Source organism: Methylomonas aurea, assembly GCF_024505045.1.
GTDB classification, from domain to species: Bacteria; Pseudomonadota; Gammaproteobacteria; order Methylococcales; family Methylomonadaceae; genus Methylomonas; species Methylomonas aurea.
In genome coordinates, this window is the sequence record NZ_JANIBM010000015.1 from 1 (window position 1) to 96,868 (window position 96,868).

The 96,868-nt window shown below is 55.8% G+C and carries 93 protein-coding genes; 76 read left to right on the forward strand and 17 right to left on the reverse strand.

The features are described 5' to 3' along the window. From NP603_RS13005 to rplQ, 29 genes are all read left to right on the forward strand, one after another. Positions 1-416 (forward strand): EF-Tu C-terminal domain-related protein (locus tag NP603_RS13005; RefSeq protein WP_371928853.1); only part of this gene is annotated, 416 nt, incomplete at its 5' end. A 6-nt stretch (positions 417-422) separates the two neighbouring features. Next, positions 423-734 carry a 30S ribosomal protein S10 gene (gene rpsJ / locus NP603_RS13010; RefSeq protein WP_020484801.1) on the forward strand — a complete coding sequence of 104 codons (312 nt, stop codon included), beginning with the start codon at positions 423-425 and terminating at the stop codon, positions 732-734. A 30-nt stretch (positions 735-764) separates the two neighbouring features. Then, positions 765-1,415 carry a 50S ribosomal protein L3 gene (rplC, locus tag NP603_RS13015; RefSeq protein ID WP_256611313.1) on the forward strand — a complete coding sequence of 217 codons (651 nt, stop codon included), beginning with the start codon at positions 765-767 and terminating at the stop codon, positions 1,413-1,415. A 3-nt stretch (positions 1,416-1,418) separates the two neighbouring features. Beyond that, positions 1,419-2,039, forward strand: a complete 621-nt coding sequence (gene rplD / locus NP603_RS13020; RefSeq protein WP_256611314.1) for a 50S ribosomal protein L4 — start codon at positions 1,419-1,421, stop codon at positions 2,037-2,039. After that, on the forward strand, positions 2,036-2,335 hold the full coding sequence (gene rplW, locus NP603_RS13025) for a 50S ribosomal protein L23 (RefSeq protein ID WP_256611316.1): 300 nt from the start codon (positions 2,036-2,038) through the stop codon (positions 2,333-2,335). Before rplD ends, rplW begins: the two co-directional genes overlap by 4 nt. Before the next feature lie 32 nt (positions 2,336-2,367). After that, a complete protein-coding gene (gene rplB, locus NP603_RS13030; protein ID WP_256611318.1) occupies positions 2,368-3,195 on the forward strand; it encodes a 50S ribosomal protein L2 in 828 nt (275 codons plus the stop codon). Between the two features lie 12 nt (positions 3,196-3,207). Then, positions 3,208-3,480 (forward strand): 30S ribosomal protein S19, encoded by a 273-nt coding sequence (gene rpsS / locus NP603_RS13035; RefSeq protein ID WP_064042135.1) that lies wholly within the window; start codon positions 3,208-3,210, stop codon positions 3,478-3,480. 9 nt (positions 3,481-3,489) lie between these two features. Continuing rightward, the gene (gene rplV / locus NP603_RS13040) at positions 3,490-3,822 is read left to right on the forward strand and encodes a 50S ribosomal protein L22 (RefSeq protein ID WP_256611320.1); all 333 of its coding nucleotides are present in this window, start codon (positions 3,490-3,492) and stop codon (positions 3,820-3,822) included. A gap of 9 nt (positions 3,823-3,831) precedes the next feature. Next, positions 3,832-4,503: a 30S ribosomal protein S3 gene (gene rpsC / locus NP603_RS13045; RefSeq protein WP_054759257.1), complete on the forward strand. Its 672-nt coding sequence runs from the start codon at positions 3,832-3,834 to the stop codon at positions 4,501-4,503. Between the two features lie 20 nt (positions 4,504-4,523). After that, a complete protein-coding gene (rplP, locus tag NP603_RS13050; protein ID WP_026602118.1) occupies positions 4,524-4,937 on the forward strand; it encodes a 50S ribosomal protein L16 in 414 nt (137 codons plus the stop codon). Next, positions 4,937-5,128, forward strand: coding sequence for a 50S ribosomal protein L29 (gene rpmC, locus NP603_RS13055; protein ID WP_256611321.1), 192 nt, complete (start codon positions 4,937-4,939; stop codon positions 5,126-5,128). The genes rplP and rpmC overlap by 1 nt, the downstream gene beginning before the upstream one ends. Positions 5,129-5,130: 2 nt before the next feature. After that, positions 5,131-5,394 (forward strand): 30S ribosomal protein S17, encoded by a 264-nt coding sequence (rpsQ, locus tag NP603_RS13060; protein WP_256611322.1) that lies wholly within the window; start codon positions 5,131-5,133, stop codon positions 5,392-5,394. A gap of 27 nt (positions 5,395-5,421) precedes the next feature. Beyond that, the gene (gene rplN, locus NP603_RS13065; RefSeq protein WP_054759259.1) at positions 5,422-5,790 is read left to right on the forward strand and encodes a 50S ribosomal protein L14; all 369 of its coding nucleotides are present in this window, start codon (positions 5,422-5,424) and stop codon (positions 5,788-5,790) included. A 13-nt stretch (positions 5,791-5,803) separates the two neighbouring features. Continuing rightward, on the forward strand, positions 5,804-6,121 hold the full coding sequence (gene rplX / locus NP603_RS13070; RefSeq protein WP_256611323.1) for a 50S ribosomal protein L24: 318 nt from the start codon (positions 5,804-5,806) through the stop codon (positions 6,119-6,121). A 10-nt stretch (positions 6,122-6,131) separates the two neighbouring features. Continuing rightward, positions 6,132-6,671: a 50S ribosomal protein L5 gene (gene rplE, locus NP603_RS13075; protein WP_256611325.1), complete on the forward strand. Its 540-nt coding sequence runs from the start codon at positions 6,132-6,134 to the stop codon at positions 6,669-6,671. A gap of 10 nt (positions 6,672-6,681) precedes the next feature. Further along, the gene (rpsN, locus tag NP603_RS13080) at positions 6,682-6,987 is read left to right on the forward strand and encodes a 30S ribosomal protein S14 (protein ID WP_256611327.1); all 306 of its coding nucleotides are present in this window, start codon (positions 6,682-6,684) and stop codon (positions 6,985-6,987) included. Between the two features lie 33 nt (positions 6,988-7,020). Further along, positions 7,021-7,416, forward strand: a complete 396-nt coding sequence (rpsH, locus tag NP603_RS13085; RefSeq protein ID WP_256611328.1) for a 30S ribosomal protein S8 — start codon at positions 7,021-7,023, stop codon at positions 7,414-7,416. 19 nt (positions 7,417-7,435) lie between these two features. After that, positions 7,436-7,969, forward strand: a complete 534-nt coding sequence (rplF, locus tag NP603_RS13090; RefSeq protein WP_256611329.1) for a 50S ribosomal protein L6 — start codon at positions 7,436-7,438, stop codon at positions 7,967-7,969. 8 nt (positions 7,970-7,977) lie between these two features. Beyond that, the gene (rplR, locus tag NP603_RS13095) at positions 7,978-8,331 is read left to right on the forward strand and encodes a 50S ribosomal protein L18 (protein WP_256611330.1); all 354 of its coding nucleotides are present in this window, start codon (positions 7,978-7,980) and stop codon (positions 8,329-8,331) included. 9 nt (positions 8,332-8,340) lie between these two features. Further along, on the forward strand, positions 8,341-8,847 hold the full coding sequence (gene rpsE / locus NP603_RS13100) for a 30S ribosomal protein S5 (RefSeq protein ID WP_256611331.1): 507 nt from the start codon (positions 8,341-8,343) through the stop codon (positions 8,845-8,847). Between the two features lie 4 nt (positions 8,848-8,851). After that, the gene (gene rpmD / locus NP603_RS13105; protein ID WP_256611332.1) at positions 8,852-9,037 is read left to right on the forward strand and encodes a 50S ribosomal protein L30; all 186 of its coding nucleotides are present in this window, start codon (positions 8,852-8,854) and stop codon (positions 9,035-9,037) included. Then, positions 9,038-9,472, forward strand: a complete 435-nt coding sequence (gene rplO, locus NP603_RS13110; protein WP_256611333.1) for a 50S ribosomal protein L15 — start codon at positions 9,038-9,040, stop codon at positions 9,470-9,472. Beyond that, positions 9,473-10,798 carry a preprotein translocase subunit SecY gene (secY, locus tag NP603_RS13115; protein ID WP_256611334.1) on the forward strand — a complete coding sequence of 442 codons (1,326 nt, stop codon included), beginning with the start codon at positions 9,473-9,475 and terminating at the stop codon, positions 10,796-10,798. It abuts the gene before it with no gap. A 16-nt stretch (positions 10,799-10,814) separates the two neighbouring features. Then, positions 10,815-10,928 carry a 50S ribosomal protein L36 gene (gene rpmJ, locus NP603_RS13120; RefSeq protein ID WP_081607976.1) on the forward strand — a complete coding sequence of 38 codons (114 nt, stop codon included), beginning with the start codon at positions 10,815-10,817 and terminating at the stop codon, positions 10,926-10,928. A gap of 75 nt (positions 10,929-11,003) precedes the next feature. After that, a complete protein-coding gene (gene rpsM, locus NP603_RS13125; RefSeq protein WP_256611336.1) occupies positions 11,004-11,360 on the forward strand; it encodes a 30S ribosomal protein S13 in 357 nt (118 codons plus the stop codon). 25 nt (positions 11,361-11,385) lie between these two features. After that, a complete protein-coding gene (rpsK, locus tag NP603_RS13130) occupies positions 11,386-11,772 on the forward strand; it encodes a 30S ribosomal protein S11 (RefSeq protein WP_020484822.1) in 387 nt (128 codons plus the stop codon). Between the two features lie 15 nt (positions 11,773-11,787). After that, the gene (rpsD, locus tag NP603_RS13135; protein WP_256611338.1) at positions 11,788-12,408 is read left to right on the forward strand and encodes a 30S ribosomal protein S4; all 621 of its coding nucleotides are present in this window, start codon (positions 11,788-11,790) and stop codon (positions 12,406-12,408) included. A 23-nt stretch (positions 12,409-12,431) separates the two neighbouring features. After that, positions 12,432-13,439 carry a DNA-directed RNA polymerase subunit alpha gene (locus NP603_RS13140; protein WP_256611339.1) on the forward strand — a complete coding sequence of 336 codons (1,008 nt, stop codon included), beginning with the start codon at positions 12,432-12,434 and terminating at the stop codon, positions 13,437-13,439. 17 nt (positions 13,440-13,456) lie between these two features. After that, positions 13,457-13,837 carry a 50S ribosomal protein L17 gene (gene rplQ, locus NP603_RS13145; protein WP_256611340.1) on the forward strand — a complete coding sequence of 127 codons (381 nt, stop codon included), beginning with the start codon at positions 13,457-13,459 and terminating at the stop codon, positions 13,835-13,837. A gap of 82 nt (positions 13,838-13,919) precedes the next feature. Here the strand turns inward: rplQ and NP603_RS13150 are convergent, their stop codons facing one another. From NP603_RS13150 to NP603_RS13160, 3 genes are all read right to left on the reverse strand, one after another. After that, a complete protein-coding gene (locus NP603_RS13150; protein WP_256611341.1) occupies positions 13,920-14,462 on the reverse strand; it encodes a DNA-deoxyinosine glycosylase in 543 nt (180 codons plus the stop codon). Positions 14,463-14,470: 8 nt separating this feature from the next. Continuing rightward, positions 14,471-15,523: a type I glyceraldehyde-3-phosphate dehydrogenase gene (locus NP603_RS13155; RefSeq protein WP_256611342.1), complete on the reverse strand. Its 1,053-nt coding sequence runs from the start codon at positions 15,521-15,523 to the stop codon at positions 14,471-14,473. Between the two features lie 222 nt (positions 15,524-15,745). Beyond that, positions 15,746-16,312, reverse strand: a complete 567-nt coding sequence (locus NP603_RS13160; protein WP_256611343.1) for a Smr/MutS family protein — start codon at positions 16,310-16,312, stop codon at positions 15,746-15,748. A gap of 64 nt (positions 16,313-16,376) precedes the next feature. On the opposite strand from NP603_RS13160, the gene surE reads away from it, so the two are divergent. Then, on the forward strand, positions 16,377-17,126 hold the full coding sequence (gene surE / locus NP603_RS13165) for a 5'/3'-nucleotidase SurE (protein WP_256611344.1): 750 nt from the start codon (positions 16,377-16,379) through the stop codon (positions 17,124-17,126). A 2-nt stretch (positions 17,127-17,128) separates the two neighbouring features. Further along, positions 17,129-17,791, forward strand: a complete 663-nt coding sequence (locus tag NP603_RS13170; RefSeq protein WP_256611345.1) for a protein-L-isoaspartate(D-aspartate) O-methyltransferase — start codon at positions 17,129-17,131, stop codon at positions 17,789-17,791. A 50-nt stretch (positions 17,792-17,841) separates the two neighbouring features. On the opposite strand, the gene NP603_RS13175 is transcribed toward NP603_RS13170, so the two are convergent. From NP603_RS13175 to NP603_RS13185, 3 genes are all read right to left on the reverse strand, one after another. Next, positions 17,842-20,361, reverse strand: coding sequence for a tetratricopeptide repeat protein (locus NP603_RS13175; protein WP_256611346.1), 2,520 nt, complete (start codon positions 20,359-20,361; stop codon positions 17,842-17,844). A 16-nt stretch (positions 20,362-20,377) separates the two neighbouring features. Further along, positions 20,378-24,583, reverse strand: a complete 4,206-nt coding sequence (locus NP603_RS13180) for an FkbM family methyltransferase (protein WP_256611348.1) — start codon at positions 24,581-24,583, stop codon at positions 20,378-20,380. 249 nt (positions 24,584-24,832) lie between these two features. Next, positions 24,833-32,773: a hypothetical protein gene (locus NP603_RS13185; protein WP_256611349.1), complete on the reverse strand. Its 7,941-nt coding sequence runs from the start codon at positions 32,771-32,773 to the stop codon at positions 24,833-24,835. Between the two features lie 339 nt (positions 32,774-33,112). Here NP603_RS13185 and NP603_RS13190 point away from each other — a divergent pair, with 339 nt between their 5' ends. The 9 genes from NP603_RS13190 to NP603_RS13230 are packed head-to-tail and all read left to right on the forward strand — an operon-like array spanning position 33,113 to position 44,959. Next, positions 33,113-34,840, forward strand: coding sequence for a type I secretion system permease/ATPase (locus tag NP603_RS13190; RefSeq protein ID WP_256611351.1), 1,728 nt, complete (start codon positions 33,113-33,115; stop codon positions 34,838-34,840). Positions 34,841-34,843: 3 nt separating this feature from the next. Next, positions 34,844-36,160, forward strand: a complete 1,317-nt coding sequence (locus tag NP603_RS13195; RefSeq protein WP_256611352.1) for an HlyD family type I secretion periplasmic adaptor subunit — start codon at positions 34,844-34,846, stop codon at positions 36,158-36,160. After that, positions 36,160-37,491: a TolC family outer membrane protein gene (locus tag NP603_RS13200; protein ID WP_256611353.1), complete on the forward strand. Its 1,332-nt coding sequence runs from the start codon at positions 36,160-36,162 to the stop codon at positions 37,489-37,491. The genes NP603_RS13195 and NP603_RS13200 overlap by 1 nt, the downstream gene beginning before the upstream one ends. Further along, positions 37,455-40,232: an Hsp70 family protein gene (locus NP603_RS13205; RefSeq protein ID WP_256611354.1), complete on the forward strand. Its 2,778-nt coding sequence runs from the start codon at positions 37,455-37,457 to the stop codon at positions 40,230-40,232. The genes NP603_RS13200 and NP603_RS13205 overlap by 37 nt, the downstream gene beginning before the upstream one ends. A gap of 16 nt (positions 40,233-40,248) precedes the next feature. Continuing rightward, a complete protein-coding gene (locus tag NP603_RS13210; protein WP_256611355.1) occupies positions 40,249-40,956 on the forward strand; it encodes an acylneuraminate cytidylyltransferase family protein in 708 nt (235 codons plus the stop codon). Continuing rightward, positions 40,953-41,933: an NAD-dependent 4,6-dehydratase LegB gene (locus tag NP603_RS13215; protein ID WP_256611356.1), complete on the forward strand. Its 981-nt coding sequence runs from the start codon at positions 40,953-40,955 to the stop codon at positions 41,931-41,933. The genes NP603_RS13210 and NP603_RS13215 overlap by 4 nt, the downstream gene beginning before the upstream one ends. Further along, positions 41,926-43,065: a LegC family aminotransferase gene (locus NP603_RS13220; protein WP_256611357.1), complete on the forward strand. Its 1,140-nt coding sequence runs from the start codon at positions 41,926-41,928 to the stop codon at positions 43,063-43,065. The genes NP603_RS13215 and NP603_RS13220 overlap by 8 nt, the downstream gene beginning before the upstream one ends. Then, the gene (neuC, locus tag NP603_RS13225) at positions 43,062-44,237 is read left to right on the forward strand and encodes a UDP-N-acetylglucosamine 2-epimerase (protein ID WP_256611358.1); all 1,176 of its coding nucleotides are present in this window, start codon (positions 43,062-43,064) and stop codon (positions 44,235-44,237) included. The genes NP603_RS13220 and neuC overlap by 4 nt, the downstream gene beginning before the upstream one ends. Beyond that, on the forward strand, positions 44,234-44,959 hold the full coding sequence (locus NP603_RS13230; RefSeq protein WP_256611359.1) for a DUF2231 domain-containing protein: 726 nt from the start codon (positions 44,234-44,236) through the stop codon (positions 44,957-44,959). Before neuC ends, NP603_RS13230 begins: the two co-directional genes overlap by 4 nt. Here the strand turns inward: NP603_RS13230 and fba are convergent. Then, positions 44,953-45,954 (reverse strand): class II fructose-bisphosphate aldolase, encoded by a 1,002-nt coding sequence (fba, locus tag NP603_RS13235; RefSeq protein WP_256611360.1) that lies wholly within the window; start codon positions 45,952-45,954, stop codon positions 44,953-44,955. The two genes, NP603_RS13230 and fba, sit on opposite strands and share 7 nt — an antisense overlap. A gap of 386 nt (positions 45,955-46,340) precedes the next feature. Here fba and NP603_RS13240 point away from each other — a divergent pair, with 386 nt between their 5' ends. The 12 genes from NP603_RS13240 to NP603_RS13295 all read left to right on the forward strand — a co-directional run bounded on the left by NP603_RS13240 (position 46,341) and on the right by NP603_RS13295 (position 60,011). Further along, positions 46,341-47,102 (forward strand): hypothetical protein, encoded by a 762-nt coding sequence (locus NP603_RS13240; protein WP_256611361.1) that lies wholly within the window; start codon positions 46,341-46,343, stop codon positions 47,100-47,102. A gap of 237 nt (positions 47,103-47,339) precedes the next feature. Continuing rightward, positions 47,340-48,428, forward strand: a complete 1,089-nt coding sequence (gene neuB, locus NP603_RS13245) for an N-acetylneuraminate synthase (protein WP_256611362.1) — start codon at positions 47,340-47,342, stop codon at positions 48,426-48,428. Beyond that, the gene (locus tag NP603_RS13250) at positions 48,425-49,063 is read left to right on the forward strand and encodes an acetyltransferase (protein WP_256611363.1); all 639 of its coding nucleotides are present in this window, start codon (positions 48,425-48,427) and stop codon (positions 49,061-49,063) included. Before neuB ends, NP603_RS13250 begins: the two co-directional genes overlap by 4 nt. A 2-nt stretch (positions 49,064-49,065) precedes the next feature. Further along, complete coding sequence (locus NP603_RS13255) at positions 49,066-50,118, forward strand: nucleotidyltransferase family protein (protein WP_256611365.1); 1,053 nt, start codon at positions 49,066-49,068, stop codon at positions 50,116-50,118. Positions 50,119-50,253: 135 nt separating this feature from the next. Continuing rightward, a complete protein-coding gene (locus tag NP603_RS13260; RefSeq protein WP_256611366.1) occupies positions 50,254-51,105 on the forward strand; it encodes a flagellin N-terminal helical domain-containing protein in 852 nt (283 codons plus the stop codon). Positions 51,106-51,167: 62 nt separating this feature from the next. Next, a complete protein-coding gene (locus tag NP603_RS13265) occupies positions 51,168-51,611 on the forward strand; it encodes a flagellar protein FlaG (protein ID WP_256611368.1) in 444 nt (147 codons plus the stop codon). A gap of 19 nt (positions 51,612-51,630) precedes the next feature. Continuing rightward, a complete protein-coding gene (fliD, locus tag NP603_RS13270; RefSeq protein WP_256611369.1) occupies positions 51,631-53,031 on the forward strand; it encodes a flagellar filament capping protein FliD in 1,401 nt (466 codons plus the stop codon). Positions 53,032-53,052: 21 nt separating this feature from the next. After that, entirely contained in the window at positions 53,053-53,433 is a 381-nt protein-coding gene (gene fliS, locus NP603_RS13275) for a flagellar export chaperone FliS (protein WP_371928859.1), read from the forward strand. Then, complete coding sequence (gene fliT / locus NP603_RS13280; protein ID WP_256611370.1) at positions 53,420-53,761, forward strand: flagellar protein FliT; 342 nt, start codon at positions 53,420-53,422, stop codon at positions 53,759-53,761. Before fliS ends, fliT begins: the two co-directional genes overlap by 14 nt. A 194-nt stretch (positions 53,762-53,955) precedes the next feature. Then, positions 53,956-55,773, forward strand: coding sequence for an ABC transporter ATP-binding protein (locus NP603_RS13285; protein ID WP_256611371.1), 1,818 nt, complete (start codon positions 53,956-53,958; stop codon positions 55,771-55,773). A 471-nt stretch (positions 55,774-56,244) separates the two neighbouring features. Further along, the gene (locus tag NP603_RS13290; protein WP_256611372.1) at positions 56,245-57,189 is read left to right on the forward strand and encodes an efflux RND transporter periplasmic adaptor subunit; all 945 of its coding nucleotides are present in this window, start codon (positions 56,245-56,247) and stop codon (positions 57,187-57,189) included. 8 nt (positions 57,190-57,197) lie between these two features. Beyond that, positions 57,198-60,011, forward strand: coding sequence for a CHAT domain-containing protein (locus tag NP603_RS13295; protein ID WP_256611373.1), 2,814 nt, complete (start codon positions 57,198-57,200; stop codon positions 60,009-60,011). A gap of 226 nt (positions 60,012-60,237) precedes the next feature. Here the strand turns inward: NP603_RS13295 and NP603_RS13300 are convergent, their stop codons facing one another. The 4 genes from NP603_RS13300 to NP603_RS13315 form a co-directional block, all read right to left on the reverse strand. Further along, complete coding sequence (locus NP603_RS13300) at positions 60,238-63,837, reverse strand: sensor domain-containing protein (RefSeq protein ID WP_256611374.1); 3,600 nt, start codon at positions 63,835-63,837, stop codon at positions 60,238-60,240. After that, on the reverse strand, positions 63,791-66,712 hold the full coding sequence (locus NP603_RS13305; RefSeq protein WP_256611375.1) for a chemotaxis protein CheB: 2,922 nt from the start codon (positions 66,710-66,712) through the stop codon (positions 63,791-63,793). The genes NP603_RS13300 and NP603_RS13305 overlap by 47 nt, the downstream gene beginning before the upstream one ends. Before the next feature lie 858 nt (positions 66,713-67,570). Then, positions 67,571-68,269, reverse strand: coding sequence for a response regulator (locus NP603_RS13310; RefSeq protein ID WP_256611376.1), 699 nt, complete (start codon positions 68,267-68,269; stop codon positions 67,571-67,573). A gap of 21 nt (positions 68,270-68,290) precedes the next feature. Next, positions 68,291-71,029, reverse strand: coding sequence for a DUF4118 domain-containing protein (locus NP603_RS13315; RefSeq protein ID WP_256611377.1), 2,739 nt, complete (start codon positions 71,027-71,029; stop codon positions 68,291-68,293). A 230-nt stretch (positions 71,030-71,259) separates the two neighbouring features. Here NP603_RS13315 and NP603_RS13320 point away from each other — a divergent pair, with 230 nt between their 5' ends. After that, entirely contained in the window at positions 71,260-71,877 is a 618-nt protein-coding gene (locus NP603_RS13320) for a hypothetical protein (protein ID WP_256611378.1), read from the forward strand. Between the two features lie 252 nt (positions 71,878-72,129). On the opposite strand, the gene NP603_RS13325 is transcribed toward NP603_RS13320, so the two are convergent. From NP603_RS13325 to NP603_RS13335, 3 genes are all read right to left on the reverse strand, one after another. Next, positions 72,130-72,366 carry a hypothetical protein gene (locus NP603_RS13325; protein ID WP_256611379.1) on the reverse strand — a complete coding sequence of 79 codons (237 nt, stop codon included), beginning with the start codon at positions 72,364-72,366 and terminating at the stop codon, positions 72,130-72,132. A gap of 76 nt (positions 72,367-72,442) precedes the next feature. After that, a complete protein-coding gene (locus NP603_RS13330; RefSeq protein WP_256611380.1) occupies positions 72,443-72,625 on the reverse strand; it encodes a PIN domain-containing protein in 183 nt (60 codons plus the stop codon). A gap of 119 nt (positions 72,626-72,744) precedes the next feature. Beyond that, positions 72,745-73,896, reverse strand: coding sequence for a GGDEF domain-containing protein (locus NP603_RS13335; RefSeq protein WP_256611381.1), 1,152 nt, complete (start codon positions 73,894-73,896; stop codon positions 72,745-72,747). A 332-nt stretch (positions 73,897-74,228) separates the two neighbouring features. Here NP603_RS13335 and nifV point away from each other — a divergent pair, with 332 nt between their 5' ends. The 16 genes from nifV to NP603_RS13415 all read left to right on the forward strand — a co-directional run bounded on the left by nifV (position 74,229) and on the right by NP603_RS13415 (position 86,359). Next, complete coding sequence (gene nifV / locus NP603_RS13340; RefSeq protein WP_256611382.1) at positions 74,229-75,353, forward strand: homocitrate synthase; 1,125 nt, start codon at positions 74,229-74,231, stop codon at positions 75,351-75,353. 11 nt (positions 75,354-75,364) lie between these two features. Next, positions 75,365-75,532, forward strand: coding sequence for a hypothetical protein (locus NP603_RS13345; RefSeq protein ID WP_256611383.1), 168 nt, complete (start codon positions 75,365-75,367; stop codon positions 75,530-75,532). Beyond that, positions 75,529-76,305, forward strand: coding sequence for a serine O-acetyltransferase (cysE, locus tag NP603_RS13350; RefSeq protein ID WP_256611384.1), 777 nt, complete (start codon positions 75,529-75,531; stop codon positions 76,303-76,305). Before NP603_RS13345 ends, cysE begins: the two co-directional genes overlap by 4 nt. After that, the gene (locus tag NP603_RS13355; RefSeq protein WP_256611385.1) at positions 76,305-76,829 is read left to right on the forward strand and encodes a hypothetical protein; all 525 of its coding nucleotides are present in this window, start codon (positions 76,305-76,307) and stop codon (positions 76,827-76,829) included. Before cysE ends, NP603_RS13355 begins: the two co-directional genes overlap by 1 nt. A gap of 73 nt (positions 76,830-76,902) precedes the next feature. Beyond that, positions 76,903-77,025, forward strand: a complete 123-nt coding sequence (locus NP603_RS13360) for a hypothetical protein (protein ID WP_256611386.1) — start codon at positions 76,903-76,905, stop codon at positions 77,023-77,025. 4 nt (positions 77,026-77,029) lie between these two features. Next, a complete protein-coding gene (nifW, locus tag NP603_RS13365; protein ID WP_256611387.1) occupies positions 77,030-77,344 on the forward strand; it encodes a nitrogenase-stabilizing/protective protein NifW in 315 nt (104 codons plus the stop codon). Continuing rightward, positions 77,341-77,817 carry a nitrogen fixation protein NifZ gene (locus tag NP603_RS13370; protein ID WP_256611388.1) on the forward strand — a complete coding sequence of 159 codons (477 nt, stop codon included), beginning with the start codon at positions 77,341-77,343 and terminating at the stop codon, positions 77,815-77,817. The genes nifW and NP603_RS13370 overlap by 4 nt, the downstream gene beginning before the upstream one ends. Before the next feature lies 1 nt (position 77,818). Beyond that, on the forward strand, positions 77,819-78,679 hold the full coding sequence (gene nifM, locus NP603_RS13375; RefSeq protein ID WP_256611389.1) for a nitrogen fixation protein NifM: 861 nt from the start codon (positions 77,819-77,821) through the stop codon (positions 78,677-78,679). A gap of 1 nt (position 78,680) precedes the next feature. Beyond that, on the forward strand, positions 78,681-79,982 hold the full coding sequence (gene clpX, locus NP603_RS13380) for an ATP-dependent Clp protease ATP-binding subunit ClpX (RefSeq protein ID WP_256611391.1): 1,302 nt from the start codon (positions 78,681-78,683) through the stop codon (positions 79,980-79,982). Between the two features lie 487 nt (positions 79,983-80,469). After that, on the forward strand, positions 80,470-81,087 hold the full coding sequence (gene grxD / locus NP603_RS13385) for a Grx4 family monothiol glutaredoxin (RefSeq protein ID WP_256611392.1): 618 nt from the start codon (positions 80,470-80,472) through the stop codon (positions 81,085-81,087). Between the two features lie 26 nt (positions 81,088-81,113). Further along, positions 81,114-81,644 (forward strand): flavodoxin, encoded by a 531-nt coding sequence (locus NP603_RS13390; protein WP_256611393.1) that lies wholly within the window; start codon positions 81,114-81,116, stop codon positions 81,642-81,644. 12 nt (positions 81,645-81,656) lie between these two features. Further along, complete coding sequence (locus NP603_RS13395; protein ID WP_256611395.1) at positions 81,657-82,100, forward strand: SoxR reducing system RseC family protein; 444 nt, start codon at positions 81,657-81,659, stop codon at positions 82,098-82,100. Positions 82,101-82,353: 253 nt separating this feature from the next. After that, positions 82,354-82,665: a hypothetical protein gene (locus NP603_RS13400; RefSeq protein WP_256611396.1), complete on the forward strand. Its 312-nt coding sequence runs from the start codon at positions 82,354-82,356 to the stop codon at positions 82,663-82,665. A 150-nt stretch (positions 82,666-82,815) separates the two neighbouring features. Next, a complete protein-coding gene (gene modB, locus NP603_RS13405; protein WP_256611397.1) occupies positions 82,816-83,502 on the forward strand; it encodes a molybdate ABC transporter permease subunit in 687 nt (228 codons plus the stop codon). Continuing rightward, on the forward strand, positions 83,499-84,581 hold the full coding sequence (gene modC, locus NP603_RS13410) for a molybdenum ABC transporter ATP-binding protein (protein WP_256611398.1): 1,083 nt from the start codon (positions 83,499-83,501) through the stop codon (positions 84,579-84,581). The genes modB and modC overlap by 4 nt, the downstream gene beginning before the upstream one ends. Before the next feature lie 101 nt (positions 84,582-84,682). Further along, positions 84,683-86,359 carry an FHA domain-containing protein gene (locus NP603_RS13415; protein WP_256611399.1) on the forward strand — a complete coding sequence of 559 codons (1,677 nt, stop codon included), beginning with the start codon at positions 84,683-84,685 and terminating at the stop codon, positions 86,357-86,359. A 40-nt stretch (positions 86,360-86,399) separates the two neighbouring features. Here NP603_RS13415 and NP603_RS13420 read toward each other — a convergent pair whose 3' ends face one another. From NP603_RS13420 to NP603_RS13430, 3 genes are all read right to left on the reverse strand, one after another. Next, positions 86,400-87,254: an SIR2 family protein gene (locus tag NP603_RS13420; RefSeq protein ID WP_256611400.1), complete on the reverse strand. Its 855-nt coding sequence runs from the start codon at positions 87,252-87,254 to the stop codon at positions 86,400-86,402. 211 nt (positions 87,255-87,465) lie between these two features. After that, a complete protein-coding gene (locus tag NP603_RS13425) occupies positions 87,466-89,433 on the reverse strand; it encodes a methyl-accepting chemotaxis protein (RefSeq protein ID WP_256611401.1) in 1,968 nt (655 codons plus the stop codon). A 773-nt stretch (positions 89,434-90,206) separates the two neighbouring features. After that, entirely contained in the window at positions 90,207-90,740 is a 534-nt protein-coding gene (locus NP603_RS13430; RefSeq protein WP_256611402.1) for a hypothetical protein, read from the reverse strand. A 137-nt stretch (positions 90,741-90,877) separates the two neighbouring features. Here NP603_RS13430 and NP603_RS13435 point away from each other — a divergent pair, with 137 nt between their 5' ends. The 7 genes from NP603_RS13435 (at position 90,878) to NP603_RS13465 (ending at position 96,826) form a co-directional block, all read left to right on the forward strand. Beyond that, a complete protein-coding gene (locus NP603_RS13435; RefSeq protein WP_256611403.1) occupies positions 90,878-91,360 on the forward strand; it encodes a YajQ family cyclic di-GMP-binding protein in 483 nt (160 codons plus the stop codon). Between the two features lie 19 nt (positions 91,361-91,379). Further along, entirely contained in the window at positions 91,380-92,033 is a 654-nt protein-coding gene (locus NP603_RS13440; RefSeq protein ID WP_256611404.1) for a thioredoxin domain-containing protein, read from the forward strand. 48 nt (positions 92,034-92,081) lie between these two features. Continuing rightward, positions 92,082-93,587 carry a helicase HerA-like domain-containing protein gene (locus NP603_RS13445; RefSeq protein ID WP_256611405.1) on the forward strand — a complete coding sequence of 502 codons (1,506 nt, stop codon included), beginning with the start codon at positions 92,082-92,084 and terminating at the stop codon, positions 93,585-93,587. A gap of 80 nt (positions 93,588-93,667) precedes the next feature. Further along, positions 93,668-94,042 (forward strand): VOC family protein, encoded by a 375-nt coding sequence (locus NP603_RS13450; protein WP_256611406.1) that lies wholly within the window; start codon positions 93,668-93,670, stop codon positions 94,040-94,042. A gap of 18 nt (positions 94,043-94,060) precedes the next feature. Next, complete coding sequence (locus NP603_RS13455; protein ID WP_256611407.1) at positions 94,061-94,747, forward strand: helix-turn-helix transcriptional regulator; 687 nt, start codon at positions 94,061-94,063, stop codon at positions 94,745-94,747. A gap of 116 nt (positions 94,748-94,863) precedes the next feature. Then, on the forward strand, positions 94,864-96,282 hold the full coding sequence (locus tag NP603_RS13460) for a phosphomannomutase (RefSeq protein ID WP_256611408.1): 1,419 nt from the start codon (positions 94,864-94,866) through the stop codon (positions 96,280-96,282). Positions 96,283-96,379: 97 nt separating this feature from the next. Beyond that, positions 96,380-96,826 carry a hypothetical protein gene (locus NP603_RS13465; RefSeq protein ID WP_256611409.1) on the forward strand — a complete coding sequence of 149 codons (447 nt, stop codon included), beginning with the start codon at positions 96,380-96,382 and terminating at the stop codon, positions 96,824-96,826. Positions 96,827-96,868: the final 42 nt, after the last annotated feature.

Sequence of the window (96,868 nt, forward strand, 5' to 3'; positions counted from 1 at the left end):
CCGGTGTTGAAATGTTCCGCAAACTGCTGGATCAAGGCCAGGCTGGTGACAACGTCGGTATCCTGTTGCGCGGCACCAAGCGTGACGACGTTGAGCGGGGTCAAGTACTGGCGCACGTCAACACCATCAAACCGCACTCCCACTTCAAAGCGGAAATCTACGTATTGTCGAAAGAAGAGGGTGGTCGTCATACACCATTCTTCAACGGCTACCGTCCGCAGTTCTACTTCAGAACCACCGACGTGACCGGCGCGGTTGAACTGCCGGAAGGTGTAGAAATGGTGATGCCTGGCGACAATATTTCTGTCACCGTCAAACTGATTTCACCGATCGCGATGGAAGACGGCTTGCGCTTCGCAATCCGCGAAGGTGGTCGTACCGTCGGTGCGGGTGTCGTGGCTTCTATTATCGAGTAATTAAAGATGGCAAATCAAACTATCAGAATCCAACTTAAAGCCTTTGATCATAAATTGATCGATCAATCGGCAGGAGAGATAGTAGAGACAGCAAAGCGGACCGGTGCCCAAGTAAAAGGCCCGATCCCTTTGCCTACTAGAAAAGAGCGCTTTACCGTATTGATTTCGCCTCATGTCAACAAAGACGCGCGCGATCAATACGAATTGAGAACTTATAAGCGGTTGTTGGACATCGTCGAACCAACCGATAAGACCGTTGACGCCTTGATGAAGCTTGATCTGGCGGCTGGGGTTGATGTTCAAATTAAGCTGAAATAACGAAAAGTTATAGATTAGAGGGATTGGCAGATGTCAATAGGTCTTATTGGTCGTAAATGTGGTATGACCAGAATATTTTGCGAAGATGGTTCTTCGGTACCAGTAACCGTGCTTCATATCGACTCTAACCGAGTCATTCAGGTGAAGAGTTTGGAAAATGACGGTTATCGCGCCATCCAGGTTGCTGCCGGAGACGTAAAGTCTTCTAAGGTCAATAAAGCGATGGCGGGCCATTATGCGTCTGCCAATGTCACCGCAGGTAGAGGGTTATGGGAGTTCAGGTTGGGCGAGGGTGAGGGTGTTGAGTTGACACCTGGAGCCGAGCTTAACGTGAACGTGTTCTCGGCCGGTCAAATGGTCGATGTTGCCGGTACCAGTATCGGCAAGGGATTTGCCGGCACCGTGAAACGCCATAATTTCAGAACTCAGGATGCTACTCACGGTAACTCTCGTTCGCACAGGGTTCCGGGGTCAAGTGGTATGAACCAAACACCGGGTCGGGTCTTTAAAGGTAAAAAGATGTGCGGTCATATGGGTGCTGCTAAGACTACTGTACAGAATCTTAAGATTCAAGCTATCGACTCTGAACGCAATCTTATCCTCGTAAGGGGTGCCGTTCCGGGCGCGAAAGGCGGTGATGTGGTTATCACCCCGGCGGTAAAAATGGTGAATAAAGGTTAATTTATGGCATTACAAATACCTGCAATAAATGGCAGTGGCTCGGCGCAGGCACTTGAAGTGTCAGACGCCGTGTTTGGCCAAGCATTTAACGAAACGCTAATCCATCAACTGGTAACCAAGTATTTGTCAGCTGCTAGGGCTGGCACAAAAGCCCAAAAAAACCGTTCAGCGGTAAGTGGCGGTGGTTTGAAGCCTTTCCGCCAAAAGGGTACTGGACGAGCACGAGCGGGTACGACGCGAAGCCCGATCTGGCGCACCGGTGGTGTAACTTTTGCCGCGCAGCCTAGATCGTTCGACCAAAAATTGAACAAAAAAATGTACAAAGCCGGGATCCGTTCCATATTCTCTGAATTGCTGAGACAAGGTCGGATTGCGGTTTGCGACGACATTGTTCCTGCCACTCCGAAAACTAAGGAATTTTTGGCGAAGATCAAAGGTATTGAAGCTAAAAGACTGCTCGTTGTCGCAGACGACTTAAATGAGAATTTAATTTTGGCTGCTAGAAATTTGCCGTACGTCGCTGTGGTTACTCCAACAAGCATTGACCCGGTGTCACTGGTCGCAGCAGATAAAGTAATAGCTACGGCATCTGCGCTAAAGCAAATTGAGGAGCGTTTGGCATGAGTGATCAGAAAGTAAAATTAGCTAGCATCTTGTACGCGCCGATCATTTCTGAAAAGAGTTCTAACGTCGCCGACCAAAATAACCAATACGTATTTAAAGTGCAAAAAACGGCAACTAAGCTGCAAATAAAGAAAGCGGTAGAGTTGATGTTCGGCGTGAAAGTAGAGTCGGTTCGTGTGCTAAACGTTAAGGGAAAGATTAAGCGATTCGGACGTGCATTGGGTAAGCGCTCAGACTGGAAAAAAGCATATGTGAAATTGCAGTCGGGCCATAACATCGAACTTGCAACAGCATAACTTTTTAAAGCAAATAGGAGCGGTAGAAGAGCATGGCTATTCTAAAATCAAAGCCGACATCTCCAGGTTCTCGGTTTGTAGTGCGTGTACAAAATAATGATTTGCATAAGGGTAAGCCATTTGCACAACTACTAGAAAAAAAGAGCAATACTGGCGGCCGTAATAACCTGGGCCGGGTTACAACTCGCCACATCGGCGGAGGCCATAAGAAGTTTTATCGAATTATTGATTTCAAGCGCGATAAAACTGACATCCCGGCTGTTGTAGAGCGTATCGAGTACGATCCAAACAGGACTGCGAATATCGCCTTGGTTCTATTTAGGGATGGAGAGCGTAGATACATAATTGCGCCAAAAGGTATAGAAGTGGGGCAGGAAATATTGAGTTCTGAAACCACGCCGGTGAAATTGGGCAATTGTATGCCCCTGCGTAACATGCCATTAGGTACTACTCTGCACTGCGTAGAATTGAAGCCTGGTAAAGGCGCGCAATTAGCCAGAAGCGCTGGTACGTCGGTACAACTCGTCGCTAAGGACGGCGCCTATGTCACCGTGAGGCTGCGTTCAGGCGAGATGAGAAAAGTCCCTTCTGACTGTAAAGGTGTCGTTGGCGAGGTTTCCAACTCGGAACATAACTTGGTTTCGCTAGGTAAAGCCGGAGCAAAGAGATGGCGCGGCGTCAGGCCCACCGTGCGAGGTGTTGCGATGAATCCGGTGGACCATCCACACGGTGGTGGTGAGGGTAGAACATCCGGCGGTCGACACCCTGTGTCTCCCTGGGGAACCCCGACCAAAGGTTATAAAACCAGAAAAAATAAACGTACTGACAACATGATTGTCAGACGCCGTAAGCAAAAATAAGAGGTATCTGACGTGCCACGTTCAATTAAAAAAGGTCCATTTATTGATCACCACCTGCTGAAGAAAGTTGAGGAGGCGGTGAGAACAAATAATAGGAAACCGATTAAAACCTGGTCTAGACGGTCGATGATTAGTCCAGACATGCTAGGCTTGACTATTGCAGTTCATAATGGCAAGCAGCATGTACCGGTACTGATTTCTGAAAATATGGTCGGTCATAAATTAGGTGAGTTCTCGCCTACGAGAACTTATAAAGGCCATATTGCTGACAAAAAATCGAGATAAGGAGTGAATGTGGAAGTATCGGCTAAATTGAGTAACGCTCCGCTGTCAGCGCAAAAGGCGCGGTTGGTAGGGGACCAAATTAGGGGGTTGCCCGTCGAAAACGCCCTGAATCTATTGAATTTCAGCTCCAAAAAAGCTGCGGCGATTATTAAGAAAGTGCTTGAATCGGCAATCGCAAATGCTGAGCACAATCAAAATGCAGATGTAGACGAGCTAAAGGTATCCACCGTTTTCGTTAACGAGGGCCGAACTATGAAACGTATATCGGCACGAGCAAAAGGGCGGGCGAACCATATTCTGAAAAGAACTTGCCATATAACAATCAAAGTAGCTGAGAAATAGAGGTATAAGATGGGACAAAAGGTTCATCCCACAGGGATTCGTCTCGGGATCGTAAAAGATTGGACTTCGAGATGGTACGCAAATAGCCAGAATTACCCTGTGCTTCTGCTACAAGATTTGAAAGTTCGGGAATACATAAAGCAGAAATTGGCGCACGCCTCAGTCAGTCGTGTTCAAATCAATCGCCCGGCTAACAACGCAAACATTACTGTTCACACAGCGCGTCCAGGTATCGTTATCGGAAAAAAAGGTGAGGATATCGATATATTGCGCCAGAACATTTCCGCCATGATGGGTGTTCCTGTCCAGCTAAATGTCGAAGAGATCAGAAAACCAGAATTGGATGCGTATTTGGTAGCGGAAAGTATCGCGCAGCAATTGGAAAAACGCATTATGTATCGTCGTGCTATGAAGCGCGCCGTAACTAATACGATGCGGCTTGGTGCTGAAGGTATCAAAATCACGGTGGCCGGCCGCTTGAACGGTGCGGAGATCGCCCGAACCGAATGGTACAGAGAAGGTCGCGTGCCGCTTCACACCTTGCGGGCAGATATAGATTACGGTACTGCTGAAGCCAAAACTACCTACGGTATCATCGGTATCAAAGTTTGGATATTCAAAGGCGAAGTTTTCGATATGGATGCTCATACCGCTTCCCTCAATGCCGAATCAAAAAAATAAGTTGAAGGAGAATAAATAAAATGCTTCAACCAAAAAGAACTAAGTTTCGCAAGCAACATACTGGACGAAACAACGGGACTGCATTACGTGGGTCTTCTGTCAGCTTCGGCGAGTACGGTTTGAAATCGATAAGCCGTGGTAGAATGACTGCCCGGCAAATTGAAGCGGCCCGTCGTGCGATAAGCCGGCATGTAAAGCGGGGCGGAAAAATTTGGATTCGTATTTTTCCAGACAAGCCAATCACTAAAAAACCTTTAGAAGTTCGTATGGGTAAAGGAAAAGGTAGTGTAGAATATTGGGTTGCTCAAATTAAGCCAGGAACCATGCTGTTCGAGATAGAAGGTGTCTCCGAAGAGTTAGCGAGAGAGGCGTTTGAGCTGGCGGCAGCAAAATTGCCGGTAAAAACAACGTTTTCTGCTCGGACTATAATGTGATGAAAGCAAATGATTTGAGAAGTAAGAGCGCAACTGAACTAAATCAGGCGTTATTGGACCTGTCTAGGGAGCAATTTAACTTAAGGATGCAAAAAGGCACGGGGCAATTGGCTAAGTCTAGTCAGGTGAAGCAGGTTAGAAGAGATATAGCTAGGATTCACACTATCCTAAGCGAACGAGCAAGGGCTTGATCATGAGTGAAAATTTAGAAAGCGTACGCAGAGTAATCGGCCGGGTAGTTAGTAACAAAATGGAGAAAACCGCATCGGTTTTAGTAGAGCGCTTGGTCAAGCATCCGGTATACGGCAAATATATTAAACGTTCTACCAAGTTAATGGTGCATGACGAAAATAATGTTTGCCAAGAAGGTGATATCGTGGCCATCACGTCATGCAGGCCAATTTCGAAAAATAAGTCGTTTAAGCTGTTGGAAGTCTTAGAGACATCTAACAAGTAATTGATATCTTTAGTTGGGAATTTAAAAATGATTCAGATGCAAACTAGCCTTGACGTCGCCGATAATAGTGGTGCAAAAAAGGTCATGTGTATCAAAGTTCTTGGAGGATCGCACCGCCGTTATGCTGGTATTGGTGACATCATCAAGGTCAGCGTCAAAGACGCAATGCCACGCACCCGAGTTAAAAAAGGTGATGTTTACAACGCATTGGTTGTAAGAACAAAAAGAGGTGTGCGCAGAGCGGACGGTTCCGTCATCAGATTCGATGGCAATGCGGCTGTGATTTTAAATAACCAACTTCAACCTATTGGAACACGTATCTTTGGGCCGGTAACACGGGAACTGAGGGGAGATAAGTTTATGAAAATCATCTCTTTAGCCCCTGAAGTGCTATAACGGAGTACCGAAGATGCAGAAAATTAAGCAAGGCGACGAAGTAATCGTCTGTGTAGGCAAAGAAAAAGGCAAATTAGGTCGTATCACTAAGGTACTGGAAAATGGCCGAGTGTTGGTAGACGGAGTGAATTTGGTGAAGAAACACCAAAGAGGTAATCCAAATTTAGGGATCTCCGGCGGTATTGTCGATAAGAATATGCCGATCCACATTTCAAACATAGCGATATTCAATCCTAAAACAAAGAAAGCTGACCGAGTTGGTTTTAGGGTCGGAACTGATGGTAAGAAAGTAAGATTTTTTAAATCTACAAACGATACTATCGGAGACTGAGGAATAGGCTATGTCCAGACTAGAAAAAAAGTATAAAGAAGAAATAATGCCGGCACTGATCGCCCAGTTCGGTTACAAGTCCGTTATGCAGGTACCCAAACTAACAAAGATAACTCTTAACATGGGTGTCGGCGGTGCTGTAGCGGATAAGAAGATTTTGCAATCGGCAGTCTCTGACATGGAAAAAATTTCAGGTCAAAAAGCTGTAATCACTTTAGCTCGCAAGTCGATTGCAGGTTTTAAAATCAGAGACGACATGCCTATCGGCTGTAAAGTAACGCTGCGTAGCGATAGGATGTACGAATTTTTGGATAGATTGATCACGATCTCCATACCTCGTATACGCGATTTTAGAGGCATGAGTTCAAAGAGCTTTGACGGAAGAGGGAATTACTCTGTCGGGATTAAGGAACAAATTATTTTCCCGGAAATCGATTACGACAAAATAGACGCCCTCCGTGGGATGGATATTTGTATTACTACTACAGCGAAAACCGATGAAGAAGGTTTGGCGCTGTTGAAGCTGTTCAATTTTCCATTTAAAAGCTAGGGGTGTTCTAATGGCTAAGAAATCTATGATAGCGCGTGAAACGAAACGTGTCGGTTTAATTAAGAAATACGAAACAAAAAGAAATGCTCTGAAAGAGGTAATAAGGTCTCCCAGCGCTTCGTTCGAAGAAAAGGAAAATGCGCAGATTCAACTGCAGAAGTTACCTAGAGACTCCAGCAAATCTAGACTGCGTAACCGTTGTAAGCTTACCGGTCGGCCTCATGGCTACTACAGAAAGTTTGGTTTGAGCCGAAACAAACTTAGAGAAGCTACGATGCGGGGCGATGTGCCTGGCTTGTCGAAAGCTAGCTGGTAACCACGGTAAGTACAGGTTGTTGGGGAAAATAAAATGAGTATGACAGATCCGATAGCAGATATGTTGACCAGAATCAGAAATGGTCAGTCTGCTGGTAAAAAAAGTGTAAAAATGCCGTCTTCAAAACTAAAACTTGCAATTGCCAAGGTTTTAAAGGAAGAAGGATATATAAGCGATTATAAAACCGAAGTAGCAGGCAGTCATACTGAGATGACTATTGAGCTGAAGTATTACAACGGCATCCCGGTTATTGAAAGTGTTAAGCGGGTGAGTCGCCCTGGCCTAAGAATTTACAAATCAAAGGACGAGTTGCCAAAAGTCCTTGGTGGTCTAGGTATTGCCATAGTATCAACTTCTAATGGCGTAATGACAGATCGCGCGGCTCGGGCTATTGGCCACGGCGGCGAAGTTATATGTACCGTCTGCTAAGAAAGTTTAAGGAAATATCATGTCACGAGTAGCGAACGCGCCGATTGTCTTGCCCGCGGGCGTAGATGTAAAAGTAGTCGGCAAACAAACTGTTGTCAAAGGAAAGCTTGGCGAGCTTTCGTTCCAATTAGCTTCGTCAGTCGATCTCGAAGTTGCGGACAATGTCATTAGCGTCAAATGGGATGATTCGGTAAAAGGGGCAAAAGCTCACGCTGGTACGGCGCGCGCCTCCATCAATAACATGGTGAAAGGTGTTTCAGAGGGTTTTGTTAAGAAAATGCTTTTAGTTGGTGTGGGTTACAGAGCCCAGGTAAAAGACAATCTGTTGACTCTGTCGTTGGGTTACTCCAATCCGGTCGAGTATACCGTTCCCGATGGCGTAACTGTAGAGGCGCCGTCCCAAACTGAACTTTTGGTCAAAAGCAGCGATAAGCAAAAATTGGGGCAAGTAGCGTCTGAGATCAGAGCGTTTCGGCCGCCAGAGCCTTACAAAGGTAAGGGTGTCAGGCTTGCTGATGAATATGTGGCTCGCAAAGAAGCCAAGAAAAAATAGGTAGCAATATGGATAAGAAATCTTCCAGGCTTAAGCGGGCACTCAAGCTGCGCTGCAAGATTAAAAAGTTGAATGTGAATCGGCTAACCATACATAGAACATCTCAGCATATTTATGCTCAGGTATTAAGTGTTGACGGCAAGACCACGCTCGCATCGGCATCTACAGTTCTAGCGGAAATTAAGGCTAAAGTAAAAAACACGAGTAACATCGATGCTGCCACAGTTGTTGGTAGGTTGATAGCTGAGAGAGCGATAGCTGCGGGTGTCCAAGAGGTCGCATTTGACCGTTCTGGTTTTAAATATCACGGCCGCGTAAAGGCACTAGCTGATGCTGCTCGCGAAGCTGGATTGAAGTTTTAGGGGAAAAATATGGCAACAGCTCCATCTCAAGGTAGCACCGACGGCCTCCAAGAAAAATTGGTTTCCGTACGTCGAGTGGCGAAAGTAGTTAAAGGCGGTAGGGTATTTGGTTTTGCTGCGCTTACAGTGGTCGGTGACGGTGATGGTCGCGTGGGGTACGGCGTATCTAAAGCTCGTGAGGTGCCCGTCGCTATACAAAAGTCGTTAGAGCAAGCTCGTAAAAACATGAGGAAGGTCGCGCTGAAAGAGGGGACCTTGCAGTACTCGATTACCTCCAATACCGGGGCTGCCAAAGTTTACATGCAGCCTGCGTCAGAGGGTACCGGTATCATTGCGGGGGGGGCTATGCGTGCGGTATTTGAAGTGGTCGGCGTTCACAACGTATTGGCAAAGTGTATCGGGACCAGTAACCCGATTAACGTTGTTAGAGCCACTATAAATGGTTTGACCGCGATGCAAGACGCAAAGAAGATTGCGGCTAAGCGTGGTTTATCGGTTGATCAGATTACGGGATAAAAAAATGTCTGGTAAAAAGTTGAGCGTAATGCTGACCAGAAGCAAAAACGGCAGATTAAAAAGCCATCAGCTTTGCCTAAAGGGCTTAGGGTTGAGCAGGATCCGTCAGGTGGTTCATGTAGTGGATACACCTGAGAATAGAGGCATGATAAACAAAATAGCTTACATGCTTAAAGTAGAGGAAGTCTAAATGTATTTGAACACCATACAAGCTGCATACGGCTCAAGGAAAAAAGCAAAGCGCGTCGGGCGAGGTATAGGTTCCACCGACGGCAAGACTTGCGGTCGCGGTCATAAGGGGCAAAAGGCACGCGCCGGAGGGTTCCACAAGGTAGGATTTGAGGGCGGGCAAATGCCGCTTCAAAGAAGGCTGCCTAAAGTTGGTTTTACCTCTCGTACCATGAAGTACGCCGCAGAGGTTCGACTGAGCGAGTTAAATTCGTTGGACGTTGAGGTGGTTGATATTCAGGTTTTGATTAGCAATAACCTGGTCCCGGCCTTCGCGAAAAAAGTAAAGGTTGTTAATACCGGCACTATTTCCCGTGCGGTTGTTTTGAGAGGTGTAGGTGTCACTTCTGGTGCGAAGTCAACAATTGAAGCTGCTGGTGGCAAAGTAGAGGCCTAAGTGAGTGCTAAAGGTTACGAAGTGTCAGCGGGCAGTTTTCGTTTTGGGGAGCTAAGATCCAGGTTGTTATTTGTCCTGGGTGCGTTTGTCGTTTATCGTATCGGCGCGCATATACCGGTCCCTGGAATAGACCCTAAAGCATTGGCAACAATGTTTGAGCAGCAGTCTGGTTCCATTTTAAACATGTTTAATATGTTTTCTGGGGGGGCGCTGATGCGCTTGAGTTTGTTTGCCCTCGGAATCATGCCCTATATTTCTGCTTCCATCATTATGCAACTTATGACCATTGTTATTCCGGCAATGGAGCAGTTAAAAAAGGAAGGGGAATCTGGTAGGCGGAAAATTTCTCAGTACACTCGTTATGGAACCGTGGTGTTGGCGATGTTCCAATCGGTTGGTATATCTGTGGCTCTTCAAAACCAGACTGCTGGTGGTCTTGCAGTTGTGTTGCAGCCAGGGGTTGGCTTTATCCTCGTTACTACTATCACCTTGGTTACTGGAACCATTTTTCTTATGTGGCTTGGCGAGCAAGTCACCGAGCGCGGTATAGGGAACGGCATTTCCTTGTTAATTTTTGCTGGTATCGTGTCAGGGCTGCCGTCAGCTATTGGCGGTACTTTGGAGTTAGCGCGAACCGGCGAAATGAATGGCGCTTTCATTGTGCTACTGTTTGCGCTATCTATCTTCGTAACAGGAATAGTGGTATTCGTCGAGCGAGGTCAAAGAAGGATAACAATCAATTATCCGAAGCGGCAGCAGGGCAATAAGGTGTATGCTGGGCAGAGCTCGTTCTTGCCTCTGAAGCTAAACATGGCCGGCGTAATCCCACCGATTTTTGCATCGAGCATCATTCTTTTTCCGGCAACTATCGCAGGGTGGTTTGGTAACATTGACGGCTTTTCATGGCTGCAAGATGTCGCGGCTGTTTTATCTCCTGGGCAACCTGTTTATGTGCTTTGTTATGCTCTGGCTATCGTATTTTTCTGTTTTTTCTACACCGCATTGGTGTTCAATTCCAAAGAAACCGCAGAAAACCTAAAGAAATCGGGTGCATATTTGCCTGGTATACGTCCTGGTGCGCAGACGACCAGCTATATTGATAAAGTTATGACAAGATTGACGCTAATCGGTGCGGTTTACATAACCTTGATTTGTTTGTTGCCAGAGTTTTTGATTGTATACTGGAATGTCCCATTTTCCTTTGGTGGTACGTCATTGTTGATTATTGTTGTGGTTGTGATGGATTTTATATCTCAAATGCAAACTCATTTGATGTCGCAACAATATGAAGGACTGATGAAAAAAGCCAATTTGAAGAAATCTTAAGATTTAGGAGTTAGCCGTGAAAGTACGAGCTTCAATAAAAGCCATTTGCAAAAGCTGCAAAGTAATAAAGAGGAATGGCGTAGTCAGGGTCATCTGTAAAGATGGTCGTCACAAGCAAAGGCAGGGATAATTGTTTTTGCGATTTATTTTTCGGAGTGTTATACTTCTCCGTTTAACCTTATAGTATCGTTTTTGGAGTGTTTGAATGGCTCGTATTGCTGGTATAAACGTGGCTGATCATAAGCATGCGGAGATAGCCCTAACAGCTATTTACGGAATTGGTAGGCAGACTGCGAGAGATATTTGCAGTGAAGTAGGAATTAATCCCGCTGTCAAAATCAGGGATCTGACTGAAGATCAAGTTGAGGCAATACGCAAAGTCATTTCTGGTATGACCGTCGAAGGCGATCTGCGTAGGGAAGTCTCTATGAATATAAAGAGGCTTATGGATCTTGGCTGCTATCGCGGAATTCGCCATCGTCGGGGGTTGCCGTTGAGAGGTCAGCGAACTCGGACAAATGCGAGGACTAGAAAAGGGCCTCGCAAATCGGTCACCAAGTAATAATTAAAATAGATAGGCAATTTTGATGGCAACCCAAAATCGAGTTAAGAAACGGATAAAAAAGGAAGTTGCGGACGGCATCGTCCATGTCCATGCGTCCTTCAATAATACGATCGTTACAATCACAGACCGGAAAGGTAACGCTTTGTCCTGGGCTACTTCAGGTGGCTCAGGGTTTCGCGGGTCGAGAAAGAGCACTCCATTTGCTGCTCAGGTAGCCGCTGAGAAAGCTGGCGCGGTTGCGCAGGAATACGGTATGAAGAACCTAGATGTCATGATCAAAGGGCCTGGTCCAGGCAGGGAGTCTGCTGTTCGTTCATTAAACAGCATGGGCTTTAAAATTTCGAATATTGTGGATGTGACGCCGATTCCTCACAACGGATGCCGTCCCCCAAAAAAGCGTCGCGTTTAGGTAGTGGAGTAAATAATGGCAAGATATCTTGGTCCTGCGTGTAAGTTAAGTCGCAGAGAAGGCACTGATCTTTTTTTAAAAAGCAGAGGTAAATCTCTGGAAAGTAAGTGCAAATTGGATCAGCGTCCAGGACAGCACGGCGCTAAGCGCACTAGAAACTCAGATTATGCATTGCAGCTTCGCGCCAAACAGCGTTTACGCCGAATTTATGGTGTTTTGGAAAAGCAATTTAGAAACTATTACAAAGCCGCTGACTTGCAAAAGGGCGCTACCGGCCAGAATCTCCTGGATTTTCTAGAATCCAGATTGGATAACGTAGTGTATCGCATGGGATACGCCGCTACCCGGGCTGAAGCTAGACAGTTGGTTTCACATAAAGCCATTTTGGTTAATGATCGCCTTATCAACATACCGTCCTACCAAGTGTCAGCCGGTGATGTGGTGAGAATCAGAGAGAAGGCTAAATCTCAGCAGCGGGTTAAAGACGCCCTGGTGGTGGCCGAGCAATATGGTTTTCCGGCATGGGTGGAAGTTAATGTCAAAGAAATGAGCGGCGTTTTTAAATCCGTGCCTGACCGTGTTGATTTGGGCTCGGACATCAACGAGCAGTTGGTGGTTGAGCTTTATTCTAAGTAGTAAATAGGCCTAGGAAACAATATATGCAGAGTTCTATTGGCGGCCTTCTGAAGCCGAGATTAGTCGAAGTGATAAATGAATCGGCTAACCATTCCCGTATAGTGATTGAGCCGCTCGAAAGAGGGTTTGGTCACTCGCTCGGTAATGCTTTGAGAAGAGTCATGCTCTCCTCTATTCCCGGTTGTGCGGTCACTGAGATATCGATCGACGGAGTTCTACATGAATTCACGACGATTGAGGGGGTTCAAGAAGATGTTATCGATATCATACTGAATCTGAAAAAGCTGGCTGTTATTGTGCACTCAAAAGATGAAGTCACGCTGACTTTATCTAAGAAAGGCGCCGGAACTGTAACTGCGGGAGACATTGAGTTACCGCACAACGTTGAGATAGCGAATCCGGAGTTGGTTATCGCTAACCTGACTCAAGACATCGCGTTGAATATAAAGATTAAGGTCGAGCGCGGGCGGGGATATGTTCCCGCTAGCGTAAGAAAGGAAATGTTTGACGACGCACCTGTTGGTGTGCTGATGTTGGATGCCGCTTTCAGTCCTATTGTCAAAGTCGCGTATCATGTAGAAAGTACGCGGGTCGAGCAGCGCACGAATCTAGATCGCTTGGTGATCGAATTGGAGACAAATGGAACTGTTGATCCTGAGCATGCTATCAAAACCGCCGCTTCAATCCTGCACGATCAATTATCTGTTTTCGTCGATTTCGAGAAAGTCAACGAGCAGGTCCAGGAAGAAGTTGCAGTCGAAGAAGAATCCTTCGATCCGGTGTTGTTGCGGCCTGTTGACGATTTGGAGTTGACTGTTCGTTCGGCAAATTGCTTGAAAGCCGAGAACATTTTTTATATCGGCGATTTAATCCAACGCACGGAAGTCGAGTTGTTGCGGACGCCCAATTTAGGCAAGAAATCGCTCACCGAGATTAAAGACATCCTTGCCATTAAAGGACTGTCGTTAGGCATGCGGCTGGAAAATTGGCCGCCTGAGAATTTGGCAGACCAATCCCAAGCTGGAATTTGAACATAAGGCAATAAGAAATGAGACACCGTAAATCTGGAAGACAGTTAAATAAAAACAGCAGTCATAGAAAAGCGCTGTTCAGCAACATGGCCTGCTCGCTGTTTAAACATGAGTTGATTAAAACGACGCTTCCTAAGGCAAAAGAATTGAGAATGATGGCTGAGCCGTTGATAACCCTGTCGAAAAACGACTCGGTTGCGAAACGTCGACAAGCATTCTCCAAGCTGCGCGATCGCGACGTGGTGACCAAGTTGTTTAATGAGTTAGGTCCCCGTTACTCAGCCAGAAATGGTGGTTATTTAAGGATCATCAAATGCGGTTTTCGCCCGGGCGATGACGCTCCGATGGCTTACGTCGAGTTAGTAGATAGGCCGGAACCAGCCGCGGCTACAGAATAAAGCGTTCGCGTTTTCCAGTCCGATTTCTATAGAAAAGCCCTGCATGTTTGTTGGGCTTTTTTGCTTTTTAGGGTTCTATATTTCATTCAAATTTCGATAGCTTAGGATTGACGCCAGTTGCGTTCGTTACGGCTTTCCAAGCGGCAAGCTTTTGCTCAAGTGATAAGGCAGCGTGGGCCGGACTTGTGGAAGGCAGTCTTGTATAAAAACGCACATCTCCGCGGCCGTCGAGCGAATTTGTTGGGTAATGTCTGTGAAATAGTTTTTCGGCTGTAGCGCCATTGAAGAATACACGGCGGATCGATTGGTGCTGATCGAAAAAACTATGGAAATCGTTTGGAACGACTGAGTTCTTATCAATTGCAGAATCAAGGCTACCGTCACGGGTGCACGCCTGTATCACGTCCCAAACGGCTATACCATAGATATTCAACGCGTTTCGCCGGTCATCGTAGGAGCTTAGGCGGTCGATTTGTAATAGGGCGCAGATAATCGGCCAGAATTGGTTGCGAGGGTGGGCGTAATACTCGCCGGCGGCCAGCGATGCGATGCCGGGCATACTGCCCAAAATTAGGACGCTGGCACGCTCCGTAGCTATGGGAGGGAAGCCGATAACAGCAGCCATTTCGGCAGTCAGACCGTGGCTTTCGACTCCAGCACGCCGAGAACGTCCAACACTCTGCAGCAATAGGCGTGTTCGTTGTCGTGCATTAAGGATAAACCGATTTGTCTTTTACTGTTAACAGTGACTTGCCCCATCAATAGAATTGCCGAATAGTCGGTTCGCATATAGTCTATGCTGGCTTTTTGGTGACCCCACGCGCCGTAGTCGCAGTGAATGATTCCCGAGAGCTGGTTTTCTGCATACTGTTCGAACAGATCAATACATTCTTCTTGACTGGTATCCTTAGCCAAATAAGCCGTAAAGTCGATTACGGACACTATAGCCGTCGGAACCCGGTAGGATATGGCTTCCAATTTGCCAGCTAAATTGGGTAAGACCAAACTTGTGGATTTAGCGACATTAGTACCGGTAGGTATGATCGATGCGGCACAGCCACGACCTAATTGGGAAGAAGAATGGTAGCCGTCCAATACCCTTTGATCGGATAGTTGGGGATGTATTGTGGCGATCCTCGCCGAAACTATGCCGAAATGCTTGTCCAAAATGTGGCATATCGGTACCATCGCGTTCCCGGTACAGGTGCTGGCAGAGATGACGTGGTGCTTATCCGGGAGATAATTCGGGTGATTAACGCCGTAGACAATGCTGATGTCGCATCCGCTAATATTCCAGGTACACAATACCTTGCGGGCTATATTCCGTTCCAGAATAGTTTGAAAATCGTTGATGCTTGCGGTACCGGTTGCATCGAACAATACATCCAGGCCAAAATCCTTCAAAACATCCAAGCCGTGCTCGGAAGGCCCGCTACGCCGTCTGTCTACGCGCTGGTAGCGTATTCTTTTCCCGTCCAAAATCAGATCGTTGTCGTCGCAGTCGACTTGAAAGGGCGGCCTGCCATATGTGCTGTCGTTTGCTAGTAGATATGCGACATGGTCGATCGTCATGACGTCGCATACGACGCATATTTCGTAGCGGCCTCCGCTTTGCTGGGAAAAGTTAGTGCGCAAAACGCCACGCCCTATGCGGCCGAGGCCGACGATTGCAACCTTCAAACTCATAAACGGATACCTCTTAGGTTGGGGATGGCCAGTAGTCGATTAATTTTTTTAACGCGAGCAAGGAAAGCAATTGTCATCGCAGATGTGGGTGTTTTGAGGAACGATTGGCGATTCGGTATTAAAAAGCTAGAGCAACTTCACGGCCTAGTCAAGACGGGAAGCGTAGCAGGCAGTAACGCTTAGTGAGTTTCCGTCGACAAAGTTTCGGCGGGTTTGGCGGGTTCAAAGGTCCGAATCGGAAAATCCAAATTTGTCGGTGAGCCTAAGCAATACGAACACTGCCCCGGCACCGCCGGCTTTTGGCGGCGCCGAACAGAATGCCAGTACATCCTGATGTTGGCGTAACCACATATTAATATCATTTTTCAAAACTGGCTGGCTGTCTGGCGAGTTATAGCCTTTGCCGTGAATCACGCGAACGCAACGGATTCCGTTTTCGACGCAGTCATGCAAGAAATTCAATAATTGCTGTTTGGCGTTGCGGCTAGTGAGACCGTGCAGATCGATTTCGGCGTCCAGGCCATACTGCCCCTTGCGTAGCTTCTTCAGCACATTTTTTTGCAGGCCAGGTGCCAGAAACGCAATCCGGTCTTCCTGAAACAGCATGTCTAGCGCTTCGGCAATATCGTTTCGCAGCGGGTCGATTTGTTCGAGTGGTTTGCTTTTCGGAAATGGGCTCGGCTTGCCTGCGGGTTGCAGATTCACCGTATTGCTATCTATAGCCTTGACTTTGCCTACCGTGTTTCTGAATAGCGCGGAGTCATCCGGGGAAGTGGTTTTTTTTGTCACGTAAGCTGCTGGTTTTGCGGTTTTTTTGCTAAGATGCGGCAATTTTAATGCGTTTTAATGCGGCATGCACATTCTGATCAGTAACGACGACGGCTATTTGGCGCAAGGTATCAATACATTGGCACAAGCATTGAGCCAATATGCCGAAATATCGGTCGTTGCACCGGACAAAAACCGCAGCGCCGCCAGCAATTCGTTGACCTTGGACATGCCGCTAAGAGCGACGGCCTGCGACAACGGTTTTGTCCGCGTCGACGGTACACCCACCGACTGCGTACACTTGGCGATTACTGGCTTATTGAAAACGGAACCCGACATGGTGTTCGCCGGTATTAACCATGGCGCCAACCTGGGCGACGACGTGCTGTACTCCGGAACCGTAGCGGCTGCGACCGAAGGGCGATTTTTGGGATTGCCAGCGGTTGCTATCTCGCTGGCGTCCAGCGATCCAAAACATTTCGAGACCGCGGCGCAGGTTGCCGTCAATCTGATGCAGAAAATTCTGGCCCATCCGCTGCCCGAGGACACTTTATTGAATGTGAATGTACCCGATGTGCCGTTGCACGAGTTGAAAGGGTATCAAGCAACCCGCCTGGGCCAACGGCACAAGGCGGAAGCGGTGGTTCGCGCCAGCGACCCGCGCGGGCATACTATTTACTGGGTGGGGCCGCCAGGTAGCGAGCAGGATGCCGGTCCGGGGACGGATTTCGATGCGATTCGCAACGGTTTTGTATCGATCACGCCCTTACAACTGGATTTGACCCGTTATGAGCGTTTGGCAGGGCTGAGCGAATGGTTGGCATTGGAGGCATAGGTATGAGTCGGCGTCTACAAGGCATCGGCATGACCTCGCGGCGCACGCGAGAGCGTATGATTTCCCGGCTGCGGCAACAGGGTATAACAAACAGCAACGTGTTGGCGGCGATGGCGGATACGCCGCGGCATATTTTTGTCGACGAGGCTCTGGAAAGTCGGGCTTACGAAGATACTGCGCTGCCGATCGGCCATAACCAAACCATTTCCCAACCCTACATCGTGGCCAAAATGACCGAGTTATTGCTGGAATTCGGGCCGCGGAAAAACGTATTGGAAATCGGCACCGGTTGCGGCTACCAGACCGCGATCCTGGCTAAATTGGTCGGCCAGCTTTATTCGGTCGAGCGGATTGCGCCGTTGATGAAAAAAGCTCGAGACACGTTATGGGAACTGGGCATAAAAACGGTGGGGTTCAAGCATAGCGACGGTGGTTGGGGCTGGCCGGAGCACGCACCGTTCGACGGCATTTTGGCCGCTGCGGCACCGCCGGAAGTTCCGCCGGCATTATTGGAACAACTCGCGGTCGGCGGCGTCCTGGTCATACCGGTGGGCCTGGAAGGCAGGCAGGAATTACACCGAATCACGCGTACCGAGCACGGCTTCGAAGACGAAGTCATCGAGCGGGTAACCTTCGTGCCGTTCTTGTCGGGCGTCAGCCGTTAGTTTCGGCTTTTCCCTATCCTCGGACAGTCGCAGACGCGGGAGCGGCAAGATTAGCGATTAACCCTGGTGGTCCACATTTCCCGCATGGCTTGGGCAAAGTGCTTTGCAAATTGCCTGCCGGCAAACAGCGGCGAATGTTCCAGTCGCTCCCGGAGTTCCGAGCGCAGTTGGCTAAGCAGACCGAGATCGGCGGCAAAACCAGCGGCTTTCCGCAGATAATCAGGCTGGTCTGCCGCGACCCAGTCGGCCAGCCCGGCATTGGCCGCAATCGATTCTCCGGCGCGCGCCAGTAAGCCGCCGCCGCGTAGAGTCAGTACCGGCACCCCCATCCACAACGCTTCCACGCTGGTAGTCACACCGGGATACGGAAATGTGTCCAATGCAATATCGACAGACTGGTAAGCCGCCAAATGTTGCGCCCGGTCGCTAAAAGGCGGGCTCAAAACCAACCTCTCCCTGTCGATACCGTGGCCGGCAAAGCGGTCGATAGTCCGTTCCCGAACCAAAGTCTCGTTTAACTGGCTGGCTTTCAGAAACAATTTGGCATCAGGTACATGCCGCAATACTTGAGCCCAGAGTGCAACCGTGTCGTCGCTGATTTTGGTCAGATTGTTGAAGCTACCGAAGGTGATATAACCATTTTGCATCGCCGGTAGTGGCCCAACCTCGACGGCCTGTTGCGGCGGCGTAAAACATAAACAAGTCTGCGGCAGACGCCAGACTGCTTCGGTGAAGTACTGTTCGTCCTCGGCCAGAATCGAATAAGGGTCGCTCAACACGTAATCAATGGCCGGCAGGCCGGTCGAAGCCAAATAGCCCAACCAACTGATCTGAACCGGTGCCGGCTTCCAGGCGAATAAGGGCAGTCGGTTATGGGCGCTGTGGCCCGCCAGATCGATCAGAATATGCACTGCGTCGCCGCGTATCAGCTCGGCAGCGGCTGTGTCAGTCAAGCCGCCAATATTTTTCCATTGGCGCAGATAGGGTTGCAAATGCATCGAATAGCGGTCGGTTCCTGGCTGAGTCGCGTAGGCAATAAATTCGACTTGCTGTGCGTCGCTGTCGCGCAACAATGCCAACAGAAAATGCCCGACCGGATGGTCGCGTAAATCCCCGGACACCAAGCCGATCCTTAACCGCTCCGGATTGTCGTCGCACAGCCAATCGGTAAACGGCCGCGCCGCAAGCTCGGCCATCTTGGCGAACTTGTGGGCTTCTTCCAGATAATTGCAGTTCGGGGAATGTGCGCTGTAGTTCAAATGAAACAACAAACCGCTTTGGGTGGCAATTTGATCTGGATTCAGAGCCAAGCTGCGGCGCCAGCAGGCTTCGGCTTCGGTAATTCGGCCCTGGCTTTGCAGATTGATGCCGAGATTGGTAAGTGCGTCGACATAGGCCGGATTCAATTCCAGCGCTCGGCGATAACTGGATTCGGCTTCGATAAGCCGCCGTTGCATTTGCAAGGTGGTGCCGAGATTATTCAGCGCTTCTGGATAATCGGCTTGCTTGGCCAAAGCATTGCGGAAATGGGCTTCGGCCTGGACCAAATCGCCAGCTTCGTAATACAACGAACCCAGTGTACAAAACGCTTCCGCATAGTCCGGGTTCAATGCCAATGCTTGTCGGCAGGCTGCCAAGGCCTCAGCGGCCCTGGCCTGGCTTTTCAATACTACCGCTAGTTGGTAGTGGACTTCGGTATGGAAAGGGGCTATAGCCAATGCTTTGCGGAACACTTGCTCGGCGGCGGAGAGTTGGCTTTGCGCTTGTTTGCTCAGGCCCAAGCGCAACCAAGCGTCGATTGCATCGGGAGTTAACCTCGTCAGCCGGGCAAAACAGGTCTCGGCTTCGGCGTAACGGCCCAGATTGTAGAGCAGGCTGCCCAGATTGGCATATGCGGGCGCGTTGTTCGGCTCGAGTTGCAAGGAGCGGCGGTAGGCGTCTATGGCTTCCGCAAAGCAGCCTTGGCCGTGCAAAGCCGAGGCATAATTAAGCTGGGCTTCGGCGTCGTCGGGTAGCAGATCGGCGGCGCGGCCAAGGGCTTGCAGTGTTTCCGGAAAAATCTGCTGTTGCAGCAAGAACACGCCCAGGATTTTCCAGACAATCCCCGATTCGGGAAAGAGGGCTAGCAAACGGCGGGCAAGTTGTTCGCCTTCGGCATAACGGCCTTGCTGGAAGTGGGTGTACAACGCCTGTAAATCCGCTGCGGCCGGGGCGGCCAGGATCTGTTCCATGGCCGCAATATCCGGCCCTTGCAAACCATAGCGTTGCTTGGCTTCCCGCAGCACTTCCCGCGCTTGCGAATAACGCTTGGCCTGAACCAGCGCTTGCAGATAACTCATCCGGAACTTGTATTGCGCCGGGGCGGCAGCTATAGCACGTTCAAGGTGGTTCAGGGCAATGTCGAATTGGCCGACCTGCAACGCCAGAACTCCCATGTTGTGATGGGTGTGGGCGTGTTCGGGTTGCAACTGCAATATCTGAAGGTACAGCCCTTGCGCCTCTGCCAGTCGCCCGGCCTGATGCTGGGCGATGGCGAGTTGCAACAGTTGTTGCAGTTTATCGGCAGGCACTATCGTTTGTTGCCTGTTAGGCGGGCCGGTGCCGGTCTGCCACGATCTGGCACAGCGTCTGTTCCAGATTGCGGCAGAACAGTTCGGTGTCGAACAAGGGGTAGGTTTTTTGATTCTCGAGGAGTTTGGCTTTAATGCCAGCCAGGTAAGCGCTGTCGGTGGCCAGTTTCAACGCCAACGTCTCGTACTCTTCCAGGGAGTGAGCGATCAACTCGGGCAAACCGATCGAATGCAACAAACTGGCCGCAACCCGTCCGGAAAAGGTGTTGCCTAAGTAGGTCACCACCGGTAGTCCGACCCGCAAGGCGTCGCTGGCCGTGGTATGCGCATTGTACGGCGTGGTATCGAGAAACATATCCGCTAACCGATAACGCGCCAGATGGTCTTCCACGGCTGGGACTCGGGTGGCGAACACCAGCCGATTCGGATCGATCCCGCGTTGTTCCGCTTCTCGACGCAAATTGCGTTGCGCCGGCTCGTTCAACTTCATCAGCCACAACACGCTGCCCGGAACTTGTTTGAGCAGACGCATCCAGATGTCGAACATCGGCGGATTGATCTTGTAATCATGGTTGAACGAGCAAAAGATAACGCCGGTTTCCGGCAAGCCCATTTCGGCTCGGGTTGGCGTGCGTTCGGCAATCTTCAGATTCGAGTCGGTTGGCAGATACGCATTGGGCAGATAGGCGACTCTCTCGCTGTAATATTTTTGATGCTCTTCCGGGATGACGATGCGGTCGGCCAGGATATAGTCCATATAATCCAGGCCCAACGAACCGGGGTAACCCAGGAAATTGACGTGAATCGGCGCCGGCCGATAACTGAAGATATCGGTCCTTGAGTCGGCGGTATAGCCGGCCAAATCGATCAGGATGTCCACTTCCAGGCTGCGGATCAGTTCCGCAATTTCCCAGGATTTTTTACCGCGTACATCGATGAATTTGCTAAACGCATTCTCGAAACGTTGCCGCAATGCGCCTTTGTCGTCCAGGCCCAACGAAATGGCAATGGTCTCGAATTGGGATTGGTCGTGGTGCTCGATGATGCCGGCCATCAAATGTCCGACCGGATGTTCGCGAAAATCCGGCGACACGTAGGCGAGGCGGATTTTATCGTGCCGGTAGGTTTCGCCATTCCATAGCGCCTTGTTTTTCGGCGGAAACAAATGCTCGGCGAAAATCTTGACGCATTGCTGCAGAGCTTCGGGCGAGTTGGACAAGGACATAAACGGCAGCGTTTTACAGACTTTGCGGCGTTCGCGGACGCCGGTTTCGATAATGTCGCGGCTTTCCTCGAATCGGCGCCAGTCGCAGCAATGCTGCTCGGCGTGAAATAGCAAACCTCTGCCGTAATCGAAATCCGGATTCGCCGCCAACAGTTGTTCGAATAGCGGGATAGCATCCTCATAACGGTTCATTTCGGTCAGAATAATGCCCAAACCGGCCAGCGCCTTGTCGGATTTCGGATTGACTTTTAAAGCCTCGTTGAAGCTCTCGACCGCTTTGACGTGCTGTTTGATCTCGTAGTACAGGTTGCTGCGGTTGATCATCGCGCTTTCGTAGGCCGGGTCCAAGGCAATCGCCTGCTGGTATGCCGCCAACGATTCGTCGAATCGCCCAAGAGATTGCAGTACCACGGCCTGGACGAAATGCGCCGGTGCGTAACTTCTGCCGGTGTCGGTGGCAATGGCTTTGCCGATCCAATCCAAGGCCTCCTGTTGTTCGTCGGCTTGCGAGGCAAGGACCGCCAGCGAATACAGGGCCGGAAAGTTTTGCGGTTGCAGTTGCAACACGTCCAGAAACAATTGCTTGGCTCCGGGGGCGTCGTCGCTGTTTTGCAACTCCAGCGCTCTCATGGTTTTCTGCTGGACCAGGGTGGCATCGCTGGCGCTGAGCGTAGCGGTCGGCGTGGTCAGCGCAAAATGGCCGGGCAGATTGTTGCTGTATTGGTCGGCTAAATTGGAGCCTTCGCGGCGGTCCAGCTCTTTCAATACCAGCAGGCAGAAATCCGGCGACTGCACGACACTGTCCAATATCGCCGCCAGTTTGCGCAATTGCAGGTTACTAAGACGGTCCAGCTTTTGAAAGTCTCTGACGAAGACGGCATCGGACCAAATTGCCTGCTTGATGCCCGCATACGGGTTGTCTTTCAAAACCAGCGGCTTGAAACTGCGCGGCACGATGCCAGTGAAGCAGTGGAATAGAAAACCTTGCGAGCGCAGAAACTGTTCGACTTCGGCAAACAAAGGCTGGCCTTCGTAAAGTTCGACGAATTCAACTTCGGTCCATATCACCAAGGTCTCGGCCAAGGCTTTGCTGCCGCCTTTAAATACGTCGAGTTCGCCGCCCTGCACGTCGATTTTGATCATATCGACGTTGCCCAAGTCGGTCAGCTGGTCCAGGCTGACGGTCTCGACCGGATGTTCCGCGACTAACTGCACCACGTCGCCGAGCTGAAAAAAAGCGTCCAGCAAAGGTTTATTCGGCTTGTACAAAGAGCCGGTCATGAACCAGTTGGTTTCGTAGTAGGTCGCCGGACCTCCCTTGCCGACGAAATAAGGCAGATAACGATAGGATGCGTTGCCGGCGTAGATCTCGCATAACTTGGCATGCGCCTCCGGATCGGGCTCGAATCCGACCACGGTCGCCAAATCGGCCTGCATCAACGGCGCGTAGGGCTCGGTCAATTGGCCGTGGGAACTGGCGCCGATATCGACGATGTTGACCCGTACCGGCGGAGTTTCTGTTTTTAATAAGGCGTCGAGTAGGTTGAAAGCTTGCGGTAGGTTTAACAGCTCTCGCCAAATCGTTACATTGCTGCGATTGTGTTGGACGATCAGTTGCTTGATATGCTCGGGAACCGATTTTTGCCGGCGCAAACTGGCCAAGGCATAGCGCCTGGCCATGCCTACCGATAAATTCGGGCTGTTTTGAATCAGATCCAAGACGCTAAGCGGGTCGGCCAAAAAATACGATGAAAAACTGCGTTTGCTTTCGTAGAACTCGATCAACAAGCATTTCAACCATTCGCCAAGCGAAGCGACGACCGGGCGATTTAAGTCCCGACTCAGTGGCGGCAGAAACGGGTGGCGGAAGTCGGTCAACACGTTGATATTCAGCAACAATGTCGCCGCGGTGGACAATGCCGCCGCGCGCATGCCCAGTTTGTAGTAAACATAGACCAGCATGACCAGCCAGGGCGTTTTTTCAGCCTCTGTCGCGATGTTCAGCGTGTTGTACGGTTCGGCTAAAACTCTGGCTTGTTGCAGCAGGTTCAACTTCTCATCCGCAGAGAGGTTACCCGATTCGTAAGCCGCACAAAGCGATATTAGTTGGCGAAATTCCGGCGCCAATTCGCTGCTGTCGAGCGGCAGACAGTAGCGGGAGTACTCGTAACCGGCAAAAAATGCACTGGAGTCGAAGCTATCTGGGGTTACTGCCGGTTGCGGATTCCGGTCCAGTAACAAGCCGCGCTGGCGTAGTATTTCCGCCCGGTCCGGTTTGCAGGCGAACAGGTTTAAGGTCTCACTGTGTTGATCGGCGTCGAATTCGACCAAAACGTTGGGTTCGGCGATCAAACGGTAAATCCCGAATCCGAATTGGCGGACGGCGTCGATCAAGCCGTGATTGATTTGGCTGCCGTGCATTAATTCGAACATCAATAGCGGCGACTGTTCGCTGAAAAAGCGTTGGCCGCCTTTGAGTACGTTGATTTCTTCGCCTTCCGCATCCATTTTGACGAAATCGACCGTTACCCCGGGAGCATATTCGGCCAAACTGTCATCCAGCGTGCGTAACTGAATGGTTTCCTTATTTTGGCCGCTGCCGCTCAACGAGTTGAGTTCGCTATTGGCCGATACGCTGATCTCCGCTGCACGGGTCGTGTCGGATAAGCCGAAACGCAGCAGGTTGACCTTGCCGCTAAAGCCATTCAGTTCGATGCTGCGCTGCAGCATAGTCCCCGGAGCCGAGGTCGGTTCGAACGCCCAGACCCGGCCGCTATCGAGCAGTTTGGCGATGCTCAAGGTATAGACGCCGTGATTGGCGCCGATATCCAAGCTGTTCATGCCCGGTTCGATGTAGCTCCGGATAAAATCCATTTCGTCTTCGAACCAATCCTCCTGTTCCAGCAAAACATAGGGGGTCATCAAATTGATGTCGCTGGCCGCACACAGGGTGACGTCGTTCTCGATCTTGATCGGCCAAAAAGGGGTTTTCTCCATTTATCTACCTTGTTTTGCGTTGTGGTTGCGAGTCTCGGGAACAGTTAGCAACAAAAGCTCGGTTTCCGCGGCTCGAGATGGCTGCTGTGTTTGCCTAAAAATGCGGAGTTGCCACGGCGGGCGGTATTGGGGAAATTATAGACCGCCAGCGATGTTTTTATTGCCAAGTACGAAGGTTGCCGGAATAACGGCAATAAAAAAGCCGCCCCCGCTTGCGCAGGGGACGGCTTTGGGGCCGCTGGGTAAGGCTTATCCGATCAGGATGTCGTTAGCTCCAGTACCGGACGTTGCCAGCGCGTCGGCGGTGGCGATACCGGTCAATTTGATCAACAAATCGCCGCCGGTGTTTTCCTGGAATACGTAAGTATCGCCGCCGAAAGCGAAGGCACTGGTGGCACCGTCTGCCGTGGTCATCAGCTTGGCTACTTCAACCCATTCCGCCAGGGTATCGATGTCGGCAGCATCGGCACCGCCCAGCGTGATCAGGCCGTCAGTGCTGTCCGCTGTCAGTACTTTCGCCGGGGTAACGCCACTGATTGCCAGTTTCACATCGACACCGGAAACGTCACCGATGATAGTCGGAGTGCCTTCGAGATCCAGAGTATCCGGGCCTGTGCCGTCAGCCAGCGTGAATCCGTTTACCGTATCGAAGCTGCCGCTTTGTGTATTTCCGCTATCACCGGCGGCGAAGACGAAGGTATCTGCGCCAGCGCCGCCCGTCATCGTATCGGCGCCGGCACCGCCGGTGATACTATCGGCCAGACTGGTGCCGGTAATGGTATTGGCATCGGCGTCGCCGGTAATACTGACAATGTCGGTGCCGGTATCGAAGGCATTACCGGAACCGAATGCGGTAAACGTTAGGCCGGCCAAGCTGACTGCCGTGCCGCCGACCACGTTGATTTGCAACGTCGCCGCACCGGCCGCGGTTGCGTTAACCAACAAGGTCGAGCCGGTCAATTGTGCGCCGGTGAACGTTGCGGTTTGACCGGACGTTATGATCAATTGCTCGACGTTGGTGATGCCAGTGTTACCAGCACCGGCGAAATCGGTGCTGGTTACGACTTTCAGTGCGTCGAAATCGGCGCCGCCATTGATGGTTTCGCCGAAACTGACGTCGCCGGTGTCGAACAGGAAGGTATCGTTACCTGCGCCGCCGGATAGGTCATCTGCGCCAGCTCCGCCATCGATGGTTTGAGCGCCGTCCCCGCCAACGATCACGTCTGCCACTCCAGTACCCGCTACCGTCGAGGTGGTTTCGATTCCGACCGTGTCGATCGTGCTGTAACCCAGCGTTGCCAGTCGGGTGACTTGGGCGCCGGTCAGGAAATCGAGTTGGTTGGCGGTAATCGCGCCGATTTGGGTCGAGGTCAAGGCATCGAGCTGGCTGGTGGTCAGTACCGCAAACTGCGCTTCGGTCAACGCCTGTATATCGAAAGTCGTCAATGCGTTCAACTGGGTTGCAGTCAATTTAGGCAATTGGGCTGTGGTTAATGCTTCCACTTGAGTCGTCGTCAACGCGTCGATTTGCGCAGTTGTCAACTTATCGATGACGCTGGTCGAAATCGCCGCAATTTGGGTCGTCGTCATTTTCTGCAAATCGGCGACTTCGATCGAGGCTATTTGATCCGAGGTCAAAGCACCGACTTGGGTTGTACTCAACTGGCTGATTTGCGACGTGGTCAGCGATGCAATTTGCCCGCCGGCGCCGGCAGACAAGGCCGCGATTTGAGTAGTGGACAAAGCGGCCAACTGGGTTGTATTCAAAGCCTGAATTTGCGACGAAGTCAGCGCGGTGAGCCCGCCGGTAGCCAACAAGCCCGCGACGTTGACGAAAGCCATGTCGCCGGCTTCGATTTTGGCCACTTGCGCATTCGACAGCGCTGAGACCTGGGTCGAGGTCAGAGCGGAAACTTGCAAGGTATCCAGGGCCACAACCTGGTCTGTGGTTAGCGCCGCCATCTGGTCAGTCGTCAATGCATTGATTTGCGTCAGCGACAGCTTTTGCAGATCGGCGGTCTGGATCGCTTCGATTTGCCGCGTGGTCAGTTGCGCTATTTGCGTTGCCGATAGGGCCGCGAATTGGGCCGATGACAAGGTCGCGATTTGGCCGTCGGTTCCCAGCGTCAATGCTTGCAATTGGTTGGAAGTCAATGCTCGCAACTGGTCGGTGGTCAACGCCGCGATCTGGCCGTTGGTTGCCGTCGTTAAAGCCTGCAGCGCCGAGATCGATAAACCCTTGATCGCGTCGGTAGTAACCGCTTGCAAATCGGCGGTTTCCATTTTCACGATCTGGTCGGCACTCAGCGCACCCAGCTGGGTCGAACTGAGCGCTTGCACTTGGCTGCTGGTCAGTTTTTCCACTTGCGAAGTCGTCAACGCCGAGATTTGGGTAGAGGTGAACGCTTCGATTTGCGTGGTCTTCAACGCGGCCAAGTCTGTCGTTTCCAGCGCTTGAATCTGGTTCGTGGTCAGTTTTTGCAACTGGGCACTGGTCAGAGCCACCGCTTGTTCGGTGGTCAGAGCGGCGACTTGGCCGCCGGCACCGAGAGTTAATGCCTGGATTTGCGTCGTAGTCAGTGCCGCAACCTGCGCCGTAGTCAGTGCTGCAATCTGGCCGTTGGTTGCCGTGGTTAGCGCTTGCAAGCTATCGGTCGTCAGGCTTTGCAGCGCCGTCGCGGAAATGGCGCGCAAATCGGCGGTTTCCATTCCGGCAATTTGGCCCGGAGTCAGCGCAGCGACTTGTGTACCGCTCAAATTCGCAGCCTGGTCGGACGTCAACGCCGTTACTTGCGATGACGTCAACGCAGCGACTTGGGCCGTAGTCAAAGCTTGAATTTGCGGGGTTTTCAACGCGGCAACGTCTGCGGTTTCCAAGGCCTGAATCTGCTTGGTGGTTAACTTGCTGACTTGTGTTGTCGTCAAATTGGCAATTTGATCGGTCGTCAGCGAGGCGATTTGGCCGTTAGCTTCCACAGTCAGCGCCGTCAGCTGCGTCGTGGTTAAAGCCGCCACCTGGTTAGTGGTCAACGAGGCGATTTGGCCGTTGGTTCCGGTGCTCAGAGCCTGCAGCGCGTCGGTCGTCAGGCTTTGAATCGCGGTGGTGGTAACCGCGCTCAAATCTTCGGTTTCGAAGCCTGCTACTTGGCCTGGCGTCAACGAAGCCACTTGCGCACCGCTCAGTTTTGCCGCTTGGTCCGAAGTCAATGCGGCAATTTGAGTAGAACTCAAGGCCGCTACTTGGCCGGTTGCTCCGGTAGTCAAGGCCTGGATTTGAGCCGCTTTCAACGCCGCAATATCCGCCGTTTCCAGAGCCTGGATTTGGTCGGTGGTCAACGCTGCAATCTGGCTGGATTGCAAATTCAGCACCTGGGTTGAGGTCAGTGCGGCAATTTGGCCACCGGCGCCGGCAGTCAGCGAAGTCAGCTGGCTACTGGTCAGTTCAGTCAGTTGCCTTGTGGTTAATGCGGCGATTTGGCCGTCGGTAGCGGTAGTCAAGGCTTGAATCGCCGAGGTCGACAAGCCTTTGATCGCATCGGTCGTTACTTGCGCCAAGTCCTCCGTTTCCATCGCCGCCACTTGATCGGCGCGCAGCGACGCCATTTGCGCCGATGTCAATGCTCCGGCCTGGGTTGTGGTCAGTTTTTGTACTTGGGTGCTGGTCAACGCCGCGATTTGACCGCCGGTACCGGTTGTCAGGGCCTTGATTTGGTCTACCGTCAGCTTCTGTAAATCAGTCGTTTCAATCGCTGCGATTTGATCCGGCAACAGTTGAGAAATCTGCGTGGTTGTCAGTTTTTGAATCTGCTCGGTGGTCAGAGCGGCGATTTGGCCGGCGGTACCGACCGACAATGCTTGCAGTTGGTCAGAGGTCAGCGCCTTAATTTGCGACGTGGTCAAACCAGCGATTTGGTTACTGGTCAGTGCGGAGATTTGGTCGGTTGACAATCCGCTGATTGCCGTTGAAGCGAGATAAGCCAAGTCGCCGGAATCCAGCGCAGCAATTTGGGCGTCGGTCAACGAAGCAATTTGGCTGGAGGTCAGGGCTTCTACCTGGCTCGTAGTCAGGCTCTGTACTTGGGCCGTGGTTAATGCCGCGATTTGGCCCGTCGCACCTGTGGTCAGTGCGGCGATTTGAACCTTGCTCATCGCTACCAAGTCGTTGGTTTCCAACGCTGTGATTTGAGCGATCCTCAATGCCGCGATTTGTGTCGTACTTAGTTGTTGAACCTGGTCTGCACTTAGGCTGGCGATTTGGCCGGCCGTTCCTTCGGTCAATGCTTGCACCTGGGTCGTGGTCAACGCGGCGATCTGGTCCGGCGTCAATGCGGCAATTTGTACCGTGGACAACTCGGTAATTTTGTCGGTCGACAGTGCCTTGAGCGATGTGGTTGACATATTGGCGATGACGTTGGTCGTCAAGGCCGCAAAGTCTACCGCTTGCATGTTTTCGACTTGAGTGGAGGTAAATTTATTGAACTGGGTGTAGGTCAATGAGGCCGCTTGGCTGGTGGTCAAGGCCTGAATCTGGTTTGCGTTCAATACCGCTATCGCATCGGTGGTCAGTTTGGCTAAAGCGCCAGTGGCGCCGGTGGTCAGTGCGGCGAACGACGGAGTCGGCATATTGGCGACTTGGGTTGCGGTTAATTTCGACGCCTGGTCTGCGGTTAAAGCTGCAGCCTGAGTGCTGGTCAATGCGGCAATTTGCTGCGTGGTCAGGCCTTGCAACTGGGTGCTGGTCAGCGCGGCGATGGCATCGGTTTTTAACGCTGAAATATCCGAAGTCTCGATCTTTGCCAACTGAGTGACGCTGAATTTGGTGACTTGGTCCGAAGTTAACGAGTTGACCTGCGCGGAGGTAAATTTTGCGATCTGGGAGGTAGTCAGAGCGGCAATTTGGGCGGAAGTCAAAGCCGCAACTTGTCCGGTCGCGCCGGTGGTCAAAATCGCGATCTGGTCGGTAGCCAATGCGGCAAGAACAGCGGTTGCCAAGCCTTTGATCGCGGCAGTGGATATGGCCGTAAAATCGGCGGTTTCCATGATGGAGACTTGGGCCGAGCTGAATTTGGCGAGCTGAGTGGATGTCAATGCGGCCGCTTGGTCGGAGCTAAGTTTTGGCAATTGATCCGTCGTTAGTGCGGCGATTTGTGTCGTGGTCAAGCCGGCAACCTGGTCCGTGGTCAGGTTAGCGATCTGAGTCGTAGTCAACGAGGCGATCACGCTCGAACTCAAGCCCTTGATCGCATCGCTGCTCAATTTTTGGAAATCGGCGGATTCGAGGTTGGCGGCTTGGGTCGTAGTCAGGCCGGTCAGTTGGCTGGAACTGAACGACGCGGCCTGGTTGGTGGTCAGTGCGGCAATTTGGGCAGTCGTTAACGCGGCGACTTGCAAACTGGTCAAGCCTGCAATTTGACCGGCACTGCCTGTGGTCAGCAATTGGATCTGATCGGTAGTCAGATTGGAGATGACCCCTGTCGACAAGCCTCTGATACCGATAGACGAGAAGTTGACGAAATCCGTGGAATCGGTGGTTTCGCTGATCAACACACTGAATTGGCTGGTGCTAAGTGCCGCCACCTGAGCCGACGTCAGCGAAGCTTCCTGACCGGAGCTCAAGGCTTCTAATTGTGTCGAAGTCAAGGCCGCAATCTGAGCGGTCGACAAACCGGCCAACAAGCCGGTCGCGCCGGTGGACATGCTGGCAATCTGGGCGGTAGTCAAGCCTGCGATCGTCGCGGTGGATAGGCCTTTGACTCCTGCCGGAGACAGCTTCGCGAAATCCGCGGATTCCATCGACGCGAATTGATCGGAGGTGAATTTCGCGACCTGGGTCGATGTTAGCGATGCGGCTTGATCAGTGGTCAAGGCGGCGATTTGGCCGTTGGTGCCGGTGGTCAACACAGCAATCTGAGCGGTCGTCAATGCTGCGATTTGGCCGTTGGTGCCGGTGGTCAGGCTGGCGAATTGAGTGGTGGTCAAATTCGCAACAATTTCGGTCGAAAGACCTTTGATGCCTAATGAGGTTATTGCGGCAAAATCGGTAGCTTCCATCGACGCAAATTGGGCGGTGCTCAAGATCGCAACCTGGCTGGACGTCAAAGAACCGGCTTGCGCGGTCGTCAAGGCTTCGATTTGCGTGGGTGTCAACGCTTGGATTTGGGCAGTGGTCAACGCAGCGATTTGCCCGGTTGCACCGGTGGTAAAGGCTTGAATCTGCGAGGTGGTCAGTGCGGCCACAGCATCGGTCGTCAGACCTTTAATGCTGGCAACTTTGACTTTTGCCAGATCGGCGGTTTCGAAACTGGTGATTTGCGCAGCACTGAATGCTGCCATTTCGGCTGAGGTCAGCGACGCGGCCTGATCGGTTGTCAGGGCGGCGATTTGGCCGGTCGCGCCGGTGGTCAACGCAGCGATCTGCGCTGTCGTGAACCCAGCTACCGCGGAGTTGGACAGTTCGGCAAAATCGGCGGTTTCTATGGCCTGGACTTGACCAGTCGACAGTTTGGAAATTTGGGCTGCCGTCAGCGCCGGTGCTTGGGTGGTCGACAGTGCGGCGATTTGGCTGGTGGTCAAAGACGAGATGTTGGTGGTGGAGATGCCGGCGATCGCGCTGGAGCTCAGGGCCGCGAAATCCGCCGTTTCCATGTCGCTCAGTTGGTCGGCACTTAACTTTCCGACCTGGGCCGCCGTCAACGAGGCCGCTTGGCCGGTGCTCAGGGCTCTAACATGGCCGCTGGCGCCGGTGGTTAAAGCCGCAATTGCCGTGGTGGTTAATTTGGCAAGGGCGCCGTTGGCTCCGGTGGTCAGAGCCGCGAAATCCTCGGTTTCCATGTTGGCAACTTGGGTCGAGGTCAATGCCGCGGCTTGAGCGCTGGTCAACGAACCGGCTTGCGACGAACCGAACGCCACGATCTGGTCGCTGGTCATCGCCGCGATTTGCGCGGTGGTTAGACCGGCAACTTGGCCGTTGGTGCCGGTGGTCAGTTTCTGGATTTGCGTCGTGCTCAACGAGGTCAGCACGGAGGTGGTCATGCCCTTGATCGCACTGCTGGAGATCGCAACCAGATCGGTCGATTCCATCGCCGCAAACTGGCTGGACGACAAAGCCGCAATTTGGGCTGAGGTGAATGCCGCCGCCTGTTGCGTCGACAAGGCCACGATCTGGCCGTCGGTTGCGGTGGACAGTGCCGCGACCGCAGCGGTGGACAAACCTCTAATCGCATCGGAATCCAATGCGGCGAAGGCGGAGGTCGACAAGGTGCTGATTTGAGTCGAATTAAGCGCTGCGGCTTGAGCCGAAGTCAGCGCTGCGGCTTGGGCGGAGGTCAACGCATCGATTTGGGTTGACTTCAGTGCTGCAACTTGCAAGGTCGTCAGACTGGCGATTTGGCCGGCACTGCCGGTTGTCAGCGCCGCAACTTGCGCATCGCTAAGGCCGCCAATTGCCGATGCCGTCAAGCCTTTGATCGCGGTCGTTGTGATGTTCGCCAGGGCATCGGTCGCGATTTGAGCCACTTGCGCAGAGTTTAATCTTGCGACTTGCGCGTTGGTTAAGCCGTCGGATTGACCGGAGGTCAGGTTTTGAATCTGCGTCGTCGTAATGGATGAGATTACCGATGTGGTCAGTTGGCTGATTGCGGAATCCTTTAGAGCACCGAAATCGGCATCATCCAGAGCGGCGACTTGGGCACCGCTGAGATATTTGGCTTGGTTGGAAGTTAACGACGCGACCTGATCGAAGGTCAATGCTTTGACCTGGGTAGTGGTCAAAGCTGCGATCTGTCCCGCGCTGCCAACGCTGAGACCAGCAACTTGGCCGTTGGTGCCGGTTGTCAGCAATTGAATCTGCGTCGTGGTCAGGCCGCTGAGGACGGCGGTAGTCATGCCGGCGATCGCGGCTGACGAGATCGCGCTTAAATCGGCGTTTTCCATCACACCGATTTGCGCGGACGAAAATTTGCTGATCTGCGATGCGGAAAGTTTGTTGATCGCCTCTGTCGTGAAAGAAGGTATCTGGTCGGTTGTCAATGCCGCTATTTGAGCCGCGCTTAAAGACGGAATCTGGGTCGTCAATAAAGCCGCGATCTGTCCGGTGGCGCCTGTGGTCAGCGCGGCAATTTCGGCAGTCGTCAGAGCCGCAATCTGGGCTGGCGTCAAAGTGGTAATGTCTGTATCGGTGGTGATAGCCATAATTGCGGTCCTGTGTGAATATTTCTGAAATTCGGCAGAATTGTTTTCGGTGCTTTAGAACATCGGCCGAGTACCTGCTTGTGTGTTAGCTTTTCGGTAACGGGCAAAAAAACTTTAGTGGATTTTTACTGGCGTTGAGTTATAGCAGCATCTACGTCAATTAAATATCAGCCCTGTTTGACGACTGTCACAGTTTGGCGAATTGTCACGAAGTGTAGACGCAAAACTGAGTGGCGCATCGAATTTTGTCGGATCAAAAAATGCGACGGATTTGGTGGGGCGCTGGCGAGTGTGTAAAAATCGAGCTGTTTTCGGGAACTTTGAGCCGCCACCAAGGATATGAACACTCCCCAATCCGACCTAATTGAAGCGTTGAGGCTGTGCAAGGGTGCGTTTATATCTGCTGCCGGTTTTAGCTTTGTAATCAATGTACTGCAACTGGTTCCGACCATATATATGCTACAGGTTTACGATCGGGTCGTGCCGACCGGTAACCTGACGACCCTGTCTCTACTGACGCTGATCTTGATGGTGTTGTTCGTGACCATGGGCGTATTGGAATGGGTGCGTTCGCAGATTTTGGTCAGAGTCAGCACTCGCATTGAGGTCCTGCTCAGCGAACGCTTATTGAAAGTGGCTTATAAAATGGCGTTGTATTCGAACGGCCAGCGCGCCAGCATCCAACCGCTCGACGATTTGACTGCATTACGCCAATTCATGACCGGCAGCGGTTTGTTCGCCTTTTTCGATGCGCCATGGCTACCGATCTATCTGGCGGTGATGTTCATGTTCCACCCCTGGTACGGTTGGGCCGGCGTCGTCACGGCAATCCTGCTGGTCATCGTCGCCTACGTGCAGGAAAAGACCACCAGCCGGATGCTCAGCGAGGCCAACAGCACGGCTATGAATGCCCGCAATCTGGTCAGTAAGAACCTCAGAAACGCCGAAGTGCTGGATGCGATGGGCATGTTGCCCAACATCCAGGGTCGCTGGCTGAACAGCGTGCATAAAGTGTTGCGTCTGCAAGCCGTTGCCAGTTCCCGTGCCGGCTTGATTAATGCCGTGTCGAAGTTGGTGCGCTTGTCGTCGCAATCGTTGATATTGGCGCTTGGTGCCTATCTGGTCATCGAAAACGAGATTTCCTCCGGCCTGATGATCGCCGGTTCGATCCTGTTGGGCCGTGCACTGGCGCCGATCGATATCGTGATCGGCACCTGGAAAGGCTTTATCAACGCTCGCGGCCAATATAACCGGTTGAACGAATTGCTGGTGCAGATGCCGGCCGAATCGAAAAAAATGAAATTGCCCGATCCGGTCGGCGCATTCCAGCTCGATATGGCGCAAGTGACGCCGCCGGGGGCAAAAACTCCGGTCATCAAAGGTATCAGCATGGCCATTGCCAAAGGGGACGTGGTCGGCGTGATCGGCCCCAGCGGCGCCGGCAAATCGACTTTCGCCCGAGCCTTGCTCGGCATTTGGCCGACTTCCAGCGGCACGATCAGGCTGGACGGTGCCGAAATCTTCAATTGGAACCGGGACGAATTGGGGCCGCATATCGGCTACTTGCCGCAGGATATCGAATTGTTCGAAGGCACCATCAGTCAAAACATCGCCCGATTTGGCGAGGTCGATCCGGAGAGAGTCGTCGCCGCGGCGAAAATGGCCGACGTCCACGAACTGGTACTGCATTTGCCAGACGGCTATAACACGGTGATCGGCGCGAATGGCGGCAACCTGTCCGGCGGCCAGCGCCAGCGCATCGGTTTGGCGCGGGCTTTGTACGGTAACCCGGTCGTCGTGGTACTGGACGAGCCCAACTCCAATCTGGACGAACAGGGCGAAGTCGCGCTGGGCCGCACCATTCAGCGGCTCAAAGCCAATAATGTCACGGTGATTGTTATCACCCACCGCAACAACGTCTTGAACAATGTCGACAAGTTGCTGTTGCTCAGCGACGGCCAATTGTCGGTTTACGGGCCGAAAGACCAGGTCGTGGCCCACTTACAAAAGGTTGCGTTGCACACCGCCCAGCAACAACGGGCCGAGCCGGCCCAAGCCAAAGGGTAAACGATGAATCAATTTCCGGAGCTGGAAGCCGTCTCTTTGGTCACCGACGACCGGCCGATCCGCAATATCGGTAACGCTGTCATATTTGCCACGCTCGGTATCTTCGGAGTTTGGAGCTATTTTGCGCCGCTCGATAGCTCGGCGATGGCGCCGGGCTACGTCGCAGTCAAATCGCACCGTAAAACCGTGCAACATTTGGACGGCGGCATCGTCAGCGAGTTGTTGGTCAAGGACGGCGATTTCGTCAAGGAAGGCGACGTGATGATCCGGCTCGACGATACCTCGATCCGCGCGGAACAGGATATTTTGCGCAGCCAACAGATCACGTTGTCGGCCCAGGTCGCCAGGCTCAGCGCCGAACGCGACCGCAAGCCGGCCGTCGAATTTCCGGATACGTTGCAGGATGACGCCGACGCTCGCACGCTGGAAGCCAAACAAGCCGAGAGCCGGATATTTCTGGCGCGAAAACTTTCCCATGAAGGCGAAATTTCGGTGCTGAAACAACGCGCTACCCAGTTAGCCAGCCGGGTCGAGGGTTTGCGGGGGCAACGCGCTGCCAAACAGGCTTTGGCCGAGTCGTATAAAGACGAACTAAAGGACTTGCGCGAGTTGCTGGCCGAAGGTTTTACCGGCAAACAACGGGTGCGCGACATCGAGCGCAATCTGACGTTGGCGTCCGGCGAAATCGCGGCGCTGACTGCCGAAATTGCCGGCAATGAAATGCAGATCGGGGAAACCCAGTTGCAGATTTTGCAACTGGAGAAACAATTCCAGGAAGGAATCGCCGGCAAGCTCGGCGAGGCTCAAGCCCAACTTTTCGACGTTACGCAGCGCTTGGCCGCGGCGCGGGAAAAGCTGGCCAGAACCGAAATCCGCGCGCCGGCCGCCGGCCGCGTGCTGGGTTTGACTCTGCATAACGTCGGCACCGTCGTCGGTCCGGGGCGGCCGATTCTGGATCTGGTGCCGCAAAACGAAGATCTGATCGTCAATGCCCAGGTGTCGACGATGGACATCGACCGGGTACACGAAGGCCTTAAAGCCGAGGTCCGGTTCAGTTCGTTCAAACAATCGGTGGTGCCCAAACTCGACGGTATCGTGACCAATCTATCTGCCGACCGGCTCAGCGACGAAAAATCGGGGATGGCCTATTACCAGGCCCAAATCGAATTGACCCCGGACAGTTACGCAAAACTGGGCGAGGTGGAATTGTTGCCTGGCATGCCGGCCGAGGTGCTGATCACGACCGGCGAGCGCACTGTGCTGGAATACCTGCTGCAACCGATCACCAACGCCGTCGCCCGCGCCTTCAACGAAGACTGATGAAATCGGCTTGGAGTTTTGCCTTAGCATTGGCGGTGTCGAGCTTCGGCCAGGCGGCTGCCGACGACCTACTCAGCGTTTACCAGCAGGCGCTGGCGGGCGATCCGAAATTGAAAGCCGCCGGTTTGAAACTGAATATCGGTACTGCGCAAAAAGAACAATCCTTCGGCGAATTCTTGCCGCAAGTCACCGCGACCGGCAACTGGTCGCATAACGAGCAGACCGTCAGCGGCGGTGCGCGCGAGATCAACACCACCTATCCCGGCAAGCGTTACTACATCTCGGTCAACCAGTCGCTGGTCGATCTCGCCAAATTTTGGAACTGGCGCCGGGCCAAGGAAACCGAGAACGTCTACATCGAAGAGCAGATCGAAGCCGAAAACGCGCTGATCGACGATGTGGTCGAGCGTTACTTCGATCTGCTGCAAGCCGAGGACCAATTGAATTTACTGCGCGGCGAAACCGAAGCGTTGGCCGTGCAGTACGAACAAATCAAGCGCCAATTTGCCAAGCAACTGGTCAAAGTTACCGATCTTTACGAAGTCGAGGCCAGGCTCGACCAATTGCAGGCCAGCCAGATCGAAGCGGAAACCGCATTGGTCAAAGCGCGGGAAAATTTGCGCGAGATGACCAGTAACCTGCCGCAAGACTTGGCGCGGTTGCGCGAGGATATTGACTACAAGGTGCTGGAGGGTAATCTGGAGGATTGGATTGCCGTGGCGAAAAGCGAAAATCCGCTGCTGCGGGCCCAACTCAGCGCGATCGAAGCGGCCAGTGATGATGTGGCGATGCAACGCTCCCGGCATCTGCCGGTGGTCGATTTGCAATTTAATTACTTCAACAGCGATACCGGCTACCAAAGCTCGCGCACGCCGCAAACCGAAGTGCAGACTGCCGGCATCAACGTCAGCGTGCCGATTTTCAGCGGCGGCGTGATTTCGGAAAAAACCAACGAAGCCCAGCATCGGTTGGAGTTGGCAAAAAACGAAAACGAAAGCAAAATCCGCGCCCTGGTCAAGGAAATCAGCGACGCGTTTTTAACCTCCAACGCCAGTGTGCGGCGGATTGCAGCGTCGGCCAAAGCTCTGGAGTCGGCCAAAAAATCGCGCGAAGCCAAGGAAAAAGGCTTTAAATTCGGCCTGGAAACCGTCGGCGATGTGCTCGATGCTCAGCAAGCCGAATTCCGCGCCAGACGCGATTTGGCGCTCGGTCGCTATAGCTACGTCAAGAACCGGATGCGTTTTTTGCACGCGGTCGGCGTAATCTCGCCGCAAAACCTGGAAGAAGTTAACCAATGGCTGCAGCAGCCGCAACCCACCAGCCCGAACTAAGCATTTTGAATACCTCAGCCAGCCAATATTTAGTCGGTATCGATCTGGGTACCACCCACACCGTAGTGGCCTATGCCGCTGTCGGCGATCCGCACAAGACCATCCGTCTTTTCGAAATTCCGCAGATGACCGCGCCGGGCGAAGTCGCGTCCAAACCTCTGCTGCCGTCGGTGCGTTACCATCCGGCGGCGGGCGAATTGAGTGCGGAAGCCGGTTTCCTGTTGGCCGAGGATGGAGCCGTGCTGGGCGAAGCCGCGCGAGTCCTGGGTGCCAAATCGCAGGGCCGCCTGGTCACCAGCGCCAAGAGTTGGCTGTCGCATACAGCAGTCGACCATACGGCGCCGATTTTGCCGTGGGGGAGTGACGAGTCGGTATTCAAGGTATCGCCGTTGGCGGCCAGCGCGAGTTATTTGCGGCACGTACGCATTGTCTGGGAGCAGCGCTTTCCCGATGCGCCGCTGGCGAGTCAAACCATTGTCGTAACCGTGCCGGCGTCGTTCGACGAATCGGCGCGCTCGTTAACGCTTGAGGCCGCAAAGTTGGCCGGTCTGGCCGACGTGCGCCTGCTGGAAGAGCCGCAGGCGGTGTGTTACGACTGGTTGCGCCGCCATGCCGGCAGCATCGAGCCCAGCCTGGCCGGCAGCCGCTTGATGCTGGTTTGCGACGTCGGCGGCGGTACCACCGACTTGACCCTAATCAAAATCGAATACGGTGCCGGCGAGCCGAAATTGACCCGCATCGGCGTCGGCGACCACTTGATGCTGGGCGGCGACAATATCGATCTGGCCCTGGCGCACTTGGCCGAGAGCCGGTTACGCGGTACCGAACGCAAACTGTCCAGTGCCGATCTGGCGCAATTGCTGGAGCAATGCCGGATCGCCAAAGAACGCTTGTTGGCCGACGATGCGCCGGAACAGGTGGCAGTGACCTTGCTCGGCGCCGGATCCAAATTGATCGGCGGCAGTAAAACCGTAGCGTTGAGCCGGGAAGAGATCAGACAGATTGCGTTGGACGGTTTCCTGCCTCTGTCGGGGCTGCAGGAACTGCCGGACAAGAAGCGCAGCGGCGTGGTCGAATTCGGTCTGCCCTACGCGGCGGAGCCGGCCATCAGCAAGCACATTGCCGGTTTTTTGCAGTCGCATGCCCATGCCGCGCAACAGGCGCTCGGCGAGCAAGGCATCGTACCCGATGCGCTGTTGTTGAACGGCGGCGTGTTTCGCAGCCGGGCACTGGTGCAGCGGGTAACGGGGCTGTTGTCGGCTTGGCGCGGCGGCCGGGCGCCGACCGTGCTGGATAACCCGGACCCGGAATTGGCGGTTGCCTACGGTGCAGTCAGCTACGCCATCGCCCGCCGCGATAAAAAATTGCGGATCGGCGGCGGCGCGGCGCGCAGTTATTTCTTGCTGGTCGACAGTGCCGGGCAAACCCGGCGCGGCGTCTGCATTCTGCCGAAAGGCAGCGAAGAGGGGCATGAAGTGTTGCTGGCCGGCCGCCAATTTGCGTTACGCGTCGGCCAGCCGGTGCGCTTCCATTTGCTGTCGGCCAGTGGCGACGGCGATTACCGCACCGGCGACCTGGTCGAACTCGACGACGACCGCTTCCACAGCTTGCCGCCATTGGCGGTGGCGTTCGAAGGCCAACAGAGGGCTGAAGTCGCCGTGCAGTTGTTGGCAACCTATACCGAAGTCGGCACCTTGCGTTTGCAATGCGTCGCGCTGGATGGCGAGCGCCAGCGTTGGGATGTCGAATTTCAGATCCGCAAGGCCAAATCCGCGTTGGTGAATGCCGATCTGCCCGCGCAACTGCCGCAAGCCCTGGAAAAGATTCAGGCCGTATTCGGCGCCAAATCCAAACAAGTCGACCCGCAGGCGGTAAAAACCTTGCGTGCCGATTTGGAAAAAGTGTTGGCCGCCCCGCGCGGCGAGTGGCAAACCCCGCTACTGCGCGAATTATGCAATGCCTTGTTGGACGGCAGCAAATACCGCCGGCGCAGCGAACAGCACGAGCGGTTGTGGTGCAGCTTGATCGGGTTTTGCCTGCGGCCCGGTTTCGGTTATCCGCTGGACGACTGGCGGGTGGAGCAACTGTGGAAGCTGTATCCCGAAGGTCTGCAGTTCGTCAACGAAAAGCAGAATTGGGCCGAATGGTGGACCTTGTGGCGGCGAGTCGCCGGCGGTTTGCCGGCCGAGGCCCAGCAACGAATTTTTAACGATATCGGCAAGTTCATTAATCCGGCCTCGGCCCGCCAGCCGGGGCTGGCGAAGCAACTCGCAACCCGCGGCTACGAGGACATACTGCGGTTGGCGGCATCGCTGGAGCGTTTGGCGGTGGCCGATAAATTGCAATTAGGCGAATGGCTGCTGAAACGTTTGGCCAAAGCCGGCGAACCCGAACAAAGCTGGTGGGCCTTGGGCCGGATCGGGGCGCGGATACTGTTTCACGGCAACAACCACGATGTGATACCGCCGGCTCAGGCGTCCGCTTGGTTAAACCAATTGCTGGCTGCCGATTGGAAAAAGCAGGTGCAGATCGGCTTCGCCGCGACCTTGCTGGCGCGGCGTTGCGACGACCGCGTCCGCGATATCGACGACGACTTGCGCCGGCAAGTGCTGGATAAATTGAAACAGGCCAAAGCCCCGGCGTCGTGGCAGGACATGGTGGCCGAATACACAGCGCTTGACGAAAGCCAGGAAAAACAAATCTTCGGCGAAGCCTTGCCGCCTGGATTGAAACTGATTTAGCGCTCGGAGATAGGGCATGGCGCAAGCATTCGATTTACTGGTCGTGGTTCCGGCACGGAGCGGTTCCAAAGGTTTGCCGGACAAAAACGTCCGGCCGCTGGCCGGCAAGCCGCTGTTGGAATGGACCGCGCAAACCATTAATCGGGCCGCGTTGCCGCAGTCGTTGGCGCTGTTGTCGACCGATGCGGAAGCGTATGCCGAGATCGGCCGTAACGCCGGGCTGGCGGTGCCGTTTCTGCGCCCGGCCTGTCATGCGACGGACGCTGCGTCGTCGCTGCAAGTGGTGGAACATGCCTTGGATTGGTTTCGCGGGAATCATGGTTATTTGCCGGCTTGGGTCATGTTGTTGCAGCCAACCTCGCCGTTCCGCAGTCCGGCTATACTTCGCCAGGCGATGACATTGGCCAATGGCGGTAACGCCGATGCGGTGATCGGTTGCAAGGAAATCCAGCGCAACCTGACCACGTTGTTCCAATTGCGCGACGGTTTCATGCAAGCGCTGGACAACCGGCAACCGATCCAGGCCAGCCGGCAACAAACCCAGCCGTTGTTGACTCCGAATGGGGCGATGTATCTGGTTCGGACCGATTACTTGCTGGAATATAAATCGTTCTATCCGCCGCAGACCGTGCCGCTGGTGATGAACGCCATTCAAAGCCTGGACATCGACACTGCAGAAGACTGGGCTATCGCCGAGGCCTTTGTTAAACAAGGATTGGTATGAAAAAAGTATTAGTGACCGGCGCCGACGGTTTCATCGGCTCACATCTGACCGAAATGCTGGCGGCGCGCGGCTGCGAGGTACGGGCTTTGGCGCAATACAATTCGTTTAATTCCTGGGGCTGGCTGGACGATGCCGCCTGCAAACACGACATCGAAGTAGTGTGCGGCGACGTGCGCGATCCGGCGTTCTGCCGCAGCATTTGCCAGGGCGTCGATACCGTATTTCATTTGGCGGCGTTGATTGCGATTCCGTATTCCTATGTCGCGCCGGACAGTTATGTCGATACCAATATCCGTGGCACCTTGAACATCTGCCAGGCGGCGCGCGATGCTGGTGTCGGCCGGGTGATCCATACCTCGACCAGCGAGGTTTACGGCACGGCGCAATACGTACCGATCGACGAAAAACATCCGCTGCAACCGCAATCGCCTTACAGTGCCTCGAAGATTGCCGCCGATGCGATGGCGATGAGTTTTTTCAATGCCTTCAATCTGCCGTTGACGATTGCCCGGCCGTTCAACACCTATGGTCCGCGCCAGTCCGCCAGAGCGGTGATTCCGACCATCATCAGCCAGATCGCCGCCGGTAAAAAGCAAATCCAGCTCGGCGACGTCACGCCGACTCGCGATTTCAACTACGTCGAAGATACTTGCCGCGGCTTCATCGCGTTGGCCGAGTCGGACAGAACCATCGGCGAGACGGTAAATATCGGTTCCAATTTCGAAATCTCGGTCGGCGACACCTTGAATCTGATCAAGGCCATCATGGCCAGCGACGTCGAATTTCTGGTCGATGAGCAACGTTTGCGGCCGGAAAAGTCCGAAGTCAACCGGTTGTGGTGCGATAACAGCAAGATCAGAGCATTAACCGGGTTTAACCCGGAAGTCAGCTTGGAAGAAGGCCTGCGTCTCACCGTGGACTGGTTTTGCCGGCCCGAGAATCTGAAAAAGTACAAAACGGATATTTACAATGTTTGAGCGTTTGGTCGGTTTCGTCAGGGAGATTTACCAAACCGACACCTTTATCCCATTGCACGAACCGCGTTTTGCCGGCAACGAAAAACGCTATTTGAACGACGTGATCGACAGCACCTTCGTCTCCAGCGTTGGTCCGTATGTCAGTGAATTCGAGCATAAGATTGCCGAATACTGCGGCGCCAAGCATGCGGTTGCCACCGTCAACGGCACTGCCGCGCTACATATCGCGTTATTGTTGGCCGGCGTCGGCCCTGGCGATGAGGTCGTCACCCAGGCGGTGACCTTTATTGCCACCTGCAATGCGATTCACTACTGCGGCGCCGAGTCGGTCTTCATCGATGTCGATAGCGCGACTCTAGGACTGTCGCCGGCGGCGTTGGCGGCGTTTCTGGAGCAACACGGCGAGCGCCGCGACGGCGGGGTTTATAACAAAAGCAGCGGCAAGCGTATCGCCGCCTGCCTGCCGATGCATACCTTCGGCCATCCTTGCGATATGGCGGGCTTGCTTAAAGTTTGCGGCGACTATGGAATCGCCGTCGTCGAGGATGCGGCCGAAGCGTTGGGTAGCCGGCTCGGCGATCGGCATTGCGGCACCTTCGGCAAACTCGGCGTGCTCAGCTTCAACGGCAACAAGATCATCACCACCGGCGGCGGCGGCATGATTCTGACCGACGATGACGAACTGGCCCGGCAGGCCAAGCATCTGACAACCACCGCCAAACTGGCCCACGCCTGGAAATTCGAACACGACCGAATCGGCTACAACTACCGGATGCCGAATCTGAACGCCGCGCTGGGTCTGGCGCAACTGGAGCAATTGCCGCAATTCGTCGCCGCCAAGCGCGAACTGGCGGGCCGTTATCTGGCTTGGGGCGAGGCAAACGGCGCCGAAATTTTTCAGGAACCTGCCGGTGCGCACGCCAACTACTGGCTCAACGCAGTGCTGCTGGACGATTTGACCGCGCGCGATGCGTTGCTGGAGTACGCCAACAACCATGGCGTGATGACCCGGCCCTTGTGGGAGCTGATGCCGGATTTACCGATGTATCGCCATTGCCAGACCGATGGTCTCGAAAACTCGCGCCGTTTGGCCGAGCGTTTGGTCAACATACCGAGCAGCGTGGTGCTATGACAACGCCACGCAGAATCTGCGTCGTTACCGGCTCGCGGGCCGAATACGGTTTGCTGTATTGGTTACTGCAGGAAATTCAAGCTGACCCGGACCTCGAATTACAGTTGGTGGTCACCGGCATGCATTTATCGCCGGAATTCGGTTTGACTTGGCAACAAATTACCGCCGATGGATTTAACATCGACCGCAAAGTGGAAATGCTGTTGTCTTCGGACACGCCGGTCGGTATCAGCAAGGCGATGGGTTTGGGGTTGATCGGTTTTGTCGATGCTTTGGCGGAATTAGGGCCGGACATCGTGGTCGTGCTCGGCGACCGGTTCGAGATTTTCGCGGCGGCGCAGGCGGCAATGAATTTAAGGATTCCGATCGCGCATATCCATGGCGGCGAACTCAGTGAAGGCGCGATCGACGATGCGATCAGGCATGCGCTGACCAAGCTGTCGCACCTGCATTTCACCGCTGCCGAAGTCTACCGGCAACGGGTGATCCAGCTCGGCGAGCAACCGGAGCGGGTGTTCAACGTCGGTGCGCCGGGTTTGGACAATATCGCGCGTTTGCCGTTATTGCATCGCGCCGAATTGGAAGCCGCCATCGGCTTCAAGCTGGCTACGCGGAATTTGTTGGTAACGTTTCACCCGGTGACCTTGGAAGATGCCAGTGCCGCCGAGCAGTTCAAGCAACTACTGCAGGCCCTGGACGCCTATCCGGAGGTTCATGTCATTTTTACTTACAGCAACGCCGACGCCGACGGCCGGATTATCGCCGAATTGATCGAAGGCTACCGCGAGCGTTGGCCGCAGCGGGTCGCGGCCTTCGTCTCGTTGGGTTCGCTCCGTTATTTGTCGGTGATGCGACTGGTCGATGCGGTGGTCGGCAATTCGTCCAGCGGCCTGTTGGAAGCACCGGCATTTAAGGTTCCGACCGTCAATATCGGCGACCGCCAGCGCGGCCGCTTGTGCGCCGCCAGCGTGCTAAATTGCCCGCCGCAGGCCGAGGCGATCGTCGCAGCGCTGGCACAAATCTGGTCCGGCGCATTGGCGCCGGTATTGGCAAATTTGCAACATCCTTACGGTAGCGGCGGCGCGGCGGCGGCGATCAAGCAGGTGTTAAAGCACACCGATCTGGGTCCGTTGTTGAAGAAGCGGTTTCACGATTTGGCGACGCGGCCATGAGCTACTGGTTTTACGATGTTCTGGCGATGCTTGGCTATACCCACCCCGTGCATCCGGTGCTGGTGCATGTGCCGGCCGGTATGTCGATCGGCGCGCTGGGGTTCTCGATACTGGCGCTGCTGACCAAGCAGGCGGCGTTTCGCTCGACGGCCTACCATGTAGCGGTATTTGCGCTGGCGTTTACCCTGCTGGCGATTCCAGTTGGGATTTTCGATTGGCAAAGATTTTACGGCGGCGCCTGGTTTTTCGAGATTCAAATCAAGGCCGTACTGGCAGCGGTGTATCTGGTGCTGATCGCCAGTGCGGTGTGGTTGGGTCGGCGTTGTCTGGAATCGCGGGCGCTGCCGGTACTGTACTTGGGCAGCGTGGTAACGGTGGGTGGCCTGGGCTTTTTCGGCGGCCAGTTGGTCTATCACGGCTTCACGCCGGAGGCGCCGGTGCAATTCAATGTCGGCCGCCACGTGTTCGAAAGCCATTGCTCCGGCTGCCACCGCCGCGGCGAAAACATCATCGAACCGAACATGCCGCTGCGCAATGCGCCGCAATTACACGATTTTGCCGAGTTTTTGGCGTTTATCCGCAATCCGCGCATGCCGGACGGCTCGCCGGGCGTGATGCCGAAGTTCGCTAGCGATCGGATCAGCGATCTGAATGCTCGGGAACTGTTCGACTATCTGAATTTTGCCTTCGCCGCATCCAAGCGGCCGGTCTCGGCTCAGTAACGTTGGGCCATTGCGCTTAACGGCAACGGTTTGATCTTGCTGGCGTGGCCGGCCGAGCCGAAGGCTTGGTAGCGCTCCAGGCACAAGGCCTGCATCGCGTTGCGCGCGGCCGCGTAAGTCTTGCGCGCATCCAATTCGGCGACATTGTCCGGCTGGGCCAGAAAGCGCCGCATTGCGCCGGTCGAGGCCATACGCAGGTCGGTGTCGATGTTGACCTTACGTACGCCGTACTTGATGCCTTCGACGATTTCGGCGACCGGCACGCCATAGGTTTGCCGAATCTCGCCGCCGTGGGCGTTGATGACTGCCAGCCATTCCTGCGGCACGGAACTGGAGCCGTGCATGACGAAATGCATGTTGGGCAGGCGTTGCTGCAATTCTTTTAAGCGGTTGATCACCAACACCTCGCCGGTGGGCGGCTTGCTGAATTTGTAAGCGCCGTGGCTGGTGCCGATGGCAACGGCCAATGCATCGACTCGCGTCAGTTCGACGAACTGAGCGGCTTCGTCAGGGTCGGTCAACAGTCGGCTGTGGTCGGTCTCGGCTTCCAGCGAACCCAGACAGCCGATTTCGCCTTCCACCGACACGCCGCAGGCATGGGCCATGTCGACCACTTTACGGGTGACTTCGACGTTGTAGTCGAACTTCGCCGGGGTTTTCATATCCTCCAGCAGCGAGCCGTCCATCATCACCGAGCTGAAGCCGTTTTGGATCGCTTGCGCGCAAAGTGCCGGACTCGGCGCGTGGTCGCGGTGCATCACGAGCGGAATATGCGGATATTGCTCGACGGCGGCCTGGATCAAATGCCGCAGAAAAATTTCGCCGGCATAACGGTTGGCGCCGGCCGAACCCTGCATGATCACCGGGCTGTCGCAAGCATCGGCCGCCTGCATGATGGCCTGCACTTGCTCCATGTTGCTGATGTTGAAGGCGGGGACGGCAAAGCCGTGTTCGGCGGCGTAGTCGAGTAGTTGTTTTAAAGAAATGATGGCCATATGCGCTTTGTCGGTGTGGTCTGGATGGCGGCTTTACCCGTTGAGCCGGCTGCTAGCGTGCGGTCCGGATCGATCTGCGGATTGTCCAGGCGCGATTTTACACGTTTAATAGCGATACCCGGCCGGGTTCGGTACGGTTCATATAGCGCGGCTCCGGTCGCCGTTTGGTAACGATCGCAAGTTTGCGTTGGACGAGCCTGAGAGCGGTAAGCCTACGCGTAACGCGAATGTCGAAAAATTTTACAATTTTTAGCGGCATCGGTGGCCAAGTCGGAATAACTTTTTGAATAAAAAGTAGTATCCGGTTTGGTGTGTTTTCTGCTTCAAAAAGCGGTTGGCCTTTAAAATCAAGGGTCGTGCGATTTGAAAACTTTAGGAGTTCGATTATGAAAGATCATTTTGGCTGTTTACGTCGAGTGTGTTTGGCCGGGTTGTTGGCGTTTTCGTCCGCCCAGGCGACTGCGTCTTACCAAGTACTGAACGTGGCCGGGACGGCCGGCCCTTGGGTTTGGGAAGTCGACGGTTTGAACGACGCTTACCGTTACGGTGTCGGCGCGGACGGCAGCGACGCGATTCCCGATTACACCGCTCCGGCGCGGCTGAAATTGTCCGATATCGGCGTCGGCGCGGGCGATGCGCTGCACATTTTCTTTCTCGACGGTTTGACCAGTGCATTCGGCGGTACGCCCGACGTCAATAATAGCGGTTACGTCGGCAGCGTTTTTAAAGACGACGAGTTGGGATCGAGCGGACAGGTATTTCCCAGTTACTACTACGAGAGCGAATGGGGCAAAACCCAGAATCCAAACGATCCGGCGCCTTACGGCTTGTTTTTGCAGGCCTTGCTCGGCGCATTGACCGATGACAACGGCGGCATTATAGAGTTGTTGACGTTGGGCACCGTGGTCTATACCGGCGAAGGACAGGGCTTTTTGGTCGGCTCCAGTTTTGGCGTTCCGGACGGGGCAACCTACATACAATTCGGTTTCAACGACGATATCTTCGGCGACAATACCGGCGCGCTGAACGTCTGCGTTAGCAGCGAAGACAACCAATGCGCGTCTCCGGTGCCGTTACCGGGTGCGGTCTGGTTTTTCGCTAGCGGAATCGCCGGCTTCCTGGCCTATCAACGTAAACGCCGGGCCTAGACCCGACCCTGTTTCGGAGTTGGGATCGGTTATCAGAACCGAGCCCGCTCCGTCCCCCAATCGGCTCGACCATCCCGTTTCGCTTGGTGCCGCCGCGCCCGCATCCTATTCAATCAGTCGTTTCAAGCCCTTCTTCGCCGCCATTTCCGCGTTCGATAAAGCAGGCCGTTGCCGATTGGGCTACCCTTTACGCTTTAGCTAGTCAGGGCCGGAAGCGGCCGGGGAGTCAAGAAAGGCATGAGCCGGGTTTTTATCATCGCCGAGGCGGGCGTCAACCATAACGGAAGTCTGGAAACCGCGATGCGCCTGGTGGACGCGGCGGCGGCGGCGGGCGCCGATGCGGTCAAGTTCCAGACTTTCAAAGCCGAAAAACTGGTCACGCGAGCTGCGGCCAAAGCCGATTACCAAAAGCAAACCACCGGAGCCGGGGAAAGCCAGCTCGACATGCTGCGTAAGCTGGAGTTGAAGTACGAGTTTCACGCCCAATTGCGCGACTATTGCCGCGACCACCATATCGAGTTTTTGTCTACTGCCTTCGATTTCGACAGTTTGCGGTTTTTGGCCGACGAAGTCGGAGTCGGTAAGCTGAAAATTCCGTCCGGCGAAATCACCAACGGCCCGTTCTTACTGGCGCATGCCGCGACCGGCAAGGACATCATTCTTTCCACGGGCATGGCGACGTTGGGCGAGGTGGAAACCGCATTGGGCGTGTTGGCGTTCGGTTACCTGGGCTGGGACCGGCCGGGTTTGGCCCGGTTTCGCCAAGCTTACGCTTCGGCGCCAGGGCAGGCCATGTTGCGGCAAAAAGTGACCCTGCTGCATTGCACCAGCGAATATCCGACGCCGCCGGAGCACGTAAATCTGCGGGCCATGGATACCTTGACCCAGGCCTTCGGCTTGCCGGCCGGGTATTCCGACCACACCGAGGGTCAGGCAGTATCGATTGCCGCGGCGGCGCGCGGCGCGGTGTTGATAGAGAAACATTTTACGTTGGATCGGAGTGCTAAAGGTCCCGATCATCAAGTGTCGCTGGAACCGGATGAGTTAAAGCAAATGGTCGCGGCCGTCCGGAGCATCGAACAGGCACTCGGTTCTCCGCTAAAAATACCGCAGCCGGTCGAGTTGCAAACTCGCGACGTGGCCCGCAAAAGCCTGGTTGCGGCCGAGCCTATCGTGGCGGGCGAGTTGTTTAGCGTCGAAAATTTGGCGTGTAAACGTCCCGGCACCGGGTTGAGTCCGATGGAATATTGGCGTTTTTTGGGTACGGCCAGCTTGCAAAACTACGCAATCGACGATTTGCTTGACGATCGGCGGGGGCTGCCATGAGCAAGCCGGTTGTGTTACTCGGCAGCGGCGGCCATGCCAAAGTGTTGTTGGGCATGATGCAACGGTGCGGATTCGAAATAGCCGGCGTGACCGATCCGGCGCGAGAGCCGGGCAGCGAGTGGCTGGGCTGCCAGGTTTTGGGCGGAGACGATGCGGTACGCCGCTTCGAGCCGGATCAGGTGTTATTGGTCAATGGCATAGGTTCTTTACCGCGCGACGGCGGCACGCGGCGAAAACTGTTCGACGAGTTCACTGCCGCCGGCTATCGCTTCCAGAGCCTGTTGGACCCGGCGGCGTTTGTGGCCGACCAGGTTCGTTTGGCCACCGGGGTCCAGGTTATGGCCGGTGCGGTGATTCAAGTTGGCGTATTAATTGCTGAGAACTGTATCGTCAACAGCGGGGCGGTCGTCGACCACGAGTGCCGGATCGGCCGGCACGTGCATATCGCACCGGGCGCCGTATTGAGCGGCGGAGTCGAAATCGGCGACGGTGCCCATATCGGCACCGGGGCGGTCGTGATCCAGGGTATCCATATCGGCAGCGGCAGTATCGTCGGTGCCGGCAGCGTCGTGACGAAGAACATCGGCGCGCGGCAGATCGTGTATCCGGCCCGTTCTCAGATTCAGGATTTATAGACATGAAGCAACATTGGCAACAGGTATTGATCAGACCGGAAGCGAGCCTGCGGACAACGATTGAAGTGATCGACCGCGGCGCGCTGCAAATTGCGTTGGTGGTGGACGACCAGGAAAAATTGGTCGGTGTCGTCACCGACGGCGATATCCGCCGGGCGTTGATTCGCGGTTTGTCGTTGGAACATCCGGTGGCCGAGGTCATGAACAAGCGGCCGAAGGTGGCGAGTCTGCTGGATAGCAAAACCCAATTGATCGCGATGATGGAAGGGCACCATCTCTACCAATTGCCGGTGGTCGACGAACGCGGCCGGGTGGTGCGGCTGGAGTCGCTGCAAGCCTTGTACAAGCAACCGTCGTTTCCGAACCCGGTATTTTTGATGGCAGGCGGTTTCGGCAAACGTTTGCGGCCTTATACCGACGATTGCCCCAAGCCTTTGTTGGAAATCGGCGGCAAGCCGATTCTGCAAACCATTATCGAGAATTTCGTGAAATCCGGCTTTCGCCAGTTTTTCATCGCGGTGCACTACAAGGCCGACCAAATCAAAAACTATTTCGGCGACGGCGGCCGCTGGGGGATTTCGATCAGTTATATCGACGAAGCCGAGCCGATGGGGACCGCCGGCGCGATCGGCTTATTGCCGGACGAGTTGCCGGATGTGCCGCTGATCGTGATGAACGGCGATATCTTGACCCAAATCGATTTTTCCCGGCTGTTGGCTTACCACAACGAACAGCAGGCAATCGCCACGATGTGCGTCAGGCAGTACGAGTATCAAATACCTTACGGCGTGGTATCGGCGGAGCAGCAACGCATCATCGGCATCGAAGAAAAACCGCTACAGAGTTGTCTGGCAAACGCGGGAATTTATGTGTTAGATCACAGTTTGATAAAGAGCATTGCCGAGCAGAAAAAGCTCGACATGCCGACCCTATTCAATCAGCAAATCGCTCTAGGCGAGACGGTGTCTATGTTTGCGGTTAATGACTACTGGCTGGACATCGGCCGCGAAGCCGATTTTTTGCGCGCCCAAGGCGAATTTGCCCAATATTTTTGAAAGTGCGAGGTTAAAGTAATTCAAAACGACGCCGATACATCCTTCGAGTTCGAAATGAAACATTTTTCTTCAGTCACTTAAACCAACATCAGTCGTTTCCGCTTATGCAGCAGGGCGTACTAGGAGGATAACATCATGTCAATGGTCATCAATACCAACGTAGCTTCATTAACCAGCCAACGGTTATTGAGCAATACAACCAACTCGCTGAAAACCTCCATGGAGAGATTGTCTTCCGGTTTGCGGGTTAACTCAGCTAAAGACGACGCAGCCGGTTTGGCCATCAGCGACGGCATGACCTCGCAAATCAGAGGTATGACAGTGGCGATCCGCAATGCCAACGACGGTATTTCCATGGCGCAAACTGCGGAAAGCGCAATGGGCTCCATTACCGAAACCATGCAACGGATGCGGGACTTGGCAGTACAAGCTTCCAACTTCGGTGCGGTAAGCTCCAGCGATCGGGAAAAACTGCAAACAGAATTCAAACAGTTGGGTGACGAGATCGGCCGTATCATTAAAAATACCGAATTCAACGGCAAAAAAGTGCTGAACGGTTCGTTGACCAATGTCAACTTCCAAGTGGGTGCCGGAACTTCGACCAATAACCAAATTTCGATTAACGTCAGTGATTTGGCTACCGCTTCGGGTATAACATCGCTGTTCAGTACCAATGCCGTCTCGATCGGTTCCGGCGCTACATCGACCAATACCAGGGATGCGATCGACGCCATTGATAATGCGATCAAGAAGATCGATAATTTCCGCTCGACTTTGGGTGCGATCCAAAACCGCTTCACCACGACGATCGGTAATTTGCAGTCTTCTATCGAAAACCAAAGCGCTGCCCGGTCCCGAATCATGGATGCCGATTTCGCAACCGAAACGTCTAATCTGAGCCGTACGCAAATTCTGCAACAAGCCGGTACCGCGATGTTGGCGCAAGCCAACCAGTCTTCGCAAACGGTGCTTAGCTTGCTTAGATAAGGTTAGTAGGAAGGCTGCATAACCGCAGCCTTCCGTTACGTTTACTTAATAGGGTTAATGTCATGAACAGTGAAATTACAAATGTGTTGAAACTGGTTCCTGTGACTACCGTAAAAACCGATAAGCAAGAGACTGGGAAAGTACCGCCTCAAACCACGAAGGCAGCAACCGATCGGGGTGACAGCAATGTCGCCGCCTTATCTCAAGACAAGCAAAGCGTCACGAATGCTTTGTCTGGTACCGAGAAAAAAGATAAAGCCGATCAGAAGCCGCCTTTGGAGGTGGTCCGGCAAGCCGCAAAAGAGGGAAACTCCATATTGCAAGCGACTCAACGTAACTTGCAGTTCAAAGTCGACGACGACACCAAGGAGGTTGTGGTCAAAATCGTCGATAGCGAGAGTGGAGAGTTGGTGCGGCAAATTCCATCCGAAGAAATGTTGGCTTTTATTAGACGGATGCAGGAACTGCAGGGCGATCAGGGTTCGGTGATTCAGGATCGAGCCTAATGAAGCTTGGGAGAGTGTCATGAGCATAGTGTCTTCGACTGGCCTTGGTAGCGGTATCGACATTCAGTCGCTGGTAACGCAACTCGCTACGGCCGAAACCCAGCCGCAATTGAATGCGATACAGCGACATCGGGATACGGCCAGCGCGCGCCTGAGTGGCTTGGGGACATTGAAAAGCGCACTATCGGACTTTCAAACAGCAATCAATGCTTTGAAAGACGGTAGTGCCTTTCGTGCGCATACCAGTTCGTCTTCGGACGAATCCAAGCTCAAAATCACGGCGGACGCTTATGCCGCTAGCGGGACCTATTCACTGGAAATTACGCAGTTGGCCAAAGCCCAAAAAGCCGTCGCCAACGTCGAGTTTGCTGGTATGACGAGTGCTTTGAACTCGGGCACGCTATCGTTCTCAGCGACCTCGGGCGCTAGCTTCAATATCACGGTCGACAGTAGTAACAATACCTTGGAAAAATTGCGCGATGCTATCAATAAAGCCGATGGCAATACCTTTGTCTCGGCCAGCATCGTTAATGTGGATAATGCGACCCATACCGGAACGGTTTCGAAACTGGTGCTGACCGCAAAAAACACCGGCACCGCCAGCGGATTTACCGTAAGCGGCACCGATGACGGTAATATCGGCGGCAACGTCAGCCTGTCGCAATTGGCCTCCGCCAACCTGGATATCAAAACTGTCGCGCAGGACGCCGTAATTTCGATCGACGGCCAAACTGCGACCAGAAGCAGCAACAGCATTACCGACGTATTGCCCGGCGTCACATTAAATTTGGCGGCGCAAACCGAGTTGAATACCCCGGTGACTATCAATGTCGGCGTCGATAACGATGCCATCGCGAACAGCATCAATACCTTCGTCACCGCCTACAACAAATTGAACTCCACGGTAAAAAACCTCGGCAAGTACGGCGGTAGCACCGACGGCAGCGGTAGCGGTAATGGTGCATTGATCGGCGATTCGACTTTGCGCTACGTAGCGACTCAAATCCGGCAGAACACGACCGGAACGGTTTCTTCCGCCAGCGGCAATTACAACTCGTTGGCGATGATTGGGGTTTCCATCGACAAAGCCGGCGTGATGTCGTTGGATAGCACGAAATTGAAAAGCGCATTGGCGGCGAATTTTCAGTCGGTCAGCGATGTGTTTTCATCCGCCGACGGTATCGCGACCCGCCTAGCTTCCAAACTGTCTGGGCTTCTGCAATCCGGCGGCTCGATCGACAGCCAGCAAACGTCGCTGAACAAAACCATCTCAAAGTTGGACGATCAAAAAGACGATGTCAACGTCAGGTTCCAACGAGTTCAGGCGGCTTTACAGAAACAATTTATCGCCATGGACAGTGCGGTCGGACAATTCAAAAGCACGGGTAGTTTTCTGACGAATTGGATTAACTCGTTGTAATAGGGGAATAACATGTACGCAATGGCGAAAACTCGAAACGGTGCAAGGCAATACGCGGATGTACATACCTCTAGCGGCTTGGGAGAGGAGTCACCGCATCGATTGATACAAATGCTGATGGAAGGCTTTCTAGCCAGAATCAATTCGGCGAAAGGTGCGATTGCTCATGGCGATATGGAAGCCAAGAGCGTCTACATCTCCAAAGCCATGGGTATCATCGGCGGCTTGAACGAGGCGGTCGATATAGAACAAGGCGGAGAAATCGCCGCCAATCTCAATCAATTGTATAACTACATCAACCTGCGTTTATTGCAGGCCAGCGGCGAGAATAGCGAACAGATTTTGGACGAAGTCGCGTCATTGATGAAAGATATCAAAGAGGCTTGGGATGCCATCGGCTGAGTCGGTACACCCCGAACTCAGCCTGGAGCTCGATGATTACGCGGCGGTACTGCTCGACTTCAAGCGCCGTATTGAACTATGTCTGGCCGACACCGCGTGGGACGAACTTCCCGCCATTTTGGCGTCCAGGCAGGCTTATCTGGAACGTATCGCCAGCCAGCCGATACCCGATGAGCGCCGGGAATGGGTCAAGCAAATCGCCCTGTCGACATTAGCCGACGATGCCGAATTCCTGAGCAAGGTCGAAGCCGACAAATCGGCGATGGCAAAACAGCAGCAATCGCTGGAGCGCGGAATCCGCGCCACCCAGGCTTACAAAAACACCTGATGTCCGCGATTTTCCGCCGGCTACTGCGCGTAACGCTATTTAAGCACTGAGCGTCAAAACTAACCTTCCGGTATAGCCGGAGCAACACAGGCACTCCCTTCTTCCCATCTGCCGGCCTCCGGCAAAGCCGCCGAAATTGCCGCTTTCGCCAATCCGCTATAATGCGGCGCTAGTTCCTCAAACCAACCGACTTCATGCCCAACTCCACCAGAGATCAGGAAATCCGCCGCGCGACGGAGGCTCCGCCGTTGCCCGCGGGTCCTTGGCGTTTCGTATTGTTTTGTCTGCAACCGTTCGGCTGGCTGCTGTTGTTGATGCTGCTGCTGGAAACCGGCCAGGCCGCCGGCAGCATTCTGGTGCCGTACGCGATCAAGGCGTTAATGGATGCGGTCGCTGCGCAGACGCTGCCGGTCGGCGATTGGCTGGAAACCTTCAAACAACCGCTGCTGGTCCTGGTGGGCTTGAACGTGGCCGAAATCGTCTCCAGTCGGGCCAGCGGCGCGGTGTTGATCATGATGGGACCGCGCTTGCGCCAGCGCACTACCCGTTTGCTGTTCGCCTATCTGCAATGCCACGCACCGCGTTATTTCGGCAACCACTTCGCCGGCGCGCTGGCGCACCGCATCAGCGAGACGGCGATGAGCGTCAACCATACCACCTGGGCGGTGATCTGCGATTTCTGGCCGATTGCCGTGACCTTTTCGGTTTCCGTAGCGCTATTGCTGCAAGAACACCGCGGCCTGGGCTTGTTCGTCGCCGGTTGGGTCGCCGGCTATGTGCTGATTTCGTATTGGCTGGCCACGCGCTGTCAGCCCTATGCCCAGGAATTCGCCGCCACCCGCAGCATGGTCAATGGCAAAATCGTCGATGCGGTAACCAATATTCTGAACGCCAAATTGTTTGCCCGTTTGCGCCACGAGCGCGACTATCTGGACGGATTTCTGGCGACCGAACTGAAAAGCGCACGCCGCACCTTTTGGTACATGGAGCGGGTACGGTGGTTTCAATTCAGCGCCGCGGCCGTGCTGAAAATCGGCACGATCGGCTATGCCTTGCAACTGTGGCAGGCCGGCGCAATCAGCGTCGGTGCGTTTGCGATGAGTAGCGGGCTGGCGCTATTGGTCATCGGCGATGCTCGCAACCTGAGCCGGCGCTTTCTGGAGTTCTTCGAATACGTCGGCAACGTCGCCAATGGCGTCGAAACCATCGTCAAGAGCCACGAGATAGTCGATAGCGCCGACGCCCAGCCGTTAAAGATCAGCCGCGGCCGGATCGAATTCAGGAACGTCGATTTTTGCTACGAACCCGGCCGGCCGGTATTTCAAGGCTTGAATCTGACCATCGAACCGGGCCAGCGCGTCGGCTTGGTCGGCTTTTCCGGCTCCGGAAAATCCACCTTCGTCAACCTGATCCTGCGCCATTTCGAGCCGCAAAACGGGCAGATATTGATCGACGGCCAGGATATTCTTCAAGCCACGCAAGATTCGTTGCACGAACAGGTCAGCTTGATACCCCAAGACCCCAGCCTGTTCCACCGCAGCTTGCGCGAGAACATCGGCTACGGCCGCCTGGACGCGGATATGGCCGAGATCGCCGAAGCCGCGCGCCTGGCCCATGCCGATGCTTTTATCGACACTATGCCGCAAGGTTACGAGTCCCTGGTCGGCGAGCGCGGCGTCAAATTGTCCGGCGGCCAGCGCCAGCGCATCGCCATCGCCCGGGTCATGTTGAAAGACGCGCCGATTCTGATTCTGGACGAAGCCACTTCCAGTCTGGACTCGGTCACCGAAAAAACCATCCAGGAAAATCTGGACCGGGTCATGGGCCGCAAAACCGTGATCGCCATCGCCCATCGTTTGTCTACCATCGCCCATCTGGACCGGATTCTGGTATTCGACCAGGGTCGCATCGTCGAAGACGGCAGCCACCAGGAATTGCTCGACAAACAAGGCTGTTATTACCGCTTGTGGACGATGCAGGCCGGCGGCTTCTTGCCGGAGGAAGTGGTTTAACGGCTGCGTCCGCGGGTTGATAGGGCGCCCGCAGCCGTTAAGCGCGAGCGGCTGTTTTCCGTGTTCTTAAGGCGTATTTGTACGGATTGTTTCGGGATGCCGCAGACGATATGCTGCCGATCTCCGGCGGCACCGGTTCGGCGCAGATAAAAACCTTGGGAAGGCAGAGCCTCTGTGCTAACGTCGTCACACCCAAGTTCTACTTTGTCAGTTTAAGGCCAACGCCGTCATGCCCGCCAGGGAACGGGTATCCAGTGCCGTGGATGGCAAGCTTCGATCCATCCGGGGTACCTGGAGTTCGGCACCGGTAACAGCGGGACAGCGAATTCCTGCCGAAACGACGAGCAGCTTCGAGCATCTGGCAAATTAGAGATAGTGACGATTTTGTAAAGCTTTTCGCCCGAACCTAAAGCAAAGCTGTTTCGGCGCGAAGGTTTCAATTCAGCGGCAGTGGTGCAAGGGGGGGCGGGCATGAACGGCCATAGCGACAATCAACCGAAGCCGGATTTCTCGACACGGTTATGCCTATTTACCATTTTGCTGGTGGCTTGGCTTTGCAGCGGCGGTGTCCAAGCGCAGGAGCCGACAACGAGGCAGCGGGTATTGGCGCCACGCGTGCAGCCTTTGTCGACCGAAACCCAACAACCGCAAACCGTCCAGCCGCAGCCAATCCAAATCCAGCAGCAAGCGCCGGCGAGCCAACCCGCGCTGCAACGTTTGCCGGAAAGAACCACGGTGCAATCGCCGCAGTTGTCGCAACAACAGTTCCGGCTAAGGAAGGAGCTCGAAGAATTGAACCGGCGGAAAAAGCTGTTGGAACAACAAGCTTTGAGCTCCAGAATCCAACTCGATCAAAAACAGGCGCAATTGCAGCAAGCCAACCAGCCGCAGCTCAAACAAAGGCTGCAGTTGGAGATCGATCGGATCAACTCGCATTTGATCGATTTGCAACGGGGCTTGGAAGGTGTGGACCAACAACGGCAAACCCTGATGATGCAATTGACCGGTAGCAGCGACCATCCCGACGATGTCGAGCATTTACCGCCCGGCCAGCAAACAAGCGCCGAAGACCCCAAACGCTGGAATCCGGAGGGCCGGCAAAACATGTGTTTCATTGCCACGGCGGCTTACGGCAGCCCGCTGGCGCAGGAAGTGGTGACGCTGAAACGTTTTCGGGATCGGTATTTGCTGCAGTATCGGTTGGGGCGCGTATTCGTGGATTTTTACTACCGGCATTCGCCGCCGATTGCCGGCTATATCGCCCAACATCAGTCCGCTCGCACCGTCACCCGGATGCTGCTTTGGCCGGTGGTCGCCGCGCTGAAACACCCTGTCGTATTTTTACTTAGCCTGATTCTGGCGCTGGCGGCCTGGTATAAGATTTTTCGCAAACCGGCTATTACCGCCATGGCTTAATCGGCGCCATGGCGACCGCAATTCGTTTGTCCGGTTTGCCCCGCGCCGCAGTGGTCGGGCTGCTGATGTTGTGCTGGGTCGCGAGCGGATGTAATTTGCCGCTAACCGCGGATAACGCCGATTATCCGGACGACTCGGCAGCGCAAGCCGCGGCTGGAAACGGCTGGTTTAGCCAGGCGCAGCGCCTGCGCGACCTGGGCTATCGGGAATATCAGGCGCAAAACTACGAACAAGCGCTGAACTATTATCGGCAAGCGCTGGATTTGGCCGCCGCTACCGAGCCTGCCGAATTTAGCGGCGATCTGTTTTACAAAATCGGCCGTACCCACCTAAAACTCCAACAATTCGCACAGGCCGCCGCCGCCTTTGACAACGGCCTGAAGCAATACGATAGCGGGCAGCCGCATCAGCTGGCGATATTGCACAACATGTTGGGTACCACCTACAGAAAGTTAGGTTCGATCGATCAGGCCAGGGAACATTTGGACCAGGCGTTAGCGCTGAGGCGCTCAGTGGCCGACGGCTTGGGCGAGGCCAGGACGCTCGGCAATTTGGGTCTAACTTATCTGGCGCAGGGACGTTACGCCAAAGCTCTGGCAATCTATCGCCAAGCCCAACAACGGTTTTCAGAATTGCAGGACGTGCCGGTACACGACGCCGGCACCATCCTCAGCAATATCAGTTCGGTTTATGCCGAAATGGGCCAATACGCCAAGGCTTTGGCTTACCAACAGCAAGCCTTGGCTATTTTTCAAAGCGCCGACGACCAAGCCGACATCGCTGCCGCTTACCATAACCTCGGTTACATTTACGCCGAGCAAAACGACCGCCAGGCCGCAATCGCAGCCTTCGAGCGGGCCATCGCCATTCGCACCCAACTCGAAGACCGCTTCGGCGTCGCCGAAACCCGCAACAATCTCGGTCTGGCGCTGAGCGACCAGCAAAACCACAAGCAAGCGCTCGCTGTGTTGGCGAGTGCGCTCGAGGTATTGCAGCAGCTCGGCACCCGTAAGCAAGTCGGTGCGACTTATGACAGTATCGGTAGCGTTTACGCCCGTACCGGCGACTTGGAGGCGGCATTTAACGCCTATTTGCAAGCGCTGGCGATCTGGCGCGAAACCGACGACCGGGACAATGCGCGCATTACGCTGGGTAACATCGGCGCCCTTTTCGAGCGCAACAATCAACAGAGTTTGGCTATCGCGTTTTACAAACAGTCGGTCAATATCAGCGAACGGATACGCAATGAGCTGAAGGCCATGCCCGAACAGGACCAAAAGGCCTATTTGGCCCGAGTGCAAGGCTTTTACCGGAGCTTGGCCGACTTATTGCTGCGCCAGGATCGCGTTATCGAAGCCCAGCAGGTGCTGGATTTATTGAAAGTGCAGGAAGCGGCCGATTTTCTGGGGCCGGTGCGCGGCAATCGAAATACCGATCAAGGCGTTGCGGAGTTGCCGGCGGAACAAGACATCTTCAAAAACTATGCTGCCTTGGAACAACAGGCCATAACCGGCGCACGCGCTTTGGCGGCCTTGGAACAGATCGGTCGCGACCGCTGGAGCCCGGAGCAGCAACAGCAGTGGCTGGCGTTGGACAAACAGCGGCGCAGCCTGCAAAGAGCCTTTACCAGCTTTGTCGAAAGCGAGGAAGTCCGGGCCTTGGTCGACAAACTCGGCCACGAGGCACGCAGCCAGATGCCGGCCTTGGCCCAATTGCGGCCGCTGCAGGACAATTTGGCCCGCTTGGGCGGGCAGGCGGTTTTGCTGTATCCGTTGGTGTTGCAAGATCGCCTGGAAATCGTGCTGGCCAATGCGCTGAGTCCGCCGCTGCATATCTCGGTGCCGGTCGGCCGGGAAACCCTGAACCGGGCGGTCGCGGATCTTCGCAGCGCCTTGACCCGGCGCCAGGACGACGTCGAGCAACGGGCGCAAGCCTTATACGGTTGGCTGGTAAAACCGATAGAACACCACCTGAAGCAGATCGGCGCCAAAACCATACTGTATGCGCCCGACGGCGTATTGCGCTACATCCCGTTGGCGGCCTTGCACGACGGCCGGCAATGGCTGGCGCAACGCTTCAACAGCGTTAACATAACCGCCTTCTCTCTGACGGAACTGGAGACGCGGCCGATTCGCGAGCCCAAGTTGCTGGCCGCAGCTTTCGCCAGCGGCGATTACGATTTCACGCTGGGCGACCGCCACTTCGAATTCGCCGGACTGCCGTTTGCCGGCGCCGAGGTCAACGATTTGGCGGCCTTGTATCCGGGGACTCTGAAGCTGATCGATCGCAATTTCAGTCCCGATGCAGTGGTGCCGGAACTGAGCCGGTTCAACATCGTGCATTTTGCCACGCATGCCGCGCTGGTTTCCGGCAAGCCCGACGAATCGTTCATCCTGTTCGGCAACGGCGAACGCGTCACGGTCGACCAGGTCAAGTACGAATGGTCGCTGCGCAATGTCGATCTGATAGCCCTGAGCGCCTGCGAAACTGCGTTGGGATCGTTACTGGGCCAAGGCGAGGAGATTTTGGGTTTGGGTTTTTTGATGGAAAGCGCGGGCGCTCGCGCCACGCTGGCTTCGCTGTGGTCGGTCGACGACGGCGGCACCCAAGCCTTGATGAGCCAATTTTATCGTGGGTTGCGACAGTCCGGAGTTTCCAAAGCCGAAGCCCTGCGCCAGGCACAGTTGAGCCTGATAAGCGGCGCTGCCGGGGCCCAGTCCACGGCAGGGCGGGGCGTGCAACTGGGCGATGCCGGCAGCGCCGTTTCCTTCAAGCACCCTTACTACTGGGCTCCGTTTATCATGATCGGCAACGGCCTTTGATTCGAACACGCCACGTCGGCCGAGCAGGTGCGTAGTGGGTACTTGCTCGGACGTTATAAAGGACAAGGTTTAACACGGTACCGGGTAATCTGCAGTAAACCGAATCATTGCCAAGCCTAGCTGGTTGCGGCCTCTGGTCAATCCGCGTGCTGCGGCGGAATACGGCCGACCTTGCCTAACCTTGACGAAGGGGGGGCAAAGCCGCCGTCCGCGGGCCTTGAATTGGTTATGCGAAAAATATTTCATTCACTTGCTGTACGCTAAGCGGCCTGGCAAACAAATAACCTTGCGCTTCATCGCAACCTAACTGCTGGAGCAGTTCCGCCTGCTGCTCGGTTTCCACGCCTTCGGCGATGGAGCGTATTTTTAAGCTGCGCGCCAGGTTAATCACGGCGAACACCATTGCCTCATCGTCGGGATTGCCCGGTACATCGCGCACGAACGACTGGTCGATCTTCAGTTTATCCACCGCGAAGCGTTTCAAATAACTCAAGCTGGAATAACCGGTACCGAAATCGTCGATCGCAAACTGGACGCCGATTGTTTGCAGCGCCCGCATCACCGTCAGTACGTTGTCCGGGTCGGCTACCAGGATCGATTCGGTCAACTCCAGTTCCAAATAATGCGGCGGCAAGCCGCTATCCGCCAAACAGGCCTGTACCAGTTCGAGCAGGTTGTTGCGGGCGAATTGGGCATAAGAAACATTCACCGCCACCGTGATCGGCCGGCCTTGCTCGAGCCAGGCTTTGGCCTGAAAACAGGCCTGGCGCATGACGAAGTAGCCCAAGTCGACAATGAAGCCGCTGTCTTCGGCCACTTCGATGAATTCGCCGGGGGCGATCAGGCCCATGTTCGGATGCTGCCAGCGAAGCAAGGCTTCGAAACCGATCAGCGAACGGTCAGCCAGAGAAAACTGCGGCTGGTAGCAAAGAAAAAATTGGCCGAGTCCCAAACCCTGGCGCATTGCCGTTTCCAATTGCATGCGCCGCGCAATTTGCTGGTTCATGGCTTCGGTAAAGAATTGATAATTATTGCGGCCGCGCGACTTCGCTTGATACAACGCAGTGTCGGCGTTTTTCAGCAAGGTATCGAAGTCGTTGCCGTCGTCCGGGCAGATGCTGATGCCAATACTGCACGACAAGTTAAAAACGGTTTGTTCGATCTCGAACGGCAAGGCCAGGCTCGCCAAGATTTTTTGCGAGACATCTCCTAAATTTGCCGGATTATCGACATCGCTCAATAGCACGACGAATTCGTCGCCACCGATGCGGCTAACGGTATCCGCATCGCGAACGCCCTCCGCCAAACGGCGGGCCGCTTCTTGCAACAACAAATCGCCGGCGGGATGGCCCAATGTATCGTTGATATTTTTGAAATGATCCAAATCCAGGTACAACATACCGGCCAAGGTCTTTTCCCGCTGGCTGCGCGCGCGAATTTGTTGAAACCGGTCGCGCAACAGGATGCGGTTAGGCAGACCGGTCAATGCGTCGTGATGGGCCAGATGTTCGATGCGGCGTTGGGCTTCGATCCTTTCGCTGATATCCATGAACATGCCGATATAAGCCGACATCTCGCCCTGTGCATTTCTGACCGCACTGATGCCTAACCATTGCGGATAAATGCGGCCGTCCTCGCGCCGGTTCCAGATTTCGCCCTGCCAGTGGCCGTTGGCGGCTATTTCTTCCCACATGGCCCGGTAAAAGTCTTCGGAATGCATATTCGATTTGAGAATACGCGGTGTTTTTCCGAGCACAGCCTCCATCGGATACCCGGTTATCTCGGTAAATGCGTGGTTGACCGATAAAATATGCGTATCCGGATCGGTGATCATGACTGCCTCCTTGCTGGAGCGGAACACTTGGGCGTGTAACTCCAGCAGGTGTTGGGCGCGGTTACGCTGCAACAACGCCCAGGTGTTGTTGGCAACCATCTCCACCACCGTTGCGTCGCCTTGATCGTAAGGCGTCTGTTTGTTGCCCACCCCTATGATCATGACCACCTGCCCGGCATCGATGACCGGCACGCTCATGTGCCGCGACAACATGGTGTGGCCGTCGGGCAGGCCGTGCTTATCGACCAACGCCTGGTAGTCGTTGTGGATCACCGTTCGGCGTTGGCGAAAGCAGTCGGCCCAGACCCCGGCCCGGGAAATCGGATAATGGCGGTCGTGCGTCGCGTCGCAATTGCGTAATGTGTTTTCCGACCAGCCGCCTAGCGTCAATGTCTCTTGGTCGGTATTGATGAAATGCACATAGGCGATTTCGCTGCCGGTTAGGCTCTCGGCCTGCTCTAAGGCAAAACCTAGCAACTCGGCTTCCGTCATGCTGTGCGCCTGAGTAGTCAGCCTAAGCAAACTCTGATTGCGCCTGACCGCCAGTTCGCGCTCCTGTTCGACATACAAACGGTTACAGAAACGGGCGATCAGTTCGGCCAAGCCATCGACAAACTGCTGTTCTTCCTTGAAAAACGGGCCTTGATCCAACGGATTGTGCGGCTTGTCGTAGCCTACGCTGATCTCGCCCGGCGGCCCATGGTCCAATATGATAGGGCTTTTCAGTGCGGCCAGTATGCGGTTGGCGCCGGCTGTTTGAATTTGTTGCCCTTGCAGTTGAATCCGCACTTGCGTGTCGTCCGGATAGAGCATGCCGGGCGGAATCAAAACCAACAGCTGAGCGAAGAAAGTCTCCCGGTCCGTTGTCAGGTGCGCCAAGCGCGATACCGCATAAATGGCGCGCAACTCTTTGACGCGCTCCCTTAGCTCCAGCGATTGTCGCTGCAACTGCAAGTCGCGGTCCAACAGCGCCTGTTCCGTCTTTTTGCGCTGCCCAATGTCCTCGATGATCGCCACGCAATAATCGAGTGAACCGTCGAATTTGCGAACCGTGTTGACCGCAATGTGCGCTTCTAGGATCGAGCCATCCTGGCGCACGAAGCGCTTATCCATCTGATAGGCGTCGATTTCCTGGTTCAGCAAGCGTTGAAATTGCGCCAACTCCGGCTCGATGTCGTCGGGGTGGGTGATTTCCAGCCAAGTCATTCGACAAAGCGCCTCGCGCCCATAACCCAACATCCGGCAGAGTTTGTCGTTCACTTCGATCCAGCCTTTATCGGGGCTGGTGGAGGTCATGCCTACCGGCGACGAATCGAAATAGGCCATGAAGTGGCGGCGACTGGCTTCCAGCGCGCTGCGCTGCGCCAGGTATTGGGTCTGATCGACGATCGAGATCAACAACTCGTTGTAACGCTCGTTATCAGTGCCGAGCAATACGCCGTGCAAATCGCCGATAAAGACCTTTTTATCGGCCGATCGCAAACCCACTTGCGTCAATTGCGCCTTGCCCAGATCCAAAATTCGTTGCAAGAATTGGCGCAGCCGGGCATGGTCCTGGGATTGCACAAGATTAGGCAAAAAGTGCGAACGCAGATGCTTGCGCGTCAGACTAAAGCATTGCTCGGCTTCATCGTTGCACTCACGGATAATGCCCATCGGATCCACCACCAAGACCGGCAGCGGCAAGCTGGCAAACAATCGGCTGAAACGGCGCATGGCATCTTCAGCATGCAGTTGGCTTTGTCGGAGTTCCTCATTCTGAATTTCCAATTCCGCCTGGTAAATTTTCAGGTCCTCGACCATGTCGGGAATATTGGCTTCCCCGCGTTCTACTGCTTGCAACGCGAAGTCGAAATCGCCGTCGCGCAGCGCTTTCAATGCCCGCTGGCGGTGCAACTCGATATCGTGTTTGGCAGCTTGTTGTTCCGGATTGTCGGAGCGGCGCTTAACCATGACGTCGTCCCGCTTCCACCCAGGCGGTGATATTGACATGGCTGACCACCACCTCGCCGGCCGGGTGGCGCACCGGTGTCGCGTGCATCAGAAACCAGCGGCGTTCGGTCGGCGAATGGCAAGGGTATTCGATGGAAAAGTGCTGTTCCTCGCCGCTCAAAACGCGACGGATGCCTTCCAGTACCCGCCGCGCCACGGGGGAGTCGGCAGCGTCCTGAATCCGGCAGACGTCGAGGTAATTGCGGCCGGGACCGCTATGCGCCATATCGCGATCGCCGTTATGCTCGGCAAAATCGCGCCAGGCTCGATTCACCAGCGTAATCCGCCCCGAAGCATCCAGCACGGCAATATGCTCGGGCAGAGAATCCAAAATACCTTGCAACCGCTGCATGTCTTTCACGTTGGTGATATCGAAGAAGGTCACTACGGCCCCGGAAACATGTTTCAGCGGATCGATGTAAGGCGACGACCGTACCAATAGCCACTGATCGTCCCAGGTCTTGACTTCGCGTTCGGCAAACTGAGCGGTTTCGATGACCCGGCGCAGGTCGGTTATGAACTCCGGATATTCCATTTTATGGGTGAAATCGTCGATCGGCCGGCCGATGTCGCCCTCCCGAATCCGAAAAATTTTGCTGGCTTCCGGGGTAAAACGGGTGAGTGTGAGGTTACAGTCCACGAACAGCGTCGGAATCGAGGTCGCTTTGGTTATATTGTCGAGGTCCGCGTTCAAATGGTTGAGGATTTCGATTTTTTCCTGGTTTTCTGCGTTGACCGTGTACAACTCCTCGTTAACCGATTGCAACTCTTCGTTGGTGCTCTGCAACTCTTCGTTGGACGCCATCAGCTCTTCGTTGGTGGCCTGCAATTCCTCGTTGGAGGTTTCCAACTCTTCGATCGTGGCCTGCAGGCTGTCGCGCGTCGCCGACAAATCCCGCTCCAAAGCATGAATCCGTTCGTTCGCCACCGCGCTGACATCGATCGTTTCGGGCGCCGCCGTCCCCATATCGCGGGGTTGCGCTTCGAATACCATCAGAAAATGGCGGTCCGAATTGCTTTCCGGCATGACGGGATAGACAACCATGCGCAATAGCTCGGTTCCTCCGCGTACCGGATCGAAGTGTTGTAGTTCCGAATGTAGGGGCGTACATTCCTTGGCGACCTTGTGCAGCAAAGCCACGCCGACCGGAGCCAGTTTGCCGGCCAGCAGTTTGGAGACATCCAGACTGGCGCTGCCTTCGCCAATCTGCATATAGTGGTGTGCGCCGCCGTAGACATGCACCAGTTCCCGGTCCTCGTTGATCAATAACGCCGGCGGCGCATATTGCTTCATCAAATGGGCCAGTCCGCTCTCGATAATGGCCGCATCGCTCGACCAGTTTCTCTCGCGCCTGATCTGGCTCATGTGCAGGCGGTTTTCGTTATGCTTGCCTAAGGTATTAAATGCCAGCGGTACGGCAACCGGGCGCAGCAACCGATAAATTTTGTGCTTGGCGTTGATGACGGCAAATTCTTTATGTAAGGCGCCGAGGGATTCGCTGGAACCCAGAAACAAAAAGCCGTTATGCGCCAAAGAATATTGAAAGCGTAACAAGGCCTTTTCCTGAGCCACTTTTTCGAAATAGATCAGAGTATTGCGGCAACTGACCAGATTCATCCGGGTAAACGGCGGATCTTCCAGGATGTTGTGGCGGGCGAACACAATGTGCTGGCGAATGTTGCTTTTGACCACGAACCGGTTGCCCGTGCGAGTGAAAAAGCGTTCCAGGCGCTCGCGGGACAATTCATTGACGATGCCTTCGGAATAAACGCCGGCACTGGCGAAATCGATATGCTGCTGTTCCACATCGGTGGCGAATATCTTCAATTGCGGCCAGCGCTTGCAACGATCGCAGGCCTCCGCAAACAGCATGGCCAGCGTATAAGCCTCTTCACCGGTCGAACAGCCGGCCACCCAGGCACGAATCGGCTGAGCCTCCTGGTGATTCTGGACCAGAGCGTCGACGACCTCCTGCCCCAGCATCTGAAAGCTTTCCGGATCGCGGAAGAAATTAGTCACCGGAATCAAGGTGTCGCGTTTGAGCGTCAATACTTCGCTACGGTCGGTTTCCAGCAGGCGAAGATAATTGCTTAAATCCCGCACGTGGCGCACTTGCATGCGCCGTTCGATGCGGCGCATGACCGTGGTCGGCTTGTATTCCTTGAAGTTGATGCCGCCTTCCCGATACAGCAGATGAAAGATGCCTTCCATCGGATTTTCGCTTTCGGCTTGCCTGTCCTGAGCGACCTTGACTTGCGGCGGATGGGTATTGGTGACATGGGCCGCAACTCTGGCCGCCAGCATTTCCGGCGGCATGACTTCGTCCACCAAGCCGGTGGCAATCACGCTGCGCGGCATGCCGTCGAATTTGGCGGTTTCCGGGTCTTGCGCCAGCAGGAAGCCGCCGGCATCATTGATGGCGGCGGCGCCGCGCGTGCCGTCGGAACCGGTGCCGGACAGGATCACCCCGACGCAACGGTTGCCGAATTCTTTGGCCAGCGAGTAAAAAAACAAATCGATCGGCAAGCTAAGCAGGTGCGGACTTTTCGGCGCCAGGCGCAGCTGGCTGCCGGCCAGCGTCATATTTTTGCCGGGCGGAATCAGATAGACATGGTTGGGTAGCACCGACAGGCCGTTCTCGGCCATCGTCACCGGCATGCTGGTGTGGCGCGACAGCAAATTGTCCATCATGCTTTTGTGATCCGGCGATAAATGTTGAATTACAACGATTGCGGCGCCGATATCGACCGGCAATTCGTCGAAAAACCGCTCCAGGGCATCCAAGCCGCCCGCCGAAGCGCCTATGGCCACAATGTAACCATTGAAAGCTTCTTCAAGCTTCGGCTTCGCAATGTTGTCGGTCGCTTGGGGCATCGCGCTTTCCGTATCGGGCTTGTTTTTTTGGTCGTCTAGGTCTCGCGCCATGATGTGAGAAAAACTCATGGATAAAATGAAAAATTAAGTTCCGGAAAGTCACCTTTTTTGAAAAATCTTTTGGAACCAATCGGCCAAAAATGGGCGCGGCCATTTAGTCTGCGGCAGTCCGGAGCCGTTCGCCTCGCTTCGATCCAACCATGGGGCGAACGGGCAACGTTCGGACGGCACGACGCCGGTTAGCGATGCGGGACTATAGCCGCTGCGCTAGCGCTCCGCTTCCAAGATTTCCAGGGAATGATTGCGTGCCGCTTATCGCTTATTCGGATATCCCTACCCACAGGCCGTCGTTCTCGACGGCGCGGTCCGGATGTCTCAACGGATCGATCCAAAAAATGAGGCGATAATTTAGTGCAACAACGATTGGATTGCCAGCCGCATTTTTGTCAGAAATGGCTTACAAACTTGCGCGGCGAAACGATTGGCTCGACATCTGTGTCGGCTCGTCCTAGCGGCGGAGTTGACGGCATGAGCGGCGCGGCCGCCGATATAAACCGATGCTATCGCCATGGTCATTGCAAGCTTACAGGATAGGCTATGGGCAAATGTCGGCGCAGCGGACATAAATTTGTCGGCTTTCTTCCTATCGTTCGAGTTGCCGCTACTTGTTACTTCGCAGCCGTTTCTTCTGTCAGACCGGCCAAAAACAGAGCCGCGTCGGAAAGTTGGATGGCGAGATCGGAAATGGTATTGGAGTCCATGCGTGTAGCCGAGCGGATATGAAAGATGTAGGTATCGCAAGCAAAATCAGCCACTGCCGAACGATAGCTTGTCTCTAACGGGATGGTGCAACCGCCCTTACCAAACCTTAAGCCGGTAGCCCAGCCCGGATTCGGTCAGCAGCAGTTTGGGCTGGGCGGGGTCGGCTTCCAGTTTTTGCCGGAGCTGGCTCATGTAAATCCGCGGGTAGTGGGCGTGTTCCTGGTAATTGGGGCCCCAGACTTCTCGGAGAATTTGCTGGTGGGTCAATACCTTGCCGGCATTTTTGACCAGTACCGACAGCAGCCGGTATTGGATCGGCGTCAGGTGGATTTCGCGGCCGTCGACTTTAACCACCCGGCTGCTGAGGTCGACCTGCAAATTGCCGGTGGTAAACACGGACTCCGGCGCCGAGTCCTGCGGGCGTAAGGCGTGGCGGAGCGCCACTCGAATCCGCGCCTGCAATTCGCCGAAACCGAAGGGTTTGGTCAGGTAGTCGTCCGCTCCGGCGTCGAGTGCGTCGATTTTCTGTTGTTCGCCGCTACGGGCCGAGAGGATGATGATCGGTAACGCAGACCAGGCCCGCACCGCCTTGATCACGTCGACGCCGTCCATATCCGGCAGGCCTAGGTCCAGGATCAGCAAGTTCGGTTTGCGCACGCCCAATTCGACCAAGCCTTGTTTGCCGGTCTCGGCATCGAACACCTTATAGCCGTTGCTGTGCAGACTGGTGCGCAGAAAGCGGCGAATGGCCGGGTCGTCTTCGATGACGATGATAACGGGGTCGGTTTTGGACATGGCGCGGGTTTCCGTTGAGCGTTATTCCTCGGGTTCGACTTCGGGCGGCGGCTGGTCCAGCGGCAGCTTGAATGCGAATACCGCACCGCCTTCCGGCCGGTTGCGCGCGCTGATGGCGCCGCCGTGGATTTCGACGATCGCGCGGCAGATCGCCAGACCCAGGCCGCCGCCGCTTTGCGCCGTCTCCTGGCGGCCTTGGTAGAACTTTTCGAACAGGCGTTCTTCCTGGCCGCGCGGAATGCCGGGGCCGCGGTCGGCGACGGCGATTTCCACCGAACTGTCGCCGAATTCGGCCGATATTTCCAGCGCGCTGCCCGCCGGGGTATAGCGTACGGCGTTTTCCAGCAGATTGATCAAGACCTGTTCGATCATCACTGAATCGACCAGCACCAACGGTATGCCGGGCGGCAGCTTGACCGTGACCGGCCGGCCGGCCAGTTGAGCTTGCAACTGGTTAAGCGCGGTACCGACGATTTCCTCCAGCGGGTACCATTGCTTGTTCAATTCCAGCACGCCGGCTTCGAGCTTGGCCATGTCCAGGATGTTGTTGACCAGATTCGCCATCCGTTCGGCTTCGTCGACAATGCCCTGGCCGAGTTCGACGATGTCCTGCGGTGCCAGTTTTTGCGGGTTGTGGGCGATGGTGCTGGCCGAACCGATGATGGTCGCCAGCGGTGTGCGCAAATCGTGGGAAATCGCGCTGAGCAGCGAGTTGCGCAGGCGCTCCGCTTCCATTTGCATCTGGGTGGAGCGGGCCCGTTCCGAAAAGCGGATGCGGCCGATGGCCTGGCCGATCTGGCGCAAAAAGGTCTCCAGCAGTTTTTGCTGTTCCGGCAAAAACACCCGGCGCAGATTGACCGGCAATAAGGCCAGCACGCCCAATACCTGGTCGTCGCCGTGTATCGGGAAGTAGACGGCGGAGGCGCCGGGCAGGGTGTCGGTGCCTTGTCCGGCGATTTCGTTGTGGTCGAATACCCATTGGGCCACGCTCAAATCGGCGCCGAGCAGCGATTCGGCGATGGCTTTTCCAGCCGGAAACGCCATGCGGCCGTTGGCGTTCGGAAACAGAATCACGTTGCGGCTGCTGAATTCGGCATACAAATGTTTTACCGCGACCCGCACTACGTCGGTTTCGGTCTGGCTGCTGCCCAACTCCCGGCTCATCGAATACAAAGCCGCGGCCCGGCGTTCGCGGTGCGCGGCCACTTTGGCTTGCGAACGGACGTTCGCGGTCAGGTTGCTGACCACGATGCCGACCGCCAACATCGCCGACAGCGTAATCAGGTACTGGCTGTCGGCCACCGAAAAACTGTAGTACGGCTGTACGAACAGCAGGTCGAAGCAGCCGACGCCGAGCACCGAGGCCAGCACCGACGGGCCGCGGCCGAAGCGGCTGGCGACGAAAATCACGCCCAGCAAATACACCATCACCAGATTGGCCGGTTCCAGGCGGCCCAGCAGCAGATAGCCGGCCGCGGTGACCAGTCCGGTTACGGCAAAGGCCGAGAGGTAGCCCAAGTAACGGCGCTTGGTTTTGGCCGGGATGCGTTGGCGCAGGCCAGGCAGGGGGCTTTTGCCGAACAGCGCCAGTTCCGGCGCGGCTGCGCCACGTTCCCGCGTTTGCGGGCTGCCGAGCAGATACAGGTTGATATTATGGGCCCGGCTGACCAGGGTATCGACCACCGATCCGAACAACCAGCGCCGCCAGCCGCGCCGGCTGGGTTTGCCGATCACGATTTTGCCGATGTTGCGTTGCCGGGAAAAACGGATCAAGGCTTCGCTCATATCCGGCGAACTCAGGGTCACGGTTTCCGCGCCGAGTTGTTCCGCCAGACGGAGAATGCGCAGCACGCCGTCGCGCTTTTCGGCCGGTAAGCGCTGCAACTGCGGGGTTTCGACGTAGGCCACGATCCATTCCGCGCGCAGGCTGGTCGCCAGACGCTTGCCGGCGCGGACCAGGCGCTCGGCCAATGGGTTCGGGCCGATGCAGACCAGAATCCGTTCGCTGACCTGCCAGACTTCGCGGATGGCGTGGTCTTCCCGGTAATCCAGCATTTCGGCGTCGACCCGGCTGGCCGTCTGGCGCAAGGCCAATTCCCGCAGCGCGATCAGATTGCCTTTGCGAAAGAAATGGTTGATCGCTTCCTGGGCCTGTTGCGGCAGGTAAACCTTGCCTTCCTTGAGCCGGTTCAATAGCTCGTCCGGCGGCAGATCGACCAACTCGACTTCGTCGGCGTCCTCGAACACGGTATCCGGTATCGTTTCCCAGACCCGGATGCCGGAGATCTGGCCGATATCGTCGTTCAAGCTCTCCAGGTGTTGCACGTTCAGCGCGGTGTAGACGTCGATACCGGCTTCGAGCAGTTCGTGGATGTCCTGCCAGCGTTTCGGATGGCGGGAGCCGGGCGCGTTGGAATGGGCCAATTCGTCGACCAGCATGATGGCCGGCCGCCGCTTCAACGCGGCATCCAGATCGAATTCATGCAGCACGGTGCCTTTGTAGTCGATCCGGCGCAGCGGCAACGTTTCCAATCCGGCCAGCAGCGCCTGGGTTTCCTTGCGGCCGTGGGTTTCGACGATGCCGACCACGACGTCGAGATTGTCGGCGCGCCGTTCCCGGGCCGCCAGCAACATCGCAAAGGTCTTGCCGACGCCGGCCGCGGCGCCGAAGAAAATCTTCAATCGGCCGCGTCTGGCCTTGGCCTGGTCGCGTTCGACGCGGGCTAACAAAGCATCGGGATCGGGGCGGATATCTTGCATGTGGGGTCCGAAAAAGCATGGCAGTGGCCGGGGTCGGTCCAGTTTACGAACAGATCGATAAAATTTTCGTAAATATTTCGCAGTATCCGGCTGGTTGTCGTTCGGCTCTGCAGGGGGACGATGGTCTAAATGACCTGACATTTTTGTCATAACACCTCAGTACCATTGAGTGAAATGGCTCAAAAATTAAGATTTGTGCACCTCTTCAACAAATTTAGGAAATGGAAAACATGAAAGTGACAAAAGTTTTCAAAGCAGGTGTGGTGGCCGGTCTGCTGGCCATGTCGGATGCGAGCTCGGCAAGCGTCTGGGCGCCTACCGATAACGACAGCCAATTTGCCAATACTTATGCATTGCTACTGAATATACCGACCGGGGAGACCTTCGGTATTTTTGAGGACACCGCCTCGTTGAGCAACTCGGTGGGCAATTCGCTGATTAATCCGGTGTTGAGCTTTCTGGATGCCGCAACCGTGACCTTTACCCAAAACGGCGCCAATGTCGACATCAAGACCGGTAGCTCGACCGGTGTGCTGCTCGGTTCCAGCAATTTTCAATTGGGCTGGTGGTCGCCGACCGGCTGGATCACCGAAAGCTCGAGCAGCATGATCAGTCTGCTGGGTAAAACTTCCTGGAGTCTGGCATTTGTGGATCCGACTAACCACGGTGCGGGTAACGAACACAGACTGTTTGCATTCGACATTCAGGCTTCCCAGGCTAGCTCCGACTATCCTGGCACTGGCGGCACGCCGGCAGCGGTTCCATTACCTGGCTCGGCCTGGTTTATGCTAACTGCGATGCTTGGCTTTTTGGCCAAGGGCCGCAGTAAGTCGAATGTATTAGCATAAAGCTGGTAGGCCTTTGCTCTTGCCTGGTTCTGGCTGGGCGAGGGTAAAAGGCCGATTCTGCCGTCGCTGACGGGTTAGAGTTTTACCGAAGGTTTTTGTTAAACCGTGTACGGGTGTTTTCCGTATTTGCGAATCTTTAGGCCACCGATTTTTCTCGATTAGTCGGCCATACCCTTAATACCGTCCAGCTAAGGCCATTTAGAACTGTCTGGCGGATTTTATCTCCTTCACGCGCAACGGCCACGCGATCGGCTATTCCAGAAGGTACTTCAAGCCTCTAATCGCAAGCGACGAGGTACGCAATAAATCAATGCGATCGGGGGCCAGGGTCGAAAAGGCTGACATTTCCATCCGGGCTTCGGCCATGGCGAAATTAAAAAGTGGGTACTCAAATCCAGCCGGAGAACTCCGGGTTGGTTTGGCCGTCTTCGATGATGTTGCCATCCAGAATCCGATGGCTGGCTTGGCATCGGCTATCGCCTCGTCCAAACTGCCGTTCCGGCGGAAAAACAACCGGGCAAATCGGTCATCACGACTTCGCAGGCGTGGGTTTTGTCGCCGCTTTCTAAGGCTTCAGATATATCATTTTCTGCATCGACACTTCGGCCCCGTGCAGTTTATTGTTGACCGGTATCGAGCCGTAACTGCGGGTATGAGCGGCGAGGTGCAGGTCGTTGATGTCGATCGGCTGGCCGATTTTCTCCAGCGCGGCGCGGATGCCGCCGTAATGCCCGTTGACGGTCGCCAACTAACCATCCATGGCAGCTAAAGTCTCGTTCGACCCGGACAGCCGCCAAATCCGGCAAGCGCGGTCGGCCCTAGCGGACACGCCGCCGTTGTCGTTGCCCGTCAAACGCTTCCAGGCCGCTAGCCGCCGTCGCCGCAAACGAACATGCCGAATTTTCCCAGCGATTCCTGGGTGTCGCACAGCCAGAAACCGGGTTCCAGTTTGGCTTGGGCTTTAGCCAGATACATGCGTTTGTCCGCGGCTATGACCAATTCGTCGCCCGACATCAGTTTGTCCGGACCGGTTTGGCAGATGCCGATGCTGAACGAAATCTTGTGCTTGTCATTTCTGGAGACAAAACCGTTGATTAGCCGCTCGCAAACATCCTTGGCGTGGCCGTTGGTGGCGCCGGGCATAATGATGCAAAACTCGTCGCCGCCGTAGCGGCAGGCGATATCGGTCTCGCGGATACTGTTCAAGATCGTGCTGCCTAGCGCTTCCAGCATTTGGTCGCCGACGATATGGCCGTAGTTGTCGTTCAGCAGCTTGAAGTCGTTCAGGTCGAAATACACCAGAGTCAAGGGCTCCTTGCGCCGGGCGCAACTGGCCAATTCGACCCGCATCCGCTCGTAAAAAGCGCGGTGGTTGAACAGCCGGGTCAGACCGTCCTGGCAGGACAGTTCCCGCAACTCCTTGGTTTGCTTGGCAACGGTCTCCGCCAAATCGTGGGCGTAATCCTCCAACTCCTGTTTGGCTTTTTGCACCTCGGCCACCAGCGCGCCGGTGTAGGTCTCGAACACGAATTGCACGTCGAACATCAATAGTTTGGTCAGGCTGCGCTGGCGGCGGTCGGCTTCGTCGCGGCTACAGTGGCCTTCTTCGTACTGTTTTTCGAATTGGTCGGAGAGGATGTCCCACAGCAACCGGACCGCCGACATATAAAGCGCCGGCGATACCCCGATTCGTTTGTGCACTTTACCGACCCGCAGCCGGTTGGTGACGTAGTTCTGGTCGTAAGTGCCGGAAAATACTTCCTGGATATAACCGCGCATGCTGTTTTTTAACCGGCTCAGTGTTTCCGAGTCGCCGATCACGATCTCCACTTCCAGGTGAGTCAATTGCTTGGCGTAAAACTCTTCGACGATGGCGTCCAGATTGCGCGTGATAAACGGTTCGGCAGCCAGCAGATTGTCTGCGTCCGCCCTGGTCAGATCGAACAACTTCTTGATGAGCTCAATTTTGCGATCCGTCAATTTGAGCTGTTCCACCATGCTGTGGTTGGTCAATAGCATCTGCTCGCCTTTCTTCTTATTGTGGATGCATTCGGCCTCACCATAAACCTATCCCGAGCCTTTGGCAAACCCTGACTTGGAACCCTGACGACCGCATCGAATTTCTGGTTAGAGCGGGCAGTAGTCGGCCTGACAGGCAACTCCGTTACCGATTGTAGGGTTTCCGACAATTTGCTTTTTCGGTTTCGGGTTTTCTTGTCGGCATCCCGCCAAACTGCGGCGGCCGATGCGCCAAAACGCCGGGTTTCGGCAGTTGGCAAGTGTTTTGCATTATCTCGGTCAAAGGCGTTACCCCAGCAAAACCGCAATCGACGTTCCGCCAGAGGTGAAGAATGCAAGCTCAAAACCGACACATCATCATCGACGACACCACGTTGCGCGACGGCGAACAGTCGGCCGGCGTGGTGTTTTCGCTGGAGGAAAAGCTGGCGATCGCGCAACGGCTGGCGGGCTTGGGCGTGCCGGAACTGGAAATTGGCATCCCGGCGATGGGCGCCCAGGAACGGGCCGAAATCGAAGCGATTGCGGCGCTGAACTTACCCTGCAATCTGCTGGTGTGGTCGCGGATGCGCGACGACGATCTGAAACATTGTCTGGGCTTGGGCGTCGGCATGGTGGATTTGTCGATATCCGCTTCCGACCAGCATATCCAACACAAATTGAAACAGAGCCGGGCCTGGGTGTTGGCCACCATCGACCGCTGCGTGAAAGCGGCAATCGATGCCGGCCTGCAGGTCTGCGTCGGCGCCGAAGACGCCTCCCGCGCCGATAGCGCTTTCCTGGCGCAAATGGCCGAGGCCGCGCAGCGCGCCGGTGCGATCCGCATCCGCTTTGCCGACACGGTCGGCATCATGGAGCCGTTCGGCACTTTCGAAGCGATCCGCAAGCTGCGCAGCGTTACCGATATGGACATCGAGATGCACGCCCACGACGATCTCGGATTGGCGACCGCCAACAGTCTGGCCGCCGCCTTTGCCGGCGCCACCCACTTGAATACCACCGTCAACGGTCTCGGCGAACGCGCCGGCAACGCGGCGCTGGAAGAAGTCGTGGTCGGCCTGAAACAACTGTACGGCTTCGAAACCGGCGTCGATCTGCGCAATTTCCCGGAATTGTCCCGCCAAGTGGCGACCGCTTCCGGCGATACCATCGGCAGCCGTAAAAGCCTGATCGGCCGCGACGTATTCAGCCACGAAGCCGGCATCCACGTCGACGGCCTGTTGAAAGACCCAAACAATTATCAAGGCGTCGACCCGGCCTTGGTCGGCCGCAGCCACCGGCTGGTGTTGGGCAAGCATTCCGGCAGCCAGGGCGTGATGCATGCCTACCGGCAATTGGGTATCCAGATTAACCGCTGGCAGGCTGGCCGCCTGCTGCCGCTGATTCGCGAATTCGTCACTCTGCACAAACGCGAACCGCAATCCACCGATTTGAACCAGTTTTTACACAGCCTATAGCGAGGTGTGCGATGAGTAGTAACCGCCAACAATCTGTCGTCAAAACCGCGAACAAAGTCGAAGCGCCCGCCGCCAATCCGGCGCAACGCGAGCTGCCGGACGAGCGCTATCCGGGTACGTTTTTCCGGGTGCCGGGCGTGCCGATGCCGGGCAAAACCACCTGGAGCTTGGCAAAATGATGCTGTTCTCGCCGTCGCGGCTTGCGGCCAAACCCAGCCTTTGGCAGGACTGGCGGGAAGACGTGGCGTGCGTTTTCGCCCGCGATCCGGCGGCCCGCAATGTCTTCGAAGTGTTGTTCGCCTATCCCGGCGTGCATGCGGTGCTGATCTATCGGGTTACCCATCGGCTCTGGCTGGCGCAATGGAAATTTGCCGCGCGCTTTTTGGCCGCGTTTGGCCGCTGGTTGACCAACGTGGATATCCATCCCGGCGCGACAATAGGCGAACGCTTCTTCATCGACCACGGCGCCTGCGTCGTGATCGGCGAAACCGCCGAGATTGGCAACGACGTGACCATGTACCACGGCGTGACGCTGGGCGGCACCACCTGGCATAAAACCAAACGCCATCCGACTTTGGGTAACAACGTGCTGGTCGGTGCCGGCGCCAAGATTTTGGGCGCGATCACGTTGGGCGACAACGTCCGGGTCGGCGCCAATTCGGTGGTGGTCAAGGACGTGCCGCCGTGCTGCACCGTGATCGGCATTCCGGGACGGATCATTCAGCAAAAAGGCGTCAAGATTCAAGACCCGCGCGGCATCGATCTGGACCACCACCTGGTGCCGGACCCGATCGGCAAGGCCATCAACTGCCTAGTAGAACGTTTGGATGAGCTGGAGAACAATCAAAAACGGTTCGTCGTCGCGGAAGATACTTGCGGCAGTTGCGAAGCGGAAGGCGTCTGCCACGGCGACGAGGTGGTGCAATTGAAACAGGCGGCAGGTGGCCAGTAATGGATTTGCTGCAGTTCGAAGCCGAGGATTTGTATTACGAGCAGGAAGACAGCCCGGAAGTCCAGGAATTGATCAAGTACGCCTCCGAGCGTTACGCGACCGGCGAAGCCGAGTTGCCGTTGCTGCAAGCTTACTTGCGGGCACCGGAATCGTTGAACGTGCTGGTGTCGTTGAACCGGTTTTATTACTACCAGCACCGGCTGCAGGAAGCCTTGCTGATCTCGGAAAAAGCCCTGGAACTGATCCGGCCCGGCATCGGTTTCCCGGCAGACTGGCGTGAAGTCGATATCAGCCTGATCGCTGCGGCACCGAAGGAAGCGTTGACCCGAATCCGCTTGTACCTGTTTACGTTGAAATCGGTCGGCTTTTTGAACATGCGTCTGGAAAATCTGGAATTGGCCAAAGCCATTTTCGAAAAGCTGGTGGCGCTGGACGATATGGACCGGATCGGCGCCAAGGCCTTGCTGGAACTGGTGGTCCGCCGCCAGGAGGCCGACGAAGGAATATTCCGTTTGTTCGGGTGACCAAGTCCCGGCACAACAACCAATCCACGATGGGCGCCGCCCATTCCGCACAATTGAAGCTAAGGTGATTGCCATGAGAAAACAGCAGAAATCCGATCCATTCCTGGCCCAGACCGCGGTAATGCTGGTGGTGTTGATCGTGGTCTATGCGTTGGGACAACAGCCCGCCCACCTGGATCACCTGATAATGAGGTAATGAGATGACTTTTTTGGAAGAAATGGAAGAAATGGAGTCGGCCGAGGACTTCCTGGTTTATTTCGGCCTGGAATACGACGCGACCGTGGTCCACGTCAACCGGCTGCATATCCTGCAACGGTTCCACGACTACTTGAGCCAGGCCGGCACCAGCATGCCGGAAGACGAAGACGCCCAGCGCGAGATTTATAAAAAGCTGCTGCAGCGGGCTTACAGTGATTTCGTCGAGTCCGACGCCCAGACCGAAAAGGTGTTTAAGGTGTTCAAGATGATGGAACCGCAAACTGTGTTCGTCTCGCTCGGCGACATCAAGACATGATAGAAGAACGATACGACGAAGAACGGTTCGAGTTCGGCGAAGCGGTGCGGGTCACCCGCAACGTGCGTAACGACGGCACCTATCCGGGCAGGGAAATCGGCGATCTGCTGATCCGCCGCGGTAGCGTCGGCCACGTTATCGAAGTCGGTACCTTTTTGCAGGACCAGGTAATCTATACCGTGCATTTCCTGGACCACGGCAAAATGATCGGCTGTCGGGCGGAGGAATTGATTCCGGCCGATGCGCCGTGGAATCCGAGCCGGTTCGAATTCCGCGACAAAGTCCGCTGCAACCGCGATCTGCCGACCGCCGACGGCGTGATCGCCAGCGGTACGGAAGGCGAAGTGATGAAGATTTTGCGCGACCGCGAACCGTTGCTGTACCACGTGCGTTTTCCGGGTAAAACCATGCAGGTCCCGGAAGTCGTATTGGAACCGGCCGATCCGGCCAACTTTCGCGAACCGGAGGAGTAGCATGAATCAAGCCTCTGAAGCCATGATCGAACCTTACACCTTGTTGCGGGCGTCGTTGAGCCTGTTCAAGAAGGCGCCGGCGGAACTCGAGCAATTGCAGTTGCGCCAGGTCGAGGTTCAGGCCAAAAACGAGTACGAAATCGAAAGCCGGGTATTGAGTTCCGACGAAGCCGCCGGCGTCGTGGTGTCCGATATCGAAGTCGAGCGGGCTTACCAGGAGATTAGCGGCCGCTTCGAGGATGAGGACGCGTTTCTGGCCGCCTTGGCCGCCAACCGGCTGGATGTCGGCCAACTGCGCGATGCGCTGCGCCGGCAATGCAAGGTCAACACGGTGCTGGAGCGGGTCGCGGCGCGAGCGCCGAAGGTCAACGAAGTGGAAATCGGCATTTTCTACCACTCGCACCCGGAAAAGTTTCACAAACCCGAGCAGCGTTCCGCTCGGCATATTCTGATCAGCATCAACCCGGATTATCCGGAGAATACCCGTGACAACGCCCGCCGTCGGATCGAGGAAATTCTGGAAACGCTGAAACGCAAACCGCATAAATTTGCCGATCTGGCGTTGAAATACTCGGAGTGCCCGACAGCGATGCAGGGCGGCGAATTGGGTGCCGTGGCCAAAGGTGTGTTATACCCGGAATTGGACCAAGCCCTGTTCGCTTTGAAGGAACAAGCCATCAGCGAGGTTCTGGAATCCGAGATCGGGTTTCACGTAATCCAATGCCTGAAGATTAGCCCGGCCGAGACCATGTCGCTGAAAAAAGCCACACCCAAGATTCAGCAGATCATGCAAGACCGTTACCGCCGCAATTGCCAGCGTACTTGGCTGGCCAGTCTACCCGCCGCCACTAGGAGTGCCTAACATGACAAAAGAACCGAAACATTGCTCGTTTTGCGGTATTGAAGCGTCGGCCTCCGTGCCGATGATTGCCGGTACCGAAGGCTATATTTGCGAGGCCTGCGTGATGCTGGCCAGCCAGGTCGTGTCGAGTTGGGGCAAGAAGAAGGAACTGGCCGATATGCAGGGGCCGCTGCCGAAGCCGGCGGAAATGAAAGCCATGCTGGACCAGTATGTGATCGGCCAGGATTTGGCCAAGGAAATCCTGTCGGTCGCGGTCTACAACCATTACAAACGCCTGAAACACGTCGGCAGTAAAACTGGCGGTCTCGGTGAAGCCGACCAAAGCGTCGAAATCGGCAAATCCAACATTCTGATGATCGGCCCGTCCGGTACCGGCAAAACGTTGCTGGCCTCGACGCTGGCCAAGATCGTTGGCGTGCCGTTCGCGGTGGCCGACGCCACGACCTTGACCCAGGCCGGCTATGTCGGCGACGACGTCGAAAACATCTTGGTGCGCTTGCTGGACGTGGCCGACGGCCAGATCAGCAGGGCCGAGTGGGGCATCGTCTACATCGACGAAGTCGACAAAATCGCCCGCAGCCCGGAACAAGCCTTCGGTACCCGCGACGTGTCCGGCGAAGGCGTCCAGCAAGCCTTGCTGCGCCTGGTCGAAGGTTCGCAGGTCAAAGTACCGACCAAGGGCCGGCGCAAGGATCACAGCGGCAGCGATTCGGTGATGGTCGATACCAGCAACATTTTGTTCATTGCCGGCGGCGCCTTTCCGGGCTTGGAAAAACATGTCGAAAAACGCCTGCAGCCGCCGAAAACCGCGATCGGCTTCCATGCCGAAGTCAGCAACCCGGACGATAAACCGAGTCTGGAACAGATGTTGAACGCGACTCAGCCGGACGATTTGAAACGCTTCGGTCTGATTCCGGAATTCATCGGCCGCTTCCCGGTGCTGGCGCCGCTGGAGCCGCTGGATGTCGATGCCTTGATTCAAGTGCTGACCGAACCGAAAAACGCCCTGGTCAAGCAATACCAACAATTGTTCGCCTTCGACGAAGTCGATCTGGAGTTCACCCAGGATGCCCTGGTGGAAATCGCCGAAAAAGCCATCGCCCGCAACACCGGCGCCCGCGGCCTGCGCGGCATCATGGAGCAAGTGTTGCGTAAAACCATGTTCGATCTGCCGTCCCGCACCAACGTTCAGCGCTGCATCGTCAATGCCGAAGTGATTCGCGGCGAGGGCGAGATTCAAGTCGTGGAGCGCGACGGTGTTGCTGATGGCGGGGATTTGAAGCGTTTGTCGGGTGGGGAGTGAGTTTTGAAATGTGCTGCTTGGGTTAGCCGACAGGCGTAACCCAACGGTGCTGTGTCGCTGTCGCGACGGATGGTTTGTAAGTCGGTTCGCGGACCGACAGCCGCGATACTTTCTTTTGCTCCGCCAAAAGAAAGTATCCAAAGACAAATCTGCCGGGAGCAGATTTGGACGCCAACGGCGCACGAAGTGCGAGTGCCTGGATGGCACGAGTCAGCAGGCGGCCCGGATGCCGCTTATTCCCTGCGCTCCGAAGCTTTTGAACGGGGTTGCCTAAAGGGGCTTCCCAGCCCCTGCAGGCAACGCGCCGCATCCCTGCGGCGCCCCTGGTGGGCTGATCCGTCCAAAAGCTTCGGTGCTCGGCGCGACATAAGGGAGGGGAGTCTGCGTGGTAATGCGTTTGTAGGATGGGTTGAACAGCGTGAAGCCCATCGATCGCGTTCGTTAAGATTCAGGGATTGCCAAAATTTAGTTAATAGAGAAAACCACTATGAGCGTCAAAGAAAAAATCCTGCAACAGCTCGCCGAGAACCCGGTGATTATTTACATGAAAGGCGTGCCCAGCGCGCCCGAGTGCGGGTTTTCCGCCAAGGCGGTGGGGATTCTGAACGAAACCAAGATTCCTTACGCCTACGTCAATGTACTGCAATCGCCGTTCATCCGCGAGAAATTGCCGTCGATTTCGCGATGGCCGACTTTTCCGCAATTGTTCGTCAAAGGCGAACTGGTCGGCGGGGCCGATATTGTCGAAGCGATGCATAACGACGGCAGCCTGTTAACTTTGCTGCAAACCGCCGTTCAACCCGCCGCCGGAGCAGAACCGAGCCAGACCATCACCCATTCCGAAGTGGAAGCGCTGATCCTGGCCGAATATCCCGGCGCGACCGTCGCGATCGACGGCGTCGGCTGCGACTTGAGCATCAGCGTGGTCAGCGAGGTCTTCGCCGGCCAAAGCATGATCAAACAACACCAGGGCGTCATGGCAACGCTGAGCGAGCCGCTGGCGACCGGCCGGCTGCATGCTGTGACCCTGAAAACCCATACCCCGGCCGAATGGGCCGCACAACAACCGGCTGCCAACCCCGGTTTGTTGCAGATTCAGCTTTAATTTTTGGATAACACGGAGTAAGCACTATGGCAAAAGTAGGCATTTTCTTTGGCACCGACACCGGCAATACCCGCAAATTCGCGAAGGCGATCGCCACCAAACTGGGCGATAAGGCCGACAAGCCGGTCAACATCAATAAAGCCAGCGTCGACGATTTATTGGCCTATGACGTGTTGATCGTCGGCTCGCCGACCTATGGCGAGGGCGAATTGCCGGGTTTGAGCGCCGGCCACGACAACGAGAGCTGGGAAGAATTTCTGCCGACCCTGGCCGGCGCCGACTTCTCCGGTAAAACCGTCGCGCTTTACGGGCTGGGCGACCAGGAAGGTTATCCCGGCCATTTCGTCGACGCGCTGGGCTTTTTGTACGACGCCTTCGCCGATGCCGGCGCCACCATCGTCGGCATGACCAGTCCGGAAGGCTACAATTTCAAAAAATCCAAAGCCTTGCTGGGCGACCAGTTCGTCGGTTTGGCCTTGGACGAAGACAACCAGAAGGAACTCAGCGAAGGCCGGCTCAACGCCTGGCTGGAGTCGATTTCCTCGGCCTGGGCCTAAGCCGAGTCCGCCATGATCGAGGAAACGGCCGTCGTCACCCGTGTCGGTGCGGACGGCCGGGCCTGGATCAAAAGCCTGCAAAGCAATGCTTGCGGCGGCTGTATGCAACAGCAGTCCTGCGGCACTGCGACGCTGGCGAAAATCCTGCCCAAGCGCGAATTTGCGGTTGACTGCGATATCACGCTGCAAGCCGGAGACCGGGTCGTCGTCGCGATCGACGACGGCCAGTTGCTGCTGACTTCCCTGGTCTTGTATTTGTTACCGCTACTGTTCATGCTCGGCGGCGTCGGCTTGGCCCAGGCTTTTTTGCCGTCGCCCCAAAATGCCGACTATCTTCCCGAAATCGCGCTAACCAGCCTGTTGGCCGGTTTTGCCTTGATCCACCGCTGCCAAAACCTGTTGCTGTTGCAGCTCTGCTTCAAACCGCAGATCGTGAAAAAACTGCCCGCCGCATAAGGCCTTTGTTGTCGGATCGGCAACAATCTCCAGGTTTTGGTGTCGGCTTGTCGTAAATCCCCACCTGTAAAATCCGCCGCCAATTCCGGCCCGGCCGGCAAACCCGTATTAGACCTTGCTTTTCGTAAGGTATATATCTATGGCATTGATATTGCAGATAAATGATCGAAAACCGCTAGGCTTTCAGAAGGCGACAGGCGAGTGCCAGCGCCTGCCGCCATTGTGTTTATGGCGATATCTTCGAGGTGATGAGATGAGCGAAGTTGTACTGGTTGGTTTGATCATGGTGATCGTCGCGGCATGCGCCTTTGCACCGTTGGGTTGTTTTTTGTCGGCTTACGCCAAAGCGAAACAGGCCGATGCCGATTTGGCGCCGGCCGACAACGGCGTGGCTAAGCCCATGCTGCCGGAGGATTCTATCCTCAGACGGCATTTCCTAGCGCAATTGCAAAGCGAAATCGAGGCGGCACTGTTTCCGCGGCCGACCGATTCCATGTTGCAACGTCATTACGATAGTCTGGTGGCGGCCAAGGTCGAGAGCCGGTTGCAGGCTCTGGGCAAGTAAACTGCCTTAATTCGGCGTCGGTGCCGGCGCCTAGTGCGTTTCCGGCACCGGCGCCCTTGTCCTCGTTACGGGAAGGCGGCAGTATTTTCTGGCGTTTTGACCTGAGCTTTGGCGAGAATAGATCCCATCCTGATTTCAGTCTTCCGAAAAATGCCCAATTCTTCTGATTATGCCGCGCTGTGGCTGACGTTTAAGGTCGCCGGTCTGGCGACGCTACTGTTGTTGTTGCTGGGTACGCCGCTCGCCTGGTGGCTGGCGCGCAGTGCTTCGCGCTGGAAAGGCGTCGTCAACAGTATCGTGGCCTTGCCGTTGGTGTTGCCGCCCACCGTACTGGGGTTTTATCTGCTGGTGTTGATGGGGCCGGCCGGCATTGTCGGTAAATTTACCCAATGGCTGGGGATCGGCACCCTGCCGTTCAGTTTCGGCGGCTTGGTCGCCGCGTCGGTGTTGTATTCGCTGCCGTTCGTGGTGCAGCCGTTGCAGAACACTTTCGTCGCAATCGGTAACGGGCCGTTGGAAGCCGCCGCGACTGTCGGCGCCGGACCGTTAGACCGGTTTTTCTCGGTGGCGTTGCCGCTGGCCAAGTCCGGATTTGCGACGGCCGGCATACTCGGTTTTACCCATACCGTCGGCGAATTCGGCGTGGTGTTGATGGTCGGCGGCAACATCCCGGACAAGACCCGGGTGGTGTCGGTGCAGATCTACAATCACGTCGAGGCGCTGGAATACAGCCAAGCCCATTGGCTGTCCGGCGGTTTATTGATTTTTTCGTTCCTGGTGTTGTTAGCGTTGTACTCCAGCAAACATGTTCAGCCCTTGAATCGGGCCGCCAAATGAGCGCCTCCGAATTGAAAGCCCGCTTCAAATTGAACTACGGCGAGTTCGATCTGGACCTGGATTTAAGCTTGCCGGTTGCTGGCGTGACGGTGTTTTACGGCCATTCCGGGTCGGGTAAAACCACGTTGCTGCGCTGTATCGCCGGCCTGGAACACGCGCCGTACGGTTATCTGCGCATCGGCGATACCCTGTGGCAGGACAGCGAGCGTGGCGTGTTTCTGCCGACCCACCGGCGCAATCTGGGTTACGTGTTTCAGGACGCCAATTTATTCCCGCATCTGAGCGTGCGCGCCAATCTGGATTACGCGGTCCGGCGCATGCGCTGCCGGGAACGCAAAATTTCGCTGCAGCAGGCGATCGAACTATTGGCAATTGCGCCGTTGCTGGCACGCATGCCGGAACGCCTGTCCGGCGGCGAGCGGCAACGGGTGGCGATCGCCCGCGCCTTGGCAGCCAGTCCGGATATCCTGTTGATGGACGAACCGCTGGCGGCGTTGGACGAAGAACGCAAACAAGAGTTTTTACCTTATCTGACCGGGTTGCAGCAAAACCTGCGGATTCCGATTCTGTACGTCACCCATTCCCGGCACGAGGTCAATCGTCTGGCCGACCATTTGCTGGTGATGGCGGCCGGCAAAGCCGTGGCCTGCGGACCGCTGGCCGAGACTTTGACCCGGCTGGACGGGCCGCTGGCGGCGGACCGGATGGCGGCCAGCGTCTGGCAGGGCCGGTTAGTGAGCCATGAAGCCGACTACCATCTCAGTCATGCCGAATTTGCCGGCGGCAATCTCAGTCTGCCCTACCTGGACGCCAAGCCGGGCAGCCCGGTGCGGATCAGAATTTATGCGCGCGACGTCAGCATCGCGCTGCAACCGCCGCAGGCCTCCAGCATTCTCAATGTGTTGCCGGCCGAAGTGCGCGCGGTCGCCGATCTGGGCCAGGGCCAAAGCGTGGTGCAATTGGCGGCCGGCGGCGAAATTCTGCTGTCGCATATCACGCAAAAATCGGCAGCTTTGTTGAAATTGGCGCCGGGAATGCCGGTGTTTGCCCAAATCAAAGGCACCTCGATCGTCGGTTGATTCGGCGTCAGGGCCCGTAACCTCGTAGCGGGCGCTGTGTTGGCTGCAGAAATCGGCTACTCTTTGCCGGAATTTTCGACGACGGCGGTCATGAGGTAGCGATGGAAGACGATAAAACCGTACTGATGAGTGCGAAGCCGGGGGCCGCACAGGCCGATCCGGACCGGACTTTGCTGGTCGGCGCCAGCAGGCTGGCCGCCAGTGTGTTGGACGCGTCCGGCCGCGCCGTTGCCGATTTTACCTTTGCCAAGGATTTTCGCGTCGGCCGGTCCGCCGACAACGACGTGGTGATTCAGGACCCGTCGGTGAGCCGGCAGCATTGCGAAATCAAATTCAGCGGCGGAGCCTGGTGGCTGTTTGACCTCAACAGCAGCCACGGCGTCTTTCTGGAGGGGCTGCGGGTTCCGGGCAAGGTCAAATTGGCTTTGCCGGCGACGATAGGCTTCGGTCCGGCGCCGTTTGCTTTGAAACTGAGCGACCCCGCCGCCCAGCAAAAGCCCATATTGCCGCAACCCGGCGCCGCAGCAATCGCCCAAGTCGAGCCGCAACCGGCGCAGCATGGCCAATCCCGCCCGCAATTGACCCCCGAGCAAATCAAAAACCGGCTGTTGTCGGAGCAGGAGTCGGAAGACATGGGCGATTACACCCGGATGGTGCGCGGTTTCATCCGCGAGGACCGGACCGTCCGCACCAAAAGCTACAAAAAATGGATCTGGTCTCTGGCCGGGTTGTTGGTGCTGGTGGCCGGTTTGGCGGTGTATCAGCGGTTTGCGCTGGACAACGCCCGGACGCTGGCGATCAATATGTTCTACGACATCAAAACGCTGGAAGTCAGCCTGTCGCAAGCCGACATTCGGCTGGAGCAGAGCGCGGAGACCTTGGCGCAAACCCTGGCCGCGGTCAACGACGAAAAAATGCGGGTGTCGCAGGAAAGGATCAAGGAAGAGCAATTGCGGATCCAACAGGAAAAGAAACGCCTAGCTGAAGAGCGTGAGCGCTTGAAGGCGATGAAAGTCAAATACCAGGCCTATCTGCAACAGATCGATTTTCTGCGGCTGAGTTTTCCGAGCGACGAGGAGTACGAGCGGGAACTGGTGACGCGGGTGGCGCGCGGTTTCGGCGAAAGCGAGCTGGAGGTACCGGAAGAGTTTGTGACTAAGGTCAAGCAGTACATCGACAACTGGAAAAACAGCTCCCGCCTGCAACTGGCGATTCGTAACCTGGAAACCAACCAATATGCGCCTATCGTATTGAGCGAACTGGAAAAGGAAGGCTTGCCGGCTTACTTCCTCTATCTGCCGCTACAGGAAAGCAATTACGACAGCAAAGCCGTTGGTCCGGAAACCCGCTTCGGCATTGCCAAGGGTGCCTGGCAGTTTCTGGCGAGCACCGGCCAGGAATACGGCTTGGTGCCGGGGCCGTTGGCCAATACCCGCGATTACGACGAGCAGGACGCCCGTTTCGACTTCAACCAGGCGACCCGCGCCGGTGCCAAGTACTTGAAGTACATCTACGGTACCCAGGCGCAGGCTTCCGGCTTGTTGGTGATGGCCAGTTATAACTACGGCCACAACAAAGTGCGCAGCATGGTGGAAAACATGCCGGACAATCCGCGCGACAAGAACTTCTGGAAATTCATTCAACAATACGAGATCCCGGCCGAAACCTACGATTATGTGTTTTACATCGTCTCCGCGGCCGTGATCGGCGAAGACCCGAAACATTTCGGCTTCGATTTCAAACCGCCGTTGCTGGCGGCGATGCCGGTACCCGGCTAGCGGCGCTGGTCGAGCGGCGCCGCTAGCTCCGAATTGGCGATCAGGCGGCGACGGCCGCGGCTTGCACCGATTGCAGGAAGTCTTGGACGTCGGCGTTGATCAGTTCGAAGCCCATCCGTTCGCTGAAGCGTTTTTCCTTGTCGGTCGGATTTTTGCGCAAAAACCAGCCTTTCGGTTCTGTCGCACCGTAAACGATGTCGCTCATCACCATCCGCTCCGAGTCGCGGTTCAGCGGCAAACCGATCAACAAGTATTTTTTGCCTTTACGGTATTCCTTCAGAAAATCCGGAATCGCAAAGCCGCCCATCAATTCGGTAATGTAATCGACGTAATCGGCATCCGAGGCGATATAGTTGGCTTCAGGTTTCGGCGTGCCCATCGGCTTGAACAGGATCGGCAGGTTTTTGTCGACTTGGTCCTGGCTGATTTCGAAATAGCTGCTGCCGTCGTAGTGGTAGATTCGGAAACGGAACGCGGTGCCGATGATGCGGGCGACGCCGACGATCAGGGTGTGTTCCTCGTCGGCGTAACTGTCCTGCAACTGGGTGTCGCGGTTGATGTCGACCACGTATTTAGGCCGCCATTCCTGCAGCCAGTCGTGCAGCGCGGCGCGGGTGTATTGCGCCTCACCGTAGGTTTTATCGAGAAATTGAGTCAGAAAGTTGCGGCCGCGTTTCAATTCCTGGTTCATCGCCGCGCGCGGAAATTCGTACATCAGTTTGGGAGCCATCGGCTTGCCGCCGTTCATCGCCAGAATCAGACTGTCGCTGTCGGCCGGCATGGGTTCGCGCGTCAACTTGTTTTGGGCGTCGAACAAGACGCCCGGCCCCAGATACGGAATGACTTGGTTGTCGTACAAGCCGCTTAAAATTTCGGAAAACACACTGTTGGACATGTCGCGCCCCATCAAGGATAGTAAAGGATACTGGGGGAAAGCAAAATTCAATCCAATTTTTCCGGTTTGGCGGCAGGCCTTGTCCGGCGCGGCTTTCAGCTGCTATCGGCCAGGAAGGCTACGGCAACAACCGCATAAATAGCAGTGAATTTGTCGGACATGCGACAAATCCGGTTTCCGGAAATCGTCGTGGCGGGCAAAGCCGGAGGCGTCAACCGATACTGAATTGGGCGATTAAATCGCGCAGATTGCGGTTGATGCCGGTGATGGCCGATGCGCTGGCCTTGTTGTTTTGCGCTTCGCGGCTGGTTTGCCGCGCCAATTCCGCGGTCTGGTTGAAACTGGTGGCGATACGTTCGCTGGCTTGGGATTGCTGTAGCGAGGTCTCGGCGATGATTCGGCTTTGTTGCAATATGCTGGCCACCGAGTCTTTGATGCCGGCAAACACTTGGCCGACTTGTTCGACGGCAGCGGCGGTGTTTTTGGCGGCGCTTTGTTGGCCGTCCATCAATCCCACCGTGTCGGCGGTGGCGGCATTCAGCTTCTCGACCAGGGTGCGGATTTGCCCGGCCGAAACCGCCGTTTGTGCCGCCAGCTTGCGCACTTCGTCGGCCACCACCGCGAAGCCTCGGCCGTGCTGGCCGGCCCTGGCCGCCTCGATAGCCGCATTCAAGGCCAGCAGATTGATTTGTTCGTTAAAACCTTGAATCACATCCAGCACGTTGCCGATGCCCGCCGCATCGCGTTGCAAGCGCTCCAATGCGCGGCCGGTGGCCTCATTGCTGCGGTCCAGCGTTTCGATTTGCTCCCGGGTATGTTGCATCGTCGACAGGCCGCGGTCGATCAAATCCCGCGCCGATGCCGTCACGCTTTGCGAATGGGCGGCATGGTCGGCAACGCTGGCAAACGAACGGTGTAGTTCGGTCATCTGGCGGGCGCCGTTCTCGGTGGCGAGGCGTTGGTCGGCGATAATGGTTTCCAGGCTTGCGGCAACCTGCAGGATATTTTGGCCGTGCCGGTTCAGCTCGGACGATTCCTGGTTGATGTTGCGGATCAGTCGTTCGAAGTAATCGTGCAGTTTCAGCAGCGAATCTTTCAGCAGGTTTATCTCGGCGATCCGGCTGCTTAAGTCGACCGAACCGCGCAGATTGCCGTGGGCCAAACGGTCGACATGGCCGCTGATATAGCCGATAACCTTGGCAAGATGGCGTTTCAGATAAATCATCAAGCCACTGATTGCGACCAGCACGGCGGTACACAAACCGACGATTCCGTACAGCACGCGCTCATAGGCCTGGTATTCGGCGGAAATTTCGCCGCGCAATCCGTCCAGGCGTTGTTGCAGCGCATGCATTTGCTGTTCCGCCTGGTCCTGCCCGGCTTTTTTCTGTGCGATCAACTGGCTGGCGTTGGCCAGTTCTTTGTCGTAGCGCTTCGCCAGTGCGGCGATTTCGGCCGCCGGTTCGACGGCGATATCCTCCGCCGGCCGTTCTGTTCCGGCCAGCGCCAAACCGAAATCTGCTTCATCGGCGGCTTGCGGCTTCAATAAACCCAGCAATGGCAGGCGTTGGATGCGTTCCGTTACGGCGATGAGCTGCTGCAGGTAGTGGCGTACGTTGTCCGGCGAGCTGTTGCCGCGGCTAGAAAAATAACTTTGCCTGGCTCGCGACAGCGACAGCAAAGCCGTTTGCGCCTGGCCCAGCGTCACCCAGTAAAACTGTTTGGCGTGGTATTCGGCCGGCGCCCGCTCGGCGTAATCGAGCAAGGTTTGCAGATGGCCGGCGAGCTGTTGTTCGTTATTGACCAACAACAGTTGCGGGTCGGCCAGCTTGCCGGCGGCGGCCAATTCGGCGATCACCGATTCCTGCACCTTGCGGAGCAGGTCCAGAAGCGGCGCTTTCAGATGGGCGGCGACCGTTGGGTTGGCTTCGACATCGTTAACGGTCTGGCGGACGTTGTGGTCTATCGCGGTCAGCAGCGTGGCGTCGCCGGTAGCCAAATAGGCAAAGATCGGCTGGCTGACCTGCAGGTAAAAGCCGTTTTGCTGTTGTCCGAAATATTCCACGGTCGAAAAGGCTTGGTTTAAATGGCGCAACGCGGAGACTACGGCAACAGTGAAGCCGCTGAGGGTAAGGATTAACAGCAGGCTAACGATCTTGGTAATTCGGCTGATGTTCATGGGCGAAAATAGCAATCGGTAATTTGGAAAATACTTGGCGGTTTAACGGACAGCAGCCGGCCTCAGACTTTGAAACGAATTGACTATGCCTTTAACTTGGCGGACAGATTGGCCAACAGTTTGGCGGTGCCCCGAAACCGCAATGGCCGGATTGTGCTCGGCGCTGCTTTGCGCGAGTCTCCGCGCCAGTGCGGATCTTGTCTGCGGTTGTCAGAACCTTATGCTTGAACCGGTCTGCCCGGTAACGGCCGATGCAATCCATAACGGCAAAGCCACCTATTGCCACCGCTAAGATAAACGGCGGGCTGGCCTTGCTGTCGGTGTCCTTCATCGTTTCTGAGTCCTGATATGGTTGAGGCGCGTTGGGTTCGCGCGGTGGATGTTAAAACGGAATTGTGACAACTTTTTTACAGACTCGGGCCGGCGCTCTTTCGTTGGATAAATTGCCGGCTAGCCGGCAATTCCGGCAATAAATCCGCCGTGCGGGTTCGGGGTCTGGCCGCCGGATTCTGGCGTCTGGGCTAGGGAAATATTGCCTCCGAATCGGAATGCCGAAGGTCCCGGGGGGCGGAATCAACTTGGCAGGATTGTCTGGAATTGTTTCTGGGGACCTCTAAAAATTATCCATTCGTGCTTCGACAAACTCAGCACGAACGGATAATGCTCTAGCCTTTGGCGGCTGGAGCTTGCCAGCGATGGCAATGGATACCGGAGTGACAGCGATTAATGACAGCGATTGTTGCCGGCCGTTCGGACGATCCGGCCGACTCGAATCAATGCCAACCGCCGTACTGGGTGGTCGGGTCGCCGCGGAAACCCGAGGTGGTCTTGTTGGCGTCGGGCACGTGCGCGGTTTCTTCCGCCGCTCTGACCATGTTGCCATGGCTGTAGCCGCCCATGGCCTTGGCCTGTTTGGCTATGGCGGTCGTGGTCGGGTTGATGTCGTATTTGCTGGAGTCGGGATGGATGATCACGCTGACCAGTTCGTCGGCGCCCGCGCCGTAACTTAAAATCAGCGGCAACGGCGTATTGGCCGGCACTGGTAACTCGAACCGCGGGCTGTTGTTCAATTCGGTGCTGGCGATCAATTTGCCGGCTTCGGAGCGCAATTTGACCTCGCCGGATTTGATTGGACCGCTGTTGTTGCTGACCGCACCGGTCAGGCTGGCCGCCCGTAAAACTTGGGTGCCGGCCGGCTTGGCGACGATGGTCTTGGGTTGCTCCTGGCCGCAGCCGGCCAGCAAAGCGCCGCTCAACAGCGCCAGCGCCGCGACCGGAAAAATCAGGTGTTTGGGGTGTGTTTTCATGGGGTTCTCCTCCGTTGCCGGCTAAAGATACCCGTTTCGCCGATGGCCGACAAGGCCGCGCCCTTGCTCAGATTGCAGTTGAATAATGCCGGTAACGCCGTTATATTGCCTGGCTTTTATACTTGTAAATCAATGCTATGCCATCATTCGACATCGTTTCCGAACTCGATAGCCACGAAGTGACCAACGCCGTGGACCAAGCCAACAAGGAAGTCTCGACCCGTTTCGACTTCAAGGGCTCCAATGCCAATTTCGAACAGACCGACGACGGCATTATGATGAAAGCCGAATCGACCTTCCAATTGCAGCAAATGCTGCCGATTCTGTACGCCAAGATGAGCAAGCGCGGCATCGACATTTCGGCGCTGGAGAGCGGAAAAATCACCGACACCGGCAAGACCGCCAGCCAGACCATTGCCTTGAAGCAAGGCATCGGCAGCGACCTGGCGAAGAAAATCGTCAAACTGATCAAAGACAAAAAAATGAAAGTGCAGGCCGCGATCAACGGCGACAAGGTGCGTGTGACCGGCAAGAAAAGGGACGATCTGCAGGAAGTGATCCAGATGCTGCGCACTGAGGATCTGGAACAACCGCTGCAATTCAACAATTTCCGGGATTGATCCCGGCCGGCAGACCGTGGTGGAAGCGCGCATCGGCCATCCGGCACCGCCGCTGGCAATCGGCGAATGGCTGCAAGGCCGGCCGACACCACTGGCCGATCTGGCCGGACGCGTGGTGCTGGTGGCGGTATTCCAGGTCAATTGCCCTGGCTGCTTTTTGCATTGCCTGCCGCGGGCCGAGGATTTGCATTGGCGCTACCAGGACTATGGCTTGACCGTGTTGGGCCTGGCTACCGCGTTCGAGGATTTCGACAAAAACACGGTCGGCAATTTACGTTTGTTGCTGGACAGCGGCCGCGTGATCGGCGAAACCGAAAAGCTGCTGAAGCAGCATGCGTTTCTCAAAGGCGAGCGGCTGCCGTATTCCTTGAGTTTTCCGGTGGCGATGGATCGGCTGGTGCCGCAATCGGCGGATAATCTCGAAGTCGAGATCGACGCATTCGTCGCCCGACAATTGCCGGATTTTGAGAGTCGCCCGCCGGCGGAACGCCAAGTTATCCGCACCCGCCTGCGGGCCTATTTCGCGCAACGGCCGTTCCGTCCGGAAACCTTCGAGCGCTATCGGCTGCAAGGCACGCCGTCGTATCTGTTGATCGATAGGACCGGCATCCTGCGTGCTAGCCGCTTCGGTGCCTACGACGAGCTGGAAACCGATCTGACCGGCCTGCTCTAAAACTCGCCGGCGTTGGCCGGCTTTCTCCAACCCCCAAGGATATTTTCGATGACCGAACCGCTGCTGATCGCCAAATCCGCCACTGCCGAGTTGCACTTGTTGCCGGCCATGGCCAATCGCCACGGCTTGATTGCCGGCGCCACCGGTACCGGCAAGACCATAACGTTGCAAACGCTGGCCGAGGCCTTTTCCGAGATCGGCGTGCCGGTATTCATGGCCGACGTCAAAGGCGATCTGTCCGGCCTGAGCCGGCCGGGTGGCGGCAACGCCAAAGTCGACGCGCGTCTGGCCGAACTGGGTTTGCCGGAATTGCAGTCCGCGGCCGCGCCGGTGCTGTTTTGGGACGTGTTCGGCGAGAAAGGCCATCCGTTGCGTTCGACCGTGTCGGAGATGGGGCCGTTGCTGCTGGCGCGGATGCTGAATCTGAACGAGGTGCAGAGCGGGGTGTTGACCGCTGCCTTCAAAATCGCCGACGACAACGGCTGGCTGCTGCTGGATTTGAAAGACCTGAAAACAATGTTGCAGTACGCCTCTGAACATGCGTCCGAGCTGGCCGGCGAGTACGGCAGTATCTCGGCGGCCAGCGTCGGTGCGATTCAGCGCGGCTTGCTGCAACTGGAACACGAAGGCGGCGAAAAACTGTTCGGCGAGCCGGCGCTGGATTTCAACGATCTGCTGCAAACCGAAGGCGGCCGCGGCGTAATCAACATTCTGGCCGCCGATACCCTCTACAACTCGCCGCGGGTTTACGCCACCTTGTTGCTGTGGCTATTGTCGGAGTTGTTCGAAAATCTGCCGGAAGCCGGCGATCTGGACCAACCGAAGCTGGTGTTCTTCTTCGACGAGGCGCATTTGCTGTTCAACGACGCCCCGGCTGCGCTGTTGCAAAAAATCGAACAGGTGGTGCGCTTGATCCGTTCCAAAGGCGTCGGCGTCTATTTCGTCAGCCAGAATCCGCTGGATATTCCGGACGTGATTCTGGGCCAGCTCGGCAACCGGGTGCAGCATGCGTTGCGGGCCTTCACGCCGCGCGACCAAAAGGCGGTGAAGGCCGCTGCCGAAACCTTCAGAACTAACCCCAAGTTGGACGTCACCGCGGCAATCGGCGAACTGGGCGTCGGCGAGGCACTGGTATCTTTTCTGGAAGCCAAAGGCACACCGGCTATCGTCGAGCGGGCCCTGATCAAACCGCCGCGCTCGCGGATCGGGCCGGCCAGCGACGCCGAACGGCGGGAGACGATAGCGAACTCGGTGATCGCCGGCCATTACGAAAAACAAGTCGATAGGGAATCGGCTTACGAGATTCTGAAAGGCCGCGCCGAGCAAGCCGGGCCGGCCAGAGGTGGCGATACCGGCGGCAGCGGTTTCGATTGGGGCGAGGTGTTGATGGGCGGCGGGGCCGGTAAATCGACTTCCCGCCGCGGCCGACGAAGTTCGGCCGAAACCGTGCTGGAGGCTGCAGCTAAAAGCGCGGCGCGCAGCATCGGCCAGGAAGTCGGCAAGCAAATCATTCGCGGCGTGTTAGGTTCTTTGTTGGGCGGACGCCGCCGCTAGCGGCAAACATTGCTGACACCACGCTGTCAGGAGGGCTGTTTTAGGATGGCGGCTCTTTTAAACCAATGGAGGAATCCACCATGAATCAAAATATCGCAACCTGGTTCGAATTGCCTGCAACCGACCTCGGCCGCGCCCAGGATTTTTACCGTAGCGTCTTGGATACCAGTTTCAAGCTGGAGGACATGAGCGACATGCAATTGGCGATTTTCGAAGCCGAAGACGGTGCGGTTAGCGGCATGTTGGTGAAAAACGAGCACTATCAACCTTCGGCAACCGGAGCAGTGGTGTATTTCAACGGCGGCGAAGATCTGAGCCAACCTTTGGAGAAAGTCGAAGCCGCCGGCGGCAAGGTCTTGATGTCGAAAACGCCGATTCACGACGGCGAATGCGGTTACTTCGCGCTGGTGCTGGACAGCGAAGGCAATCGGGTCGGCTTGTATTCGCCGGCATAGTCCGAAGCGGCAGCCGCGATGCGCAGAGCCGACCGCCTGTTTCAGATCGTGCAGATTCTGCGCAATCGGCGGCTGGTCACGGCCAAGGCGCTGGCCGAGCGGCTGGAAGTGTCGGAACGCACGATTTACCGCGACATCCAGGTGTTGAGCCTGTCCGGGATTCCGATCGAAGGCGAAGCCGGCGTCGGTTATGCCTTGCGTCACAGTCTGGATATTCCGCCGTTGATGTTCAGCGCTGCCGAACTGGAGGCGTTGGTGGTCGGCGCCCGCATGGTCAAAACCTGGGCCGGTACCGAGCTGGGCCGGTCGGCGCAGTCGGTGTTGGACAAGGTCACGGCGGTGGTGCCGGCCGAATTGCGCGACCGTTTCGACCGTTCCAAATTGTTCGCGCTGCGGTTTTCGCCGCGCGAAGATTTGGACGTCACGATGGACATTTGCCGCCAAGCCCTGGACGCCAAGCGCGTGCTGCATCTGGATTACCGCCGCGGCGACGGCGAATTCAGCCAGCGCCGGATCCGGCCGCTGGGGCTGTATTTCTGGGGCAACGTCTGGACCCTGGTCGGCTGGTGCGAGTTGCGCGGCGATTTTCGCAATTTTCGCTTGGATCGCATCGAGCGCGCGCTGGTGCTGGACGAAACCTTCAGCGAAGACGCCGGCCAGACTTTACAAGACTTTATTCGCAGCATGCATTGCCAGCCGCAATGATTTTGTGGCCGCCGGCAAGAATCGGTTTGCCGAATTCCGGCTTTTATCTATCATGGCAGGTTAAGCGGCCGGCGCGGCCGCCATTTTCCTTCACCGTTTCAACCATTATCCCTACCATGACGACAATCAACATCCAACAAATGATGGCCGACAGCGGCGTCGCGTTCGGCACCAGCGGTGCGCGCGGCCTGGTCAGCCAGATGAGCGGCGAGGTCTGCGCCGCTTACACCTTGGCGTTCATTCAAGGCTTGAATCTCGCCCGCCGCGGCCAGCGCATTGCCTTGGGCATGGATCTGCGGCCGTCCAGCCCGGAGATTGCCCAAGCCTGCGTCGCCGGCATCCGTCAATCCGGTTGCGAGGTGGATTTTTGCGGGGTGTTGCCGACCCCGGCGCTGGCTCTGTATGCGCTGGTGGAAGGCATTCCGGCGATCATGGTCACCGGCAGCCACATTCCGTTCGACCGCAACGGCATCAAGTTTTATCGGGCCGACGGCGAAATCAGCAAGGCCGACGAGGCGGCGATGACCGGCGCGACGGTGGAGGTCGACTCGGTGACAGCCGAATTGCCGGCCGTCAATCCGGCGGCATTGGACCAGTATCGGCAGCGCTACAGCAAACTGTTTGCTAGAGATTTGCTGGCCGGCTGGCGGGTGGGGGTTTACGAACATTCCAGCGCCGCTCGCGATGTGTTGAAAGAGGTGCTGGCCGAACTGGGCGCCGAGGTAATTGGTTTGGAGCGTACCGATACCTTCGTGCCGATCGATACCGAAGCGGTCGGCGAGGCGGACAGGCAGCGCGGTCGTAACTGGGCCGCCGAATATAAACTGGATGCATTGATCTCCACCGACGGCGACGGCGACCGGCCGCTGATCGGCGACGAGCATGGCGAATGGCTGCGCGGCGACATCGTCGGCTTGCTGTGCGCCAAATTCCTGGGCGCCGATACTGTGGTCACACCGGTCAGTTGCAATAGCGCGATCGAAGCGTCGGGTTGGTTCAGGCAAGTGATACGCACCCGGATCGGTTCGCCGTACGTGATTGCCGGTATGGAACAGGTCGCGGCGGGCGGCGTGGCCGGCTTCGAGGCCAATGGCGGCTTTTTGGCCGGCAACGGTCTGAGCGTCGACGCTAAATCCTTGGCCGCGTTGCCTACCCGCGATTCGCTGCTGCCGGCGTTGGCACTATTGGCGATGGCGCGCGGGCAGGGCGTCAAATTATCCGGTCTGCTGCAAGGCTTGCCGCAACGGTTTACCGCCAGCGACCGGATTCAGGAGTTCCCGGTGGCCAACAGCCGAGCTCTATTGGACCGCTTGCAAGCCGACGACACCGCCTATCGCGGCCTGTGGGGCGATAGCCTGGGGGCGCCGGTTAACAAGGACACCACCGATGGCCTGCGCCTGACCTTCGCCAGCGGCGACATCGTCCATTTGCGGCCGTCCGGCAATGCCCCGGAATTGCGTTGCTACGCCGAGGCTGGCGACTCCGATCGGGCGCAAAGTCTGGTGGCGGAAACCTTGCGGCGGATTGCCGGCTAATTCCCGGCCAATCGTCGAAATGGCCTCAGTTAATTTGCGGTTAAGTTTCCATGGGGTATCGTAGATCCGCGATAACACATAACAGCAAGGAGACAACATGCAAAACAAAGCTATTTTAATCGGGTCGTTGCTATTGGCATCATCTGCGGCCTGCGCCGAAACCGGCGTTTTGGAAGGCGTGGCGAAACAGGCGGCAAAAGATACTGCGGCCGCGGTAGCGCCGGGCGCGGTACAACGGGCGGAGCAGGCCAACCAAGCCTTGGAACAGGCGCAGGAGGTCAAACAGGGTGTCGAAAATGCGCCCGGTGCATTGAAAAACCAGGCCCAGGAAACGGTGAAAGACGCGGCGCAGCAAAAGCTGGAGCAAGCGGTGCCGGCCGAAGTCAAACAGGGCGCGGAAACCGTTAAAGCCGGCAAGGAAGCCGCCGCGGATCTGAAAGGCAAAGCCGATGCCGCGCCGAAATCGGCCGGCGAAGCGGTCAAAGCCGCCAAAGGTAAGGCCAAGCAAAAAGCCGCCGCCAAAGCGCTGGATTTGCTGAAATAAATCCGGTTAAAGGGCGGCGGCCTGGCCGCCGCCCGCCATTTG

Bases quoted from the DNA above. Each gene is read 5' to 3' on its own strand.
- rpsJ (WP_020484801.1), top strand. From the start codon at position 423: ATGGCAAATCAAACTATCAGAATCCAACTTAAAGCCTTTGATCATAAA.
- rplC (WP_256611313.1), top strand. From the start codon at position 765: ATGTCAATAGGTCTTATTGGTCGTAAATGTGGTATGACCAGAATATTT.
- rplD (WP_256611314.1), top strand. From the start codon at position 1,419: ATGGCATTACAAATACCTGCAATAAATGGCAGTGGCTCGGCGCAGGCA.
- rplW (WP_256611316.1), top strand. From the start codon at position 2,036: ATGAGTGATCAGAAAGTAAAATTAGCTAGCATCTTGTACGCGCCGATC.
- rplB (WP_256611318.1), top strand. From the start codon at position 2,368: ATGGCTATTCTAAAATCAAAGCCGACATCTCCAGGTTCTCGGTTTGTA.
- rpsC (WP_054759257.1), top strand. From the start codon at position 3,832: ATGGGACAAAAGGTTCATCCCACAGGGATTCGTCTCGGGATCGTAAAA.
- rplP (WP_026602118.1), top strand. From the start codon at position 4,524: ATGCTTCAACCAAAAAGAACTAAGTTTCGCAAGCAACATACTGGACGA.
- rpmC (WP_256611321.1), top strand. From the start codon at position 4,937: ATGAAAGCAAATGATTTGAGAAGTAAGAGCGCAACTGAACTAAATCAG.
- rpsQ (WP_256611322.1), top strand. From the start codon at position 5,131: ATGAGTGAAAATTTAGAAAGCGTACGCAGAGTAATCGGCCGGGTAGTT.
- rplN (WP_054759259.1), top strand. From the start codon at position 5,422: ATGATTCAGATGCAAACTAGCCTTGACGTCGCCGATAATAGTGGTGCA.
- rplX (WP_256611323.1), top strand. From the start codon at position 5,804: ATGCAGAAAATTAAGCAAGGCGACGAAGTAATCGTCTGTGTAGGCAAA.
- rplE (WP_256611325.1), top strand. From the start codon at position 6,132: ATGTCCAGACTAGAAAAAAAGTATAAAGAAGAAATAATGCCGGCACTG.
- rpsN (WP_256611327.1), top strand. From the start codon at position 6,682: ATGGCTAAGAAATCTATGATAGCGCGTGAAACGAAACGTGTCGGTTTA.
- rpsH (WP_256611328.1), top strand. From the start codon at position 7,021: ATGAGTATGACAGATCCGATAGCAGATATGTTGACCAGAATCAGAAAT.
- rplF (WP_256611329.1), top strand. From the start codon at position 7,436: ATGTCACGAGTAGCGAACGCGCCGATTGTCTTGCCCGCGGGCGTAGAT.
- rplR (WP_256611330.1), top strand. From the start codon at position 7,978: ATGGATAAGAAATCTTCCAGGCTTAAGCGGGCACTCAAGCTGCGCTGC.
- rpsE (WP_256611331.1), top strand. From the start codon at position 8,341: ATGGCAACAGCTCCATCTCAAGGTAGCACCGACGGCCTCCAAGAAAAA.
- rpmD (WP_256611332.1), top strand. From the start codon at position 8,852: ATGTCTGGTAAAAAGTTGAGCGTAATGCTGACCAGAAGCAAAAACGGC.
- rplO (WP_256611333.1), top strand. From the start codon at position 9,038: ATGTATTTGAACACCATACAAGCTGCATACGGCTCAAGGAAAAAAGCA.
- rpsM (WP_256611336.1), top strand. From the start codon at position 11,004: ATGGCTCGTATTGCTGGTATAAACGTGGCTGATCATAAGCATGCGGAG.
- rpsK (WP_020484822.1), top strand. From the start codon at position 11,386: ATGGCAACCCAAAATCGAGTTAAGAAACGGATAAAAAAGGAAGTTGCG.
- rpsD (WP_256611338.1), top strand. From the start codon at position 11,788: ATGGCAAGATATCTTGGTCCTGCGTGTAAGTTAAGTCGCAGAGAAGGC.
- NP603_RS13140 (WP_256611339.1), top strand. From the start codon at position 12,432: ATGCAGAGTTCTATTGGCGGCCTTCTGAAGCCGAGATTAGTCGAAGTG.
- rplQ (WP_256611340.1), top strand. From the start codon at position 13,457: ATGAGACACCGTAAATCTGGAAGACAGTTAAATAAAAACAGCAGTCAT.
- NP603_RS13150 (WP_256611341.1), bottom strand. From the start codon at position 14,462: ATGGCTGCTGTTATCGGCTTCCCTCCCATAGCTACGGAGCGTGCCAGC.
- NP603_RS13155 (WP_256611342.1), bottom strand. From the start codon at position 15,523: ATGAGTTTGAAGGTTGCAATCGTCGGCCTCGGCCGCATAGGGCGTGGC.
- surE (WP_256611344.1), top strand. From the start codon at position 16,377: ATGCACATTCTGATCAGTAACGACGACGGCTATTTGGCGCAAGGTATC.
- NP603_RS13170 (WP_256611345.1), top strand. From the start codon at position 17,129: ATGAGTCGGCGTCTACAAGGCATCGGCATGACCTCGCGGCGCACGCGA.
- NP603_RS13180 (WP_256611348.1), bottom strand. From the start codon at position 24,583: ATGGAGAAAACCCCTTTTTGGCCGATCAAGATCGAGAACGACGTCACC.
- NP603_RS13185 (WP_256611349.1), bottom strand. From the start codon at position 32,773: ATGGCTATCACCACCGATACAGACATTACCACTTTGACGCCAGCCCAG.
- NP603_RS13190 (WP_256611351.1), top strand. From the start codon at position 33,113: ATGAACACTCCCCAATCCGACCTAATTGAAGCGTTGAGGCTGTGCAAG.
- NP603_RS13195 (WP_256611352.1), top strand. From the start codon at position 34,844: ATGAATCAATTTCCGGAGCTGGAAGCCGTCTCTTTGGTCACCGACGAC.
- NP603_RS13200 (WP_256611353.1), top strand. From the start codon at position 36,160: ATGAAATCGGCTTGGAGTTTTGCCTTAGCATTGGCGGTGTCGAGCTTC.
- NP603_RS13205 (WP_256611354.1), top strand. From the start codon at position 37,455: ATGGCTGCAGCAGCCGCAACCCACCAGCCCGAACTAAGCATTTTGAAT.
- NP603_RS13210 (WP_256611355.1), top strand. From the start codon at position 40,249: ATGGCGCAAGCATTCGATTTACTGGTCGTGGTTCCGGCACGGAGCGGT.
- NP603_RS13215 (WP_256611356.1), top strand. From the start codon at position 40,953: ATGAAAAAAGTATTAGTGACCGGCGCCGACGGTTTCATCGGCTCACAT.
- NP603_RS13220 (WP_256611357.1), top strand. From the start codon at position 41,926: ATGTTTGAGCGTTTGGTCGGTTTCGTCAGGGAGATTTACCAAACCGAC.
- neuC (WP_256611358.1), top strand. From the start codon at position 43,062: ATGACAACGCCACGCAGAATCTGCGTCGTTACCGGCTCGCGGGCCGAA.
- NP603_RS13230 (WP_256611359.1), top strand. From the start codon at position 44,234: ATGAGCTACTGGTTTTACGATGTTCTGGCGATGCTTGGCTATACCCAC.
- fba (WP_256611360.1), bottom strand. From the start codon at position 45,954: ATGGCCATCATTTCTTTAAAACAACTACTCGACTACGCCGCCGAACAC.
- NP603_RS13240 (WP_256611361.1), top strand. From the start codon at position 46,341: ATGAAAGATCATTTTGGCTGTTTACGTCGAGTGTGTTTGGCCGGGTTG.
- neuB (WP_256611362.1), top strand. From the start codon at position 47,340: ATGAGCCGGGTTTTTATCATCGCCGAGGCGGGCGTCAACCATAACGGA.
- NP603_RS13250 (WP_256611363.1), top strand. From the start codon at position 48,425: ATGAGCAAGCCGGTTGTGTTACTCGGCAGCGGCGGCCATGCCAAAGTG.
- NP603_RS13255 (WP_256611365.1), top strand. From the start codon at position 49,066: ATGAAGCAACATTGGCAACAGGTATTGATCAGACCGGAAGCGAGCCTG.
- NP603_RS13260 (WP_256611366.1), top strand. From the start codon at position 50,254: ATGTCAATGGTCATCAATACCAACGTAGCTTCATTAACCAGCCAACGG.
- NP603_RS13265 (WP_256611368.1), top strand. From the start codon at position 51,168: ATGAACAGTGAAATTACAAATGTGTTGAAACTGGTTCCTGTGACTACC.
- fliD (WP_256611369.1), top strand. From the start codon at position 51,631: ATGAGCATAGTGTCTTCGACTGGCCTTGGTAGCGGTATCGACATTCAG.
- fliS (WP_371928859.1), top strand. From the start codon at position 53,053: ATGGCGAAAACTCGAAACGGTGCAAGGCAATACGCGGATGTACATACC.
- fliT (WP_256611370.1), top strand. From the start codon at position 53,420: ATGCCATCGGCTGAGTCGGTACACCCCGAACTCAGCCTGGAGCTCGAT.
- NP603_RS13285 (WP_256611371.1), top strand. From the start codon at position 53,956: ATGCCCAACTCCACCAGAGATCAGGAAATCCGCCGCGCGACGGAGGCT.
- NP603_RS13290 (WP_256611372.1), top strand. From the start codon at position 56,245: ATGAACGGCCATAGCGACAATCAACCGAAGCCGGATTTCTCGACACGG.
- NP603_RS13295 (WP_256611373.1), top strand. From the start codon at position 57,198: ATGGCGACCGCAATTCGTTTGTCCGGTTTGCCCCGCGCCGCAGTGGTC.
- NP603_RS13300 (WP_256611374.1), bottom strand. From the start codon at position 63,837: ATGTCAATATCACCGCCTGGGTGGAAGCGGGACGACGTCATGGTTAAG.
- NP603_RS13305 (WP_256611375.1), bottom strand. From the start codon at position 66,712: ATGCCCCAAGCGACCGACAACATTGCGAAGCCGAAGCTTGAAGAAGCT.
- NP603_RS13310 (WP_256611376.1), bottom strand. From the start codon at position 68,269: ATGTCCAAAACCGACCCCGTTATCATCGTCATCGAAGACGACCCGGCC.
- NP603_RS13315 (WP_256611377.1), bottom strand. From the start codon at position 71,029: ATGCAAGATATCCGCCCCGATCCCGATGCTTTGTTAGCCCGCGTCGAA.
- NP603_RS13320 (WP_256611378.1), top strand. From the start codon at position 71,260: ATGAAAGTGACAAAAGTTTTCAAAGCAGGTGTGGTGGCCGGTCTGCTG.
- NP603_RS13335 (WP_256611381.1), bottom strand. From the start codon at position 73,896: ATGCTATTGACCAACCACAGCATGGTGGAACAGCTCAAATTGACGGAT.
- nifV (WP_256611382.1), top strand. From the start codon at position 74,229: ATGCAAGCTCAAAACCGACACATCATCATCGACGACACCACGTTGCGC.
- NP603_RS13345 (WP_256611383.1), top strand. From the start codon at position 75,365: ATGAGTAGTAACCGCCAACAATCTGTCGTCAAAACCGCGAACAAAGTC.
- cysE (WP_256611384.1), top strand. From the start codon at position 75,529: ATGATGCTGTTCTCGCCGTCGCGGCTTGCGGCCAAACCCAGCCTTTGG.
- NP603_RS13355 (WP_256611385.1), top strand. From the start codon at position 76,305: ATGGATTTGCTGCAGTTCGAAGCCGAGGATTTGTATTACGAGCAGGAA.
- NP603_RS13360 (WP_256611386.1), top strand. From the start codon at position 76,903: ATGAGAAAACAGCAGAAATCCGATCCATTCCTGGCCCAGACCGCGGTA.
- nifW (WP_256611387.1), top strand. From the start codon at position 77,030: ATGACTTTTTTGGAAGAAATGGAAGAAATGGAGTCGGCCGAGGACTTC.
- NP603_RS13370 (WP_256611388.1), top strand. From the start codon at position 77,341: ATGATAGAAGAACGATACGACGAAGAACGGTTCGAGTTCGGCGAAGCG.
- nifM (WP_256611389.1), top strand. From the start codon at position 77,819: ATGAATCAAGCCTCTGAAGCCATGATCGAACCTTACACCTTGTTGCGG.
- clpX (WP_256611391.1), top strand. From the start codon at position 78,681: ATGACAAAAGAACCGAAACATTGCTCGTTTTGCGGTATTGAAGCGTCG.
- grxD (WP_256611392.1), top strand. From the start codon at position 80,470: ATGAGCGTCAAAGAAAAAATCCTGCAACAGCTCGCCGAGAACCCGGTG.
- NP603_RS13390 (WP_256611393.1), top strand. From the start codon at position 81,114: ATGGCAAAAGTAGGCATTTTCTTTGGCACCGACACCGGCAATACCCGC.
- NP603_RS13395 (WP_256611395.1), top strand. From the start codon at position 81,657: ATGATCGAGGAAACGGCCGTCGTCACCCGTGTCGGTGCGGACGGCCGG.
- NP603_RS13400 (WP_256611396.1), top strand. From the start codon at position 82,354: ATGAGCGAAGTTGTACTGGTTGGTTTGATCATGGTGATCGTCGCGGCA.
- modB (WP_256611397.1), top strand. From the start codon at position 82,816: ATGCCCAATTCTTCTGATTATGCCGCGCTGTGGCTGACGTTTAAGGTC.
- modC (WP_256611398.1), top strand. From the start codon at position 83,499: ATGAGCGCCTCCGAATTGAAAGCCCGCTTCAAATTGAACTACGGCGAG.
- NP603_RS13415 (WP_256611399.1), top strand. From the start codon at position 84,683: ATGGAAGACGATAAAACCGTACTGATGAGTGCGAAGCCGGGGGCCGCA.
- NP603_RS13420 (WP_256611400.1), bottom strand. From the start codon at position 87,254: ATGTCCAACAGTGTGTTTTCCGAAATTTTAAGCGGCTTGTACGACAAC.
- NP603_RS13425 (WP_256611401.1), bottom strand. From the start codon at position 89,433: ATGAACATCAGCCGAATTACCAAGATCGTTAGCCTGCTGTTAATCCTT.
- NP603_RS13430 (WP_256611402.1), bottom strand. From the start codon at position 90,740: ATGAAAACACACCCCAAACACCTGATTTTTCCGGTCGCGGCGCTGGCG.
- NP603_RS13435 (WP_256611403.1), top strand. From the start codon at position 90,878: ATGCCATCATTCGACATCGTTTCCGAACTCGATAGCCACGAAGTGACC.
- NP603_RS13445 (WP_256611405.1), top strand. From the start codon at position 92,082: ATGACCGAACCGCTGCTGATCGCCAAATCCGCCACTGCCGAGTTGCAC.
- NP603_RS13450 (WP_256611406.1), top strand. From the start codon at position 93,668: ATGAATCAAAATATCGCAACCTGGTTCGAATTGCCTGCAACCGACCTC.
- NP603_RS13455 (WP_256611407.1), top strand. From the start codon at position 94,061: ATGCGCAGAGCCGACCGCCTGTTTCAGATCGTGCAGATTCTGCGCAAT.
- NP603_RS13460 (WP_256611408.1), top strand. From the start codon at position 94,864: ATGACGACAATCAACATCCAACAAATGATGGCCGACAGCGGCGTCGCG.
- NP603_RS13465 (WP_256611409.1), top strand. From the start codon at position 96,380: ATGCAAAACAAAGCTATTTTAATCGGGTCGTTGCTATTGGCATCATCT.